Here is a 115,343-nt window from a genome sequence, read left to right as displayed (position 1 = left end):
TGCTTGAAGTTATTGGGCAAGACTATATTCGTACTGCACGTGCGAAAGGGTTGTCTGAGCGTATCGTAACGTACCGTCACGCGTTAAAGAATGCGTTAATACCTGTAGTTACTGTTGTAGGTCTTGAGTTCGGTGGCTTCTTGGGTGGAGCTGTACTGACTGAGACGATTTTTGCAATCAACGGAATGGGACGTTTAACGATTGACGCCATCCGTACACGTGACTTCCCGATCGTTCAAGGAACTGTTCTCGTGATTTCTGTGTTATTCGTTCTTGTTAACTTATTAGTAGATATTTCATATCGCTTCTTAAATAAACGTATTGATCTAAACTAGGAAGGAGTGTCTCTACGTGATTTCAAAAGATAATGTACTTGAAGTGAGAAACTTGCAGACGTCCTTCTCAACAGATCAAGGAGAAGTGCGAGCTGTCGACGGCGTTAGTTTTGATGTGCCAAAAGGGAAGACAATCGGAATCGTAGGAGAGTCGGGTTCTGGTAAAAGTATCACGTCTCTTTCTATTCTTCGTTTACTTGCTGGAAACGGAAAAATTAAAGGTGGCGAAATTCGCTTCAAAGGGGAAGACTTAGTTAAGGTTTCAGAAGACCGTATGCGCAAGCTACGTGGAAATGAAATCTCAATGATCTTCCAAGAGCCGATGACTTCTTTAAATCCGGTTTATACAGTGGGACAACAAATTAGTGAGTCTTTGATTCACCACCAAGGAATGAATAAAAAACAAGCTATGGTTCGCTCCGTTGAACTATTAAAGCTTGTAGGTATCCCATCTCCAGAGAAACGTGTAAAAGCTTACCCGTTTGAACTTTCGGGTGGGATGCGTCAACGTGTCATGATTGCCATGTCATTAGCATGTGATCCGGAAATTCTGATAGCAGATGAACCGACAACGGCACTTGACGTAACCATTCAAGCGCAAATCTTAGAGTTGATTAAAGAACTTCAAGAACGTCTTGGCATGTCCGTTATCTTTATTACTCATGACCTTGGCGTCGTTGCAGAAACATGTGATTATGTGGCTGTTATGTATGCAGGTCAAGTTGTGGAGTATTCAGATATCCGCACGCTATTTAAAATGCCGAAACATCCATACTCTATTGGATTATTAAACTCATTACCGCGTCACGATATCGATCAGGAAAAGCTTGTGCCAATCAAAGGGAATGTTCCAAGCCCGCATGAAATGCCAACAGGCTGCCGTTTTGCTCCACGCTGTCCAGCAGCAACGGATCTTTGCCGTGCGAAGATGCCAGAGCTAATGACAGATGCAGAAGGCAATCAAATCCGCTGCTGGATCTATTCTGATGAATGGCCAGGAGAGAAGGAGGTACAGGTTTATGGCGAAACAAGAATTGCTAAAGGTTGAAGGCCTGAAACAATACTTCCCGATTAAAGGTGGATTTTTAGGACGGACTGTCAACCATGTAAAAGCAGTAGATGATATCAGCTTCACGATCTACGAAGGTGAAACGGTCAGTATCGTTGGTGAATCCGGTTGTGGTAAATCAACAACAGGTCGATCCATCCTTCGCTTAGAAGAGCCAACAGAAGGGAAGGTAGAATTCCAAGGTGTAGACCTTGCGAACATCAGCAAGCGTCAAATGCGGGACTACCGCAAAGACTTGCAGATCATCTTCCAAGATCCATATGCTTCGATTAACCCTCGTCAGACGGTTGCTTCAGTTTTAAATGAAGCGATGGAAATTCAAAATGTATTGCCTGCCAATAAGCGTCGTGCACGTATTGAAGAGCTTCTACAAACGGTAGGGCTTCTACCTTACCAAGCAGATCGTTTCCCTCACGAATTCTCGGGTGGTCAGCGTCAGCGAATTGGAATTGCGCGTGCATTATCAGTTAATCCGAAACTAATTATCTGTGATGAAGCAGTATCGGCACTTGACGTGTCGATTCAGGCACAAGTACTGAACCTTCTTGAGGACCTTCAAGAAGAGTTCAACTTGACGTACCTGTTCATTTCGCATGACCTTGGTGTCGTCCGCCATATTTCTGACCGCATCATTGTTATGTATCTCGGTAAGATTGTTGAGATTGCCGATAAGCACAGCTTGTTCGAAAATCCACAACACCCGTATACAAAAGCGCTATTATCTGCGATTCCGGTTCCGGATCCAGACAAGAAAAAAGAGCGTATCGTATTAAAAGGGGACGTGCCGTCTCCAATCGACCCACCACAAGGCTGTCGTTTCCATACGCGTTGTCCATTTGCTACGGATAAGTGTCGTACTGAAGAACCAAAACTTCGAACGTCCAGTATCATGAAAGAAGGACATGAAGCAGCGTGTCACTACATGGAAGAAATTTCAGCTGGCGCTATGCAACCAAATTATTAAAAATTGTACTGCCTCATCCGAATAGGATGGGGCAGTTTTTCTATGTATGTAAATTTGCTATACTGACCTAGAGAGGTGAAGCTGGGCAATGAAAAAACAATGGGTACCTGTAAAAGAGAGTGTAACAGTTTCGGAAGCCTATCAGAGATTGCAAGATGAAGGATACCTCATCGTCGGAAGAAGGGAAGTCCCTGTTTTCGAAGAGCGAGATGGCGAACCGGTTCCAGTTAAACAACAAATAGAGTTTTGTATAACTATGCCAAAAGACGAACGTTAAATTGTCTGAAAAATATAATGTTCGTGTATTGCCTTGACCGGACTTTTATTTCTTGTTAAACTAACGATAGATTGATGAATAGATTTCCCCATATATGCTTAAGAATTGGCTTAAGCGTCTCTACCATGTCACCGTAAATGACAGGACTATGCGGGAAAGCGACTTTTGATGTTTCGGCAGGAAAGGTGTGTTTACGAATGGGTAAATACGTGAGTCCTCATGAATTCCTCAAATAGTCTGCTTTCGTGCGTATGTCCGAAGCAGATTGTTTGGGGAATTTTTGTTTTTCACAAGACCGAATGAAAAGGCGGGAAATCATACATGACAGCAAAAGTTGGCGTTATCATGGGAAGCACAAGTGATTGGGAAACGATGAAACACGCGTGTGACGTATTAGAAGAACTCTCGATTTCGTATGAAAAGAAAGTGGTATCTGCTCACCGAACACCGGACCTGATGTTCCAATATGCTGAACAGGCTCGTTCTCGTGGGATTCAAGTCATTATCGCAGGTGCAGGTGGAGCTGCTCATCTCCCTGGAATGGTCGCTGCTAAGACGACATTACCGGTCATCGGTGTTCCAGTTCAGTCCAAAGCACTGAATGGACTTGATTCGTTGTTGTCGATTGTCCAAATGCCAGGAGGCGTTCCTGTGGCTACAGTAGCTATAGGGAAAGCGGGAGCGACGAATGCGGGCCTTTTAGCTGCACAGATCCTCGGAAGTACAGACTTAGAACTTGCAGACCGTCTTGAATTGAGACGCGAGACGACACGTCAACTGGTCGAAGAAAGCTCAGGTGACCTACTATGAGCAAAGTCATCTATCCAGGACAAACAATTGGTATCATCGGTGGCGGACAACTGGGTCGTATGATGGCACTCGCAGCAAAGGAAGCGGGCTTCCGAGTGGCTGTATTAGACCCAGCGATGGATTCCCCTTGTGGCCAAGTGGCAGATGTTCGTATCGTGGCACCTTATGAAGATCAACAAGCGCTCGCTGAATTAGCAGAGGTAAGTGACGTCATCACGTATGAGTTTGAAAACATCGACTACAATGGTCTGAAGAAAGTGATGGAATATGCGTATGTTCCTCAAGGAGCTGAATTGATTCGTATCACGCAGGACCGCCGTATTGAAAAGACAGAGCTTGAAAAAGCCGGTGTACCTGTAGCATCATTCGCCATCGTGGAATCCGTGAAAGATCTTCACCGTGGCATCGAAAAGCTCGGATATCCTGTCATTTTAAAGACAGCTCGAGGTGGTTATGATGGCAAAGGTCAGCTGAAGATGACTTCTGAAACCGACTTAGAGGAAGCACGATCTATCGTAGAAAGTGTTCCTTGCGTCCTAGAAAAAATCATCCCCTTCACGACCGAGATTTCAACCATCATTCACCGAAATGCAGTAGGAGAAAGCTACATCCTACCAATAGCCGAAAATATTCACATCAATCATATTTTGCATCAAAGCATCGTTCCTGCGCGTGTAACTAACGCCATTGAGAAAAAAGCAGAGCTAGCAGCAAAAGCTATTGCGGAGCATTTAAATCTAATTGGAACACTTGCTGTAGAGATGTTCGTTGTAGAGGAAGAATTGATCATTAACGAATTGGCACCTCGTCCTCATAATTCAGGGCACTACTCGATTGAGGCATGTAATGTTTCTCAGTTCCATCAGCATATTCGCGCTATCTGCGGCTGGCCGCTAAGAAAACCGCGACTGTGGGAGTCTTCGATAATGGTGAACTTGCTCGGACAACACGTCGTTCTAGCAACGAACCAATTGGCCAAACATCCTGAGTGGTCGCTTCATCTCTACGGGAAACAGGAAGCAAAAGAAAATAGAAAGATGGGCCACATCACCATCATGACAGATGATATGGAACGCACCTTGTTTGAATTAGAAGAGACCACTATTTGGTCCTAGGAGGAATTGACATGATTGAACGCTATACACGTCCCGAGATGGGCAACATCTGGACCGAACAAAACAAGTACGAAGCTTGGTTAGAAGTAGAAATCTTAGCTTGCGAAGCGTGGGCTGAGCTAGGTGACATTCCAAAAGAAGACGTCAAGGTACTTCGTGAAAATGCAACCTTTTCTGTAGACCGCATCTTAGAAATTGAAGAAGAGACGCGTCACGATGTAGTTGCGTTTACACGTGCAGTATCTGAGACATTAGGTGAAGAAAAGAAATGGGTACATTATGGACTGACGTCTACAGATGTTGTGGACACAGCGCTTTCCTATTTGATCAAACAAGCCAATGTCATTTTACGACGCGACATTGAAAACTTTATTGAAATCTTAGCTACTAAAGCAAAAGAACACAAGTACACAGTGATGATGGGCCGCACACACGGCGTCCACGCAGAGCCGACAACGTTTGGTTTAAAACTGGCTTTATGGCGCGAAGAAATGAAACGCAACTTAGAGCGCTTTGAAGCAGCTGCTAAAGTAATTGAAACAGGTAAGCTTTCAGGAGCAGTCGGCACTTACGCGAACATCGATCCTTTCGTGGAAAGCTATGTGTGTGAAAAGTTAGGACTTCAAGCAGCTCCGATCTCCACACAAACATTGCAACGTGACCGCCACGCACAGTACATCAGCACGATTGCATTAATTGGTGCATCCATTGAAAAATTTGCGACAGAGATCCGAGGTCTTCAAAAGTCTGAAACGCGTGAAGTCGAAGAGTTCTTTGCAAAAGGCCAAAAAGGGTCATCCGCGATGCCTCATAAGCGCAACCCGATCGGTTCAGAAAACATGACAGGCCTTGCACGTCTGTTGCGTGGACATATGGTCACTGCAATGGAGAACGTTGCTTTATGGCACGAGCGTGATATTTCGCACTCATCTGCAGAGCGCGTCATCTTACCAGATGCGACGATTACACTTAATTACATGCTGAATCGTTTTGGCAACATCGTGAAGAACTTAACGGTCTTCCCGGAAAACATGAAACGCAACATGGATTCAACACTTGGTCTTATTTATTCACAACGCGTCCTGCTGGCACTCATCGACAAAGGAATGTCCCGTGAAGCAGCGTATGATACGGTGCAGCCACTTGCCATGGAAGCGTGGGAAACACAGTCTCATTTCAAACCGCTTGTGCAAGGAAATGAAACAATTTCTAGCAAACTAAATGCAGCAGAAATTGACGATTGCTTTGATTACAACTATCACATTCAGCAAGTTGATGCGATTTTTGAACGCGTCGGCTTAACGAACTAGGAGGATTTTTCGTGCAAAAAGGTGCTCTACTATATGAAGGCAAAGCGAAGCAATTGTTCGCAACAAATGATCCAGACATCGTTTACGTGCAGTATAAAAACAGCGCAACCGCATTTAACGGAGAGAAGAAAGAAGAGATTGCTGGAAAAGCGGAACTCAACAACCAAATCACATCCATTCTTTTCAACCGCCTTGCCGATAAAGGTATTCCGTCTCACTTCGTGGAAGAGTTGTCGCCTACGGAACAATTGGTCCGCAAAGTAGCGATTATCCCACTTGAAGTCGTTGTACGGAATATCGCTGCGGGAAGCCTCGCGAACCGCCTTGGTTTTGATGAAGGCGTCAAGCTTGAAAAACCACTTGTCGAGTTTTACTACAAAGACGATGCCTTAGGGGACCCGCTTCTGACCGATGCCCATATTGCGCTCTTAAAACTAGCTACAGAAGAAGAGAAGCAAACGATTGAGCACCTTGCACTTGAAATTAACACGCATTTACAAGAGATTTTCTACGAAATTGGTGTCATACTAGTAGATTTTAAATTAGAATTTGGTCGGACAACGAACGGGGAGATCTTGCTCGCTGATGAAATTTCCCCAGACACGTGCCGGTTGTGGGACAAAGAAACAAACCAAAAGCTCGATAAAGATGTATTTCGCCGCAACTTAGGTAATTTAACAGATGGCTATGCCATTATACTTTCCCGCTTAGGAGGATCTTCTCAATGAAAAAAGTAAATGTCTATGTAACACTTCGCGAAAGCGTACTCGACCCACAGGGCTCAGCAGTAAAGGGTGCCTTGCATGCTATGGACTATAAAGCTGTGCAAGACGTTCGCATCGGAAAGTTTTTAGAACTTCAAATCGATGAAACAGCAGGAGACATCGATGCGCTGGTGAAAGAGATGTGCGAGCGTCTGTTAACGAATACCGTCATAGAAGATTACCGTTACGAAATCGAGGAGGCTGTTTCGCAATGAAATTTGCCGTCATTCAATTTCCGGGATCAAACTGTGATTTAGATATGTACCATGCCATCAAAGATGAGCTAGGAGAAGACGTCGAGTATGTCTGGCACGATGAGGCAGACCTCAGTGGCTACGATGCTATCCTGCTCCCTGGTGGATTCTCGTATGGGGATTACCTGCGTTGCGGCGCAATTGCTCAGTTTTCTAACATCATGGCAGAAGTGAAAAAAGCAGCGGAAGCTGGAAAACCAATTCTTGGTGTATGTAATGGGTTCCAAGTGTTAACGGAAGCTCGTCTCCTGCCAGGGGCACTCCTTCGCAATAAGAACTTAAAATTCATCTGTCGCACTGTTGAGCTGGAAGTCGTCTCTAACGACACGCTATTTACAGGTGGCTACGACAAAGGCCAAAAAATTCATATCCCGATTGCACACGGAGAAGGTAACTACTTTTGTGATGCAGAAACGGCAGCTGAACTTGAGGCGAATAATCAAATCGTCTTCCGTTATACAGGAGAAGGTCCGAATGGTTCTTTCTCAAATATCGCCGGTATTATCAATAAACAAGGCAATGTGCTTGGCATGATGCCCCATCCGGAACGTGCCGTGCACGACGTCATGGGTGGCACCGATGGTCTCGCGTTATTCCAATCGATTTTAAAACAGTGGAGGGAATCTCATGTCAGTCATGCTTGAACCAACAACCGAACAAGTCAAAGAATTGAAGCTTTATGCTCAAATGGGGATGTCGGATGAAGAATTTGAACTGGCAACATCCATTCTAGGGCGTGCACCGAACTACACAGAGACGGGTTTGTTCTCCGTTATGTGGTCAGAACACTGTTCCTATAAAAATTCAAAACCGGTGTTACGTAAGTTTCCGACAACCGGAAAGCAAGTGTTGCAAGGTCCTGGGGAAGGTGCAGGAATCGTTGATATTGGAGACGGGCAAGCCGTCGTCTTTAAAATGGAATCGCACAATCACCCATCTGCCATTGAACCCTATCAAGGTGCAGCAACCGGTGTTGGCGGCATCATTCGTGACGTCTTTTCCATGGGGGCTCGTCCGATTGCTCTATTGAACTCTTTACGTTTTGGAGAACTAGAGACGCCACGTGTAAAGTATTTGTTTGAAGAAGTCGTCGCAGGTATTGCAGGCTACGGCAACTGTATCGGCATTCCAACGGTAGGTGGGGAAATTCAGTTTGATCCATGTTACGAAGGAAATCCACTCGTCAACGCGATGGCTGTTGGTCTCATCAATCACGAGGACATTCAACGCGGAATTGCGGCAGGCGTAGGCAATACGGTTCTTTACGCGGGTGCAAAAACAGGACGTGACGGTATTCACGGTGCGACGTTTGCGTCAGAAGAACTGAACGAAGAGTCCGAAAAGAAACGTCCAGCTGTCCAAGTAGGCGATCCATTTATGGAGAAACTGCTACTGGAAGCGTGTCTAGAAGTAATCAAATCAGATGCTTTGATTGGGATTCAAGATATGGGAGCGGCCGGTCTGACGTCGTCTTCAGCTGAGATGGCATCAAAAGCAGGATTCGGTATCGAGATGAACTTAGACTACGTCCCGCAACGGGAAACGGGCATGACCGCGTATGAAATGATGTTGTCTGAGTCTCAGGAGCGCATGCTACTTGTTGTGAAAAAAGGCCGTGAGCAAGAAATCATCGACATCTTTGAAAAGTATGACCTCGACTGTGTGCCGGTAGGCCAGGTTACAGATGATAAAATGCTTCGTCTGTTCCACCAAGGACAAGTCGTCGCAGAAGTCCCGGCAGATGCACTCGCTGAAGAAGCACCTGTCTATCATAAACCAAAACAAGTTCCAGCGTATTTCACAGAATATCAGCAATTAGAAAATCAAGAGCCTGTCGTTGAAGACGTGCAGCAAGCATTCCTTGATCTTGTGCAACAACCGACTATCGCATCTAAAGAATGGGTCTATGACCAGTACGATTACCAAGTGCGCACGTCTACTGTTGTCACTCCAGGTTCAGACGCAGCGGTCGTTCGGGTCCGCGGGACGAACAAAGCACTTGCGATGACAACAGACTGTAACTCACGCTACATCTACTTAGACCCTGTTACAGGTGGGAAGATTGCGGTCGCTGAAGCGGCACGTAACATCGTATGTTCAGGTGGACATCCACTTGCTATCACAGACTGTTTGAACTTCGGAAATCCGGAAAATCCAGAAATCTTCTGGCAGCTCGATCAATCGGCAGACGGTATTTCAGAAGCATGTCTTGCACTTGATGCACCGGTCATCGGAGGAAACGTGTCTCTATACAACGAACGCAGTGGTTCCGCAGTGTACCCGACACCAACTATTGGGATGGTCGGGTTAATTGAAGACCTTGCGCACGTCACGACACAAACAGCGAAGCACGCAGGGGACAACGTGTATGTCATTGGAGAAACGATGACGGAGTTCGGCGGTTCAGAGCTACAAAAGCTTACAGAAGGCCGTATCTTCGGGAAATCGCCAGCCATTGATTTGACAGTAGAAGCGCGTCGCCAAAAGCAACTGTTGACGGCGATTCGTTCCGGACTAGTTGCTTCGGCACACGACGTGGCAGAAGGCGGACTTTCAGTAGCCCTCGCTGAAGTCGTATTTGGTACACCGTTTGGCATGCAAGTGACACTGGAAGGTTCAGCAGTTACCGCGTTATTCAGTGAAACGCAATCACGCTTTGTTGTAACGGTCTCTCCTGAACATCAACAAGCGTTCGAAGCGGCAGTTCCGGAAGCTAAACGTGTCGGAGTCATCACAGAAGAAGCGACACTTGTCATTGAAAACAACGTGAAAGAGACGTGGATCAACATGCCAGTAGCGGAACTCTTCGCTGCTTGGAAAGGAGCCATTCCATGCTTACTGAACTCCGAGGATTAAATGAAGAATGTGGCGTATTTGGCGTGTGGGGTCATCATGACCCTGCACCCATGTCCTATTACGGGCTTCACGCTTTGCAACATCGTGGGCAAGAAGGGGCAGGAATCGTCGCGACAGACGGAGAAGCACTAAGAGCTGTGCGCGGCGAAGGACTTGTCAATGACGTCTTTGATGAGCAGAAATTGAAAGCTCTAGAAGGTAAAGCAGCAATCTCTCACGTGCGCTATGCAACGGCAGGAGGTTCGGGACTTGCGAATGTCCAACCCTTGCTGTTCAACTCAACGACCGGGTCTCTCGCCATTGCGCATAACGGGAATATCGTCAATGCCACAGATTTAAAGCGAAGCCTCGAGCGCCAAGGAAGTATTTTTCAAACGACATCAGATACGGAAGTTCTTGCTCACTTAATCAAACGCAGTCACTTGCAATCGTTTGAAGAGCGCACGAAACAAGCACTTCGCCTGTTAAAAGGTGCGTTTGCATTTCTCATCTTGACGGAAGATTTCCTGATGGTCGCACAAGATCCAAATGGTATGCGTCCTCTATCACTCGGCCGGCTAAACGGTGGTTTCGTCGTCGCTTCAGAAACAAGTGCCTTTGACTTGATAGGTGCAGAAGTAATCCGTTCCGTCGAACCAGGGGAGCTTCTCATAATCGATGACACAGGCGTCCGTTCGTCATTCTATACAGAAGATCGCGGACGAGCTATTTGTTCGATGGAGTACATCTATTTCTCTCGTCCGGATTCAGATATTGACGGTATCAATATTCATACGGCACGCAAGCGTCTCGGCATTCAACTTGCCAAAGAAATTCAAGTGGAAGCAGATATCGTCACAGGCGTTCCAGATTCCAGTATTTCAGCAGCGATTGGGTTTTCAGAGCAGACCGGCATCCCGTATGAGATGGGACTTATCAAGAACCGGTACGTAGGGCGGACGTTCATTCAACCTTCACAGGAGCTGCGGGAACGCGGTGTAAAAATGAAGTTGTCTCCTGTACGCCAAGTCGTGCAAGGCAAACGTGTCGTCATGGTCGATGACTCGATTGTCCGAGGAACTACGTCACGCCGGATCGTCAACATGCTAAAAGAAGCCGGAGCGAGTGAAGTGCATGTCGTCATCAGCTCACCACCTCTTAAAAATCCATGCTTTTATGGAATCGATATCAGCAGTGACTCTGAACTGATTGCTGCCAATCATTCTATTGAAGAAATGCGCGACCTCATTGGCGCTGACTCATTATCCTTTTTATCAGTAGAAGGGTTGTTACAAGCCGTCGGGCGTTCACCAGAATACAAAAACTGTGGACAATGTCTCGCGTGCTTTACAGGTGAGTACCCAACTTCGATTTATTCAGATACAAAATTACCGCACGAAAAAGAATTGGTTCGCTAGGAGGCCCACCATGTCAAAAGCATATGAACAAGCAGGGGTAAATATTGAAGCGGGATACGAAGCCGTTCACCGTATGAAGAAACATGTGGAACGCACGAGTCGTCTCGGTGTTCAAGGAACGTTCGGCGGTTTTGGCGGACAGTTTGACCTTTCTGCCTTACAATTAAAAGAACCAGTGTTGATCTCTGGAACAGACGGTGTAGGCACGAAGCTGAAGCTTGCTTTCATGGCAGATCGTCACGACACGATTGGTGTTGATTGTGTGGCCATGTGTGTCAACGACATCGTGGCGCAAGGAGCGGAACCATTATTCTTCCTCGATTATGTGGCCCTCGGGAAAGCTGTCCCAGAAAAAATCGAGCAGATCGTCAAAGGTGTGGCGGACGGTTGTGTAGAATCAGGTGCAGCTCTCATTGGTGGAGAGACCGCCGAGATGCCAGGTCTGTACGATGAAGACGAGTATGATCTAGCGGGATTTGTTGTCGGGGCGTGTGAAAAAGCAGATGTCATCACAGGAGTTGCGATTCAGGCAGGCCAGGTCCTCATCGGTCTTCCGTCGAGTGGTATTCATTCCAATGGGTACTCGCTCGTTCGTCACATTCTTTTCTCTACGCACACAAAAGAACTGACAGACGCGGTGCCGTTTGATGCAGAAAAGACCTACGCGGACGTGCTCCTTACACCGACACGTATCTATGCAAAAGCTGTAGCAGCAGTAAAAGAACACGTAAAGATTAAAGGTATGGCACACGTGACAGGTGGCGGGTTCTATGAAAATCTTCCGCGCATGTTGCCAGAAGGACTTGGTGTCCACATTCAGTTGGGCGAATGGCCAGTTCCTGACATCTTCACCCATTTAAAGGAGCTGGGTTCTCTCTCTGACAAAGACCTATACGGTGTCTTTAATATGGGAATCGGCTTTGTGATAGCTGTCGATGTGGAAGACGTCGACACGGTTCAAAAGCGCTTAGCAGACATCGGAGAACAAGCTTACATTATCGGAAAAGTGACGAACACATCGGGCGTGCAGTTTGAAGGAGCACATGATGGCAGTCTCTAATCCACTTGTCCGCTTCGTGGTGTTTGCATCGGGAAGCGGATCCAATGCAGAAGCTCTTTATCAAGCGGTGCAACAAGGCGAACTTAGAGGGCAGCTTGTTGGAATCGTCAGCGACAAACCGGATGCTTATATTTTTACACGGGCGAAAGACTGGGGAATTCCCCTAATTGCCGTGTCTCCAAAACAGTATGAAACAAAAGATGCATATGAAACTGCGGTACTCTCGATACTCGAAGAACTCCAAGCAGAGTGGCTTGTGCTCGCAGGGTACATGCGACTGATCGGGCCTACGCTGTTAGCCGAATTTGACGGTCGCATTGTCAACATTCACCCGTCATTACTTCCTGCATTTCCGGGGAAGGACGCAGTAGGTCAAGCGTTCGCACACGGGGTACACGTCACTGGCGTCACCGTTCATTACGTGGACGCGGGAATGGACACGGGACCCATCATCGCGCAACAAGCAGTGAATGTGCAGGCCACACGTGAAGACACCGAAGCATGCATACACACTGTGGAACATGAACTATACAAAACAGCATTAGACCAGCTATGGAATGAGGAGAGGTAATCAATGAAACGAGCATTACTGAGTGTGTCAGATAAAACAGGCATCGTCGATTTTTCAAAACAACTTGTCGAGCTTGGCTTTGAAATCCTGTCGACAGGAGGCACGAAATCGGCATTGCAAGAAGCCGGAATACCTGTCACCGCAGTGGGAGATGTCACGGGCTTCCCAGAAATCTTAGATGGGCGTGTCAAAACGTTGCATCCGAAAATTCATGGGGGACTCTTGTCAAAACACAATGACCCTGCCCATCTGGCACAGCTAGAAGAGCATTCGATTCAACCGATTCAACTGGTCTGTGTGAATCTTTATCCGTTCCAAGCAACCATTCAACGTCCAGATGTGACACCTGAACTAGCCATTGAGAATATTGATATCGGCGGCCCAAGCATGTTGCGTGCTTCGGCGAAAAACCATGAGTTCGTGACAGTCGTAACAGATCCAAGTGACTATGCGGTGGTTCTTCACGAATTATCCGCGCAAGGAGAGACGACACTCACGACGCGCCGTCGCTTGGCAGCGAAAGTGTTCCGTCACACAGCAGCGTATGATGCATGGATCGCAGCCTTCCTTAGTGATATGGCAGGGGAAGACTTCCCTGAATCGCTGACACTGACGTATGAAAAAGTACAGGACCTTCGTTACGGCGAAAATCCCCATCAGCAAGCGGCGTTCTACCAAAATAAAATGGGGTCCACATTCTCAATTGCAGCAGCGACACAACTGCACGGAAAAGAACTTTCCTATAACAACATTCAAGATGCCAACGCAGCGATTCAACTTGTTAAAGAGTTCGAGCAGCCAGCTGCCGTGGCTGTGAAGCATATGAATCCTTGTGGAGTCGGCATCGGCCACACGATTTCAGAAGCGTTCCACAAAGCCTATGAAGCGGACGCAACGAGCATTTTCGGTGGTATTGTCGCCTTGAACCGTGAAGTCGATGCAGAGACCGCACGCACGCTCGGCGGTATCTTCTTAGAAATCATCATCGCGCCTTCGTTCTCGGAACAAGCGCTTGCCATGTTAAAAGCGAAGAAGAACATTCGCTTGCTGACGATCCCGTTCGAAGAAGGCAATCAAGAAGCATTCAATGTCGTGTCGATTGAAGGCGGACTGCTCGTTCAGTCTCCGGATACGGCGTCCCTTGCGCATGCGAATGTCGACGTCGTCACAACACGTCAACCGACAGATGCGGAATGGCAGGCACTTGAACTTGGCTGGAACGTCGTGAAACACGTGAAATCCAATGCCATTGTGGTTGCCAATGATCAAATGACGGTTGGGGTGGGTGCAGGACAGATGAACCGTGTTGGTGCTGCGAAGATTGCTCTTGAACAAGCAGGTGATCTCGCAAAAGGAGCAGCCCTCGCATCCGACGCATTCTTCCCGATGCCCGATACAGTAGAAGCAGCCGCACAAGCAGGCATAACAGCAATCATCCAGCCCGGCGGTTCTGTAAAGGATCAAGAGTCGATTGATAAAGCCAATGAACTTGGCATCGCCATGGTTTTTACAGGCATTCGTCATTTCAAACACTAGGAGGAAATCGCATGAAAGTACTTGTGATTGGAAGTGGCGGCCGTGAGCACGCCATCGTACGTCAGTTTCATCAGTCGCCAAGCGTGACCGAGGTCTTTGCAGTCCCAGGCAACGACGGAATGAATGAGGAAGCAACGTGTGTTGCGCTCTCTCCTCTCGATTTTTCCGCACTCGTCCAGCTCGTCAAGCGCGAGAAGATCACCTTCACGTTTGTCGGTCCGGAACAGCCATTGTCTGAAGGCATCGTCGACTATTTCGAAGCAGAAGGTCTCAGTATTTTTGGTCCGACCCAAGCGGCTGCAGAACTCGAAGGCAGTAAGGCCTATGCGAAAGATGTCATGCAGCGCTACGGGATTCCGACGGCTTTCTATGAAGTTTTTGACGAAGTGGAGCCAGCGCTTGTCTATATTAAAAAACATGGTGCGCCAATCGTGATTAAAGCGGACGGACTTGCTGCAGGGAAAGGGGTCGTCGTGGCTATGACCGAGGCGGAAGCGGAAGAGGCTGTGCGCTCGATGCTTGACGGTCAGCGCTTTGGAGATGCCTCTGCCCGCATCGTCATTGAAGAATTTTTAGAAGGCGAAGAATTTTCCTTACTTGCCTTTGTGCATGACGGCCACATTATTCCGATGCCAATTGCACAGGATCACAAACGTGCGTATGATGGCGACCTAGGGCCGAACACAGGAGGGATGGGCGCGTATTGCCCAGTGCCACATCTGCCGGACGGATTAGCGGAAACGGCTCTTGAATCCATTGTCAGCAAGACGGTGCAGGCCATGACCGAAGAAGGTCGCCCGTTTACAGGCATCCTGTATGCAGGTCTGATTGCGACCAACGAAGGGCCCAAAGTCATTGAGTTTAACACCCGCTTTGGTGACCCGGAAACACAAGTAGTGCTTCCGAAACTGCAAAATGACTTCGGCCGCTTGATAGTTGATTTACTAGAAGGTGAGCGACCAGAAGTAAAGTGGGACAATCTTTCTCATGTCGGCGTTGTCGTAGCAGCAGAAGGCTACCCAGACGAGCCTGTGAAAGGACAACTACTTCCAGACCTCCATAAACTTTCAGGCGTATCTGTGTTCCATGCCGGCACAGTGCGTGATGGAGATGCGGAAAGCGATAGATACCGCGGAAGCGGAGGGCGCTTGCTAGTTGTCTCGGCTGCAGCGGAATCACACGAAGCTGCGTCGGATCTTGCCTATGCCGCCTTATCGAGCGTCGACTGGCCCTCGTGTTTCTACCGTAAAGACATCGGGTGGCGCGCGAGGAAGTAAGGAAGACTATAAACATGTGAGTCAACTAAACAGGGGTGGATGGTGCTGCACAATGCGCATCATTCACACCTGTTTTTATTTCTGAAGCCCTTGCTAGAAAGCTTAGACACAGCCATCCGTATAGTGAGTAGACAAAAAAAGGATATTCAACACTTTCGCGCTTCACTTTGCTAAAGTATTATGATACACTGTTTATGATTTGTTGAGAAAGAGGGTGTGTACGACATGCAATACCCGATTTGGAAAATTGAAGAGATTCGCCATCAGTTGGCCGTCGTGAGTGGCGATGCCGCGCCTGACATCCTGATTCAAAACGCCACTTACTTACACAGCCACTTGAAAAAATGGGTGGAAGGCAACATCTGGATCGTGAAAGACCGTTTCGTTTATGCGGGAACGGAATTACCTGCCACAACAGAAGGCACGGAGATTGTCGATGCATCGGACTACAAACTCGTACCTGGTTACATCGAAGCACACAGTCATCCGTTCCAACTCTACAACCCAGAAACATTCGCAGACTTCTGTGCGCAATCCGGAACGACCATGTTGATTTCCGACAACTTGCCGCTATTTTTGACAATGGAAAACAAGAAAGCGTTTTCATTTATGGAAAGCTTAAGAAAATTGCCGTTCTCATTCTACTGGTGGGCGCGTTTCGATTCGCAAACCGAACTTGAGCATGAAGAAGAACTCTTTACTACAAAAGCCATATCTGAATGGATGGAACGTCCGGATGTGGTCATGGGGGGAGAACTGACAGGATGGCCGAGACTTTTGAGTGGAGACGACCAGATGCTCTACTGGATGCAGCAAGCGAAAACAAAAGGGATGAAAATCGAAGGACATTTTCCGGGAGCGTCTGAAAAGACATTAACAAAAATGCGTTTATTAGGAGCAGACGGTGATCATGAAGCCATGACGATTGAAGAAGTGGAACGACGCATTCAACATGGATATGCAGTTACACTTCGTCACTCATCTATTCGTCCTGACCTACCGCATCTGCTCAAACAAATCGTTGAAAAAGACTTGAAGATTTTCGACCACTTAATGATGACCACAGACGGCAGTACGCCCGGATTCCACAAAGACGGCGTGATGGATCTGTGCATTCAAATTGCGCTCGATGCTGGTGTCGATCCGGTAGATGCGTATCTATTAGCTACATTTAATCCTGCCAAGTACTATAATGTATCCAATTTGCACGGAGTCATTGCGACCGGAAGACTTGCCTCCATAAACTTCCTTAAAGATGAGATGTCGCCGACTCCTGTCAGTGTTTTATCAAAAGGTCAATGGATCAAGCGAGATGGAAAGCGTCAAATAACGTTTTCAGGAACCGACTTTTCGATGTTCAATGACAATCCATTTGAAGTTGAACTAAAAGACACGGATTTTCAATTCTCGATGCCATTTGGTTTAGAGATGATCAATGACGTGATTATTAAGCCGTATCGTGTAAGCGTCGATACAACAGAAGACTCGCTTGCAAAAACACATGACGAAAGTTTCTTTGTTTTGATCGACCGGAATGGTAAATGGAAAGTGAATACCCTACTTAAAGGCTTCGCTACTTCTTTAGAAGGGTTTGCCTCTTCGTATTCCAACATGGGGGATATCTTGCTCATCGGAAAAGATAAGAGACAAATGCGCAAAGCATATGAAAAAATTAAAGAAATGAATGGCGGCATTGCCATAAGTCAGAACGATGAAATCCTTGCTTCCATTCCGTTGCCAATCGGAGGAGGACTTTCTCCGCTTCCTGTCGAAGAATTGATGCAACAGGAAAAAGAACTTAAAGCACAGTTATCGGAACTTGGCTTTCAACATGGAGATGCCATCTATACATTGTTGTTTTTACAAGCGACCCACTTGCCATATGTGCGCGTGACGCAAAGAGGAATCGTCGATGTATTAAAGAAACAAGTCTTGTTCCCTTCTGTCATGAGGTAGGGGGAAATCAGGAATGAAGTATTGGGGAATACTATTGCTGTGTGTGGTCGTGTTACTTGGGGGCTGTCGAAATAAACAAGAAGCCGAGTCGCTCGAACCGGAAGTAGAACAAGAAGAAGTGGAAATTATCGAAGCGGAAGAGCCTGAACAAATAGAAGAGGACACCGTCGAAGAAGAATTTCCTTTTTTCACACCGTTAAGTGGAGAACCAGCGAAAGAGCAAGTTCTCAATCGACCGGTCGTTGTGACAATTAACAACCATCCGCTTGCACGACCGCAATCTGGTCTAAAAGAAGCGGATATTATCTATGAAATGCTGGCAGAAGGAAGCGTCACACGCCTTCTTGCTGTGTATCAAAGTGAATATCCGGGACGCGTCGGTCCCATCCGTAGTGCACGGGATTATTTTATCCATGTCGCCAAAGGTTTTGATGCATTTTATATCGCACACGGCTATAGCCCGGATGCAAAAAGTATGTTGAACCGTGGAGAGATTGCCCATATGAATGGGATGCAATATGACGGCACCTATTTCCAACGTTCTTCCGCACGAAAAGCACCGCATAACTCATACAGTAGTGGGGGCGATATTGTAAAAGGTGCGGAAAAAGTAGGGACAGCGCTGACACTTGAAGAAGACAATTTGCCAAGCCTCCATTTCTCAGAAGACGTCACTTCGGTGGATGAAACGGAAGAGGCGGGTTCTGTCACCGTCTCGTTTAGTAGTGACCGCCAATTTATTCATCACTATAGTTATGACCATGATACTGGCTTCTATAGCCGTGAAACAGCAGGGCTACGAACCGTTGATGCAGAAACGAGTGAGGAACTCCAACTTGCCAATGTCGTATTTCTAGAAATGCCTCATCGGGTGATTGATTCGGAAGGACGTCTCGCTCTAAATTTGAGTGATGGTGGAAACGCATGGCTATTCCGCGACGGGAAACGCCAATCTGTTGAGTGGATAAATGAAGATGGATTACTTGTCGTCGTCTCTGGAGAAAAGCCGGTTGCTCTAAAACCAGGTCAGACATGGGTTCATTTCATTCCTGCCCACCGCGGTTTGGAAGCGATGGTGACGTATACAAATTAAAGGACGTGAATCCATGCAAGTAGAAAAAATTAAAGGACATCAAACCGATCAGCTCTTCAAAGCGGTTTTGGAACTGAAAAATATTGAAGAATGCTATCGTTTTTTTGACGATTTGTGCACAATCAGCGAGATTCAATCACTCGCTCAGCGTTTTGAGGTAGCCCATTTACTGCGCCTTCAAAAAACGTATGAAACCATCAAAGAACAAACGGGTGCTAGTACAGCAACCATTTCTCGCGTCCGACGTTGTTTTGATTACGGGAATGACACGTATGATGAAATGCTTGGGCGTTTATATCCAGATGAAGAATCATTCAAACCAACGACGAAAGGTCGTCGCTCATAAAACAGGTTTCCCTTTAGGGGGACCTGTTTTTTTGGTATACTGACTCTATGAAAACAACAGCGTCGGCGAAATGAAATCGACCCCCGTGGGTCGATTTCAATGTGTCTGACGGAAGAAGGTGCTTGGATGTTAACAACCTATACCGAATGGAAACACGTTTTTAAAGTGGATCCAGCGAAACCAATAGATGATGATACGCTTGAAGCGATTTGTGAATCAGGAACGGATGCCATCCTTGTAGGAGGTTCCGACGGCATAGAACTCGATGATGTTCTTGAACTGCTTATGCGAATCCGCCGATATGCCCTACCTGTTTGCCTCGAACTCTCAAGCCTCGATATGATTACACCGGGATTTGATTTTTATTTCATTCCCACCGTTTTAAACAGTCCCCACACGAAATGGGTCAAGGATCTACACCATGCGGCTCTTGTCGAGCATGGCGATTTTATGAATTGGGACGAAGTCTTTGCCGAAGGGTATTGCGTCCTGAATCCGGATGCAAAAGTAGCTCATCTGACAGAAGCCGAGACGACCATTGATCAAGAAGCCGTTGTTGCTTACGCACGCATGGCTGAACATCTATTTCGGCTCCCTATCTTTTATTTAGAATACAGCGGAACCTATGGAAATCCGGAAGTGGTCAAAGCTTCGAAAGCCGTGCTTCAATCAACCCGCTTATTTTATGGTGGAGGCATTGAATCAAACGAACAAGCAAGCGAGATGGCGGCACATGCCGATACCATTGTCGTTGGAAATATTATTTATACGGATTTAAAAAAAGCATTACAAACGGTGAAGGCAGTAAAAGCCTAACCAGAAGGAGGCACCATGGAAAGTATCACCCACCAATTGATTGACGGAATGAATCCGCAGCAAAAAGAAGCGGTGCAACAAACCGAAGGACCCCTGCTGATTATGGCAGGTGCAGGTTCCGGAAAAACGCGTGTACTGACGCACCGAATTGCCTATTTGATTGTAGAAAAACAAGTGTACCCTTCAAAAATACTCGCTATTACATTTACGAATAAAGCAGCGCGAGAAATGCGTGACCGAATTGACCGCTTACTTGGTGACGGTTTCGGGGATCAAATGTGGGTCTCGACGTTCCACTCGATGTGTGTACGCATCTTGCGTCGCTATGCAGACCTACTCGGTTATTCGAAAAACTTTACAATACTAGATGGTACCGATCAATTGAGTGTCATCAAAGCCATCCTAAAACAAGAAAATATTGACCCGAAACAATATGAACCTCGCGCACTTCTATCCATCATCAGTAGTGCGAAGAACCAATTGAAGTCTGCGAGTGACTTTATTGCGGAATCAAATCCGATGAACCCGTACGAAAAAGTCGCAGGACGCGTCTATACAGCGTACGAAAAGCGTCTTCGCAAAAATCAGTCCATGGATTTTGATGATTTGATCATGCGCACCATTGAGTTATTCCGGAAAGAACCCGAAGTGCTCGATTTCTATCAAAACAAATTTCATTACATCCACGTGGATGAATATCAAGATACCAATAAAGCGCAGTATGAGCTTGTGGAGATGCTCGCGGCAAAGTTTAAGAATATTTGTGTCGTTGGGGATTCCGATCAGTCCATCTATCGCTGGCGCGGTGCGGATATCGGGAACATCTTATCGTTTGAAAAAGATTACCCGAACGCAAAAGTGATTATGCTCGAACAGAACTACCGCTCGACACAACGTATCTTGCAAGCGGCCAATGAAATTATCGGCAACAATAAGAGTCGCTACCCAAAAGTGTTGCGGACCGAGAACCAGGAAGGCGAAAAAGTTCAATTATACCGCGCGTATAGTGAACAGGACGAGGCCCAGTTCGTAGTCGGCAAGATTCAACAACTGATTCAAGACGAAGGCCGGAAGTATCATGACTTTGCCATTCTGTACCGGACAAATGCCCAGTCACGGGGTATGGAGGAGACACTCGTCAAATCCAATATGCCGTATGTCATTGTTGGTGGAACAAAGTTCTATGACCGGAAGGAAATCAAAGATTTACTTGCGTACTTACGACTGATAGCAAACAATGATGATGATATTTCGCTTGCACGCATCATCAATGAACCAAAGCGAAACATTGGGGCAACTTCTTTTGACCGTCTGGCATCGTATGCAATCATGCACGACATTACTGTATTTGAAGCGCTCCGAGATGTGACGCTCATTCCGGGGATTTCTCCTCGCGCGATCAAATCTGTCAATGAGTTCTATCAACTGATTCGCAACTTGACGGAGATGCAAGATTATCTGGCAGTCAGTGAAATTGTCGAAGAAGTCATTGAACGTTCAGGATATCGTGCGATGCTGCGCCGGGAAAATACGATTGAATCGGAAAGTCGTCTAGAGAATATTGAAGAGTTTTTAACTGTGACGAAAGCCTTTGAGAAACGCAGCGATGACAAATCGCTTGTGGCGTTCTTGACAGACCTTGCGTTGATTTCCGATATTGATGCACTTGATGAACAAGACAAGTCTCAAGGGACGGTCACGTTGATGACTTTACATGCAGCGAAAGGTCTTGAGTTCCCAGTAGTCTTCTTGATCGGGATGGAGGAGAATATCTTTCCACACAGCCGTTCAGTTGGCGATGATGATGAGATGGAAGAAGAACGTCGTCTCGCTTACGTAGGCCTGACACGAGCAGAGGAAAAGCTCTATCTGAGTTGTGCCCAAAGTCGAATGATCTTCGGCCGGACGAGTATGAATCAACCGTCTCGTTTTATCGGTGAAATATCTGCGGATGTGATTGAACCTGTTGGAGGGGAACGTGCGTCTCACGTTCATCCGTCTGCTGCAGGCAATCGTTACATGAAACCGCGTAAAACAGCTCCAAGCCATCCCGTCTATACGGAATCGGGCGGAGACAAGCTCGAATGGCGTGTGGGCGATAAAGCGTCTCATAAAAAATGGGGAGTGGGAACCGTCGTGAGTGTCCGCGGTGAAGGAGAAAACCGGGAACTCGACATCGCCTTCCCACAGCCTACTGGTATCAAACGACTCTTAGCGAAATTTGCTCCAATTGAAAAACAGTAGGAGGTCTATCGGATGAATGAAGTGGAAACACGCATGAAAGAATTGCATGAAATGCTCCATGAGTATGGCCATGCCTATTATGTACTTGATGAACCAATCGTTTCCGATGCGGTGTATGACCAGTACTTGCGGGAACTCTTGGAACTGGAAGAACAAAATCCTTCCCTGATTCTTCCAGATTCTCCTACCCAACGTGTAGGGGGGCAACCGCTAGAAGGCTTCACCAAAGTTCGTCACCGTACGCCAATGCTCTCTCTTTCGAATGTCTTCTCAAAAGAAGACTTGCTGGAGTTTGACCGTCGTATTCGTGATTTACTGGATACCCCGCACCGCTATGTATGTGAGCTGAAGATTGATGGTCTTGCCATCAGTTTGTTATATGAAGATGGGAAACTTGTTCGAGGAGCAACACGTGGAGACGGCACAATTGGGGAGGACATTACTGCTAACGTGCGGACCATTCGTGCTGTCCCACTTCGCTTGAAAGAAAGTGCCACGTTTGAAGTGCGTGGAGAAGCCTACATGCCGAAATCATCATTCGCTAAGTTGAACGAACAGCGGGCGAAAGACGAGTTCGAGCTATTCGCGAATCCTCGTAATGCGGCAGCAGGTAGCTTACGTCAGCTTGATCCAAAAATTGCAGCGAGTCGGAATCTTTCCTTGTTCATTTATGGACTAGGGGACCCTGAAGCCCTTGGCATTGAGTCTCATTCAGAAGCGCTGGAGTATTTACGTACGCAAGGGTTTTTATTAAATAACGAAACACGTGTCTGCGAAACCATTGAAGAGGTTGCAGCGTTCATTGAAGAATGGACAGAAAAACGAAACGAACTTCCATATGAAATTGACGGCATTGTCATTAAAGTCGACCATTATGAACAGCAACAAGAGCTCGGCTTCACAGCGAAAAGCCCTCGCTTTGCCACAGCCTATAAGTTTCCGGCTGAAGAAGTGGTTACGACGTTGCTCGACATCGAATGGACAGTGGGACGCACAGGCGTGGTTACACCAACGGCAATTTTAGATGCTGTTCAAGTGGCAGGGACGACCGTGCGCCGTGCATCTCTCCACAACGTTGATTTGATCCAACAAAAAGATGTGCGCATCGGCGACCATGTGATCATTCGAAAAGCGGGAGATATTATTCCCGAAGTGGTCGCAGTGGTTGAAAAGGAACGACCTGAAGGCACAGAACCATACGTGATGCCAACGAATTGCCCTGTTTGTGAGAGTGAACTCGTCCGGATTGAAGAAGAAGTAGCGCTTCGCTGCGTTAATCCGTCGTGTCCAGCTCAGATTACTGAAGGCATCAAGCACTTCGCATCTCGCAATGCTATGAATATTGATGGTCTGGGAGAAAAGGTCGTCGAACAACTTTTTCAAAACAAGTTGATCAAAGACGTAGCGGACCTTTATACACTTGAAGTCGAACAACTTATTCAACTCGACCGTATGGGGCAGAAATCTGCAGAGAATCTAGTAAAGGCCATTGAAGCTACGAAAGAAAATTCGATGGAAAAATTACTCTTCGGGCTAGGCGTACGCCATATCGGTGAGAAAGCCGCTCGCCTACTCTCTCAAGAATTCGGTTCGTTTGATGCTTTACAACAAGCCACACGTGAAGAAATGACGGCAGTTTATGAAATTGGTGACAAGATGGCGGACTCGCTCGTCAGTTATTTGGAACTTCCAGAAACGAAAGAGTTACTCGAACGGTTAAAGCAAGCAGGCGTCACGATGAGTTATACCGGTGAACGAATTGATAAAGAAGCCGTAGCGGATAGTCCGTTCTTTGGAAAAACGGTCGTCCTGACAGGGAAACTGGAACAATTATCCCGTAACGAAGCCAAGGAGAAACTACTTGCCCAAGGCGCAAAAGTCTCAGGAAGTGTTAGTAAAAAAACAGACCTCGTTATTGCTGGGGAAGATGCAGGGTCGAAACTCGACAAAGCCAATGAGCTCGGCATCGAGGTATGGTCAGAGCAACAAATGATGGATGCTCTGGCAGAGTAGAGAGGAAGAAAGCGTATGAAAAGAAAAGGATGGCTTGCTCTAGCAGCACTCCTCGTCTTAACAGGATGTACCCCAAATCAAACACAAGAAGAAGTCGTACAAGACCCGGCAGAATCAGAAGCACGCACGGTCGTATTGCCATCTGTTCGACTGGATGAAACGTATTATTCAACGATTCTCCCTTATGCAGAGAGCAAGAGCCGCGGGCTGGTCGTTTCCAATATGGCAACGAAATATGATGTCGTCGAAGTGGAAAAGGGGCTTATGCGGTTATCACAAAATGAGTTTCCTACTGATCAGTACTACTTCCAAGAAGGTCAGTATCTAGACAGGTCGACGATTAGTTCATGGCTCGCTCGCAGCAATCAAACGGAAGCTGGACTGAATCCGGACGATCAAGGACTGACGGGGCGAGAAAAAGCCACGCAAGCACCTGTTTACCTTACACATATTGTGGAACAGAATTACTTGGTACGAGAAGGGAATACGATGAAGCTCGGCGGGGTGTCGATCGGTCTTGCCCTGAACTCGATCTATTACTATACTGAAGTCGATTATGGACCTGTATTTGAACAGCCCCTATCGGATGACCAAATTACAGAGAACGGTCGTCGTATCGCAAATGAAATCGTGACACGTATGCGTGCAATGCCAGGACTTGCTGAAGTTCCGATTACAGTAGGGTTATTTAAGCAAAACAGTCGCAATGCGATTGTACCAGGTACGTATTTTAGTTACGGTGTTGCAGATAATGGAGGAACGGTTTCCAACTGGGCACCGATCAATGAGCAGTATGTCACGTTCCCAACATCCAATGCAGTGGAGCAGTACCGGGACATGGATACGGCTTTCCGAAACTTTAAATATAATGTGGAGACGTATTTCCCGAATTACACTAGCGTCATCGGAACCGGTTTTTATCGAGACAGTGTCTTGCAAAAACTGACAATTACTATTCCCATTCAATTTTTTGGTGAAGCGGAAATTATAGGATTTACACAATATGTCGCAGGTTTACTCAATACTAGTTTTGTTGCGGATTTGCCTGTGGAAGTGAACATCACCTCAATTGAAGGCGAACAAGCGCTCATCAAACGAGAAGCAAATGAAGAAACGCCGTTTGTTCATATCTACGAATGACGATACTCTGTTCAAGTAAAGCAATAAATGCTATGATGGACTGTATGATTTAAATCTATGGAGGTGTCTTCTGTGGCAACCATTACTAAAGAAGAAGTACGTCACGTCGCGCATTTAGCGCGTCTTGCAATTACGGAAGAAGAAGTGGAACATTTTACAGAGCAACTGGCGAAAATTGTACAGTTTGCTGATAAGTTAAACGAACTGGATACAACGGACGTGGAACCGACAACGCATGTTCTTCCACTCGTAAACGTGTTGCGTGAAGACAAGTCTGTAGCAGGTCTTGACCGCGACATCATGATGAAGAACGTGAAAGAACAAGAAGCAGGACAAGTGAAAGTTCCTGCAATTATGGAATAGAGAGGCGGCCCACGATGAGCTATTTTTCACACTCAGCAAAACAATTGCAAGAAAAAATCGCATCAAAGGACGTATCGATTCGTCAACTCGCGGAAGAAGCCTATGCGCGCATTGAAGCAGTAGATGGCGACGTCCAAGCGTTCCTTGCATTGAATAAAGAACAAGCACTGAAACAAGCAGAAGAACTGGAATCCGTTCCTGCAGAAGACCGTGGCCCATTATTCGGACTTCCGATCGGTGTCAAAGACAACATTGTTACAGAAGGCCTTGAAACCACGTGTTCAAGTAAGATTCTTCAAGGGTTCAACCCTATTTATGATGCAACCGTTGTACGCAAACTGAAAGAAGCCGGAATGATTACCATCGGTAAAATCAATATGGATGAATTTGCGATGGGTTCTTCGACTGAAAACTCGGCGTATCAGAAAACACGCAACCCGTGGAACCTTGACCACGTACCAGGTGGGTCTTCAGGTGGGTCAGCTGCGGCAGTTGCTGCTGGAGAAGTACCATTCACACTTGGATCAGATACAGGTGGTTCGATTCGTCAACCAGCGGCATTCTGTGGAGTTGTTGGAATGAAGCCTACATATGGCCGCGTATCACGTTTTGGACTCGTCGCGTTTGCCTCGTCCCTTGATCAAATTGGTCCAATCACGCGTAACGTTGAAGATAACGCAAAGTTACTCGAAGTCATTTCCGGAGTAGATCCAATGGATTCAACGTCCGCAAACGTAGAGGTTCCAAAGTTCTCAGAAGCGATTGGCAAACCAATCAAAGGGTTGAAAATTGGTGTGCCAAAAGAATATATGGGAGACGGCGTAAGTCCGGAAGTCCGGGAGTCGGTTCTTGCGGCTCTTAAAGTGCTAGAAGGACAAGGCGCAGTATGGGAAGAAGTATCTCTTCCACACTCTGAATATGCTCTTGCGACCTATTATCTGCTGTCTTCATCAGAAGCATCGTCAAACCTAGCACGCTTCGACGGAATCCGTTACGGCTACCGTGCAGAAGAGGCAACGAACTTATTAGAACTTTACAAAATGACACGTGCCCAAGGCTTTGGTGACGAGGTGAAACGCCGAATCATGTTAGGGACGTATTCATTAAGTGCCGGTTCGTATGATGCGTATTATTTAAAAGCACAAAAAGTGCGTACTCTCATTAAACAAGACTTTGAAAAAGTATTTGAAGAGTATGATGTGATTGTAGGGCCAACGACACCAACCCCAGCATTTAAAGTCGGTGAAATAGTCGATGATCCATTAACGATGTATGCTAACGATATTTTAACGATTCCTGTAAACCTTGCAGGAGTACCAGGAATTTCTGTACCTTGTGGATTCTCCAATGGTTTACCACTCGGTCTGCAAATTATCGGAAAACATTTTGATGAATCAACGATTTATCAAGTGGCGTCTGCTTATGAATCCGCGACAGACTTCCACAAACAAACCCCAGCTCTTTGGGAGGTAAACGCATAATGAACTTTGAAACCATCATTGGACTTGAAGTCCACGTAGAATTGAAAACTGAATCAAAAATGTTCTCTCCGTCTCCTGCACACTTTGGGGCGGAACCAAATACAAACACGCACGTAATTGACCTAGGCTATCCAGGTGTTCTTCCGGTCGTCAACAAAACAGCTGTCGAGTGGGGCATGCGTGCAGCGATGGCATTAAATATGGACATCGCACCGGTCACGAAGTTTGACCGTAAAAACTATTTCTATCCGGATAACCCAAAAGCGTATCAGATTTCTCAATTTGATAAGCCGATCGGCGAAAACGGTTGGATTGAAATTGAAGTAGACGGCAAAACGAAGCGTATCGGGATTACCCGTCTTCACTTAGAAGAAGATGCGGGGAAACTTTCTCACACTGATAAAGGCTATTCACTTGTCGACTTCAACCGTCAAGGAACGCCGCTTGTGGAAATCGTTTCAGAGCCAGACATTCGCACACCAGAAGAGGCATATGCCTATTTAGAAAAATTGAAAGCAATCATCCAGTTTACAGGCGTTTCAGACTGTAAGATGGAAGAAGGATCTCTTCGCTGTGATGCGAACATTTCCTTGCGTCCATATGGGCAAGAAAAATTCGGTACCAAAGCGGAACTGAAAAACTTGAACTCCTTTAGCTACGTGAAAAAAGGGTTGGAGCATGAGCAAATTCGTCAGGCGGAAGTCCTCAAGTCAGGCGGAGAAATTCTTCAAGAGACGCGTCGTTATGATGAGTCTACTGGAAAGACCCTCTTGATGCGTGTCAAAGAAGGGGCAGACGATTACCGTTACTTCCCAGAGCCGGATCTTGTCCAGATCGTTATCAATGAAGAGTGGATGAACCGTGTTCGTGAAGAACTTCCGGAACTTCCAGATGCGCGTCAAGCACGTTATGTAAACGAACTTGGATTGACCGAGTACGACGCACGCGTGATGACGTTGACAAAAGAAATGTCCGATTTCTTCGAAGAGACGATTGCTCTTGGGGCAGACACGAAACTGTCAACGAACTGGTTGATGGGAGACTTGTCTGCGTACTTGAACGCAGAACAAAAAGAGTTGCATGATACGAAATTGACGCCTGAAGGACTTGCAGGTATGGTGAAGTTGATTGAAGACGGCACCATCAGTTCCAAGATTGCAAAGAAAGTCTTTAAAGAACTTGTCGAAAATGGTGGCACGGCGGAAGAGGTCGTGAAAGCGAAAGGGCTTGTTCAGATTTCGGATGAAGGCGCTCTTCGTGATATCGTTACGCAGACGCTGGATGCTAATCCTCAATCAATTGAAGACTTTAAGAATGGGAAAGACCGTGCAATTGGGTTCCTTGTCGGTCAAATCATGAAAGCAACGAAAGGCCAAGCAAATCCGCCAATGGTCAATAAGTTACTTCTTGAAGAAATACAACAACGGTAATTGATGTGGCTCGTCCTTGTTTGGACGAGCCTTATTTTGGGAATTCATGGTATGCTATTGGATATAAGGGAGGCAAATAACTTATGAAAACAGAACAGCAATATTTTGAAGAAGGTCAAACACTAGCGGACTACATGGACGCCATGTCGACGAAAAAAGAAGGGTCTTTCCACATCTACGAATCGTTTCACGTGCCAGCAGATGATGAGTTTTTAACTCGTTTAAAAGACGCGAATCTTCACATCCTTGCTATTACGGAAGATTGGTGCGGGGATGCCATGATGAACAATGCCATTCTGCGCCGCATTGCGGAAGCAACAGATACGGAAGTACATGTATCCTTACGAGATGCCGACACGGATCTCATTGACCGCTATTTAACGAACGGCGGACGTTCGATTCCGAAGTATTTGTTGATGAATGAAGCTGGCGAAGTCATCGAGACGTGGGGACCACGTGCGGACATGGTGCAGACCTATGTTATGGACGCGAAAGCAAAGCTACCTGCGCAAGATGCGCCGGAGTTTGAGGAAGAGCAGAAAAAAGTTTTCCAAGACGTATCGGCTCAGTTTGAGTCCAATGCAGATTTCCATATGGCCACCTATAGTAGTATTCGTGAAAAATGGATGCACGTTCTGTAACGAATCGGGAACATCTGCCAGACATAGACTGTCTTAATGTATAGAGTTTGTGTAGAAAGAAGGTTCACGCGATGAGACGTGCACGTATTATATATAATCCGACATCCGGAAGAGAATTATTTAAACGTCACTTGCCGGAAGTATTAGAAGCAATGGAACTCGCAGGTTATGAAACGTCTTGTCACGCAACGACAGGAGCAGGAGACGCGGCAGCCGCTGCCAAAAAAGCGGTGGAAAATGACTTTGACTTAATCGTCGCTGCTGGTGGCGACGGAACGTTGAATGAAGTCGTCGCAGGAGTCAGTGTTTATGAAAACCGTCCGAAACTGGGCCTTATTCCAATGGGTACCACCAATGATTTCGCGCGGGCGCTTCATATTCCACGCGATATTTCGAAGGCCGTTGATATCATTACGTCAGGCGATTCTATTCCCGTCGATGTCGGCAAGGTCAACGATACATTCTTTATCAATATCGCTGGGGGCGGACGCATTACGGAACTGACATACGAGGTCCCAAGCCGTTTAAAAACAGTCCTTGGCCAGTTGGCCTATTATTTAAAGGGAATTGAAATGTTGCCGTCCATCAAAGCTTCTCAGCTCCATATCGAATTTGACGGCGAAGTGTTTGACGAGGAAGCCATGATGTTCTTAATTGGTCTCACGAATTCGGTCGGCGGCTTTGAGAAACTGGCGCCGGATGCGAGCATCAACGATGGAAAGTTTACATTGTTGATTTTGAAGAAGGTCAATATTGCCGAGTTCATTCGCTTAGCGACACTAGCAATACGAGGGGAACACTTATCGGATCCACATGTTATTTATCGGAAAGCGTCGAAAATCACAGTGACGTCTGAAGAGTCAGTCCTGCTGAATCTCGACGGGGAATACGGTGGCACATTGCCAGCAGTATTTGAGAACTTGCATCGCCACGTAGAGATCATGGCCCCGGTTCATTTGTTGCCGGAGCAGGATAAGGTTGGTTTGGTGAATGAAGATTTAATGAGTTAAAAAACACCTCCTGTTAGGAAGGATGCGATGCATTCGTTCCTGGCGGGAGGTGTTTTCATTTGGTGAGGTGATAATTATTGGTTTGTGGTAGATGGGGGATAATCGCACCAGCCAGAGCGGAATGCCCCAGACGTTTCATTATTCGCACTAGCGGCGGCGATATTTGCACCAGTTGCCTCGAAACTCGCACCAGCTGCCTTTCTACACCAGCTGCTGACTCTCAAACTCCGCCAACACCTGACGCACTTCCGCCGTGGACTTCGTGTTCATCAAGCGATTGCGCAGTTCCCCAGCACCGCGGAACCCCTTCACATAAATTTTGAAGAAACGATGAAGGCCCGAGATGGAGCGAGGGACTTGCTCGGCGTACTGATCTTGCAACTCTAACTGATAGTGAAGCAATTCCAGATACTCTTCCGGTGTGTGCTCACGAGGCTCTTTTTCAAATGCAAAGGGATTTTTAAAGATACCACGACCAATCATGACACCGTCAATGCCGTATTTCTCTGCAAGCTCGAGACCCTTTGTCCGGTCCGGAATATCACCATTGATGGTGAGCATCGTTTGAGGCGCAATCTCGTCGCGCAGTGCTTTGATTTCCGGAATGAGTTCCCAGTGGGCATCGACTTGACTCATTTCTTTGCGTGTGCGCAAGTGGATTGAGAGGTTCGCAATGTCTTGTTTCAAAATGTGCGCAAGCCACTCTTTCCATTCCTCGATCTCTGTATACCCAAGACGGGTTTTGACGCTGACAGGTAGACCGCCAGTTTTCGCTGCTTCAATCAATTCTGCTGACACGTCCGGTCGCAAAATCAAGCCGCTACCTTTGCCGCGAGAAGCGACATTCGGTACGGGACATCCCATATTGATATCAATGCCTTTGAAGCCCATTTCCGCCATGCCAATGCTCATTTGGCGGAAGTATTCGGGATTGTCTCCCCAAATGTGTGCGACCATCGGCTGCTCGTCTTCTGTGAAGGTCAATCGACCGCGGACACTTTGTATACCGTCGGGATGACAGTAACTATCTGAGTTCGTAAATTCCGTAAAGAAGACATCGGGCCGGCCAGCCTTTGCGACCACGTGCCGGAAGACAACGTCTGTCACATCTTCCATCGGTGCGAGAACAAAGAAGGGACGAGGGAGCTCTTGCCAAAAATTTTCTTTCATGTTACATCAAATCCTCCTACAAAACTCTTATATCGTTAAATACGTCACACATTCGACATGTGTACTATGTGGGAACATATCAACCGGTTGTACTTCATGAATCGTGTAACCGCCATCTTCAAAGAGACGCAAGTCACGTGCAAGTGTCGCTGGATTACACGACACGTAGACGATTCGTCGTGGTTTATGCGCTACGAGTGTCTCAATCAGTTTGCCGTCTAGTCCTTTGCGAGGTGGATCCACCACGACCACATCCGGAACTTGGCCGGCTTCGTACCAGGCTGTAATCACATCTTCCGCTGCCCCGATTTCAAACTCCGCATTTGTAAACCCATTGAGCACTGCGTTACGACGGGCATCCTCAACAGCGGGTGGAACAATTTCCACACCAACCACAGACTTCGCTTTTTGCGCAAGGAATAAGGAAATCGTGCCAATCCCGCAGTAGGCATCCATGACCGTTTCATGGCCTGTCAGATTTGCGTATTCTAAAGCTTGCTCATATAACACTTTCGTTTGCACCGGATTGATTTGGTAGAATGAGCGGGCTGAAATTTCAAATTGGATGTCGCCAATCGAATCCACGATTTGCGATTTGCCCCAGTGCACGAACGTTTCTTCCCCAAAGATCACATTAGTGCGTGCGGGATTGATGTTTTGAACAATCGAAACAGTCGTCGGTTCTATTTCGCGAATCAGTTGAATCAAGCGCTCGGGTTGTGAAATTTTGCGAGATTTCGTGACTAGTACGACCATCGTCTCGCCACTGACATACCCTGTACGTACAACCAGATGACGTAGTTGTCCCTGTCCCGTTTTTTCATCGTAAGGTGTCAAACCAAATTCAAGTGCGCGTTCTTTCAACGCTACCATCAAGCGATCTGCTTCCTCACTTTGAATGAGACACGTCGGGGTATCCGCGATGTCGTGCGAGCCACTCTTGTAAAAGCCAGCTACGACGCGACCATCCTCAAGTCCAAATGGAATCTGGGACTTGTTTCGGTAGCGCCACGGGTTGTCCATTCCTTTCACCGGAAGGACAGGTGCATGGATCTTTCCGATGCGTTCCATGGCACTGCGGACTTGCTTTTCTTTCACCATCAATTGACCTTCGTAACTAAGGTGTTGTAACTGACACCCTCCACACGTTTCAAATACCGGACAGGGTGCGGAAACGCGGAAAGGGGAAGGCTTATTTACCTCAAGTAATTTGGCGAACCCATACTTTTTCAGTGCCTTGACAACATGGATCTCGACTTCCTCATCCGGAAGTGCACCTTTAATAAAGAGGGGATAGCCGTCGACTTTTGCGACGCCTTGCCCGTCGTGTGTTAAATCTTCAACAAAGACCGTCAAACGGTCATTTTTTTGTACAGTCATATCGATTCGAACTCCGATCTTCTTCAAGTCATTTCTCCATTATATCATGAAAAAACTCCTGCCGAAGCAGGAGCTCTTGGTTACTCTTCTTTTCGAATGATTCCGTCTTTGGGAGCCCACCAGAAGACAGTTGCGATGGCACCAAAGAGAACAATAAACGGGGCGTAGAAAATAAAAAAGTTTGTCATGTTCTTTCCTCCTAAGCGTGATTGTCTTCTTTTTTCCCTGCCACATAGTCTTTGTTAAACAAGAACAAGCGGAGGAGAAGGTAAAGTGACGGCAACAAGAGACCGAGTCCCGCGATGAATGCAATAATTAACGCAATCGCCATCGCTTCATTCGTAAAGCTATCGTAGATTGTTAAATACGGATATAACAGGTACGGACGGTGTGACCAGCCATACGCAAAAAACGCGACAAAGAACTGGCCGACAAGGAGCAGAAATGCCCATCCGTAATAGCGTTTTGTCCATAATAGATAGACAGTCCCTGCAAACATCAGTCCGGAAATCAAGAATGCCCACCAGACGTCGAGAATGTTTGCGTAGTGTTCCGGATTATGTGCACGAAGTTCTACAATGATACCTGTAGCTGTAATCATGGTAGGCAACGCCCAGATCAACGCGTACTTCCGAAGCAGCTTTGTGGCTTCTGGGTCTTTTGCTTTGTCTGCATACCAAGTTAAAAATACAGCCGAAATGTAAAGAGTGGCTGCAATCGCGAGCACAACGATACTCCATGTTAAGGGGCTTAAGAACAGTCGGGAGTAATCGAGAACCGGTTGGCCATCGATCATATCGATAAAGCCACCTTCAGAAATCGTGAGTACAACGGAAAGGGAAGCGGGAATCAAGAGACCTGCTGCTCCGTACATAAACGAATATCCTTTGTGCCCGCGCGAGCCGTAGGTCTCAAACGCATAATATGACCCGCGAATGGCCAGTAAGATGATGGCGATACTTGCCGGAACGAGCAAGGTGGTTCCGTAATAAAAAGCGGTTTTCGGGAAAAATCCGATGATCCCTACAAAGAAGAAGACGAGGAATACGTTCGTTACTTCCCAGACGGGTGATAAGTACCGCTGAATAATTTTGGTTAAAATGTGTTGTCGGTTCGTCAACAAGCTATAGGCGTTGAAGAATCCTGCACCAAAGTCAATCGAGCCGACGATGACATAACCGAACAGGAAAAACCATAGGACCGTAATTCCGATAATTTCAAGAGTTAACGTCATTTTGTCTCACCTGCCAATCGATCAGCTTCCATTTTATCAAGTTCTTTTTCTACTGGATTGTTGCGGAACATGCGACGTAATACGACCACACTTCCCACACCGAGAATCAAGTAAAGAAGGGCGAATGCTACGACCATGATATCGACGCTTCCACTTGATGTAGCGGCTTCATCGACTCTCATAATGCCTCGTAAGATCCAAGGTTGGCGACCAACTTCCGTCATCCACCAACCGGCTTGGATCGCAATCATTGATAAAGGTCCACCTGCAACGATGAGCCTGAGAATGAATCGGGAGTTACCTAGTTTCCATTTACGCCATTTGGCAACGACATAGAAAGCCGATAAGACGACCATGAACATCCCGATCGTGACCATCACATCAAAGAAATAATGAATGTAAAGTGGTGGGATTTCATCCTCTGGAAACTGGTCGAGTCCAATCACTTCTGCCGTCGGATCGTTGTGAGCCAGGATGCTGAGTGCGTATGGAATCTCGAGGGCGTATTTAACTTCACCATCATCTAATATGCCATAAAGAATAAGTGGAGCATTTCCTGCTGTTTCAAAGTGCCACTCGGCAGCGGCTAACTTTTCCGGTTGGTACTCAGCTAAGTATTTACCTGAGAAGTCCCCGATTAGTGCCGTAGCAATCGAGAACACGAGGCCGACCTTCACCATTAAGTAAACAGCTTTCTTATGGTAGATGTGATTCGAGCCTTGCAATAAGCGGAAGGCTCCAATGGCGGCAAGAATAAACGCAGACGTCATAAGTGCTGTCGAGACGACATGTGCGACCTTCGTCGGCATCGCCGGGTTCAACATCGCGATAAGCGGGCTAATGTTGACGAGTTCCCCGTCAACTAGATCGAATCCCTGAGGTGTATTCATGAAGGCATTGACGATTGTAATAAACACAGCAGACATTCCTGCGCCAACTGCGACTGGAACGAGTAGTAATAAATGCTTCTTCTGGTTTTCAAAACGGTCCCATGTGTACAAATAAATTCCTAAGAATATAGCCTCAAAGAAAAATGCGAACGTTTCCAGAAAGAGTGGCAACGCAATGACTTGTCCCGCGAGCTCCATAAAGTTCGGCCAGAGAAGAGATAATTGCAGACCGATAGCGGTTCCGGTCACAACACCGACGGCGACGGTAATGACAAATCCTCGTGCCCATCGGCGTGCCAAGAGAATATAATGTTCATCATTCTTTCGTATCCCTACCCATTGGGCGAGCATGATCATCAGTGGTACACCAACGCCGATGGTCGCATAGATAATATGGAAGGATAGGGTCATTTCGGTCAGTAACCGACTAAAAAATACGGCTTCTTCATTTCCCATTTTGTTCACCTCAATTGTGTGATAACAAACGACAAAACAAATTGCTACTTGGCTTTATTCTACCCTACTCGAAGGGGTTTAATCTAATCTCTCGAATCCGTTTTTCCGGAAGTTGTTACAGGGTGATGACAGTCAGTGGACTGACACAAAACCGCCAAAAGAATGCATCTCTTGGAGGTACTTTTATTCGAAAATATAGGCGAAAACTTCTACAGCCTGTTCGAGGGTCTCTACCGTAACATTGGCTTTATTAGAAAGCTCTTTTAACGGATGGATGAGCGATTCCGGTCGAACGATAATGACTGGTTTGCCCAGGGCGATAGCTATACTGGCGTCCATGGCCGTGTTCCACTGCTTGTACTTCTCACCAAAAAGTGCGAGAACGACATCTGATTTTTGTAATAGCACTTGCGTTCGCAAATTGTTTATTGCGGATGCTGCATCGTCTTTATAATAATCAGAAGGTTGAGTGCCTAAGATCGCTTCACCTACATGATCTGATCGGTCATGATTGGTTTGTGGGGAGACGAAAGTGATCGATAGATTTTTTTGAGAAGTTAGCTGTTTCACATCTTCTCGCCAATTATCATGAATTTGACCAGCTAAATAAACAGTTAGGTTCATTATTTTTTCCTCCCTCATCAACGTGTATTACTTTCTATAGTAACGAAGATGTAAGAAGAAGTCGCATAATTCGTATTTCTTTCGCACAGAATGTATACTGTTTGTACAATTTTCGATTCAGAAGGGAAGTTCTACTTGTGAACCTAACGCAATCCTATTTAAATCTACCAGAGATATTCTATAAAAAAGTACATCCTACACCCGTCCATGAGCCGCAACTTATTATTTGGAACGATGAGCTTGCAAAAGAATTACATATCGAAGAGACACCGGAACACTTAACAGGTCTTTTAGCTGGAAATGAGATTCCTGATTCGTTGACTCCGATTGCGCAAGCGTACGCTGGGCATCAATTCGGGAACTTTACCATGCTCGGCGATGGCCGTGCCATACTCCTCGGGGAACGACAAGCAGCAGACGGACTAAGTCGAGATATTCAGTTAAAGGGAAGTGGAAGAACGCCATTTTCACGAGGTGGGGACGGGCGCGCGGCTCTTGGTCCGATGTTACGAGAATACGTGATGAGTGAAGCGATGAATGAATTACGGATTCCCACAACGCGGTCTCTCGCGGTCGTCTACACAGGAGAAGGGATACAACGGGAGAGTGTCTTGCCAGGAGCTATTTTAACTCGTGTCGCGAAAAGTCACCTGCGCGTGGGAACATTCCAATACGCCCGAAACTATGGCACGACAGAAGATCTTCGGGCATTAGCTGACTATGCTCTTGCACACTTTCAAATCGAAACAAATGAAAACCCATATCATGCCTTGCTTGAACATGTCATTCACCAACAGGCCGAATTACTAGCGAAGTGGCAACTCGTAGGGTTCGTTCACGGCGTCATGAACACAGATAACATGGCACTCAGTGGTGAAACCATTGATTATGGTCCGTGCGCCTTTTTAGATACGTACGATCCAGCCACTGTCTTCAGTTCAATCGACCGCCAAGGAAGATATGCCTATGGTAATCAACCTGGAATAGCAGGATGGAATCTGGCTCGTTTTGCCGAAAGCCTCTTGCCGCTCTTACATGAAGATCCCGAGCAAGCAGCAGGTGACGCACAACAGATTTTAGATCAGTTTCCTCAATCATTCCAAGATGCCTACAATTTAGGCTTGATTAAAAAAATCGGATTCCTTGAAACAACACCTGAGAATGTCCGTCTCGCCAATCGTTTGCTTGAGCTCATGGCCAGTGAGAAGGCTGACTTTACACTCACTTTCCGAAGCTTAACATTAGGAATACCTAAGACAGAGTCTGTGTTCAGGACGGAAGTAGGGGTTCGTTGGCTTGCCGATTGGCAGCAAGCGACGGCTGAAGAAGATTCGCTTGAACTTCGTAAGCGGATGCAACAAGTCAATCCTGCTCTCATCCCGCGAAATCATTTGGTTCAACAGGCATTAGACATAGCTGAAGAAGTGGGGAACATGCAACCGTTTTATGAACTACTGACACTAGTAAAAAATCCCTTTGACTATACACAAGACCAACTGACAAAGCAGCAATTGCCGCCGGATACCGATCAACCATTTGTCACATATTGTGGGACGTAATTGATGAAGCTACAGACATCACTGTAGCTTCTATTTCTATTAAAAAATAGGTGTTTACGCATTCTCTCGATTTCCTTAAAATAAGTATATATGATGGAAATGGAGGGAAGTTGGATGCAGCTTTGGAAAGAATGGCACGCCCGTATACCTAAAGACCCGCAGTCGGTCATTGACCAAGCTCTTCAACTTCTAGAAACGAAAACTCTTCCTGAACAACAGCAGGGGGAAGTCTATTTTTTAATAGCGCTTGCGTATCGTTATTTATCGAAGATGGCGCAGTGTTTAAACTACGCGTACCAGGCGGAACAAGTCTTTCAACACGTAGAATGTTCTGAAGGATTGGCGAAAACATATAATTTGATCGGGGTCGTTTATTTCTATAATGGATTTTATGAAAAGGCATTAAAACAATTCTTTCAAGCCAAAGACATCGCGAAAGCGAACGATTATATGATGACACTCTGTCGCATTGAAAACAATATCGGTGAAGTCTATCGTGAAACAGAAGACTTTCTTTATGCCAAACAACATTATCAACAAGCTCTTGATCATGCCGAGCATCTGAATGAACTATTCTTTCAGGCCATTATTCTTGAAAATTTAGGGCAACTTCATATGATAGAAGACAGGCTCGAGAAGGCCTACGATTATTTTATTCAAAGTTATCAGATACTGATTCACGAGGATGATTTTTCTGCATTAGCGGACATCGAAAATAAGTTGGGATCGGTTTTCTGGAGGCAAGGGAATACTAAAAAAGCCGATTATTTTTACCAACAAGCTTACCGGAGATTATCGGCAGGGGGAAATCAACTTTATCTTACGGAAGTCATACTAAATCTGTCTGACCTCGTATCCGATTACGAGTCGAGCTATGAAGAGTTGTTACTTGAAGCGGAACGAATTGCTGCAGGAATGAATGCTCATCAGCAACTGAAAAAAGTGTATAAGCGTCTTTCAGAATACTATGAACGGAATAAAGAGTTTGAAGCTGCACTAAATTATTTTAAACACTATCATAAAGTGGAACAAGTAATTGAAGCCTCCGTTGTACGAGGTAAACTGGAGCTCTTACGGGTCGAGCTTTTGCAGGGAACAGACCATGAGTCATTAGCTCGACTAAATGAACAGTTAACATATGAAATTGATCATCAAAAGCTTCTTTATAGACAACTAAAGAAATCGAATGAACAGTTAAGTGAAGAAATCTATACCGATGAATTAACAAAGATATTGAACCGTAAAGGGTTGTTCCATGCACTTCCTAAATTCACGAAGGAGCTTCACCTCTTCTTACTTTTGGATGTCGATTATTTTAAAAAATATAATGATGTTCATGGACATGTCAAAGGAGACGAAGCACTCAAACTGGCCTCAGCTGCTATGCAATTGGTTATCGACCAGCAAGCGCATACCGGGATTGTCTCCCGCATGGGAGGAGAGGAATTTTTGTGCATCGTATCCGTTACTGAACCCCAGCAAGCAAACAACATCTTATATCAGTTAAAACAAGAAATTGAAAAAATCGGACTTTATTATACACTAACGCCCTCTACGCAATCTAAACTGACAATCAGTGGAGGAGGGCTCGTTACTTCTCGAAATGTTCACGAACATTTTGAATATCTCTATCATCAGGCGGATCAACTTCTCTATGATGCGAAGCTGCAAGGAAGAAATCGCTACATAGTCGACAATGATTTTCCAACATCCACCGACAAATAACGGTCACAAAGCTCTCGTGTGTTAGAGGGCTTTTTTTGCGTTTTCTCCCGTCCGCAAGATAGGATAGAAGGGGAGGGTAGAACCTATGAAAACTCAAGCACACCAATTTTTAAAACACTTCTTTGAAGAAGAACACAAAGACCCTGTTGATTTTCACAATAGATGTAGTGAAGTTGCTGCTGAAATTGAGGCAACCGGTACATACTCCTTAACATATGAAGAGTTAAATTATGGAGCAAAACTTGCTTGGCGAAATAGTAATAAATGTATTGGTCGTCTCTTTTGGAAAACCATGCATGTACGGGATTGTCGACATATCCAGCAATCAGAGGAAATTGCCGACGCATTGATTGATCATATCCGCTATGCGACCAATCAAGGCAAAATCAAGCCGACCATCACGGTCTTTCATCCTTCCGTTCGTATATGGAATCATCAATTGATTCGATATGCAGGCTATCAGGTGGGTGAGACGATTATAGGCGATTCCGATTCACTGGCATTTACTCAGCAATGTGAACGACTGGGCTGGGAAGGCAAAGGGACTCCTTTTGATGTCCTTCCACTCATTTTCCAAGTAGGTGACGAAGAACCAGTCATTGTTCGCATACCGCCGGATGTAGTTCTTGAAGTCCAGCTTTCTCATCCGGAAGTTCCCGCATTTACTGACTTATCTTTGAAATGGTATGCAGTGCCTATCATTTCTTCCATGAAACTAGAGATTGGAGGCATTGAGTTTCCAGCAGCGCCTTTTAACGGGTGGTATATGGGAACTGAAATCGGTGCGCGAAATCTTGCGGATGAACACCGTTACAACCAACTTCCTGCTGTCGCAGATTTATTACAACTAAATCAAAAAAGTGCATCGAGCCTATGGAAGGACCGAGCACTTGTCGAGTTAAACGTCGCGGTATTGCATTCCTTTCGAGAACAGGGAGTCAGCATAGTGGATCATCACACAGCTGCTATCCAGTTCAAACAATTTGAAGAGCAAGAGTCAAAGAAAGGCAGAGACGTTACAGGTACATGGAGTTGGTTAATACCACCGATGTCACCAGCTACAACACATGTATTTCATAAACCCTATGACAATACCAAAAAGTCGCCTGCTTTTCTTTATCAACCAAATCCCTATTAAAAAACGTATCCTCCGGCAAGAGGATACGTGTTTAGTAGGTGGTTACCTTGGTTAATTTTTGGAATGCATAAATCCAGCGTTGCCACCAGGTGAAACCATCCTGGTACTCTTCCACATCTAGAGTGAAGACTCCGTCTTGGTTCGTCCAGAGCCGTTCGAAATAGGCTGTGAATTCTCGAGCGAGATCACTGTCATTCTCAGCGACGACACGCAGATTGGCTTCAAGATTGTAATTGTCTAATGTACGTTCCGTGTAGTTGGCAGCTCCACTTGAAATAACCGATCGATTGGTTTGGATGTGAATTGCTTTGCTGTGGTACTGACCGATGACAGTGTTGTACCACCTGACCTCTAGTTTTCCTTCAGTATCCTCCACCATTTCCTGTACAACTGGTCGATTCGGCAGCCCTGATTTTTCTCGTCCAAATGAATTTTCATTGGGATCGAGAATTAATTTAACATCGACCCCTCTGTTTGCCGCATCGATAAGGGCGTTCACAATATCCCGCTTCGCAATAAAGAACATCATGAGATGAATTGAATCGCCTTCTTTTGTTGCTGCAATATCAGTTAATAGAGCATCCAAGATTTTTTTCTCCGTCAGTAGTTGCCCTTCATAGACAGCTTCTTCTTCGATTTCTGTTACGCGAGGTAAATCTGGACCACCTGAAAACTTGGACACAGCTTCTTCTGCTTCTAATAAATCATTAAGTAACGCGGAACCCGTAAATTTTAAAGCAATATTTCCGTGTAAGCCACTTGCATCATGTGGATTCGCAGAAGACACCATCCCTTCTTTTTCCGTGACTACAAGCTTTCGGTGATTGGCTTTTACATTTAGTAAAGTGAGGTAGGATGCAATCGTCATTTTAGGTGCCTCACTTGCCATTGCATTTGGAATCCATCCTTTGCCACCAAAATCAAACCACTGGAAGAGTGTACGATATATTCCAGAGTAAATCGGGGTAGAGTCTCGCAATTTGTCGAGGTCAGTATAGACGATCTCAACACCTGCATCCCGCATTTTTTTGAACCATTTGTTTTCATAGGAACCATATCCTTGATTCAAAGGGTCCGTAATAAAGATGACAGGCATTTCAGGATTTTGTCGTTTCTTCTCCGCCATAGTCTCGGATAAAGTATCGACAATAGGAGGAAATCCTTCATCTTCCTCAAAAAACCCATCAACTAAGAAGAAGTCGACTACGACGAATTCTTCTGCGTCCTCAATCATTTGATAGATGGTATTAAAAATCTCATTCTCTGTTTTTCTTGTGTCACCTGAAGTATCCGTAGCATAGGTTAAATCCGTCACCATATCGATGGATGAAATCGGTTGGAGGTCTCCATTATACGAAACACCTTCTGGCAAAGGTTTAAAAGTGTGCCATAAAATAGAGACAGTATAAGCTAAAATAAGGACTACCAAAATAGAAAACACCCATTTTTTTCGTTTCGACCATTTTCTCCATCTGGCCATTGTCATTCCTCATTCCCTCAGATTCTATGTACCTACCATAAATCTTTTTTATTTCGACAGCTGTATCGAAAGATACCCTTCTTTAGATATAAAAAAACGCGTACAAAAATGTACACGTTAATCAAGTAGTTTTGAGAACTGTAGACGTTTATTCAGAGCAATAAACACAGGAATTCCCACTAACATGACGGCTAATTCACCAGCGGCAACCGTTAGCCATGTCAAGAAGAAAGGAAGTTCAAAAACGAGCAACAACTCATACGCAATGATGAACGTTGTGAAAGTGAATACGATACTGTTGAGTATCATCTTCTGAACCAGCGTCTTCAATTTAGGGGCAATTAGAATAACAAGAAGTAAGGAAATGGCTGAATGCGCCACCCCAAACACTAAATCATACATGCCCAGAGGTGAAAAAAGATTAGTGATAAATACACCAGCGAGAATCCCGAAGATGTAGCGTTTATTAAAGACAATCAAGTGATTGAACATCTCAGCGATACGAAATTGAATAGCACCAAACGCTAAAAAGGGAAGAGCCATGGCAACCGCTACATAAAGTGCAGCAATAATTCCATTGACTGTTAACGTCTTCATTTTCATTTGTCAAAACTCCTTAGTTTTTTTACGTGGGAGGATCTCGAACCACGTACACACACAAGAATTGATTTTACATGACTGCATGAAAAGAGTCAATTACCCGTGCAGGCGGATGCGATAGTCGTAAAAAAACCGCAGCGACGGCTGCGGTTTTTCAGTCTATTCAGCTTTGAACGCTTTCTTCCTGGTAAACTGGCACCCAGCCTTCGGTCGTAACAAAGATGCGCACGGCAACGACTTTGCGGTCATCGGACAATGTGAAATAATGAGTGATGTTTTCCGGTACAGAAATCAAATCGCCCGGCGTCAGATGGACTTCGAAAAAGCGCTCGTCTTTGCCCTGGATGATGAACACCCCGTGGCCGCTGACAATGTAGCGCACTTCGTCGTCCGTATGGATGTGTTTGCGCTGAAAGTTTTTCAATAATTCGTCGAGCTTCGGGTTGGAATCAGATAGGGAAATCACGTCAGCCGCTTTGTAGCCACGGCGCTCTGAGATGTCGTCGATTTCCGTTTTGAATGCTTGAAGAATTTGTTCTTTTTCGTCATCGCTTAAATCGAATTTTTCACGAAGCGGTTCCGGTAATTTCTCGATGTCCCAATGCTCATAGACAACTTCCTGCTGTTCCAAAAATGCCGCGACTTCGTTTTGCACTTCGATTGTTTCCTCTGTACCTTGAATCTTAATGATTGCCATTGTAAATCTTCCTCTCTGATTTGGTTTTATTTTAGTTGCAGAAGGGCCAGCTGATATTGGAATAAAAACTCGCTCGCTTCTAGCAATTTCTTTGCTTCGAATGCATCTTTGCCCCACACGGTAATACCGTGGTTGCGAATCAGCACAGCACCTTTGTCGGCTGTCAGGTGTTTCGCAAAAACTTCGGTTAGCTTCGGAATGTCGGCGTGGTTGGCGATAATCGGGATGCTCAGCAGAGCATTTTCATCCCACAGGCCGAATGCCTTAATAAGTTCCTGCCCATTGAAATCAATTTTGCCATCGTCGCCGTAAAGCTCAGACAAGACATTATTGGCAACGGTGTGGACGTGAAGGCTACAGCCGGCACCGGTTTTATTGTAAATCGCGCTGTGCAACAAGGTTTCAGTGGAAGGCTTGAGGTGAGTGGTTTCGACCGGCTCGCCTGCCTCATCGACTAGGAGGAAATCCTCATCTGTCCGTTTGTATTTATCCTTGCCACTTGCGGTCACCAGAAAATGGAGCGGTTCATCGTTCACTTTGATCGCAAGATTGCCGCTCGTGCCCATAAACCAGTCGCGCGCAGCCAGTACATCCTTAACGTCCGCAAGCTCCGACCATTTTTCTTGAAAGTTATTCAGCGTTTGTTGGGTCATTTCCGCACCCCCAATCTTGCATCGATGATTTCCGTCACGTCCCCGAATTTCTCGAAGGGCTGATAAGTGATGTCGAGTTCCTCACATTTTTTGATGAGAAAGTCGCGAGCGATGACCAGGTCTGCTTGTTTTGCCGCTTGCAGGTCGGTAATCGAATCACCGATGACAATGCTCGTTGCATCCTCTGCTAGCAACTTCCGAATAATCGACGGCTTGCAGCAACCGCACCCTTGGCTATCACATTGATCATCGCAACCGTGTGGGAAGTTAATGTGGATCGTGTCACCTGAAAAATCCGCTTCGTTGCAATAAATGCCTGCGAAAGGTCCGAACGGTTCGAGTAGTGGGTAGACAAAAAAGTCGATACCGCCACTGACAATGTAAAGCGGTATATTGTTTTGTTTTGTATAAGCCACAAATTCTTCGAAGCCTTCCCGAATCTCTGCCTGCTCGAGCACATAGGCGAGGACCTCATCTTTTTTGGACGATGGCAAGAGGGAGAACATCTGTTGAACACCTTCGCGAATGGAGATGGTTTGTGCGAGAATGTCGTCTTTAATGGGTTCCCAACCCGGTGGATCGAAATGCTTCATGATTGCGATTATGTTATCGTTTGTCGTGATGGTACCGTCAAAATCACAAAAGATGACTGGTTGCTTCATTATTTACCCCCATAATTCCAATGCTGTTTTTAATTCTGGTTGTTGTTCGCTGGCGTTTTCAAGAGTTTGATTCTTCAGGACTGCATCAACAGCCTGACGGAATGCTTTACCTCCCCCCGCTGCGCCGTCCGGATGTCCGTGGACTCCTCCGCCGGCGTTGATAATGCTATCGATTCCGAAATCGTTGACGAGAAGTGGCACGAGTCCAGGATGGATACCGGCGGATGGTACTGGAAACGCCTGTTTCAATAGACTTTCATTCGTTAATTGCTCGCCGAGTGCCAAAGCCGCTGTCTTCTCCATGGCAACACTGCCGTAGGGAGAGGGGAAGAGCGAAAAGTCAGCGCCGGCGTAACGCGTCAGCTTGCCAAGAGCCAGCGGAGCTGCGACACCGTAGAATGGGGAAGAAGTGAATGCCCCGCTGAAGGCGGGATGGGCCATGAGAGGCAACCCAATGTCATTGTCTTCCGCTAATTCTTGTAGCACATCAAGTCCATACGCATGAACATTGAATAGTAAAGCATCGGCGCCGAGTTCACGTGCCCTACGCGCTTTGTCCCGAAGCTGCGACGTGCGGCCCGACAGGTTGACTGCGTAGAGTGTGCGATGGCCGGTTTCAGCATAGACCTCTTGTAATACTGCTTTTGCCGCGGTAATGCGTTGTTCAAAAGGAGTCAACGGATTGTCGAACAGAATTTCGTCGTCCTTGACGAGATCGACGCCACCTAGTGCTTGCTGTCTTAATTGTGCTGTTAAATAATTGAGGTCGCGGCCAATGACACCTTTGAAGATGCTCATCACGAGTGGCCGGCCGTGGACATTCAGCAATCCGCGGATACCATCAATACCGAAACGCGGTCCCGGAAACTGTTTCAGTAGATCTTCTTCAAAGTCGAGGTCCAGCAATTTTACTTCACCGTCGAGAGACAACTTACCGAACACGGTGGTCAGGATCGCTGGAAAATCTGCTGAAAAATTCGCACTTGGATAGGAAACGGTGATGTGTGCTTTTATTTCATCCGGCTTGAGGGGGTGCGGAACTTCTGGGGATTCCTCCACTGACACCACTTCACCTTTATGCTTTTTCAATTGTTCCTGTTCAAGCAGCGGTAAATCAGTCCATGATCCGATCGTGAGTCCTAGCGCAATGCCTTCAGCTTTCTTTTCGAAAGACCCCGCTTTTCCGTATACCTGGTAGCTTGCTGTCAGTCTGCTCATGATGTGACACTCCTTTAATAAAATCTAGACATAAAAAAACCTCTTCAAATAAGAAGAGGTTAAGGGCATTAACGACTTCTTATTTCTCAGCCATTCATTTCTGGCTGCAAGAATTAGCACCGTGTTCATCACTGGACCGGTTGCCGGGCTTCGTAGGGCTTGTCCCTCCACCTGCTCTAAATAAGAATTGGATATTCGGTTTAGTCGATACAATAAAGTAATTCTGATTATTCCATGTATGAAGAATTCTGTCAATAAATAATTATGAGAAATTTTTTAGGAGTTGGGCCCAATACAAACGTCAAGTCGCTTGCTAATGAAGGTCCTCCATATGTCGAAACTCATATCAAAAAAATAAATAATTCCTATTGACAGTCAATTCTGACTCGTGATAGGATTCAAAACAGAACAACAACCACATACAATTTTAGTACTCTTATCAAGAGCTGGCAGAGGGACAATGGCCCGATGACGCCCAGCAACCGACCGTAATACCTTCGTGAGAAGGGGCGCTTTATGCGCCGGGATGAACATCCCGCAAGGCACGGTGCTAATTCCATCAGAAATTTGATTTCTGAAAGATAAGAGGCATGGAACCTCTTAATTCTACGCCTCTTTCTTTCGGGAAAGAGGCGTTTTTATTATTGGATTTGAGAGGAAGATGATTGTGACAACATCAGCAATTTCAACATATGAGCCTTTGACGGAAGAAACGGCCATCAAATTGGCGGCGAGACTTTTCCCAGAAGGCGCGATTCTTAAATGCCAGGAAATCGGCGATGGCAATTTGAATTATGTCTTTCGTGTAAGTGACTCGAAAAGCGATAAAGGGGTTATCATCAAACAGGCACTTCCCTACGCGAAAGTGGTGGGCGAAAGTTGGCCGCTGACATTAAAACGTGCAGCGATTGAAGCAGCGGCCCTGCGGAAGCATAGCGAGTTTGCAGCTGTCCTAGTACCGGAAGTATACGGCACGGATGAAACATTGGCCTATACAATTATGGAGGACCTTTCTCATCTGACAATTGCCCGAGAAGGCTTGATACAAGGGAAGAATTATCCGAATTTATCCGCACATATCGGTGAATATCTGGCTCAGACTTTATTCCATACGTCAGACTTTGCGTTGCATCCTTTTGAAAAGAAACGGCTGGTGGCGGAATTTTCCAACCCGGAACTGTGCAAAATCACGGAAGACTTGATTTTCACTGATCCATTCTTCGACCATGACACGAACAATTTCGAACCGGAGCTTCGACAAGTGGTTGAGGCGATATGGAGCAACAATGCCTTGAAGCTTGAAGCAGCGAAACTGAAGCGCAGCTTTGTGACGGAAGCGGAGGCACTGCTGCACGGCGACCTCCATACCGGCAGCATTTTTGCCGATGACAATCAAACTAAGGTCATCGATCCAGAATTCGCGTTTTACGGACCGATCGGCTTTGATGTCGGTTTGTTCATCGCTAACTTGATTGCTCAGGGCATTACGCGTAACGGCGAAGATCGAGAAGCAATCGTAGGACATGTTATAAATACGTGGGAAGTGTTTGAAGCGCGTTTCTCTCAGTTATGGCATAGCGATGGAATTGAAGACTTCAAAGATGTTCCTGGTTACTTGGAATCGGTGCTCGACAAAATTTTCCGGGATACACTCGGCTTTGCCGGCTGTGAGTTAATCCGCCGCACAATCGGTCTGGCGCATGTCAAAGATCTCGACGGCATCGAAGAAGCGGAACGGCGCATCCAATTCAAAAAACAAGCTCTCCAACTTGGGGAAACATTCATCATAAAACGCAGCGAGCTAACATCCATTCATGATGTGACAGCGCTGTTGGAGGAATTTTAAATATGGCGATTCCCTTATCGATTCAATGGATAAACGGCCAACTAATCATCCTGAATCAGCAGAAACTGCCGCACGAAACGGAATATATTACACTCAACACGATCGAAGATGCATTCGATGCCATCATTACCTTGAAAGTCCGCGGCGCGCCGGCCATCGGCATCACGGCAGCGTTCGGATTGGCACTTGCTGCACAAAGGCATGAGACGGAAACGCTAGAAGTTTTCCACCATTACGTGAAAAAAGATGCGATCTATCTTGGTTCATCACGTCCGACGGCAGTCAACCTTGTATGGGCTCTTAGCAGGCTGCAGCAATCAATTAACTCTGCGAAAACAGTTGAAGACGCTAAAGCTCAAATCCTGGCTGAAGCAATACGCATCCATGAAGAAGACGAACAAGCCTGCCGCAATATAGGCGGCTATGCGTTGGATTTATTGGAAGGGCGCACGAAAGTCCTGACAATTTGCAACGCCGGTTCCATTGCAACAGCGAAATACGGCACTGCGCTGGCACCGTTTCATCTGGGCAAGGAACTGGGTAGGGAGTTTGAAGTCTACGCCTGCGAAACTCGGCCGGTGTTTCAAGGGGCACGGCTGACGGTGTGGGAGCTGCAGCAGGCAGGCGTTGATGTGACGTTGATCACCGACAGCATGGCCGCTCACACCATTAGCGCAAAAGGTATCGAAGCCATTATCGTCGGCGCTGACCGCATTGCGGCAAACGGCGATACAGCAAATAAAATCGGGACTCTCAACTTGGCTATATTGGCTGCAGCTTACAACATTCCGTTTTATGTGGCTGCACCGGTATCCACGTTCGATTTGCAGATTCCGAACGGTAAAAACATTCCAATAGAAGAACGGTCGGCAGAGGAAATTACCTATGTCGCTGGCCAACCTATTGCGCCGAAGAACACAAAAGTCTTTAATCCGGCATTCGACGTAACGCCGGCCCACTACATCACTGCCATTATCACGGAAAAAGGCATCATCCATCCGGATTACGAGCGAAATATACAGGAATTGCTTGTCGCAGTTAAGTAAGGTTATATCATCAATATTCAGCAAAACAGCTTCACTTTATAAAACCTCGCCTGGGAGTCTTCGCTGTTTTGCTCCATATCTCCAGGGACTTCTCTCTGTGTCAGTACGGCATCGAACTAAGCGGGAGCTTTGTTCTTTGCGCTTTCATAGCGTCGAAGCTGTAGTAAGAGATTCACAAAAAATATAAGAAGCAAATAAGGAGAGAAATCATGAAAAAACAATCATTTTTAATCATAGTGGCATTATTGTTTATTAGTATTTTATTGGTGGCATGCCAACCAAAAGGGGAAACGGTAACAGAAGAAGAAACGGATGCAGGTGATAATGCGGCAACATCGGAACATGAGCTGGCGGGCAAGAACGTGGCGTTGATCCTGCAACAGAATTTGGGAACATTTTCAGCTCAGTACATAGCGGGCGTCGAAGAGCAGGCTGAGAAATTCGGCGGTAGCGTTACGGTTTTTAATGCCGAAGGAGATTTAGCTAAAATGGCTTCCAATCTGGACGCCGCCATTAACCAGGGAGCAGACGCTATCTTGATTGACCACGGCACGAAAGAGGCCTTAAACCAAGGTGTCGAAAAAGCAGTGGAACAAGGGATTCCGGTTGTGGCATTTGACGCGGGAGTCGACGTGGAAGGCGTGGTGTCGCTTGAACAGGGAGACCAGCTGATGGCGGAACTGACCTTGCAGAAATTGTCGGATGACTTCAACGGAGAAGCGAATATCGTGAAAATTTGGACGGCCGGCTATGCGCCGATGGAGCGCCGCCAAATCGCTTACGAGCAATTCTTAAAAGACAACCCGGGCATTAAAGAAGTGGCAGCTTTTGGTGCTGCAACACAAAATACAGCGCTTGATACGCAGGCACAGATGGAAGCGATTTTGAAACAATATCCAAACGAAGGCGACATTACAGCTGTTTGGGCAGCATGGGATGAATTCGCGAAAGGCGCAGTTCGTGCCATTGAACAAGCAGGACGCACTGACATTAAAGTTTATAGCATCGATATGAGCGATGAAGATCTACAGATGATTCAAAAAGACGGTAGCCCGTGGGTAGCTTCTGCAGCAGTGGATCCGACTGATATCGGGCGCATTCAAGTGCGTTACGCTTACCAATTGATCAACGGTGAAGAGCCTGAAGAAAGAGTGGTACTGGAGCCGGTCTTCATCGATGCGGCAGAACTTCCGGAAGAAACAGTGACAACAGAAACCTTGAGCGAATACGTTGAAGGATGGGGAGCAAGCGATCAAGGCTATACAGATGACTTGCGCGAATTGGAAGGGCAATAAAGACTTGGAGCCGTCCTCGGAATAGGGCGGCTCCTTCCGGTGAAAGGAAAGGTGCAGCGATGCAGCATTTATTGACCATGCAGGCAATCGGAAAGCGTTTCGGCCATGTTACTGCTTTGCAAGGAGGAGAACTAACTCTCACAAAAGGTGAGGTTCATGCTTTGCTCGGCGTCAACGGAGCCGGCAAAAGCACAATGATTAAAATCCTTTCAGGCGTTTACGGTCCGGACAGCGGTGAAATCCGGCTCGACGGCAACGTTGTTTCCTTACGGTCGCCGAAACAGGCAAAAGAGCATGGTATTTACTGCGTCTATCAGGAAGTGGACACGGCCATCGTAGCGGAACTGACAGTGGCGGAAAATATCCTCTTGGACAGTTTTGCATCTGGCGGCAGTTTTCTGCTGTCCAGGAAGAAAATAAACAAACAGGCGAAGGATACGTTAGCTAAACTGCAGATGGAAGAAATTTCGGTGACCCGAAAAGCGGGCACGCTCACTTTGGCGGAAAAGCAACTTGTGCTGATTGCCCGCGCTTTAGTCCATTCGGCGAAGATCATCATTTTCGATGAACCGACAGCGCCTTTGTCGCTTACGGAATCGGATAAATTGTTTTCGGTGATTCAGAAATTGAGTGCTGACGGCGTTGGCTGCATTTTTATTTCCCACCGGTTGCCGGAGATCTTTGACATCAGCCACCGGATTACAGTGATGCGCGAGGGGAAATGGGTGAACACTTTCGTGACGGAAGAGTCGTATGCCGAACAGATTATAGAAGCAATGCTGGGTGAAGCGTTGAGCCAGGAACTTGAGGACCATCCCCATCCGTTAGGCGAGAATTTGCTGGAAGTCAAAGGCTTATCGGACGGTGGAAAGCTTCGGGAGGTTTCATTAACCGTCAAAACGGGGGAAATCGTGGGTATTGTAGGATTCGTCGGCGCAGGCAAGACAGAACTGGCCAAAGCGCTGTTCGGCGCATCGGATAAAATCGTCGGAACCGTAGAGATTGCGGGTAAGAAAACGCGGCTCAAACATCCGGGCGATGCGATTCGGGCGGGGCTGGCGCTGATTCCCGAAGAACGCCGGAAAGAAGGGTTGTTTGTCTATGAGACACTACGGACCAACGCCTCGTTTCCGAATTTGCGGAAGTTTTCAACGGGACTGTTCATGAACAAAACATCCGAAACACAATTTGCAGAAGAAATCATCGGAAAATTAAAAATCAAAACCGATGACACGGAAACGCCGCTACTCCATTTGAGCGGAGGCAACCAGCAAAAAGTGGTCATCGGCAAATGGATGAGTCTAGACTCACTTCTTTATTTATTCGATGAACCGACAAAAGGCGTCGATATCGGCGCAAAGGTGGATATATTCAAGTTGATCCGGGAACTGGCCGGGAGCGGCAAAGGATGCCTTTATTTCTCCAGTGAAATCCATGAAGCAATCGGCATTTCTGATCGGATTCTGGTAATGTACGATGGTCAGATCGTGAAGGAATTATCACGTCAAGAAGCGACCCAGGAAAGGATACTATTCTATGCAAGCGGTGGAAAAGAAGAGCTTATCAAGACCGAAAAACTCAGCGAAAGAGAACACAGTTCAGTTTCTGTTTAAATATGGTGCGATTATCCTCCTGGTTGCAATCATCCTTTATTTCAGTAGCCTCAGCGAAGCGTTCTTCAGTTATGGCAATTTCGCGGACATCCTCCGGTCGATTTCAATCGTTACGCTGCTGGCACTCGGTGTCACGTTCACACTTGTTGTGGACGGCTTTGATCTGTCCGTCGGCTCGACAATGTCTTTGTCGACCGTGGTAACGGCATCGCTGATGGTGTGGTATGACATGCCGCTGTGGCTCGTGCTCTTGCTGCCGCTCCTGATCGGCGTGGCGGTTGGGCTCGTCAACAGCTTCCTGATCACGGTCATCAGCATTCCGGATCTCCTCGCTACTCTCAGTATGATGTATATTGTTGCTGGTCTTCACCGCACGTATACAGAAGGCTACTCCATTTACAACAATATGCCGCTGACTTCCGGCGGCGTGGCTCCCGGCCAATTATCCGACGCGTTCCTGTGGATCGGCCAAGGCCAGTTTATAGGCTTGCCGGTGCCGGTGTGGATAATGGTGGTAATGGTGCTTGCGGCGTATCTGATCTTGGATCATACACGCTGGGGCCGCATCCTGTATATGACGGGCGGCAATGCGGAAGCGGCCAAGCTGTCGGGCGTCAACGTGAAAAAGGTCAAGACTTTGGCATACATCATTTCCGGTGTCTTCGCATCCATGGCGGGTGTCCTCTTTACAGCACGCGTCGGTTCAGGCCAGATTGATGCCGGAGCGCCATTATTGATGGAAGCGGTGGCCGCAGTATTTGTCGGCTATTCTGTGCTCGGTGCTGGCAAGCCAAATGCACTCGGCACATTCTTCGGTGCCGCAGTCATCGGCATCCTGCTGAATGGGCTGACGATTCAGAACTTGCCGTATTATGCTTTTGATATCATCAAAGGGGCTGTGTTGGTGACGGCACTCGCGGTTACTTATGTTTATGCGAAGAATAAATTCGCGAAAAGCTAAGGTGTTTTTGTTCGGGAATTTGTCTGGAAACAAGAAAAGTTCGTAAACGGTTGTGACACGTTTACGAACTTTTAACTGGTTGTTTTTATTACAGGAGTTCTTCAGCAATCAATTTATACGACTGTAAGCGATCTATATAGTCATGAGTGATAGTAACGATCATGAATTCATCATTGTGGTAGATGGATTGGAGCTGTTCAAGCTGCTCTCGTACCTGTTGTGGATTGCCAATGATTATTTTTCTCCGCATTTCTACAATTGCTTGTTGTTCCTCACTTGTATATGGATAACGGTCGGCTTCCTCAAGTGAAGGTACCCCAACGCCACCTTCCCCTTTTTCCATTTTTAATTTCCAGAGAAAACCGCTCTTTGCCAAGTGTTCAGCTTTTTCGGTCGTTTCTGCACAAATGGCAGATACTGCTATGATCGATTCCGGTTGGTAAGAGGAACTCGGTTGAAAATTTTCCTTATACGTTTCAAGGATTTCCGGCCCGTCTTTGTCGCTCATGAAATGGCCAAATGCATAGGCGCTTCCATTCTCTGCAGCAAGCATAGCACTTTTGATGCTTGTCCCAAGAAGCCATGGTTTAGGAGGAATTTCCGGAAGCGGTGCTGCAGATACTTTTGAATACATATGCTCTTCCGGAAAATCATCTTTGAGAAAACGCAAAAGTTCTTTGAAGGATTCAGGCATCTTGAAAACATTGTGCAAAAAATTATCCGAGAGAGCCATCGTCACTTCCGCTGATCCGCCGGGAGCCCTTCCGACCCCTAAATCAATTCTGCCCGGAAACAGAGTCGCTAGCATATTATAGACTTCAGCAACCTTGTACGGTTTATAATGCGGAAGCAATACCGCCCCTGCCCCAATACGGATTGTTTTGGTGTGTGCCCCAATATACCCCAGCATCACTTCAGGCGCAGAACAAGACAGTCCGGAAAAATCGTGATGCTCGGCAATCCAATAGCGCGTGTACCCGAACTGTTCCCCGCTTTTTGCAAGCTCCATGGAAGCTTGCAAAGCCATGGCTGGTGTTTTGCCAGCGGATACAGGGGATTGATCAAGGATGCTTAATTTCAGTAGATTTTCTCTAACCAATCTCAATCAGCTCCAGGCGGAATAGTGATGAAGAATTTTCATTCGTGAAATCAGTCCGTGAAGTAGAGTAATTGTTGATGGTTCCTCTGAAGCTCAAGTCGAGTTCAGGGACCTTTACATCAAACGTATTTTTGTATAAATGGACCGTAACGTCGTGGTACTCAGTCCCGCCTCTTACTTCGAAATCAAACCGAATCGTCTTTGCTTCTGTTCCGGAGCTGCTTGTAGAGACTCCCTGTTCAAAACTCGTCACCTTCAAAGAAAAATCGTCCAAAATCACTTCATTTATCATCACGAATCCTCCTATATGTTTCCCTAAGTTTGTCCATGTTACCATTCGCCTAAAACACTTAACAAACTTTCTGCTTCAACTATTTAGGGAAGAAAAAAAGATAAGGTGAAAGAGATAGAAGAAAGATTTTGTGAACGAGATGAACAAAAGAAAACGATATTCTTCAACTAACAGTGCAGGTTAGTTTAAAATGTCATACACACAAATTCAAGAATTAATGTTGTATAATAATAAGTACATTTATATAATTATGCATTATGGCAGGAGTGAAGATAATGAATTTGATTTGTGAGTCTGACCAACTAGATGAGTATTTGCTCGAATTAAATGAAGTTAATTATTCTAATCCAATTATAAAAAAGAAAGCAGATGAACTTTTCAATCCATCTCAAACGGAAATTGAAAAAGCAAGAATAGCTTTTGAATTTGTTCGTGATGAAATTTCCCATTCTTGGGATATTCAAACGAATCGAGTTACTTGTAATGCTTCTGAAGTATTAGACAGTAAAGAGGGGATTTGTTATGCAAAATCGCACCTATTAGCGTCTTTATTACGATCGCAGCGAATACCAGCAGGTTTTTGTTATCAAAGATTGATGTTATTTGATACTCCTGAAAAAGGGTATTGTATTCACGCTTTAAATGCTATTTTCATTAGATCACTTAATAAATGGGTTAGGGTTGATGCTCGTGGAAATAAAGAAGGAGTTGATGCCCAGTTTTCAATTGAAGAAGAAAAATTAGCTTTTCCAATTAACGAGGAACTTGACGAGAAAGATTATCCAGTAATTTATACGAAGCCTCATCCCAAAATTGTAGCTGTTTTAAAAGAAAATACTAATGCATTAGAAATGTATAAATATCACTTACCAGAGAGTTTGTAATCGTTTCACTAACAGTTTAGTAAAACGGACATCAAAGAAAAATGAGCTTGGAGATAAATATTCCAGCTCATTTTTTATGTGTACTATACATCAACCGTATCTTTAATATGGCCAAAAGATAGCAGGGGTAATCAAGAAAATAGAAAGCAAAGTAGTTGTAGAATTATACCCCTAATGGTATATTTTCATAACGAACTATTTAATTTAACGAATTGGAGGGGGTACTCATGTTATTTCGATCGTTTTTTGATGATAAATTAGCTCAGTATACGTATTTAGTTGGTTGTCAACGAACAGGAGAGGCGATTGTGATCGACCCAGCTCGGAATATAGATGATGTGGTCAAAGCAGCAAAAAAAGAAGGCTTAACTATTTCAGCTGCAACGGAGACTCACATTCACGCAGACTTCGTATCTGGCTCTCGTCAACTAGCCGAGCAGTACGGTGTGAAACTTTATCTCTCTGACGAAGGCGATGACAACTGGAAGTATCAATATACAGAAGGTTTAGATGTCGAGTTTGTGGAAGATGGCAATATATTCTCTATTGGGTATGTCGATTTTGAAGTAATGCATACACCTGGGCATACCCCAGAAAGTATTTCATTCCTCTTAACGGACCGTGGGGGTGGCGCATCGAACCCGATGGGAATCTTTACGGGAGACTTCGTATTTGTCGGGGACGTGGGGCGTCCGGACTTGCTTGAGAAAGCTGCTGGAGCAGAAGGTACGGCAGATAGTGGGGCGCGAGATATGTTTAAATCGGTGCAACGTTTTAAGGAGCTTCCGGATTACCTCATGGTTTGGCCAGCTCATGGCGCAGGTTCAGCATGTGGAAAATCTCTAGGTGCTGTTCCATCTTCAACAGTTGGGTACGAAAAACAATTCAACTGGGCTATGAAGATTGAAGATGAACAAGCTTTCGTCGATGAATTACTAAAAGATCAACCGGAAGCACCTGTCTATTTTGCTGAAATGAAAAAAGTTAACAAAGTAGGACCGACTGTGTTGAAAGAGGATACACGAGTACCTGACTTTACAGCAGAAGATGTTAAGCGAGCGATGGAAAACGATAAAACGCTAGTGATAGATACACGCCCTGCGACGATTGCTGAAAAAACATTGATTCCTGGTTCTATCAATATCCCTTACAATAAGTCTTTTACAAACTGGACAGGATGGTTAGCAAACTACGATGAAGATTTAGTGATCATCGGGGAGCTGTATGATAAAGAAGACATCATTCAATCGCTTCACTCCATTCACTTTGACCGTATCATTGGTTTTGCGCAAACAGAAGCAGTAGCGGAGTGGGAAACACATGATGCGTACGAAACCTTATCAGTAAAAGAATTTGTAGAAGAAGCGAAAAAAGATTCTACGTATGTACTAGATGTTCGTAATGATGTTGAATGGGGCGAGGGCCATTTAGATGAAGCGAATCATCATTTCTTAGGGGAATTACGACAAATAGATGTCCCTAAAGATCAAACACTACTTGTTTATTGCCAAGGTGGAGCACGTTCTGCTATCGCCTCAAGTGTCTTAAAGTCACTTGGTTATGAAGATGTGAAACATATGGCCGGTGGATACGGTGCCTATAAACGTGAAATGAAAAACTAAAAAAGGATGGTTTAGATGACAAATACAGTAACTGTTTATTCAACAACAACATGCCCATATTGCGATATGATGAAAAACTTCTTAGATGAGCAAAATATTTCGTACACAAATGTGGACGTTCAAAAAGATCCAATCGCTGCAAATAAATTAGTTCAAACAACAGGGCAGATGGGTGTTCCTCAAACCAATGTAAACGGTGAGTGGGTTCTTGGATTTGACCCAAACCGAGTCATGGAACTAGTAAAGTAAGAAGGCGACTTTATGGAATATCCAAATGAAATTAATAATCGTATAATACGTGCAGAAGGACAGGTAGTTGGCATTCTTCGGATGATGGACGAAGAAAGGGAATGCAGTGACATCGTGGCACAGCTGAGTGCGGTAAGGTCTGCGCTTGATAAGACGATAAGATTGGTTGTCAGTGCCAATTTGGAGGTTTGTGTACGAACGAGTGTTCAAAATGGCACGAACGATGCGGGAAAATCAGTGCAAGATGCAGAGAATTTATTGATTAAAAGTAGATAGGGGATTACATTCATGGAATGGTTGGTAATTGCAGTCGTAATTGGTTTTGTTGCGTGGCGTATGATGGGTGCTAGAGGCGGGAATTCCATCAGTACGACAGATTTAAAAGGAATTTTAACTGATTCATCGAAACAGTTTATTGATGTCCGGACGCCTGGCGAATACAAAGGTCGGCACATCACTCAGTTTAAAAATATGCCACTAAACACATTATCAAATCAATTGGGGAAACTGGACAAGTCAAAAGAAACGGTAGTGATTTGCCAGAGCGGAATGCGAAGCTCGAAGGCATGCCAGATCTTAAAACAAAATGGGTTCACGAATGTGACGAATGTCCGTGGTGGCATGAGTCAGTGGAATGGATAAGGGAGAAAACTGTGCGTCATGCACGGTTTTTTTTATGAGCAATTTATTTTGTGATTCCCAGAAAGAGGACTAGACTAAGTAAGGAAAGGTCGTGAAAAGATGACAAAATACTCCTTATTAGATCTCGCATCTGTTCGCCAAGGTGAACAGCCGAGTGATAGTTTTATCCACAGTAAAAAAATGATTCAAACCGCTGAACGTTTAGGATTTCACAGGTATTGGGTAGCGGAACACCATAATATGCAAGGTGTAGCGAGTTCGGCAACCTCTGTACTGATCGGCTATCTAGCAGGCCACTCCAACTCCATTCGTGTTGGGGCAGGTGGAATCATGCTCCCGAACCATGCACCATATATCATTGCTGAGCAATTTGGAACACTCGATGCCATGTATCCGGGCCGAATCGATCTAGGTCTTGGCCGAGCACCTGGAACGGATATGATGACAGCACGGGCACTTCGAAGAGACCATCAAGGAGCGGATGATTTTCCACAACTTGTTGGGGAGTTACTTCATTATTTGGGGCCTGTCAAAGAAGATCGGCTACCTGCTGTAATGGCTGTTCCTGGTGCCGGTGCTGACGTGCCTGTTTGGTTGCTAGGTTCTAGTACGTATAGTGCGCGACTCGCTGCACAGCTGGGTCTCCCATTTGCCTTTGCGAGCCATTTTGCGCCGGACCAATTGATGCAAGCACTGGAACTGTATCATCGTAATTTTACACCATCTAGTTATTTAAAAGAACCTTATGCAATGGCTGGTGTGAACGTTATTGCAGCTGAAACCGACGAAGAAGCACAACAGTTAAGTACGACATTAATTCAACAGTTTCTTAGTATTGTTCGTGGACATAAACATAAGATGCGTCCACCAGTGTCTTTAGAAGAACTAGACTGGACTCTGTCAGAACAAATGATGGTAGAACGATCAGTGCGTGCGCGTATTGTCGGATCCCAGGAAACGGTGAAAAAACAACTAGACCAATTTGTACAAGATACCCAAGTGAAAGAAGTCATGATCAGCATGCCGATCTATGATATAGAGAAACGTTTAAAGTCGATGGAACTCCTAATGGAAGCACAAAAATAAGCAATGGCCAGCTGGCCATTGCTTTTATTAGTCGAGGATTTTAATTTTCACTTTTTTTCGTCCCCAGTTGTATGCTTGTGATTTGGTTGGGAAGAAGACATCGATTTTATTTCCTTTGATCGCACTTCCAATATCACCGGCGATAGCATAACCATAGCCTTCCACATATACTTTCGTTCCTAGTGGAATGACGCTTGGATCAACAGCAATGACTTTCAAATGAGGGTTTTTGCGTAGGTTGATACCTGTCTTTGTTATCCCTGAACATCCTGCACAGTAAGCTGTATAGGCTGTAGAATTTACATATAACTCGTTTACTACTGTTGAAGAATTTGATCGTGAAACTGATTTTGCTGGTTTAACGATTTTTAATTTTTGATTGATTTTAATTGTATTGGTTTTCAAGTTGTTCCATGATTTTAAGTTAGCGACTGAAACTTTATAAGTTGTAGCGATGCGGTATAGAGTATCACCTTTTTTTACTGTATAGGTTGTAGATGCTGCATCCGCTGTTGTTGATGTAAAAAGTAAAGCCATTGCTAAAATAACCGTACCAAGAATCTTTCTCAAGTTCTCTACCCCTGTCTATTTTAGATAAGGATATCTTAGCAATTGAATGTTACAGATGCGTTACAATTTACACCGAATATGTTTACAGTTTCTCTCTCTATTGTGACATTTATAGTTCTAAAGACTTATGTTAAGTTGACCAGTAAATACTTCTACCGCTGGTCCTTTCATGTAAATCTGTTCTTTTGAATAGTAAATTTCCAAATCCCCTCCAAGTAAATGGACGGTAACCCATGAGTCGGATAGACAATATCCATTTACGACAGCTGCTGCGACAGCGGCACATGCCCCAGTTCCGCATGCAAGAGTTTCTCCTGAACCTCGCTCCCATACGCGCATAGAAATTTCTTGATTTGAATGCACTTCTACAAATTCCGTATTGATACGCTCCGGAAAGGCGGAGTGATGTTCAAATAGAGGGCCTATTTCTGAGAGTCGTAATGTATGAATATCTTTCATAAACGTTACAAGATGAGGGTTGCCCATACTTAAAGCGGTTACTTGGTACACTCCATGAGCAGTTTCAAAAGAATAATCGATCCACTGAGTTTCTTCCGTCAAAACAGGGATCGCAGGCGTGTTAAAATTCGCAGCTCCCATTTCGACAGTGGCAAGATGAACTTGATTGTTTTCAGTAGAGACAGTAATAGGTTTGACTCCAGACTTGGACTCAATCATGAGTTGTTCTTTTTTGGCGATGGCATAATCGTATACATATTTTGCTACGCAACGTATTGCATTTCCGCACATATTCCCTTCGCTACCATCTGCATTATACATTCGCATTTTGGCATCTGCTATATCGCTCGGGTCAATGATGACAAGTCCGTCACCACCAATTCCAAAGTGACGATCCGCTAGTTTTACAGCGAGCTTTTCAGCCTGAGATGGCGTAATCGTATAGTCAAATCCATTAATATATACGTAATCATTTCCTGCGCCTTGCATTTTTGTGAATGTCAGTTCCATGAGGGTCGCTCCTTTGAAGTAGGTGTACTGTCTATTGTAGACCATCTCTGTCAGTCAGGGAATAAAAAAACTGCCTCCAGAGGAAGCAGTTACGGTCCACTATTGAAGGTGTCTCCACCTTGAATCGTTCCATTTTCATATCCTTTATAGAACCAAGCCTTACGTTGTTCAGATGTTCCGTGTGTAAAGCTTTCTTCTACCACATATCCTTGTGCGCGTTTTTGGAGTGTATCGTCACCAACAGCACTTGCTGCAGCGAGTGCTTCTTCGATATCACCCTCTTCTAGATACCCAAGACCTTCCGCATGATGAGCCCAAACACCAGAGAAATAATCAGCTTGCAACTCAAATCGAACGAGATATTTGTTGAATTCTTCTTCAGATAAACGCTGTCTGAGTGGCATCACTTTTTCTGTTGTTCCAAGTAAAGTCTGGACATGGTGACCTACTTCATGTGCTACTACATATGCCATAGCAAAGTCACCAGGTGCATTATACTTCGTTGAAAGGTCATGGTAAAAGCTCAAATCTATATAGAGCTTGTAATCTGCCGGACAATAAAACGGGCCAACAGATGCACCTGCTGCTCCGCAAGCAGAATCCACACTACCTGTATAAAGAACAAGTGTCGGTTCCGTATATTCCATACCATTTTCTTCGAAAATTTGACTCCAAATTTTTTCAGTATCTGCTAGAACGACAGAAACGAATTCTGCTGCTTCATCATCCTGAGCGGTGTTCTGTGCGGGAGCCGTTGCTTGACTGCCACCTGTGACTTGATCGAGTACGACACCAGGGTCTCCACTAATAAATGCAAATATAAGAGCGATAATGAGTCCAAGTCCACCACCGATTCCTGCAATTCCTTTACCGCCCATTCCACGGCGGTCTTCCACGTTGCTACTACGTGTACGGCCTTGCCACTTCATGGCATTCCCTCATTTCTATTGATACATTTTATTTCTCTATTCCCACTTGACATGAAGTTTAGACAGGAGCCAAAAACTTTTTTGTCCTTTATACTGAAGGGAGGAGGCGTTTTTATGAACATACAAGTCATTGGCGGCGGCATCGCAGGCGCCTCGATTGGATATCACTTAGCAAAAGCAGGAGCCACTGTAACAGTTTATGATAGAGCGGACGCAGGACAGGCGACTGACGTTTCTGCAGGAATCATTTGTCCATGGGTCTCTCAAAGACGAAACAAAGCTTGGTACCAACTAGTTCGTGAAGGTGCGAAGTACTACCCGGCTTTTATAAATGAACTCGAAGTACTGACCAATAAATCAACCGGCTATCAGCAAACAGGAGCCGTGCTGTTATTTAAGGATGAAAAGACGCAACAATTAGCATATGAACGAATCAAAATGAAGCATGAAGATGCACCGGAGATGGGAGAGCTCACACTGTTAACTAAAGAACAACTTCAACAAATATGGCCATCCCTAACTACCGAATATTTTGGGCATCACCTGAGTGGTGGGGCACTCGTCAATGGAGCCACATTAAGGGATGCATTAAAAGAAGGGCTAGAGAAACTCGGTAGTAAGTGGATAAAATCCGGTACGCAATTCTCCAAAGATTATGATGTTCGGATTTATACAGGTGGGGCATGGGGAAATGAACTGCAAAGGACCGTTCCTGTTTCCCATCAGAAGGCACAATTGCTACATTTTACTATGGATATGAATCAACAGTTGCCGGTTATCATGGGATTGAAAACGCACTATATCATCTCGTTTGGAGGCGGTCAATTTGCTATCGGAACGACTCATGAGGATACAGATTCGTTTGATGTTACACCTTCGGAAGAAGCAATAAGGGAATTGAAGGAACTGGCGAAATCCTATTTTCCCAATCAACAGCTCAGAGGATTTCGCACGGCTATCGGCTTAAGACCTTATACGCCTAATCATTTACCTGTTGTTCAACAAATAGAGGAGAAGACATGGGTAATCAATGGTCTTGGTTCATCTGGACTGACTTCTGCTCCCATTATCGGGAGAGAATTAGCGGCCTATCTTATGAAGCAACCTACAGAAATTGATCTAACGTATTACCAAGTAGGAGGAGAGTGAAGGATGACTATCAAAATAGCGTATTATGAAGTTCGTCGACACATCGATTTTTACCTTGTACAGCAACATGTAGAAAGAGAGCAATTTCTTTATGGTACTTCGGAAGGCGTCCGCTGTGCAACTCGTACATTCACATGGAAGCAACTGCATGATATTTCCTATAAGCCTTTTTCAAGTGGGGAAGGACTACTATATCTTCATACATACCAAGGGATGTTCAGTTATCGGGTAAAGGAAAACCCGACACCTTTTCTTCGCTTTGCGGAAGAAAGAATTCGCTGCTAATTGAAACCTTTCAAAGGGTCTCCCGTAAAACTAGAAAAGATGGGAGGAATGAAGATGTTAGTGACAACAACGAATACAGTGGAGGGGAAAAAATCGCCACCTATCATGGCATAGTGACAGGCGAAGCCATTATGGGAGCGAACGTGGTGCGGGATCTATACGCGACAGTAACAGATATTGTTGGAGGCAGAAGTGCCGCTTATGAGAATAAACTTTCTGAGGGCAGACAGATCGCTATTGAGGAAATGAAAGTAAAAGCGAACCAGCTCGGGGCAGACGCTGTGATTGCGGTTGATTTAGATTTTGAAACGTTACGTGAAGGCATGATGATGTGTATTGCAACTGGAACGGCCGTGACATTCGAAAAGTAACGGAAAGAAGGATGATGCAGGTAGCGTCATCCTTCTTTTTTTCTCTGATAACTCGCAGCATTGATTAACCCTCCGATGAGAAGGACAGCTGAAGATAAGTAAAGCCAGATGAGCAAGATGATGATCCCTGCTAACTGCCCATAAAGTTCAGAATACGCTACATAGCCGACAATCTGGCCATACAGCCAAGAGATGAATTGCCAAGCTAGGGTAGCAAAAAGTGCCCCCGGTACTAGCGTTCGAATGGACAGACGTTTTTTAGGGAGTAATTGATAAAAGAATAAAAAGAATAAGAAAAGAAATATACTTCCAGTGATCCATTTGAGTACTGGCCATATCGTAATCCAAGAGGACCAGGTTTCCAGTTCCCCAGCTTGCGCAACAAACCAGAGAATCCCTTTCTCGATAATCGGAACGAAAAGGGAGATAGGGATCATGATCATAAAAATGGCTGTCACTCCAAGATCATGTAAAAGCGTTTGCCAAAATGGTCTTGCCGTATTTTTCTCATAAGCGGCTGCAAAACTGCGAGCAAGCGACTGTACCGCCATGCTTGCTAACCAAAATGCGGAGAGTAAACTGATAGATAACACCCCACCTTGGTTGCCTTGAAGAATACGTGAGACGTTTTGTTCAATAAAAGCATACGTATTTCCAGGTGCATACGGTTCGATAAAGAGGAGTAATGAATCTAGATTGATTGGTAAAAAATTTAAAAGGGACAACACAAATATCAGAAAAGGAAATAAAGAGAGCATCAAATAATAAGCAGTTTGTGCGGCTTGATCATAATATCTCTCACCAAAAAATCGCCCTATAACAAGTTTTATCGTAGATAAAAAAGCGTGCATAAACATCACCTGTTTCTCTCATTATAGAAAAACAATAGCAGGTGTTCTTGCAGGTTGGCAATACATTAGACGAGGGCCATGCTGAAGTCAGCATGGCCCTCTAGTATGGAAAAACGATTAAATTGAATAATTAAGTGTTACATCAACTAAGCCGCGGATATAAGTTCTACTGGTGTTTTCTAACTTAAGCAACGAAAACCCTACCTACTTTTTCGTCAATGCGGCCCCAAAGCCGCGCCAGTATGAATAAGCATCTTAAAAAACATGAGCAGAATGCCAGATTCAACTCAATAGTCTTACCATTTAACATCCTTATCTTACCACGGAATATTTGTTCTGTCAAGTTGTCGCCTTGACAGTAGAAAAGAACTCATGATAAAGAGCGGACACAATCTTTTCTTGGTCATCTTTTAATACCCCAAATACTAAGCTCACTTCAGAGGATCCTTGGTTGATCATCTCAATGTTAGCACCTGTACGTGAGATTGCAGCTGTCGCTCTTGCTGCAAGCCCTGTGGAATGGCGCATACCTTCTCCCACAAGCACAATCATCGATAACCCGTGACGGAAGTAAGCGACTTCCGCACCCAGCTCCTCCAACACACGTGTGATAATGCGCTGTTCTTTTTGTGCATCCAAATAATGACTTCGAATAATGACAGAGATGTCATCCAGTCCAGAAGGCGTATGTTCATAAGAAATTTCTTCTTCTTCCAACACTTGAAGCAGCTTTCGACCAAAACCAAGCTCCCGGTTCATTAGATATTTACTGACGTATAAGATCGAAAATCCTTCATCTGCTGTAATGCCAGTGACAGGACGATGCGTTGTTCTTCGATAGGCTGATATTCGAGTACCCGGCGCTTGGGGGTTATTTGTGTTCTTTATGACGACTGGAATCTGTTTCCGGTAAACAGGCATCAATGCTTCATCATGAAAAACAGAAAATCCTGCATAGGACAGCTCGCGCATTTCTCTATACGTTAGTTCTTCTAGTGTTTCAGGACACTCTACAATGTTTGGATTCGCTACGAAGACGGAATCCACATCGGTAAAATTCTCATATTGTTCAGCAAGAACCGCAGCGGCAAGGATGGAACCAGTAATATCAGAACCGCCTCGCTCAAATGTGCGAAGTAGACCTTCTTTCGTGTAACCAAAAAAACCAGGAATCACTAGAATGCCTGAGATGTCCCTCAACTTACTAAGTTCAACAAATGCATCTTCACGTAGTTGAACAATAGAGGGAGGGCTTGTGAGGCATAGTCCAATATCTTTTGGGTCTGCATAGTGTGCAGGGAGTCCTTGTGATTGTAAATAGGCCGCAAAAAGACGAGCACTGTACTCTTCTCCTAGTGCTTTTACTAAATCCAGCTGCTCTTGAACCTGTAAATCTTGGCGATTCAGTCGGTTGTCTAAATCATCTGGAAGGAGCTCAAGAAGTTCGTCAGGTAAAGACAATTCATTGATAATTGATGCGAAGCGATCAATCACAAGTTGTGACTTTCCTTGGCGGTCGACATCATAAAACGTTTCGATTAATAAATCGGTCACTTTTTGGTCGGCACTAAACCGTTTACCTGGAGCAGAAACGACAATTAATTTTCGACGTGCGTCCATCTCGATGATTGATTTTACTTTCTGGAATTGTGAAGCATTCGCCATGGATGTTCCACCAAACTTACTTACAAACATATACAGTCCTCCAAAGTGTACTTTCTAAAAAAACAAATGAATGTTATGAGTGTACATTCTTCTAAAATAGCTGTCAACTAACAAATTTTTATGAGAGCGTTTACAAGTCGTCTTCTTGTATTGACAATTGAAAAAGTGTTGGTAGACTAGGTATAACTTCATTATTCGCTCAATGATTTGGATAGAGACATGCGGGAAGACAGATGTGTACAGAAAGCTGATGGTTGCTGCAAATCAGTCACTAAGTCGTGCCGTTCCACTCTTGAATTGACAGGGGGAAATCCCTGTTCGTATAGAAGTCGTTACCTTCTTTTAAAGATGCTGAAGGATGTCAGCAAATTAGGGTGGTACCGCGTGAGCAAAGCTCTTCGCCCCTTGTCAGAGGACAAGGTGTGAAGAGCTTTTTTTGTTGGAATAATGAAGACCCATTTGATAGGAGCGTGTAAACATGAATCAACCCACCATTTTACGTATTCCAGGACCCACTCCAGTTCCGCCAAGTGTGACGCGTGCCATGCAACAACCAATGATTGGCCACCGTGACTCAGAAACCGCTGAGATCTTGCGAAACGTGCAACCTATGCTTCAACGAGTTTTTGGAACGACCCAACAAGTTCAGACCATCGCAGGCAGCGGTACGTCCGGTCTAGAAGCGGCTGTTGTGAATTGCTTAGAACCAGGAGAAAAGGCCATCGTATGTGTGACAGGGGCATTTGGGGAACGATTTGTTTCTATATGCAAAGCCTATGCCATAGACGTGATCGTACTAGAAGAGCGCTGGGGGGATCCAGTGAATGCAGAGCGCCTGAGAGAGACGCTTCGAGAACATCCAACGACAGCAGCCGTTTTTCTTACGTATTGTGAAACGTCAACGAGTGTATTAAACCCGATTGCTGAGCTATCGGAAGTCGTGCATGACGAATCAGATGCCCTGGTCATCGTAGATGGTGTTTCTTGTATAGGAGCTGTCCCAACGGAAATGGATACAAGGGGACTTGATGTTGTGGTTACGGGGTCTCAAAAAGCATTGATGTTGCCAGGAGGCTTGATGTTTGCAGCTTTCAGTGAACGTGCTCGGACGAAGATGAAACAGACGAAAACACCGCGCTTTTATTTGGATTTACAAAAATATGATCTTGCTACAAACGAGTTTTCTACGCCTTTTACACCAGCGACATCCTTATTGTTTGGTCTACAAGAGGTGCTTCATTTATTTGACGAGGAAACATTAGATCACGTCTATGCTCGCCATGAACTGATGAAACAAATGACAAGGGCTGCGCTTCGTGCGATGAATGCGGAATTGCTCGCAGCAGATGACTTCGCGTCTCCTACGGTTACAGCATTTTCTATCTCAGGAACGCCAGCTAAAGATATTCGGAAGAAGCTAAAAAATAATTTTGGGGTTCGCTTTGCCGGTGGACAGGGCCATCAGAAAGACACCATTATTCGCATTGGTCATATGGGGTATTGTACGCCTGTCGACATGTTGCAAGCTATCAGTGCACTTGAAACTGTATTGCTAGAGTTGAATCATTCGTTTACACCAGGAGCTGGAACTGTTGCTGCTCAGCAAATTTTTCTGAATCAAGGAGGAGCTATTCATGTATAAAGTATTGGTCAGTGATCCACTTAGTAAAGAGGGGATGCATCCACTTTTAGAAGCAGAGGGATTTAAAGTAGATGTCCAGACGAACCTTACAAAAGAAGAACTACTTGATCGAATTCCGAACTATGATGCCCTTCTTGTGAGAAGTCAGACGCAGGTTGATGCAGAATTAATTCAAGCTGCAACTCGTCTAAAAATCATTGGCCGGGCTGGCGTAGGTATCGATAACATTGATCTTTCAGCCGCTACAGAACAAGGAATTCTTGTAGTGAATGCACCGGACGGAAATACCAATTCTGCTGCTGAACATACCATGGCTATGCTGATGGCACTCGCGCGTAACATTCCACAAGCTTTCTTATCTTTAAAAAATAAACAGTGGGACCGAAAGTCGTTTATTGGCGTCGAACTAAAAGGAAAGACCCTCGGTGTCATTGGGCTTGGCCGAATCGGGGCAGAAGTGGCCCAGCGAGCAAAAGGGCAACGGATGAACGTCATTGCCTATGATCCGTTTCTTACAGATGCCAAAGCGGAAAAACTAGGGGTGCAGATGGGAACAGTACAAGAAGTCATTGCTGCCGGGGATTTCTTAACCGTTCACACACCACTTCTTAAAGAAACGAAACACCTCCTTGGAACAGAAGCATTTAAAACGATGAAACCAGGTGTTCATATCGTGAACTGTGCCCGTGGAGGGATTATTGATGAAGATGCTCTTTACGACGCTATTGTCAGCGGAAAAGTAGCAGGTGCCGCCCTGGATGTGTTTGAAGTGGAACCATTTGTCGATCATAAATTGTTGGAGCTTCCGCAAGTGATTGCCACACCTCATCTCGGTGCAAGTACAATAGAAGCTCAAGAAGTGGTAGCTGTAGATGTCTGTGATGATGTGGTTCGCTATTTTACAAATCAAGCTGTTAAAAACCCAGTCAACTTATCTGCCGTACCAAAAGAGGTATTGAAAAAGATCGAACCTTATTTACTTCTTGGTGAAAAGCTAGGGTCATTTATTCAAGATTTGGCAGATGACATGGTCGAAGAGTTTCATGTCACCTATTCGGGAGACCTTCAAGACTTGGATGTTTCTCCAATCACTCGCAACACATTAAAAGGATTTTTACGAAGTCGACTTGGGGAATCTGTCAATGAAGTCAATGCGAAGCTATTTGCAGACCGCTTAGGCGTCACTGTAACAGAACAAAAGACGTCTCAGTCAAAAGGGTTTACGAGCTTACTTACTGTTGAAATTGTCATGAAAACCGGACGACGTAAAGTTTCAGGTACTCTTTTGAATGGTCTTGGTGCTCGCATCGTTCGTGTGGATGACTTTATTGTGGATGTCGCACCTGAAGCACATCTGCTATTTATTCGCCACAAAGACCAACCAGGAGCAATAGGTCGTGTAGGAATGACGCTTGCAGAAGAGCGAATTAACATTGCGACGATGCAAGTGGGACGAGCGGAAAAAGGCGGTGCAGCCATTATGATGCTCTCTGTTGATAAATATGTAGGCCCTACCAGTGTGGAAAAGTTGAAGCGTTTGGATGACATTGAAGACGCACAAGCCATAGAATTATAAAATCGTCTGGAGCAGTAACGTCCAGACGATGCATTTATAGACCCAATATCGGAAGTACATCTTGTAAACGTTTTACTTCATATGTAGGGTGGATGTCTTCAGGTGGAACTTTCTCATGATGATTGATCCATATCGTATCGATTTGTAACTGTTCGGCCCCTCGGATATCTGTAGATAGATTGTCGCCAACCATACATACTTCGTTCGGTTCTGCAGAGAGACGGCGAAGGGCTTCTTGAAATGGAAGGGCATCGGGCTTACCCATACCCACCTCACCGGAAATGACAATTGTTTTTGCGAAAGATATAAGTTCTGGAGAGAGGTCGAACTTTATGTTTTGTAGGCTGGGAGCACCGTTCGTCACGATACCGATTGTATACCGCTGGGAAACTTTTTCTAAAACATCAAGCGTCTCTTCGTATAAGTAGGGATGGGCCTTTCTTATCTCAATAAATGCAGATGCAGCTTTCGGTGCAAGCTCTGGACTTAGCTCAGTGGCGATAAGTGCATGTTCCCATGCTTGCAATTGGTACTCTCTTATTTGCTCACCCATCGAAGGAAAATGGAATTGCTCATCCGGAAAGGAACCCCATAATCCTTCAAAAGGGTTGATTCCGATTTGTTGTGTAAACTCATAGAAAGAATAGGTCTGATAGACTTTCGGAGCTTCGTTTCGAATTGCTTTGTAAAGTGCGTCTGTATGGTTTGGTGCTACTAGCGTACACGTTTTTTTTAGCGCAACTTCCACACTTTTGGCGTCCCATAATAGGGTGTCATCTAAATCAAACAGTACTGTGGTTTTCATATGGTCACTTCCTTCCAATCTTTAGGTTTATTGTACTCCAAAAAGGGGAACAGAAGAGAGCATAAATATTTAAAGGAGTGTTCCACGTGAACAGCATACAGAAAAACACGATGACCGAACTGAGACGTGATGAACTACTACAACGTTTGATCGATCAAGGAATCTATAAAGTCGATGATAGACAACTTTTTGAATTGTCCTTTTATGAATTACTTAAAATTTATACAACGACACAAGAAACAGCTTAGACACAAAGTCCTCTCTCGTAGAGGGCTTTTTTACGTTCTGCTATGGTAAACTAATGGTATGAAAAGAAGAGGTGTTTTTATGTCAATCAAGCAATTACAACCTATCTGGCAAGAAAAGTGGGCAAAAGAAAATTTTGCTACTGAAATGCCGGTTCAAACAAAACTAATTCCCTTATTTATAGAAGGTAAAGATGTGGTGGCTGAGTCACCAACAGGTACAGGAAAGACACTTGCATTCGTGCTTCCGCTTCTCGAACTTGTGGATGGAAAAAAACCACATATCCAAGCAGTCATCATTGTGCCCTCCCAAGAACTTGGCATTCAAATAACAGAAGTGCTACGTAAATGGACGGATGGCACAGATGTGACGGTGGCTCAGTTAATTGGTGGAGCCAACATGCAACGCCAAATTGATAAATTGAAAAAGAAACCGACCATTGTCGTCGGCACGCCAGGTCGATTGAATGAACTTGTAAAGAACCGCAAGTTAAAAATGCATGAAGTGCGGCATATCGTTCTGGATGAAGCGGATCAATTGTTGAGCCGAGAGCATAGAAGCACGTCTCGTTCCATTATCGATGCGGCCGTGGAAACTCAACTCGTTCTATTGTCCGCAACAATTACAGAAGAAATTGAATTGGTTGCGGAACGTGTCATGAAGGACCCAGTGCATATCCGAGTGGAAGCTTCAGAACTTCCTGCTGCTGGGAAAGTTGATCATTATTATTTAAAGGCGGATCGCCGTGATAAAACGGAAATGTTACGCCGCTTAAGTCATTTAGAAGGCATGAAAGGACTCGCATTCATCAATAGTTTAGATCAATTAATGATGAAAGAGGAAAAGCTCTTATTCCGAGACGCACCAATTGCCGCACTACACGGAGCTATGAAAAAAGAGGAACGCAAGAAAGCTCTAGATGAATTAAAGAGCGGGAAAATTACGCTCCTCATCACAACAGATGTGGCTGCTCGTGGACTGGATATTGAAGATGTGACCCATGTGATTCATGTGGATGTACCTCAAACCATCGAACATTACCTTCATCGTTCAGGCCGTACAGGACGTGCAGGAAAAGATGGAACGGTTGTGACCCTACTCGAATACAAAGATGAAAAATTATTTAAAAAGTTATCAAAAGGTTTTCCTTCTAAGCCTGTGCAAGTTGTTTGGCACAAAGGGGGTCTTTTAGAAGGGAACACCAAAACTGTGGAGAAGGGACGTAGCAAAAAATGACGTTTCATCACAACTTAAAAGAATACGCTGACCTGATTGTTCAAGTAGGTCTTAACTTGCAACAAGGACAGTACTTACAAATCCAAACAACGACCGATACACTCGACTTTACACGATTGGTCGTCGATGCAGCGTATGAAGTCGGTGCAAGCCACGTGGATGTTCAGCTGAGTGATCCTTACATGACACGTAGTTTTTATGATCACGCACCAGAGTCATCTTTTGAAGACGTGCCAAAATGGATTGCCCATCAAAGAGACGAAATTATTGACCGACAAGGTGCACTTCTCTGGATTGATGCAGAAGACCCGGATTTGTTAGAGGGGGTAGATGCTTCTAAGATTTCACGTCAACAAAAAGCCTCCTCTCTTCTCTTAAAAAGGTACCGAAAAGCCGTGATGAATGATGAAATCACATGGAGCATTGCAGCTGTTCCCTCGAAAAAGTGGGCGATGAAAGTATTCCCGGACTTATCCGAAGAACAGGCCATACAAGCGCTCTGGGAAAAGATATTTGAAGTTGTTCGTATCGGTTCTGGTACAGCAGTTTCCCAATGGAAGACGCATATCGAAAATCTTAACAAACGTGCGGACTACTTAAATAGCCGGAACTACACGGCCCTTCATTATCAAGCAGAAGGAACGGATATCACTGTCGGGTTACCGGAAGGTCATATCTGGATGAGTGGAAGTAGTGTAAGTGATCGCGGTGTTGCATTTATTGCCAATATGCCGACAGAAGAAGTGTATACAGCACCGAGTCGCACGAATGTAAGTGGCTATGTAACGAATTCAAAGCCATTTATTTATCAGGGGAATCGAATTGATGGATTCACTTTGCATTTTGAAGAAGGAAAGATTGTCAACGTAACGGCAGAACATGGGGAAGATTTATTGAAAGAACTGATTGCGACGGATGAAGGTGCTACACGCATTGGAGAAATCGCGCTCGTTCCATTTGATTCACCGATTTCGAATGCGGACATTATTTTCTACAACACTTTGTTTGATGAAAATGCTTCGAACCATTTTGCACTAGGCGAAGCGTATCCAACTACATTATCTGGTGGTAAACAAATGAGCGAAGAAGAGCTGATCGCAGCAGATGTCAATGTATCGTTGATTCATGAAGATTTCATGATCGGTACAGTAGATATGACCATCGATGGAATTGGAAAAGACGGCACAAAAGAAGCCATCTTCCGAAATGGAAACTGGGCGAACGCTATAGAATAATAAGGAGGTTGGCCAGATGAGAAAAGGTATACAGGGGATCATCATTTTACTGTTTGTCATCGGTCTTCCAGTACAGGCTGCCGCGAGAGAAGTGTATGTGGCATTGGGCGATTCCCTTGCAGCGGGACAAACACCTTATCAGCAAATCGACCAAGGATATACAGATTTGATTGCAGCTGAACTTGCACGGAGCGGAAACCTTGCTTTGTTTTCAAAAGACTTAGCTTTTCCAGGGTATACGGCAGAGCAAGTGTATCAATCCATTCAATCGGACGAAGCAAAAGAACTCTTAAACCAAAGTTCACTCATTACGATTTCTGCAGGTGCGAATGATTTATTAAGGGTAGTCGCATCCAATCCAGAGCAAGGTACACTTTCATATCAACAGCGAACAGCTGATTTAGCTTTGAACGAAGCGCGCAAATCACTTGTGAAGCTACTGAGCGAGCTACAAAATGTCGCACCGAATGCGACCATTTATGTAGTAGGCTACTATTTTGCTTACCCGCATGTAGCGGAATCTCAAAAACAAGGAACCGCAAAAGAATTGGACCGACTAAATGAAGTCCTGAAAAGAACTGCTGAAACATACGGGGCGACGTTCGTTTCCGTAGAAGCAATGATGAATCAAGCGTTACAACAATATGTACCGAACCCTGCCGATGTACATCCTGTACAAGAAGGATATCGTCAAATGGCGAATGCAGTTCTCTCAAAGCTTCCACATCCTTCAGTAATTGAACTATATGAAATGCCAGTTCCTCATCCAATTAGTTTTGAAGAAATTCTACAGCAGCGGCAGATACAAAGGGAAGCATCGGATGAACAAGCTTCTTATCAGAAAATTGGTCTAGCGCTTGCACGAATTCTTCCTCTCGCATAACAGAGAAACCCAACGACGCAGTCGTTGGGTTTTCTACTGATTAATGGCGTTTAGTTGCTTTACGTGAATTTAGAAACTTTTTAACGATGGGGTACACGACAGGTGCCCACTTAATAGCTGATTTTAATAAGCTAGATTTTCTCATACGTTATCTCCCCGCAGTTCTTATTTAGATTAGTAATTAAATACCCTCGTTAGCGTTTTTGTAAACCTCTTTGGGTACCTCCGTGTAGAACGCAAATTCCATCAAAATATCTCGATACCTTTCCATAGATGAAATGGAAACAAATTCTGTAGGACCATGCCAGTCTCCTCCTGCAGGACCAAATTCGATGGCCCCAGCCCCTGTAACGGCATAATGCCGTGTATCGGCAGAGCCATGTTGACCCATAAGCATAGTTTCATCTTTCATAATATCAAGGAGTTGTAGAATACGAGGGTCTTGGTCCGACGTTGTCACCGCAGGAGAGATGCCTCTTCTACGAATCTCAGCTGTTGGGAAGTGCTCTTTTAATAGATTTGTCAATTGTTGTTCAACAAATTCGACGCTCTGGCCTGGAACAAAGCGAATATCGTAGCCAACTTCACATGTGTCGGGAACCATATTAAACCGATCACCGCCTGAGATTCTGGCCAGGTTGATAGACGGATGATCATAATAGTCGCTACTTACTTTTGTCCATTCTTGCTGAATCAAAAGTTCGTGGAATTTATGGGATTGAAGGATGGCATTATCGCCTTCCCACGGTCTAGAACCGTGCGCACCTTTCCCATGGAACGTAATGAAAAACTGAGAGATGCCTTTTGCTTGTAATCCGATTTTTAAGAATGTCGGTTCTCCACAAATAACGAAGTCCCCTGTATACCCTTGTTCTACAAGGTATTTGGACGTCTTCGAACCCCCTGTTTCTTCATCCGTTACAAGATGCAACTGCACTTTTTTAGTGAGACGGTCCGCATGTTTCGTAATGCCCACAAACGCTTCCATCATTGCTGCGCAGCCACCTTTCATATCGGCAGACCCTCGGCCATATACTTTATCACCTTCAATATAGGGGTCAAATTGTTCTTTTTTACCTGGTACAATATCCAGATGCCCATTCCAAATGAGCGTTTCCTTTCCTTGGCCCACTTCCGCAACAAGCATTTTATGACCTTCATTTTCAAGTACATTTACAGTGACTCCACGGTCTTCTAACCAATTTGCCGAAAAATCAAGGGCATGATTCGCTCCTTCTTTTGTGTCACTTTCAATCCGAATAAGGCTGCGAAGTAAATCAATCATCTACATCTTCCTTTCAAAATAATATGTTGCTTAATCATCAATGATACAGTAAAATGATAGCAACTTAATAGAATTGTTACCACAAGGGGCGTCGCACATCGCGGCTGAGAGAGTACCCTTTGAACCTGGAAGTTCATGCTTGCGTAGGGATGTGGATAGAAACCGATGTTAACTGACGTCTGGCTCTGTCCAGAGGTCATTTTTTTATGTTCTTTTGCTCTTTACCCTCGTCATAGCAAAAGGTAACAGGAAATGGAGAAATAATGAGAAATAATCGCGTTATACTATTAGTGGAGATTGCTTTATTAGCAGCACTAGGATACGTACTAGATTTAATCGGGTTTAGCATGCCACAAGGAGGAAGTGTTACATTTGTCCTTGTGCCTGTCATCATTATTGCGTTTCGCCGAGGTGTAGTTGCGGGTCTGATAACCGGGCTATTGATCGGAGTTTTACAAGTAGTCACAGGACGTTTTTATGCAGCGCCTTTAAGTTTTGAAATCGTATTAATTCAAGTGTTTATGGATTACTTCCTGGCATTTATGGTCGCTGGGTTTGCTGGAATCTTCCGTCCGACATTCATTCAAGCTTTTGAAAAAGCGAATAAAAAACAAATGGCACTTGCTGTCATTGCTGGAGCAGCAATTGCATCCCTTCTCCGCTATATTGTTCACGTATTAAGCGGGATTTTCTTCTTCGGAGAGTTTGCAGGGGATCAGAATGTCGTATTGTATTCTCTCATTTATAACGCTACATATATGAGTCTGGTCTTTGTATTTGCGACCATCATCTGTACCGTATTGTTCTTAAAAGCACCACGTCTAGTTCTGCCTAAAACTTCGTAAAATGTGCTATGATAGCATGTAGTGAACAGAAGAAAGGGTCAGAATCGATGATAATACAAACAAATGAAGAGCTTGAAGGGTTAAAGAAAATCAGCCGAGTCGTTGCTGAAATTCGAGATACAATGAAGGATGCAGCAGCACCTGGTATGACGACAAAGGAACTCGATCTAATTGGGGCACGCCTTTTTGAAGAGAAGGGCGCTGTATCAGCACCTATCGCTGAATACGACTTTCCTGGCCACACGTGTATCAGTGTTAACGAAGAAGTAGCGCATGGTATTCCTGGTGAGAAGATTCTAAGAGATGGCGACTTGGTCAATATTGATGTCTCTGGAATATGTGATGGGTTTTATGCGGACACGGGTGTATCTTTTGTGATTGGTCAAGCAGATGAAGAAAAGCAAAAGCTGATTGATGTCGCCCAGCAAGCGTTTGACCGTGCGATGTTAAAGGTGAAAGCTGGTGCAAAACTCAACCAGATCGGGAAGGCTGTTGAACGAGAAGCAAAGGCAAATGGATTAACGGTGATTATGAATCTGACAGGCCATGGAGTCGGTCGTTCTTTACATGAAGCTCCGCAACATATTTTAAATTACTATGATGCATGGGAGCCAACCATCTTAAAAGAAGGGATGGTTCTTGCTGTTGAGCCGTTCATTTCTCAAAAAGCTGAATCAATCATGGAATTAGGTGACGGTTGGACATTTGTCACACCAGATCGATCTCTTGTTGCCCAAGTGGAACATACGATTGTCGTAACAAAAGATCAGCCATTGATTTTAACAAAGCTCGATTAAAAAATGTCTCCCCGCCTTAGGCTTGGGAGACATTTTTCTTTTTGTTTAGATAGAAGATCCCTACAACTAGAACGGCACTTAAAAATAATGCCGCTGCAGAGACCAAAAGTTCATTAAATCCGAGTCGAACTGCAATGCCAATAAATGCCCAAATAAATACGAGTTGCATGATTCTGTCAAAGTAGTGGTAGCGGAAATGCAGTGCCAGGGCCGTAGCAAACGTAAGCGTGCCTACAGTCCAAAGTTGGTCGGATAATCCAAACCCATCCCATTCATAGTAGGTCAGTACATAGGAAATATTTGCGACTAAAGCTACGCTGACCCAACCTAGATAGACAGAAATCGGTGCCCGTTTCTTCCAATCTTCCATATCGGGTGGATAGCTACTATAGAGTAAAGCCAGAACCGACACAAGGCCAATCATCATCCCAATGGTGACTAGGAAATATTCATAATGCCACGATAATATCCAGCCAATATTAAACAAGCAAGAGAATAAAAATAGAAAAGTGCGGAACCAACCGGGAGGTCCTTCGGATTTTAATTTCAAGACGTAAAAAATAATCCAAAGAAAAAGTAAGGCATAGATGACACCCCAGATAGAGAATACATAACCTGCAGGGGTAAAAAGAACAGGAAGCCGATTCGATATTTCTCCGGTTGTTTGACCATTGATAGGAAGGATATTGGCAAGCGCGTTCATTGCAACAGTAGCAAGGAGCCCAATTCCCATAATAACGATCTGTAGAATAAAAAACCCTCCTTCCATTTCTTATAAGTATACAAGGCTTTCCTCGGATTGGAAAATGACGGTTCTATGAATTTATTTGAATGTAGGAAATGTTGAGAAAATAATCCACTTCCATGATATACTTAGGGAGACGAAATGAAAGGGGAATTCTTATGACAACAACTACATATCCACTTGTATGGGACTTAGAAACGTTCTTTCCAGGTGGCTCGGACTCACCACAACTCGCTGCACATTTAGATCAAGTAGAGGAAAAAATCGCTTCCTTCGAAGCAGATCTTCCTCATCTTCAAACCCCACAGAGCGCTTCTGTTGCAGGCGAGATGCTAGCAGTTATTGAGCGCTTAAAAGATGTGGCAACAAATTTATCTGAAGCGGGAGCGACAATCGGTTGTTTTTTAGCTCAAGATACAACGGATAAAAAAGCCGCTTTACTCCAAGGGCGCACAAGTAGCTTAGGCGCACGACTTGGCACCATCCTTATGACCATTCAGCAAAAATGGAGCCAAACGGATGCGGATGTTTGGCAGCAACTGCTCGCTTCTTCTGAACTCCAAGAATTTGAATTCATTTTAAACGAGTGGAAAGAAAAAGCGGCAAAGAAATTGTCGCAAGAAGAAGAAGCCCTGATTACATCTCTTGGTGTAGATGGCTATCAAGGGTGGGGCCAACTCTACGATTTACTCATTGCTGATATGAAAGTAGAAGTAAATGTAGAGGGAGAAATCAAAAAGCTCTCCATCGGACAAGCGAGCAATCTCTATTCCCATCCGAAAGCAGAAGTACGTAAAGCCGTAAAAGATGCCTTAGAAGCTGCTTTTACAGAAAAAGAAGAATTCTTCGCTAAAACATTGAATCACTTAGCTGGATTCCGTTTAGCGGTCTATAAAAAACGTAGGTGGGATCATGTGTTAGAAGAGCCACTTGCAATCAATCGCATGAGCAAAGATACATTGGATGCCATGTGGGGAGCCATCTCTGACGGCAAAGCACCTTTTGTGAACTACTTAACTAAGAAGGCTGAAATCTTAGGAACTGAGAAGATTCATTGGCATGACATGGACGCACCAATAGGAGAATCCGCAAAAACGATGGATTACCAACAAGGTGCCGAATTCATCCTGAAGCATTTCAAAGCATTTGGACCCGAACTAGAAAGCTTTTCACGTCGCGCGTTTGAAAATGGATGGATTGAAGCGGAAGACCGTGACAACAAACGTCCGGGTGGTTTCTGTACAGGTATGCCAGTTTCACAGGAATCGCGCATTTTCATGACCTACAGTGGGTCAATGTCGAATGTTTCCACATTAGCGCATGAATTAGGGCACGCCTTCCACTCGTATGCGTTAAAACCAGTTCATTGGTTAAACCGTCAATACGCTATGGGCGTTGCGGAAACAGCATCGACGTTTGCTGAAATGATTGTAGCCGATGCAGCAGTTGCAGAAGCTACGTCTAAAGAAGAAAAAGCAGCTCTACTTGAAGACAAGATTCAACGCAGTGTGGCGTTCTTTATGAACATTCACGCACGTTTCTTGTTTGAAACACGTTTCTATGAAGAGCGTAAAAAAGGTGTCGTATCTAGCACGCGTCTCAATGAACTGATGGCGGAAGCACAAGAAGAGGCGTATGCAGGTGCACTTGCTGACACGCATCCTCATTTCTGGGCATCAAAACTTCATTTTTACATTACAGGCGTCCCGTTCTACAATTTCCCGTATACATTCGGATATTTGTTTAGCTTATCGATTTATGCGAAAGCTAAAGAGGAAGGTTCTGCATTTGAAGATAAATATATCGCACTTCTTCGTGATACAGCGGTTATGTCAGTTGAAGATTTAGCGAAAAAGCATTTAAATGAAGATATTACGAAAAAAGATTTCTGGGCGAAGGGCATTGCCCTTTGTCACAAAGATGTCGAGGAGTTTTTAAGCCTCGTGTAAGAAAGGAAGACGCTTGTGATTCGTTTAGAGGGGACACGTTGTGACTGTAAAACATTTCGAATGGAAGATGCAGCACAACTTGCCGAACTCGTGAAGCGAAATAAAGAGTACTGGGGCCGCTTCGAACCCATTCACCGAGAGTCCTACTATACCGCGGTTGTCCAAAGAGAAAAAATACGCGAATCTATTAAATTGATGCAGGACCAAAGGGAATATAGCTTTGGAATCTATAAAAAAGGCACACATGATTTAGTAGGAACCATCTCTGTGTACAGTATTAAACGCCTACCCTTTTTAAGTGGGATGATTGGTTATGCGGTTGATCAGGAACATATCGGCCATGGCTATGCACAAGAAGCGATTCAACTTGTCACGGAATATGCCTTTACAGGAATTCAGTTGAATCGTTTGGAAGCGTATGTTTCACCGCACAATGAACCGTCTGTTCACGTTCTCAAGAAATGTGGATTCTATGAAGAAGGGTATCTGAATCAGTTGCTTTACATTAATGGAAATTGGATGGATCACTTGCTCTTAGCACAAACAAAATCAGATTGGCGCACGCGTCGTTGAAAAAGCTCCCGAATGAACTGAGCTATAAAAGTTAGATTGGTGTCTAATTTTTATGTGGCAGTTCAAGAATCTTCCCGATAGGCATGAGGGAGTACACGATTCCTCATGATGGTTAAAAAAGCTTCAATGCCTTACGATAGATAGATTTTAAGCGAAAATAAATAAGAATACCGGTTATTTCTGAATAAATCCATTCAGAAGTAACCGGTATTCCATTTTTTGATCTTTCTCTAGAATCCATATCTAGAGTAAGTTCAACAAATTGATAGATTATCTATTCATCTATACTAGCTCTTATTTCGTATCATCATGTACGACGTCAAGGCGACCTGTAGCTGGATCAATGATGAGACCATGTACTTTGATAGTCGGGACAACGAGTGGATGATTTTTAATCATATTCACACTGTGTTGGACGCTTGTCGCCACATTTTCAAATCCTTTTAACCATTCATGCACGTCTACTCCTGAATGGTCAAGGATATTAAACGTTTTCGCTTCGACTCCACGTTCAATCATTGTCTGTTGCATGGCAACAGGATCAATAGATGCCATACCACAGTCATGGTGACCAATGACAAAGATTTCTTCAGCTTGCAAAGCATAGACAGCTACTAAGAGGCTACGCATGATACCACCAAACGGATGATTGATAACGGCACCTGCACTCTTTACAATTTTAACGTCACCATTTTGTAAGTTCATAGATTTAGGTAATAATTCGACAAGACGGGTATCCATACAGGATAAGATGACCATCTTTTTATTCGGAAACTTAGTGGTTGCATACGCTTCATATTCTTTATTTCCGACAAATTTTTCATTGTACGCTAAAATTTCATGAAGATTTGACATTAAAAATTCCCTCCCTATATAAATAGTTTACTAGATAGGGGGGGATCTGGCGAATTATTTAGCGACTCTTACACGGTTAAATTTTGGCATGACGGTTTTGCCTGTACCGATGACAACAGCGTGTAATGGTTCTGGAGCAATATGAACAGGAACGTCAATGACAGTACTTAACCAATCGCCAATTTGCTTCAGTAAGGCACCGCCACCTGTTAAAACGACACCGTGATCGACAATATCCCCTGATAGTTCTGGAGGACATACTTCTAGTGTTGCACGGATGGTTTCCAAAATGGTTTCTAAACTTTCACGAAGAACCTCTTGAATTTCAGTAGATGAAAGCTGTATCGATTTCGGAAGACCCGTTACTACATCACGACCAGTCACCGTCATTTGTTCGGCTTCATGCGGAACAAGACCATGCCCAATCGTGTGTTTAATATCTTCCGCTGTCGGTTCTCCAATCAATACGTTGTACTCTTTACGTACATGCAGGATGATGGCTTCATTCATATGGTCACCGGCAGCCTTCGTGGTGTTCGAGGCAACGACACCGCCAAATGAGATGATGCCTACTTCGGTTGTCCCCCCACCAATATCAACAATCATGCTTGCCACTGGCTCATGGACGGGTAAGTCAGAACCGATTGCTGCTGCAACAGGTTCTTCCACCAAGTAAACTTCTTTCGCACCACTTTGTTTTGCTGCATCTTCAATTGCTCGACGCTCTACTGAAGTTGCACCAGACGGAGTACAGATAGCAACTGTCGGCTTACGTAAGCCTGTCCCCAATTTTTTACCTGCTTTTTGCATAATTAGTTTGAGTAATTCCGTTGTGCGATCAAAATCCGCAATAACGCCTTCTTTTAAAGGGCGAACAATTTCAATAGATTGAGGTGTTTTCCCAATCATCTTCTTCGCCTCGTGCCCGAAAGCGATAATAGTTCCAGATTTTTTATCAATAGCTACAACAGTAGGTTCATTTAAAATAATTCCTTTGGAGCTAGAATAGACAAGTGTATTCGCAGTACCTAAATCGATTCCAATTTGAATAGTTTGTAACATGCAAAATCCTCCTCAACAATAAGACGTTCCTAGTATATAAGAAGATAAAGCAGTTGACACATGTTAAATATTGGTATATTTCAAATGTGAAGGAAAAGGGAGGGGAAGAAGGCATAGCTTGGAAATAGAAACTATGAAATTAGAAGGAGATTTTAAACGATTTGTCACTTTACCGAAATGAAAATGTAAATAAAAAATTATATGAAGACAATTAAAAAAAGAGCCGCGAAAGCAGCTCTCTTCCTATTCTTGCGGACGTGGGTCGATTTTCTCTGCATCATGGTTGTTCATTGCTGTCATGAAATAAAACATCATTGTACCACCAGCAATTGACATGACCGTCAGAAATCCAAACACTATAGCTAGAAAAATACCCATGTTTTTCACCTCTTTTGGAATTCTACTCGTAGTATACCCTAATTTTTAGAGAAAAGGTAGGTCACAAATGTGAACGATTAAAATGCCCAGTTTCCGTTTCGGAAAATCGGTTCTTTTGTGCCATCTTCTAAGATGCCGTCGATGTCCATTTTATCCGAACCAATCATGAAATCTACATGAGTGATGCTCTCATTAAGACCATGCTTTGAAAGCTCTTCTTGAGACATCGTTTTTCCACCCTCTAAACAAAACGCATAAGCCGATCCGATTGCCAAGTGATTGGATGCATTTTCATCAAATAATGTATTAAAGAATAAAATATTTGAATTGGAAATCGGTGAATCATGCGGAACAAGGGCAACTTCCCCTAAACGGTGAGAGCCTTCGTCCGTATCTACCAACTTGGAAAGAACTTCTTGACCTTCTTCAGCTTCTACTTTCGTAATACGACCATTTTCAAACGTTATTTTGAAGTTGTCGATGATGTTTCCACCATAGCTGAGTGGTTTTGTACTAGAGACATATCCACTTACCCCATCTTTATGAGGAACGGTAAAGACTTCTTCAGTAGGCATGTTCGCCATGAAGCTTTCACCCTTTTCATTCGTACTGCTTGCTCCTGCCCATAAATGCCCTTTTGGAAGGTCAATCGTTAAATCTGTTCCAGGAGCTGTGTAATGAAGGGAAGAATATTTCTTCTCATTTAAATAATCAACTTTTTCATGAAGTGTTTTGTCATGTGCCTCCCATGCTTTCACTGGATCTTCAAGGTCCGCACGAACTGCTTTAAAAATGGCCTCCCATAAAAGCTCCACTTGTTGTTCTTTTGGTGCGTCCGGGAACACTTTCGCCGCCCATCCTTTGGACGGAGCCGCGATGACTGTCCAGCTGATCTTATCTGACTGGACATACTGTCGGTATTTCGACAACGCTTTACCAGCGGTTTTTTGGAACGTTGCAATACGTGTGGAATCAATCCCTTTCATCAAATCAGGACTTTGAGACACGATGTTCATAAACGCTGCGCCTTGTTCAGCGAGTTGTTCCCGTTCCATCACTTTCCACTCTGGGAAGAAATCGAATGAATCCTCTGGTGCATGCTCATAGCGTAGGCGAGAGATCTGGTCGTCTACGATATCGACGAAAACTTGCTTCGCACCTACTTCGTATGCTTTCTTCGTCACTGCGCGAGTAAATTCAAGTGTATCTGTGGATGCAGCTATATATAGATATTGGCCTGGTTGAATATTGACACCTATTTCAACAGCAAGGGCTGCATATTTTTCTAATTTTTGTTCAAAAGATGACACGGTCTTTTCCTCCTTTATATTCGTACTTTATTAGAATAGCAGGAATTATTCGATAAAAGCAACGGAAGGCGAATTGTAATTGATTGCTTTAATTTAAACAATAGTTTATTATATAAACAAATGTTTAAAGAGTGGTGAGAAAATGTCGAGCAAAGAACATGAACTGTTAGAATTATTGAGAAAGAACCCGTATGCAAGTCAACAAGAGATTGCAGAGGCTCTTCAACTTTCTAGACCGTCCATTGCTAATCTTATTTCAGGTCTTGTGAAATCGGGGAAAATTAAAGGCCGAGCTTATATAGTAGCCGAGGCAAACCCTGTGCTTGTTTTTGGTGGAATGAATGTTGATAGGAAGATGGTCGTCAAAGGTCAGTTGATGTATCAAACATCTAATCCTGTCACGAGCTACCAAACTGTGGGAGGCGTTGCTCGAAATGTAGCTGAAAACTTGGGCAGACTTGGCCATGAGGTGAAATTGATGAGTGTAGCGGGTCAAGACATGGAATGGGAGTTTCTGAGAGAGCAGACGAATGAATGGGCAGACCTTCAACACATTCGAAATCTGGATCAAGAGCGAACAGGGACGTATACAGCTGTCATCGATGCAGAAGGGGAGATGCAAGTCGCTTTTGCAGACATGGAGATTTATCAACATCTGACTCCGGAATGGGTACTGACACATGAGAAATTATTCAAATCTGCGACCTTGGTGGTAGTGGACTTAAACTTAGCAAAAGAAACGGTTAAAGCTATTTTGACTACTGCCAAAACGTACAATATACCAACTGCTATAGTGCCTGTTTCAGGTCCCAAAATGCAAAACTTACCAGACTCATTAGAAGGGGTCACTTGGATGATCTGTAACCAAGGAGAAGCAGAGATGATAACGGGGCAAACAATTGCTAGTGCAGAAGAACTTGAGAAAGCTCACCAGCTTCTTCATAACAAAGGAGCACAATTCGTGGTCATCACAAATGGATCAGACGGGGTCACGATGAGTGAAGAGAATCACATGGCTCACATAAATGCGATTGAACCCGATGTGATTCGAGATGTTACAGGAGCAGGAGATTCATTTGTAGCAGCACTTCTGCATCAGTGGTTAGAAGGAAAAAGTTCCAAGGCATCCGTGTTTGCAGGAATTGTGAATGCAACGAAAACATTAGAATCCACATACACAGTTCGAACCGAATTAACTAAAGAATTGTTAGAAAAAGAAATGGAGGACTATAAATGAAACATTTATTAGACTATACACCTGAGGTCAAAGAAGCATTAGAAAGCGGAAAACCTGTAGTTGCCTTAGAGTCAACAATCATCTCACACGGGATGCCTTATCCAGAAAACGTGAAGATGGCAAAAGAAGTAGAAGAAGTCATTCGTGAAAATGGAGCAGTACCAGCAACAATCGCGCTTATGGATGGACGGATTAAAATCGGCTTAACAAATGAGGATCTCGAGCTGCTTGCGACAAGCCAAAATGTACGTAAAACATCTCGTCGTGATTTAGCGTATGTTCTCTCTGCAAAAGAAATTGGGGCGACAACTGTAGCGACTACGATGATCTGTGCCGAGCTTGCCGGAATTTCTATCTTTGTCACAGGTGGAATCGGTGGTGTACACCGCGGAGCGGAAACGACAATGGATATCTCAGCAGATTTAGAGGAACTCTCTCAGACCAATGTAGCTGTCATTTGTGCAGGGGCGAAATCAATTTTAGATATTGGATTGACACTTGAATATCTAGAAACAAAAGGGGTTCCAGTTGTCGGGTACGGTACAGATGCGTTCCCTGCGTTCTATTCGGCTACGAGTCAATTTGCTTCAAACTTCCGCGTTGATTCTCCGGAAGAAGTGGCAGATATGCTGAAAGTAAAATGGGAGCTTGGATTAAACGGAGGAGCAGTGATTGCCAATCCTATTCCTGCAGAATCGTCACTCGATGAAAAAGAAATTTCAGCCATCATTGAAAAAGCGTTACAAGAAGCAAGCGACAATGGAATCAAAGGGAAAGATGTCACACCATTCTTACTCGGTAAAGTGAAAGAACTGACAGATGGTAAGTCACTCGAAGCTAACATTGCGCTTGTGATGAACAATGCAAAAGTTGGTGCACAAATCGCAAAGGCTTACGCAGCTAACTAATGAAAAACGGTGCTCCCCGTGGGGAACACCGTTTTAATTTCGTAAATTTCCGAGTTCAGAAGCAATAGCTTGCATTTCACTTGGACTGAAGGAATCGCGTTTTGAAACCATTTCATATAAGTAACATAGATCTTCGTATTCGGATGCTGTAAAGTCATCTGCTTTCATCGCATCTACATTGACCATACGTAACTTATCTTTGATAGCTTCAATCATGAAACGAATATTTTCTTTCGATGGTTGGGATAGATCCATAGCTGTACCGCCTTTCACTGTCATCCATCTATCATTCCACGCTGGATTCCTCTTGTCAATAGACTATGCTTGCGCTTTTTCTTCTTTTAACTTTTCACGAATCTTCTTCGTCTCAAGAGCAATGACTCCGGATAAGCCCAGAAGACCGATTAAGTTCGGAATTGCCATCATACCATTCGCTACATCAGAGAACGTCCAGATAAGGTCTAGAGAAATAACTGATCCGACGAACACCATTGCGATGAATAGTACACGGTAAACAATCAATAGGGACGGGTTTTTAAATAGGTATTGGAAACACTTCTCACCGTAATACGCCCACCCAAGGATGGTAGAAGAAGCGAAGAAAACTAAACCAATTGCAACGATGATTGGACCGATATCACCTAAGAAGTGACCAAATGCATTAGAAGTTAAGGTACCTGCACCTTGTGAATCGGTTGTTGTATAAAGACCAGACATAACGATGGTGATACCTGTAATAGAACAGATGATGATTGTGTCAAAGAACACCTGTGTCATTGAAATAAGACCTTGACGACCTGCAAGATCCGTCTTTGCAGCAGCAGCAGCGATTGGAGCAGAACCAAGACCTGCTTCATTAGAGAACACTCCACGAGCAACCCCGTAACGGATAGCGGCACCGATTGCACCACCTGCAGCAGCTTCGGTTGAGAAGGCCATTTCTAAAATTGTCATAATTGCTCCAGGTACTTCAGTGATGTTTAGAATCATTACGAGGAGCCCACCAAATACGTAGAAAATTGCCATGATTGGAACAAAGACAGCTGTTACTTTACCGATGGATTTAATTCCACCAATTATGACAAGTGCTGCAAAAATCATCAGAACTAAACCAGTAATCCAGTTAGCAATTCCAAACGTATCATGGACCACGTTTGCAACAGAGTTCGATTGTGTTCCATTCCCGATACCAAACGCAGCAAGAGCTCCGAAAATCGCGAACAAGACAGCTAACCATTTTTGCTTCAGACCGTGTTCTAAGTAGTACATCGGTCCGCCGGCCATTTCGCCGTTTGCGTCTTTCACACGATATTTGACTGCAAGGACTGCTTCTCCATACTTTGTTGCCATTCCGAAGACAGCAGATAGCCACATCCAGAAGACCGCTCCAGGTCCTCCAAGGACAATGGCCGTTGCAACCCCAACGATATTTCCGGTACCGACTGTGGCAGCTAATGCAGTGGTCAATGCCTGGAACTGAGAAATATCGCCCTCTGCATTTTTATCGTGCTTTTTTGAAAAGGTTTGCTTGAGTGCAGCAGGTAACATTAGAATTTGAACAAGACCTAAACGAAACGTTAAGTAAATACCTGTACCAACAATCAAGATAAGTAGTGGTGGTCCCCAAACCACGTCGGATAGCGCACCAAGTACTTTATAAAGTGTGTCCATATGTAAATCCCCCTTTGATTATCTCTTACGAACTATAAAAAAACGATCCTCCTTATCAATTAATGACTTATATATCATTAATATTCATAAAATTCTGCACCTTAGTCAAGACAATTTTTTAAATTGGTTCGTTTCAATGAAAATCTCTAAGGGTATAATAGACTATATTCAATCAAAAAATCATAAATGGAGGCGTTTTATATGTCACAAAGCAAATTTTCTAAAGGGTTATTATATGGAGCTCTAGCAGGAGCACTTATCAGTTTACTGGATCGTCAAACTCGTGATGTGATGAAAAATCGAGCACGAACTGCGAGTGAAAAAGCGAAATACTATAATAACAATCGGGAAGTATTGAAGCATGACCTTGAGACGAAAATCAATCATTATAAATCGTTATATGAAAAATTAGCTTCGGATGCTCAATACCTGACGACTCAAGTAAATGAAGTAAAGCAAATCGCTCCTCAAGTGCAAACATTATTATCTGAAACAAAAAACACTTTTAGCACATCAAAAGAAGAATACAAAGAAATTATTTCAGAGGCATCTAATGAATCATTGCAAGCAGATGAGGTTTCTCACGACCCTCATATGCAACAACAGACTCCTGAATATGCAGAAAAGTATGGTGAAGCAGAAAAAAAGAATGGCTAAGTGATGAGGATGTGAAGCAAATGGAGGAAACTCCAAAAAATAACGAACAACAAGACTCAAAGAAAGCAGCTTCATGGAAAGAGAAATTAACGTTTATGAGATTTGGAAAGAATAAAGAGGAGAAAACGACCGAGACGTATGATCCGACAACCTGGAAAGGTTTTTTCCAAGACTTACTTCAGCATATAAAAAAATCAGATGTGACAGCTCTTGGTGCTCAGCTTGCGTTTTTCTTTTTATTGTCTCTTTTTCCATTACTAATTTTTATGGTGACTCTGTTACCGTATCTTAACTTACCGCAAGATCAACTCTTTCAGTTTTTGAGAAACTATGCACCTGCTGATGTGTATGGATTGATAGAAGGGACGTTGACCGAAGTCTTACAAAATAGGAATGGTGGATTATTGTCACTCGGTTTACTCGGTACCATTTGGTCAGCTTCTAATGGGGTAAATGCCATCATGAAATCTTTAAATAAATCGTATGATTTAGAAGAGACTCGGCCATTCTTTATCGTTCGTGGACTTTCAGTCGTGTTTACCATATTAATTATTGGATTGTTTGTAATAGCATTGCTTCTTCCTATATTTGGTGCGCAAATCGGAGTATTTTTATTCTCGTTCTTAGGACTGGATGAAGTATTTCTTCTTATCTGGAATAGTATTCGATTTACGATACCGCCTCTGATCATATTCGTAGTGCTAACAGCTCTGTATTGGATAGTTCCTAATCAAAAACTCTATCTGAAGAGTGTGATTCCAGGAGGACTTTTTGCAACTCTCGGTTGGATTATTGTCTCTCTAGCATTCTCATTCTATGTAAGTAATTTTGCCAATTACACTGCTACATACGGTAGCCTTGGGACAATGATTATCTTAATGGTGTGGCTTTATTTTTCTGGAACCATTCTTATGATTGGTGGACAGATAAATGCCGTGATGCAAGAACGGAAAATGCGACTACAAGCAAAAGAAGCAGGATGAGTTTTTACTCATCCTGCTTTTAACGTTTTCAGCATACGCAATCCATTCAGAATGACAAGAATAGTAGAACCTTCATGGCCAATGACACCAAGGGGTAGGTTCACAATTTGCAAGAAATTGGAGAAGATCAAAAGGGCAATTACGGTAAGTGAAAATGCAATATTTTGTTTCACGATTCGCTGCATTTTTTTCGAAAGTTGAATGGCGTATGCTACTTTTGTTAACTCATTTTTCATTAACACGACATCCGCTGTTTCTAGGGCTACATCCGTCCCATCACCCATAGCAAAACCTGTCGTTGCGGTAGCAAGCGCTGGGGCATCATTAATTCCATCTCCTACCATTCCGACTGCTGTATATTCCGTTTTCAGCTTTTTTAAATGATCTACTTTCGTCTCAGGTAGACACTCTGCTACATACTGATCAATTCCTGCTTCTTTCGCAATTTTGGCAGCGGTCTTTTCGTTGTCTCCCGTTAACATAATTGTTATAACGCCAAGAGACTTGAGTTGAGAAATGGTTGTCATGGCTTCTTGTCGGATTTGATCCTTTAAAGCAATCAATGCAAGAATGCCAGTTTGATCACGGATATAAGTAACTGTTTTTCCTTCCGCAGCAAGTTCTATGGATATTCCCTCGTGGAAGTCGAGAGCTTCTTGTCGACCTACAAAATCTGGTTTTCCCACCCGATAAACTGCATCCCCGGAAGTGCCCTCTAACCCAAATCCTGCTAGATCTTTGACATCCATCTCGATGGCCTCATTACCACCACTAGAACGTGCATAGTTTGTAATGGCAACTGCAAGTGGGTGGTTCGACTTTTCTTCAATCGATGCCAAAATAGAAAGTACGTGTTCTCGGGATACCCGGTCGCGAACGATAAAATCTGTGACCTCCGGTTTCCCTTGAGTTAGAGTCCCCGTTTTATCAAAAGCAATGGCTTGCAAGTGACTTAGCGCTTCTAAGTGATTGCCCCCTTTGAACAAAATCCCGTTCCGGGCACCGTTCGAAATGGACGCGAGAGTAGCTGGCATGACTGAAGCAACGACAGCGCAAGGGGAAGCAACAACGAGTAGGACCATTGCTCGGTAGAATGTTGTTTCCCAGCTCCATTCAAAAATGTAGTGGGGAAGGAAGAGCATAAGAGCGACGGCGATCAGCACGCCTTTTACATAACCACCTTCAAACCTTTCAATGAACTGTTGAGATTCTGATTTTTCCTCTTGTGCCGCTTTTACAAGGACAATAATTTTTTGGAAGAGAGAATCAGCATTTTCTTTACGCACACGTGCTTTCAATACACCATTGCCGTTAACCGTTCCAGAAAAGACGTCATCTTCGATTTGTTTTTGTACGGGAATCGGTTCACCAGACAAGGCAGATTCATCAATCGAGGAGCTTCCTTCGATAATGACAGCATCTGCAGGAATCCGTTCACCTGGTTTAATTAAGATCATGTCACCAATTTTTAACTCATCAACAGGTAAAAGTTGAGCAGTTCCGGACGCATCCAGTTTCCAGGCTTGATCCGGTTGAAGTTCAATCAATGAAGCAATTTCTTGTCGAGACTTGTTCATGGAATAGGTTTCAAGTGCACCGCTCAATGCGAAAATGAAAATGAGGATGGCACCTTCAGTCCAATATCCAATGATAGAGGAACCTATGGCCGCGAGAATCATCAAAAGTTCCACATTCAGTTTTTTCTCTTTAAACGTTGTTTCAATTCCTTCTTTTGCTTTTGCATATCCCCCTATTACAAAAGCAAGAAGATAAAGTGAAATAGAAAGGGTAGATTCCCCGTCTCGATTTACAAGCCAGGCGATTACGATTAACACCCCGGAAAAAAGTGCAGAAATTAATTCGATATGGGGTTGGATGCGTTCACGGAAGAAGTGCATTGACATCTCTCCTTATATTAATTATTACTTTATAATAATTATAAATAAGAGAAAATGCAACAAAAGGGATTTCTAAAAAGAAACCCCTTCAATGAGTTAAAATACGCGTTCTTTATGAAGTGCTAATTTTTCTAAAGAAGACTTGTCAACATCGGCATGTAGACTATTTCCGTGCGAATCCATGGTGACGACTGCCGTAAAATCTTCCACACGAAGATGCCACATCGCTTCTGGAATTCCAAATTCCATAAGGTCCACACCGTCTACACCTTTAATGCAGTCGGCGTAGTATTGTGCCGCTCCACCAATTGCATTGAGGTAGACACCGCCATGTTCATTCAACGCAGCAAGCGTCTTCGGTCCCATACCGCCTTTACCGATGACAGCACGAATACCAAACTTCTTCATAATATCCCCTTGGTAAGGCTCCTCTCGTATGGACGTCGTAGGGCCTGCTGCACGTACATGCCAGTTGCCCTCTGTGTCTTTTTGCATAACCGGACCACAGTGATAGATGATCTGTCCATCTAAATCAACAGGAGCATCGTGGCTCATTAAATGGTGGTGAATCGCATCGCGCCCCGTGTACATACGACCGGAAATCGATACCACGTCACCGACTTTTAAAGAGCGAACTTTTTCTTCTGTAATTGGTGCTTCTAAACGAACGACTTCTTTTACTTCTTCATCTATTGTCTCTTGTTGTTTAAATTCAATCTTTTCCCCGTCTTGATAATGCCAATTATTGATTTCGCCAGTTGCTGGTGAAATATCAATAGCCATACGACGGTATGCCCAACAGTTATAGGCAACAGACACGTAGAAACTAGCAGGGATGCGGTGCATAACACCAATTTTACATCCGAGTAACGTGGCTTCGCCGCCGAAGCCCATCGTGCCGATTCCTAGTGTATTCGCTTTTTCCACAATGTAGTCTTCCAGTTTTGCAAGTTCCTGATTTGGATTTACATCTTCTACGGAACGGAAGAGTTGTTCTTTCGCGAGGTCGTACCCAGAAGAGCGGTCCCCTCCAATTCCCACACCGATAAATCCGGCGGAGCACCCTTGACCTTGGGCTTGATAAACCGAGTGGAGGATACACTTACGAATACCGTCTAGGTCTCGTCCCGCACGTCCTAAGCCTTCAAGTTCCGTTGGCAAGCTATACTGAATGTTTTTGTTCTCACAGCCGCCGCCTTTTAAGATGAGCTTCATTTCGATATGGTCTTGTTCCCATTGTTCAAATTTCATGACAGGAACGCCGTCACCTAAATTGTCACCACTGTTTTCTCCTGTGATAGAATCCACTGAGTTCGGACGAAGCTTAGCGTCTTTCGTTGCTTGAGCAATTGCACGCTTGATTGCTGCTTTGATTTCTAATTGATTCACGCCGATAGGTGTCTTAATTTTAAATGTTGGCAGACCAGTGTCTTGGCAAATAGGGGAGACGTTATCATCTGCCATTTGAATATTGTTCGCGATGGTGTCTAAACTCATGGCTGCACGTGTTCCTGCATTCTCCGCTTTTTTTGCTTTCGCAATGGCGCGGCGTACATCTTTTGGTAAGTTCGTGCTGGTTTCTGTAATCAGTTCATAAATACTTTTTTCTAACGCTTCTATGTACATGCTGATGGCTCCTTTAATTAAGTACTAGTCTAAGTATACTCTTCTGAACACATGAAAAAAAGAGCAGCTAGGCTACTCTTTCGTTTTTTTGAACTGGTCCATTTTCTGTTCAAGATCATCCATCATTTCAATAAGGCGGTCAATATCTTCGACTTTAGTTGATTCAGGTTCGATTGAGTCAAGCACTTCTAAAAACATGTTTAGGCGCTCTTTTAAGTAGATGACTTGCTGTTCTGGATTCGTTACGTGATTGCCCATGAGAGGCACCTCCTTCAGCATTTTTACTATACCCGATTCTGCGGGGAAAAGATAGGACCAACGAACGAAATTAATAAATTATGTATTTAGAATATTTACAATAATAAAACAATGTGTTAAAGTAATCATAATCTCTACTAGGAAGGAGGCCGTAGTGAACCTGTCGAAAACCAACACGTAAGGAGGCGGTTCAGACATTTCACCGGCTGGAATAGTAGCCGTAAATGCAATTATGAAAACAAGAGAAGGTAAAGAAGACGTATAAAAGGCTCGAACAGTGATGCAGACTGCTCGAGCCTTTTTGTGTTGTCTATTCAGAAGGCATTATCTCTGCTAGACTATAGGAACTGTTAATAGAAAGAAGAGAATGCATCATGAAACGACAGATTACCGATAAACAACGATTTTTTATCCTCGTGTTGATTGTCTCTATTTCCGGATTTTCACAGGGGATGTTGTTGCCGCTCATTTCCATCATCTTTGAACAGGATGGCTTGAGTGCGACATTGAACGGACTCAGTGCAACAGGTCTATATATAGGAACACTTCTCGTCAGTCCGTTTATGGAAGCGCCACTTAGAAGGTGGGGGTATAAGCCAATAATCTTAGTGGGTGGCCTCCTTGTTATTATCTCACTCGCGCTCTTCCCTCTTTGGAAAAGTGTGCTGTTTTGGTTCTTCTTACGACTCGCGATTGGAATCGGTGATCACGCGCTGCACTTCTCGACGCAAACGTGGATCACGAGCACCTCACCTAAAGACAGGCTCGGAAAGAATATTGCGCTTTATGGGTTATCCTTCGGACTTGGCTTTGCAATCGGGCCATTATTTGTGCCGCTCGTCAACATATCAGAAGGACTGCCATTTATTTTGTCGTCCGTACTTTGTCTCATTGCATGGTCATTTGTATTTTTCTTATCAAACGACTTTCCGGAAGGATTTGCTTCGCAGCAAACGTCGTCTGCCCGAAGATTCCGAACGGCATTCCTTATTGCGTGGGCAGCCTTTTTACCACCTCTGAGCTATGGATTTTTGGAATCAAGTCTCCACGCTATTTTCCCAGTGTATAGCTTGCGGCAAGATATTCCGGTGGCCAGCGTGTCGGTAATCTTAGCTGCGTTTTCAATTGGGGGAGTCGTGTCACAACTGCCCCTCGGGATGCTCAGCGATCGGTTTGGCCGAAAGCCGATGCTAATCATCTTACTTGCCGGCGGAGCGACCGCGTTCTTTGTGGGTGGACTGTTTGAACAATTTGTATGGGCACTCGTCATCTCCTTCTTTATTGCCGGTTTATTTGTCGGCTCAATGTTCTCTCTTGGCATTGCGTATATGACTGACTTGACGCCAAAGTCGCTGCTGCCGACAGGGAACTTGCTATGCGGGATTGCCTTCAGTATGGGATCTCTGACGGGGCCGTTTTTTGGAGGCCTTTTTTTGCAATTTAGTTCGGGAATCAGTTTTCTATGGATGGTCTCAGCACTACTGCTGGTCATTTGCATCTCGATTGCCCTATATCGACCTCAACAAGACCCGGCTCATGTGGGATGAGCCGGGTTTTGTTGTGGGAAATAACTGGTTAACTATCTATATCTATAGGATTGGATTAACTGTAGGGAAGAGTCAACTAGTGCGGAACGTGGTGACTGGTGCGAAAAATGACTCAACTGGTGCGGCAAATGCCTCAGCTAATGCGAATATCAAGTCAACTAGTGCGGGAGGGGGTGACTGGTGCGAAAAATCACTCAACTGGTGCGGCAAATGCCTCAACTAGTGCGAATATCAAGTCAACTAGTGCGGGAGGGGGTGATTGGTGCGAAAAATGACTCGACTGGTGCGTCAAATGCCCCAGCTAGTGCGAATATTTGCCCGACTGGAGTGCGCCGCCACTTGGAGTAGAAATCCATCTATTTGGACTGCGCCATCAACCAGGCCAGAAATTCATCTATTTGAAGTGCGCAATATTCATTGACACACAACAACCGAGACATAGAAAAACCGGCTCATCCCAAGATGAGCCGGCACTTAAATCACTTTAAAACGAGTTCCACGACACACTCAATTTGTGCTGTTTGCGGGAACATATCTACTGGTTGGATGGACAAGACATCGTACTTTTTCGTCAGTTCTTGAAGATCCTTCGCAAGTGTAGATGGGTTACACGAGGTGTAGACAAAACGTTTCGGTTTTGTACGCATCACAAGGTCCATCAGTTCCGGGTCAAGGCCCGTACGTGGGGGATCCGCCGTCAACACGTCGGCCTCAAAACCTTCTTTTTTCCACTTTACGGCCATTTCTTCAGGAGTCCCTACAGCGAAAAGTGTATTTTTCTTTTGATTGTGCGCGGCATTTTTCTTTGCGTCTGAAATCGCTTCAGGGACAATATCCATTCCACGCACTTCTTTCGCGTCGTCCGCTAGCCACAGTCCAATGGTGCCAACGCCACAATACGCATCGATGACATTTTCGGTACCGGTTAGCTTCGCTGCTTTTTTGATTTCATTGTACAAATGAACCGTCTGCACCGGATTCAACTGGAAGAACGCACGAGCAGACAAGTCAAACACCAGTCCGTCAAGTTTCTCGACCATCGTCTCTTTACCCCATAAATTGAACGTCTGCTCACCAAAAATCAAACTCGTCCGGTCTGCGTTAATGTTCTGACTGATAGACACAATGTTCTTGTCCATTTGGGTAATGGCTTGCGTCAGTTCTTCTTTATATGGGAATTTCTTGCGAGTGGTGATTATTGTTACTTGAATTTGACCGGTCTCCATACCGCGGCGGACCACGATTGAACGAATGATTCCTTGTGGGTCACGTTCGTCATAGACAGGAATGCCTTTTTCTTCAATGAACGCTTTGATTTGGTTCGTGATTTTCGTAGTCTCTGGTTGCTGAACTATGCATTCATCAATATTCACTAAGAAATTTGAACCTGCTGCGAATAGACCAGCTAATACGCGGCCACTGCGTTTGCGCACTTGAAACTGATTTTTGTTGCGGTAGTGCCATGGGTTTTCCATGCCAATCGTTTGTTTGACAAGGTCAACATCTAATTCCGGGGTGTAGCGTTCGAGAGCTTGGACGACAATGTCTCGTTTCTCAATAAGTTGTCTCGCATACGTCATATGTTGAAGTTGGCAACCGCCACACTCTTCATAGATTGGGCAGGGAGGGGTTACGCGGTCTTCCGAAGCTTCCCGAATTGTCTTAATAGAAGCGGTGGCGAATTTGCGTTTCACTTCCGTGACGTGCGCTGTTATAACTTCTCCAGGTAGAGCGCCTGGAACGAAGACGACGTGGCGTTTGAAAAATCCAACGCCTTCTCCGTTAATTCCTAATCGTTTAATGGTCAGTGGGAATTCTTGGCCCACTTTAATAGTTACACCTTCACTCATGGTTACTCACGTCCTTCATAGTATGCTCCCATTATACAGGAGGAAGGAAGTCATTGGAAAGGGAAGGGAGTATTCACGGACTGTTTGCGCAATTCTTCTAAATCAGCGAACTCATAGCCTTTCGCTCGTGCTTGGGCGATAAAATCCGGAAGAGCCTGGGAATTGTCCGCACTTACTGTATGCAACAATACAATTGCCCCTGGGTGCAATTGATTAACGAGCTCTTTCGTGACCACTTCTTTCCCGCGCACGCGGTCCTCGTGCCAATCCACAATGGCCATCGTCCAGAAAATATGCTGATACCCGAGTTGGTTCGCCACTCGTAGGGAGCGTTCTGAAAAGATACCTTCTGGTGGGCGGACGATCGTGGTTCGTGAAATCCCTGTCAGCTTGTTCAGTTCTTCATCAAAACGTCGAAGTTCCGTAGTTAATTCTTTTTCAGAGAGGGTTGCCATATTCGGATGAGAATAGGTGTGGTTACCAATAGTATGCCCATCTGCAATCATCCGTTTGACGAAGTCTGGTGCACTCTTTAAATAATGCCCAGTGAGAAAAAATGTTGCTTGAATGTTTTCTTTTTTAAGCGTGTCGAGTATGGCCGTCGTTTGTCCGTTTTCATAGCCATTATCAAAGGTCAGATAAATCGTTTTCGCTCCACTTGTATCCCGGAGGAGGGCATCGTGTTTTGCGAGCACTGATTCGAGTTTTGCTCCGATTTCTGGAGGTTCTTCGTTCGTGGCCCGTTTCAATCCAAACGAATAGCTATCTGAGGCGGCGGATACCCACTGCCAGGAAAGCAGACTGACACTGAGTAAAAGGGTAATGCCAAGTAAATGAAGGGTTCGCAAAAAAACACATCCTTTTTTAAAAAGGATGTGCGAGATGATAAGTTTTATCCATATAAGTGGTTCAATGCTTCTTTTGCCGTGGGAAATTCAAAATGGAAACCGTGCTGCAAAAGCACTTGTGGAAGCACTTGTTGCCCTTCAAGCACCAGTTGGCTCTTTTCTCCAAGAACGGCTTTTAAAGCAAAGCTTGGTGCCGGAATGGCATGCGGACGATGCAGGACTTCCCCAAGCGTGCGACCGAACTCGTCATTACGCAAGGGCCGCGGAGCTGTCACGTTGAACGGTCCTTGTAATTTTTCAGTTGTGATGGCAAAGTAGAGCGCGCGTACAACGTCTTTCACATGCACCCAAGAGAGCCACTGTTTCCCGGTACCGACTTTTCCGCCGACAAATAGCTTGTACGGAAGTGCCATAAGTGGAAGAGCACCTTCTTCTTTCCCGAGAATAACGCCGAAACGACCATATGCCACACGTACATCAAACTGCTCGGCTTGTTTTGCTGTTGCTTCCCAGTCTTCTACTGTTTTGGCGAGGAAGTTATCGGCGCGTTCCGGAGAGTCTTCCGTATACGTCTTGTGTTTTGACGTCGGATATATTCCGACTGCAGACGCATTGACCAGAACACTCGGTTTTTGCGGAAGAGCTTCGATGATACGTAGTACTTCGTTTGTAGCATCCATGCGACTTTGATAGATTTTCTTTTTTTGCTCAGCTGTCCAACGTCCTTCATTAATGGATGTACCTGCGAGGTTAATGATAGCATCGATGCCTTGGAGCTGGTCTTCCGGCTTCGCTCCTTTATTCAACCAGGAAACATAGGTGATGGAACTGTCACTTTTTTTATCGGAACGTGTCAAAATGTACACGTGGTGGCCTTCAGAAAGTAAAAGATTCGTTAGTTCTTTGCCAACAAAACCCGTGCCACCTGTAATGGCAATCTTCATAAAATGACCTCCTTTTCTTCGTATGATACTATAGAGAGTACCCGAATACACAGAATCTGAACCCTGGGAGCTGATGTGCTTTGCCAGTGATCACAAAAATCACACGACAGAAGAAAAATGTCGAACGCTACAATATCTATTTAGATGAAAGCTATGCTTTCAGTGTGGATGAAAGTGTATTGATCAAGCACCAGTTGACCAAAGGAAAAGTGCTTGAGAATTTTGATATGGATGATTTGATTTATGAGGATGAGGTTCGGAAGGCCTTCTCTAGCGCGTTAAATTATCTCAGCTACCGGATGCGCAGCGAGCAAGAAGTGAAGAACAAGTTGCTTGAAAATGGGTTTGGCGAAGCGGTGGCAATTGAAGCCATCCGTAAATTACTAGAATACAACTACTTAAACGATGAAGAGTTTTCAAAAGCACTGGTCTCGACAGAAAAGCGTTCTTCTAAGAAAGGGCCGACTGCTATCAAACAGTCGCTCAAGAAAAAGGGTATTGCTGAAGAGACTCAACAAACGGTGCTGGAAGCCTATTCAGAAGGGGAGCAGCTCGAGATTGCCAAAGGACTCGCGGATAAAGTGATGCGCACAGGAAGCAGACTGACTCCCTCACAACAGAAGCGGAAAATCCAAGACATGCTCGCCCGGAAAGGCTTTTCTTTTGCCATCAGCAAACAAGTGATTGCACAGTTCGATGATGAGTTTGAAGTCGAGGACTGGGATCAAAAGCTGGCGGATCAAGGAGAAAAGGCGTGGCGGAAGTTCCAGACGAAATACAAAGGACGCGAGCGCAGACAGAAAGTGAAGCAGCAATTATACGGAAAAGGATTTCCTCTCGACATAATTGATGCATTTATTGATCAAAAGGAGCAAGAAGATGGATAAAAAATATAGCCAAATGACACCGGAAGAATTGCGGCAAGAGATTGCCAACTTAAAAGAAAAAGCACGCAAAGCCGAACAGCTCGGCATCGTCAACGAGTTCGCCGTCTACGAACGAAAAGCGACGATGGCCCAGTCGTATCTAATCGATCCAAAGACGATCGTGCCTGGAGAGTTGTACAAAATTTTAGGAGACCCGGGTGTTTACTTTAAAGTCGACTATTTAAAAGGGCGCTTTGCTTGGGGTCATCGTCTCGGCGGAGACTATTTTGAAGAAGCACTTCCGATTGCACTATTAGAACCTGTAAAATAAATTATGAAATTAACGAAAGAAAGCATCCACACAGACAAGTAAAATTACTCATCGACTAGGTGACCCATATGATAAAATAACCTCTAGCAGATAGCTAGAGGTTATTTTTTACGAATCAGTCGATGGTAAAATCGAGTTTTTTATGAAGTTTGTCTTCGCTGAAGATCCAACCAGTATACGAATTGATGATTTCGAGATCATCGTTTAAGTGAGCGACCGCAACAAATGGGTAGTAATCGTTACTGCGGTAGCGAAGGTCGATGAAGCGGACTTCGGTAATGTGATTATGTTCCGTAATCTCCCAGCGGTAAATTGGAGAAAACGATAAGAATGCATCGATGTTTTTGTCTTTTAGTGCGGCTTGCACAAACTCATTTTTCGGAAGTGGCTGGCGCTCAAATTTGTCATAGATAGTCACGTTTCGACCATACGCACGGCCGACATAGTAATGGTCGCCATCAATCGCGGCAATTCGCCACTGATAAAAGCGCATCGTTGGTGCGATAATAATCCGTTCCGCTTTAGGGATTTTTAGCTTCACCGCATGTCGCACGGCATGTTGCACTTGGAAACGGACGATGTAATACACCACAAGAATGGCGTACATGACTAAAAACGTAGGTACTGGATTTGCTCCGAGAGCCCATAGCAAAAGCCCGATGACGTGAATCCCAAAGATAATGGGATCAAATGTATTGATGACGCCAAGTGCCACCCATTTATTCGAAATCGGTCGGAGTGCCTGCGTTCCGTAAGAGTTAAAGATATCCACAAAAACATGCAGGAATACAGCAAGAAATGTCCATAACCAAAGGTGTAATATGTCGGCACTTGGAAATATAAAGTTGAGGCCGAGTGTAATCAGTAGTGGCCACGTCACGACAGCGGGAATGGAGTGAGTCGCGCCGCGATGATGTCGAATATAGACAGCATTGTTACGAAGTTTCAGCACCGTATCAATATCAGGAGCCTGGGAACCGATGATTGTACCTGCTAATACAGCGGTAGCCGTCACGGAGTGGTTGGCAACGACAGGATCTATAGCTGCGAGGCCGCCTAAAGCAATACCCATGACGATGTGTGTACCCGTATCCATGCAACATTCCCCTCCTTGATCGTATAGATTGTGATAATAGAATATAGGATAATGAACGAAAATCCCAGCACAATCACTTTACCCGTTTCACGAAAACGCTAATCAAAGGAGACGAAACGAATTGGAACCATCCGCAAAAGCGACATACATCAGAGAACATTTAATCGCTTGGTATCAAGAAGAAAAGAGAGACCTGCCGTGGCGACGCACGTCCGACCCCTACCACATCTGGATTTCCGAGGTGATGCTCCAACAGACGCGTGTCGATACAGTCATTCCTTATTACGAGAGATTCACAAAAGCCTTTCCTACGATGAAGGACTTAGCAGCAGCAGAAGAAGACCATTTGTTAAAGCTATGGGAAGGGTTAGGCTATTATTCAAGAGCGCGTAATTTGCAAGCTGGTGTGAGAGAGGTCATCGAGCGGTACGGTGCAGAAATTCCAAAGTCCCGTGAAGAGATCTCTACGATTAAAGGTATCGGGCCGTATACAGCGGGTGCCGTGTTGAGCATTGCCTATGGTGTGCCAGAGCATGCCGTGGATGGCAATGTGATGCGTGTATTGTCGAGACTATATGCGCTAGAAAACGACATCGCCCAAGCGAAAACCCGCAAACTGTTTGAACATCTGGTCATGGACATTATTAGTCCGGACGACCCGTCTTCCTTCAATCAAGGCCTGATGGAACTCGGTGCTGTCATCTGTACACCACAAAAACCGAAGTGCCTGCTTTGTCCAGTGAGAGAGGCGTGTCAAGCTTTCGCAGAAGGCAAAGAGACCATCCTTCCTATCAAAACGAAGAAGATCAAATCAAAGTCCGTTCAATACAACGGGTATGTGCTTCAACGTGCGGACGGCAAATGGCTTGTGGAACAACGAGGCGAGGGGTTGCTCGCGAAAATGTGGCAATTCCCGTTGATTGAATTAGAAGACACTGAATGGAACACTCGCTACGGCATCGCATGGAGTGAAACGGAATCTGTTGGGGAAGTAACGCATGTGTTTAGCCACTTGAAATGGACCGTCAATGTGTATGCTGGCAAAGCGGAAGTAGATGACCAAAAAGCTGAAGTGGGTGTTTGGGTAACGGAAGAAGAACTAGCAAAGCTTCCGCTTCCAGTACCTATTCAGAAGATGTGGAATCTCCGACAGGCTTATAAATAAGAGGATAATACTACTTTTTTCCTTCTACTATTGTTATAATGTGAAAATATCGAATACAAACATCGCTTAATTTCGTCGTTTGAAAAGGGTGACTACATCATGACAATTCCGTTGGAAGGAGAAATGATCCAGATTCACAGCTACAAACATAACGGCAGTATTCACCGGGTGTGGCACGAGACGATGGTATTAAAGGGAACAAAAAATATCATTATTGCTGCCAACGATCGCACGCTGGTAACGGAATCGGATGGTCGAACATGGGTGACCCGTGAACCTTCAATTTGTTACTACCACGCAGAATACTGGTTCAATATTATTTGTATGCTCCGTGAAGATGGGGTGTATTACTACATCAATTTGAGTTCACCATTTGTCTACGAAGATAAAATGCTGAAGTACATCGATTACGATCTCGACATGAAAGTATTTCCGGATCAATCGTTTACACTACTTGATGAAGATGAATACGAACAACACAAGCAAGAAATGAACTACCCGGATGAAATTGATATTATTTTGAAACGGACCATCTCGACACTCAAGCAGTGGATCCAACAAAAGAAGGGACCGTTTGCACCAGACTTCATCGAAGCCTGGACAGCAAGGTATCAGTTTCATAAGGAATTAAAGAAAACCGAGTAGACCTGTTGCAGCCTATGCAACAGGTCTCCTCATGTCTAAAGGAGGCAACCGATGGATTCCATAAAACGCTATATGCACTTCGTAAAACCATACAACTGGCAAATTATCGTCACCATTTTGATCGGAATTGTCAAATTTGCCATCCCACTATTTATTCCCATTCTCATCAAAATCGTCATTGATGACATCATTGGTGGGGATATGTCAGAAGCAGAGAAGCTCAGACTCCTCTTTTACTGGTTAGGTGGAACGGCGCTCGTCTTCTTCCTCATTCGTCCGCCGATCGAGTACTATCGTCAATATCTTGCCCAGTATGTCAGTAACAAGATTTTATTTGATATTCGAGAAAAACTGTTTGATCACTTGCAAAAGCTTAGTCTGAAATATTACGCCAATACCCGTGCGGGAGAGGTCATCTCGCGCGTCATCAATGATGTCGAACAGACGAAGAACTTTGTCATGATCGGCCTCATGAATGTGTGGCTCGATCTTGCGACGATTTTGATTGCGATTGGGATTATGTTGACCCTAAACGTCAAACTGACTCTCGTCACATTGATTGCTTTCCCGTTCTATGCCTTTAGTGTCAAATACTTCTTCGGCCGACTCCGTGATTTAACTAGACAGCGTTCGCAAGCTCTTGCAGGTGTGCAGAGCTACTTGCATGAGCGTGTCCAAGGGATGAGCGTCATCAAGACGTTTACGTTGGAAGACCATGAACAAAAGAACTTTGACGAAGCCAATGGAGAGTTCCTCGACAAAGCCATCGACCAAACGAAATGGAACGCCAAGGCGTTTGCTGTCGTGAATACGATTACCGACGTCGCACCGTTACTTGTCATTGCCTATGCTGGATATGAAGCGATCACAGGAAACCTATCTGTCGGAACAATGGCCGCATTCGTTGCTTACATTGAACGACTGTATAGTCCGCTTCGCCGACTCGTGAATTCGTCAACTACCCTCACGCAGTCGATTGCGTCAATGGACCGGATGTTCGAACTGATGGATGAAGGTTATGAAGTCGTCAATCGTCCGAATGCGAAAGAGCTCAAGTATTTAGACGGTGAACTATCGTTCCAGAATGTCTATTTCCAATACGAAGAAGAAGGCACGCCTGTCCTGAGAGGGATCAACTTTACGATTCACCCTGGACAAACAGCAGCTTTCGTCGGGATGAGTGGAGGAGGAAAGTCGACCATTATCAGCTTGTTGCCACGTTTCTATGACGTGACAGATGGTGCAATCAAGATGGACGGCGGGGATATTCGTGACGTCACGATTGAATCATTGCGAAAACAAATTGGCCTCGTCTTGCAAGATACACTGCTGTTTAGTGACTCTATCCGCATGAACATTGCGATGGGACGCCCGGATGCAACGGAAGAGGAGATCATTGAAGCGGCAAAAGCAGCCAATGCCCATGACTTTATCATGGAATTGCCAAATGGGTATGATACAACCGTCGGCGAACGGGGTGTTAAATTGTCTGGAGGTCAAAAGCAACGAATTGCGATTGCACGGGTATTCCTGAAAGATCCACGAATCCTTGTACTTGACGAAGCGACGTCTGCGCTCGATCTAGAAAGTGAATCGTTGATTCAGGATTCGCTCGAGCGTTTAGCGACAGACCGGACGACACTCATCGTCGCGCATCGACTCTCAACGATTACACATGCAGATCAAATCCTTGTTGTCGACCACGGTCAGATTATTGAAAGTGGAACCCATCAAGAGCTGATGAAGAAGCAAGGAGCTTATTACAACCTGTTCCAAGTTCAACAATTAGAAAATTAAGTAACAAGCCCTTCTCCGAGAAAATTCGGGGAAGGGCTTTTTTGGGAAGTATAGTATGTTTACTGCCATGATCGTAAGTTTTCATGGCATATTATGATGTGATTTTCGTTGATAACGACAATGTTTGATGAGCAAATTGATGTGAGAAGCTATAGAGAGAGTAATGAGCAGGGAATGAATGAACACTTCATCGTTTCCGGGGCAAGTTAGGTACGTTGGGTGACAATTTGCTGCTGTTTTCGAGACATTTGTAGACGGATTCGGGACAATGCGTATCCATCAACCAAAGGGTCAACAAATCTACTTTCAATGTGGAATACTATAGAATATATAAGAATCTGACATCCATCCATTTAAAAAGAAACATTAAAGAATTACTTAAAAATGTATTAGTTCAAGTTTAGAAAATCAATCTATTTCATATATTCATTTTAACAAAAACAGTTTCAAATGATTGACACAAATCTAGTGCAACTATGTATCTGAAACGTTCATATCTAAAAATGGTAAATAGAGTGAATGGTATGTGAATATTATAGATATTAATTAATTATAAAAAAAGTGATTGCAAGTGATATTTTGTTGTGTAAAATAATGATTATATAAAAATTCATTCAACAGCGAATATTCAGAATAGTGGAGAGGGGTTCATCATGACGAATCGTAAATCAGTTCTCGAGGTAAAAAACCTCCAGACGTCTTTCTTCACAGATGACGGAGTTATCCCTTCTGTCGACTTCGTAGACTTCGAAGTACGAGAAGGCGAAATTTTAGGTATTGTAGGTGAATCAGGTAGTGGAAAGAGTGTGACTTCCTTATCCATAATGGGCCTTATTCCTTCACCGCCCGGCAAAATTACTTCAGGGGAAATTCTTTATCAAGGGAAAGACATTATAAAATTCTCGGAGAAACAGATGCGCCAAATTCGCGGCAATGATATTGCAATGATCTTCCAAGAGCCCATGACTTCTTTAAACCCACTCTTCACGATTGGTAGTCAGATGATGGAAGCTGTGCTGCTACATAAAAAAGATTGGTCGAAAAAACAAGCAAAAGCACGAAGCATTGAGATGTTAAAACTTGTGGGACTGCCACGAGCAGAAGAATTAATGAACGATTATCCACACCAGTTATCAGGTGGGATGCGGCAGCGTGTCATGATTGCCATGGCTCTAGTTTGTGACCCGAAAGTATTGATTGCCGATGAGCCGACAACGGCACTTGACGTGACGATTCAAGCTCAGATTTTAAAACTCATGAAAGATTTAAATACTCGATTAAATACGGCGATTATTCTTATTACACATGACTTAGGGGTTGTGGCTGAAACATGTGAACGAGTGGTTGTTATGTATGCTGGAAAAGTCGTAGAAGAAGGTCCGGTTGAAACGATTTTCACCAATCCTCAACATCCGTATACCAAAGGCCTACTCGCCTCTGTTCCGGATATGCGCTATAAAAAACAGTCGCTATATTCGATTCCAGGAAATGTTCCGAAACCCGGATCCATTAAAGAAGGTTGTCGATTTGCAGCCCGCTGTGAATCTGTTTTTGGACGATGCACACAAGAGTCACCTCCTTTATACCAAACAGCAGCTCATCATAAGACCCGCTGCTTCTTATATGACACAGAGGAGGTAAGTACCTATGACAGAGCCACTGTTGAAAGTTGAGGGATTAAAAAAATACTTTCCCGTTAAGAAGGGTTTATTTGGAAAAATAACGGGTCAAGTCAAAGCCGTAGATGACGTGTCTTTCTATGTTAATGAAGGGGAGACGCTTGGTATCGTTGGGGAATCGGGTTGTGGGAAATCCACAACAGGCCGCATGCTAATGCGCCTCCTAGAGCCAACTGAAGGGAAAGTGACATTCAATGGGCAGGAGCTCACGAAATTATCTCCACAAGAAATGCGGAAAGCACGCAGAGAAATTCAAATGGTCTTTCAAGACCCCTACGCTTCTCTAAATCCGCGTCATACGGTCGAAAAGATTTTAATGGAACCTCTGATTGTACACAATATCGGGGATACAAAAAGCCGAAAAAAAATGGTTCGCGACTTTTTAGAAATCGTTGGTCTTTCAAGCTATCACGCAAAACGCTATCCTCACCAGTTCAGTGGTGGCCAGCGACAACGGATTGGAATCGCCAGAGCACTGATGACTAATCCAAAACTGATTATTGCCGATGAACCAGTTTCTGCTCTTGATGTATCCATTCAAGCACAAGTTCTGAACTTGATGCAGAAGTTACAGAGAGAATTGAAACTCACATACATTTTTATTGCGCATGATTTAGGTGTCGTTCGGCATATTAGTGACCGAGTGGGTGTCATGTATCTCGGGAAGATGGTAGAGCTTGCGTCGAGTGAGAATCTTTACGCAGAACCACTTCACCCATATACAAAAGCACTGCTCTCTGCTGTGCCGGTACCAGACCCGAACTTTACGCGAGAAGAAATTCTTCTAGAAGGCGATATTCCAAGTCCTTCAAATCCGCCAAGCGGGTGCACATTCCATACACGATGTCCATTTGCCATGGACCGTTGTAAGCAACACATTCCTCAGCTTGAGGAAATCAAGCCAGGTCATTATGTTGCGTGTCATTTATATGATGCCGACATGATAGATAAATCAGTAGTGGAGGGGTCTTAATGAGAAACAAGAAAATTTGGTCATTCCTGTTGTTCTTCGGATTGATCGCCATGCTTTTCTTAGCAGCATGTAACTCGGATGATGAAGGCTCAGAAGGTACAAATGACGAAGGAAATGACTCTGAAGAGGCAACAAATGAAGATTCTGGCGAGCCAAAAGTATTAATTTTTGGTCGCGGCGGTGATTCTGTTAACTTAGATCCAATCTCTGTTACAGACGGAGAGTCATTTAAAGTGACACAGAACGTTTTTGAAACGCTTGTCAATTTCGGTGAGCAAGATACAACGATTAACCCAGGACTTGCTCATGACTGGGAAGTATCTGAAGATGGTTTAACATACACATTCTTGCTTGAAGAAGGGGTTAAGTTCCACGATGGAACAGACTTCAATGCAGAAGCCGTTGTTGCCAACTTTGAGCGCTGGGCTTCAGGTACAGCAGATAAATACTACTACTATAAATCCATGTTTGGTGGGTTTGGCGATGAAGAAGGACACGTCATCGAATCTGTAACTGCAGACGATGACTACACAGTGACATTCACATTAAAACGTCCACAGGCACCATTCTTGAAAAATATCGCAATGAGCCCATTCGGTATGGGTTCACCAACAGCATTTGAAGCAGCAGGGGATTCTTTCGGAGATAACCCAGTTGGAACAGGTCCATTCAAATTTGTGGAGTGGAAGCGTAACGATTCCATCACAATTGAAAAATTCGAAGATTACTGGCAAGAAGGATTACCAAAGCTTGACCGCGTGGTTTTCCGTGCTATTCCGGATAACTCTACTCGTCTAAATGCATTATTAACAGGTGAAATTGATCTTGCAGACGGTGTTAATCCGACAGATGCTGGTTCTATTGAAGGGGACAGCGCGCTACAATTGTTCGAACGCCCTTCTATGAACATTGGTTACTTAGGTTTAACAAATACACGTCCTCCATTTGATAATGTCTTGGTTCGCCAAGCGATGAATCATGCGATCGATAGACAAGCGATTGTGGATGCTTTCTTCGAAGGCCGTGCAGAAGTGGCTGTTAACCCAATGCCACCAAGTATCTCAGGCTATAACGATCAAATTGAAGGATATGCGTATGACCCTGAACGTGCAAAAGAATTGTTAGCAGAAGCAGGTCTTCCAGATGGCTTCGAAATGGAACTATGGGCAATGCCAGTTCCACGTCCGTATATGCCAGATGGTATGAAAGTAGCGGAAGTAATGCAGAAAAACTTAGCTGACGTAGGCATCACTGCTGAAATCGTATCGTTCGAGTGGGCAACGTACCTTGAAAAAGCTCGTAACGGAGAAGCGGATGCATTCATGTTAGGTTGGACAGGCGATAATGGTGACGCTGACAACTTCTTATACGTTCTTCTTGATGGAGACAATATCGGAAGTAACAACTACACGTATTATGACAACGAAGAATTACATGATCTTTTAATTGCAGCACAATCCGAAGTTGACGAAAATAAACGGAATGAATTGTATATGCAAGCACAAGAAATCATCCACGAGGATGCTCCTTGGGTTCCACTTGCTCACTCAACACCGTTACTAGCAGGGAAAGCAGAACTTACTGGGTTCTTACCGCACCCAACAGGTTCAGACAAACTGCACAATGTTGATTTCGAATAATGTGAGGTGAGGAAGAGGGAAATCTTCGCGATTTCCCTCTTTTTTTCTACATAGATTTTCATCAAAGGGGAAGAGGTGAAGAGCGTGGTCAATTATATTGGTAGACGCTTATTACAATTAATCCCAGTTTTGCTCGGAATGACATTCGTAGTATTTCTGATCATTCGTGCAATTCCCGGAGATCCTGCTCAAGTCATCTTAGGTCAGTTAGCATCTAAAGAAGCAGTTGAAGCATTACGAGCAAAGCTCGGATTAGACAACCCTTGGTATGTCCAATACTTTGAATACCTTGGTGGCCTACTCCAAGGGGACTTAGGGGAGTCCTTACGTACAAGACAGCCTGTAGCGGAAGAGGTATGGCCTTATCTCGCTGCTACATTTGAACTTGCGTTTTTTGCGATTTTGATTGCCGTGATTATCGGCGTCAATGCAGGAATTATCTCCGCTTGGTTCCAAAATTCATGGTTCGATTACACGGCTATGGTATTGGCGCTTGTCGGAGTTTCCATGCCGATCTTCTGGTTAGGCCTCTTGGAGCAATGGATTTTTGCCATCGAACTCGGCTGGTTTCCAACATCAGGGCGAGAAGAAGTACGAAATCCGGTCAGTTCACAAACAGGTTTCTATGTTCTCGATACGATAATGCAAGGGCGATTTGATCAATTAGGGCAAGTACTAAAACACTTAGTCCTGCCTGGGGCCGCTTTAGCAACTATTCCCATGGCTATCATTGCACGGATGACACGGTCAAGCATGCTTGAAGTGATGCGTTCAGATTATATCCGAACGGCACGTGCAAAAGGTCAGAAGATGTTCTGGGTCGTGTATAAACACGCCTTAAAAAATGCGGTAATTCCGGTATTGACTGTTATTGGTCTTCAAATGGGTCTGCTTCTAGGTGGCGCCATTTTGACAGAAACCATTTTCTCTTGGCCAGGAATCGGACGATACGTCTATGAGGCGATTCAGTTCCGTGACTATCCAGTAATTCAATCAGGCATTCTGATCATCGCTTTCATTTTCGTCATGATCAATTTGATTGTGGATATTCTATACGGACTCATTGATCCGCGGATTAAATATGACTAGAGAGGAGGACGCAGCATGACAAATGTAGATCCCAAAAACCTAGTTCCTACAGAACAAGAAATCCAGGTAGAAAAAGAGACAGGGCCTTGGCGAGATGCCTGGCGCAGTTTTCGTAAGAACAAGATTGCACTTGTAGGAAGTGTCATCGTGCTCTTCTTCTTATTCCTAGCTATCTTTGGTCCGTGGATTGCCTCAGAAGGGATTAATGATCAAAAACTACCGGAGCGTTTGAAACCGCCATCGAGCGATTACTGGTTTGGTACCGACGATTTTGGACGTGATATTTTTTCAAGGGTCATTCTAGGCGCTCGTATTTCCTTGGGTGTCGGCTTCTTTTCCGTCATTGGCTCCGTTATCATCGGGAGTGCTCTTGGTATTATTGCCGGATACTACGGGAAATGGGTAGACACCATCATCTCACGTATCTTTGATATCATGCTTGCTTTCCCGAGTATCCTTCTTGCGATTGCGGTCGTTTCTGTATTAGGACCTTCCCTTGTGAATGCATTAATTGCCATTGCCATTATCAACGTGCCAAACTTTGGCCGTTTAATTCGCTCAAAAGTATTGTCGGTCAAGCAAGAGGAGTACATCACCTCCGCCAAGGCCATAGGAATGAAAGATTTCCGAATCTTGATTTCGCACATCTTGCCGAATTCCTTAGCGCCAATAATTGTCGCAGGAACGCTTGCCGTTGCCTCGGCCATCATTGAAGCTGCGGCTCTTGGTTTCTTAGGTCTAGGTGCACAAGCGCCGGCACCGGAATGGGGTAAGATGCTTGCAGACGCACAAGAATTCATCCGTAATGCGCCGTGGACGATGATTTTCCCAGGTGTAGCCATTATGTTAACCGTTTTAGGATTTAACTTAATGGGTGACGGGCTACGAGATGCGCTCGATCCGAAAATGAAGACATGAAAAAAGCTGTTCATCTACAAATTTTTGTAGATGAGCAGCTTTTTATACTTCTTCTACTTTGACATCAATCTCGTCTCCGTGATAGGTCTGATACGAACTGATTAGTGTATCTAGGTGCTCAAGATGTTCTTCGTAGGTTAAGATGGCAGATAATAAATGCAGTAAATGGTACGTAGAGAAATCCTCTTGTCGCTTGGTCTCATAGATCTGTGTCATGAAGATTTCCATCACTTCTTGACGTTTGATAAAGTGGTCATCATTGATCCAGTCCAGTTGCTCTGGCTTTAATTTTCCGATGAACTTTAAGTGCAAGTGTTCATGATAGGTAAGAAGAGTATCTAAGCGCTCCTGGATCATCATATGGAAGTGGTCGGGAAGCTGTATAATATCGTGTTCATAGGCGTATAGCCTTCTTATCACGTAAAGACTTTTATACGAGGTCGTAATGAGTTCTCTGTAAATAACCAGTTTTCGACCTTTTGCATACCTTGATTTTTTCGTGTACCCGCGCTCTTCTTTAAAGAGGAGGAATAACTGATCAATCTTGACGAGCTGCTCTTCAATCGAAGTGACCGCTTGTTTTAAAGACTGATGATCTGCGGCGTGTCGAATCCCGATCCGGATCCAACGAATAATATCATCTTGCGTCGTGCTGATTTTCGTGAATAAGCGTGTCTCATACTTCGGTGGTATGAACACAAGATTGACGGCGAATGCCGAAAATACTCCGACCCCAATCGTTAAAATTCGAAACGCAGCAGCCAACAGGAAATTGTCTCCTTGAATTTCCATAATGGCAATAATCGTGACGAGGGCAAGAGGAATCGTTTTTTGCAGCTTCAACTTCAACATAACGGAAATAGCGATGATTGTCGTTAATCCCACCATGAAATACGAGTTTCCGAAAATAATAGCAAAGGTAACGGCAAATGCAGCCCCAATCAGATTGGATTGAATTTGCTCTAATACCGTCATATAAGAACGATAAATAGAAGGTTGCACAGCGAATATGGCAGCAATCCCTGCAAAAATTACCTCAGGCAGTGCTAAAACATCCGCTATATAGAGGGCAAGTGCTATCGCAATCCCTGTTTTAAATACGCGTGCACCAAGTTTCACTGCACACCACTCTCCTTTACTCGTTCATTTGTTCAAACGCACGGTCTACTGCTTGAAGGGTCACATCAATGTCTTCATCTGTATGAGCCGTTGTTACAAACCACGCTTCATATTTAGAAGGGGCTAAATTAATTCCTTGATCAAGCATCAAACGGAAGAACTTCGCAAACATCTCTCCATCAGACGCTTCTGCTTGGTCATAATTCTCCACGTTCACGCCCGTAAAGTAAATGGATAATGCGCCTTTGATGCGGTTGATTGTAATCGTTACGTGATGTTTCTTAGCAGATTCTAAAATCCCTTCTTCTAAACGCTTTCCTAATCGGTCCAGTTCTTCATAGACACCGGGCTGACTGAGGAGCTCTAGGCAAGCGATCCCGGTCTGTATAGAAGCAGGGTTTCCGGCCATCGTTCCTGCTTGGTAGGCAGGTCCATTTGGGGCTACTTGGTCCATTACTTCTTTCTTGCCACCATAAGCACCGATAGGGAGTCCGCCACCGATGATTTTCCCTAATGCTGTTAAATCGGGTTTTAATCCGAGGAGTGTGGAGGCTGCTCCGTAATGGAAGCGGAAAGCCGTGATCACCTCGTCGTAGATAATGAGTACGCCGTGTTCTTTAGCAAGCGTGTGGACTGTTTCCAAGAAACCAGGGTTTGGTTCAACCATTCCGAAGTTACCTACAATAGGCTCGACTAGGATTCCCGCAATCTCTGAACCCCATAAGTCCATCGCTTCTTTAAATGCAGCGGGATCGTTAAATGGCACAGTGATAACTTCTTCTGCAATCGTCTTTGGAACTCCTGCAGAGTCAGGTGTGCCTAGTGTAGCTGGACCAGAACCTGCTGCCACAAGGACAAGGTCTGAGTGGCCATGATAGCATCCCGCAAATTTCATCATCTTCGTGCGTCCGGTATAGGCGCGTGCCACTCGGATGGTAGTCATGACCGCTTCCGTTCCAGAGTTCGTAAAACGCACTTTGTCCATAGATGGAATGGCTTCTTTAAGCATTTTAGCAAATTTAATTTCATGCTCTGTGGGGGTTCCATAAAGCAACCCGTTTTCAGCAGCTGTAGTCAACGCTTTCGTGATATGTGGATGAGCATGTCCAGTTATTATCGGACCATACGCAGCCAGGTAATCGATATATTTATTGCCATCTACATCATAAAAATAGGCTCCTTTAGCACGAGCCATTACAGTAGGGGAACCTCCACCTACAGCTTTATAGGAACGGGATGGGCTATTGACGCCACCGACTATATGAGTAAGCGCCTCTTCGTGATGGCGCTCTGAAGTTGTCCGGTTCATTGTGTGACCTCCTTGGGTTTTCTATTCCATTGTAGACAAGTTTTTAAGGAACAACAAGATTTCAGAATGGTCAAAAATTGAACCGCACGCTCTCTTTCGGTACGATAAGAAGAGGAGGCGGTTGATTATGTCAGAACATTTATTAGAAGGTTTGAAGGCACCTACGTTTTCATTGCCGAATGAACAAGGGGAAACAGTTACACTTGATCAATTTCTAGGGAAGCATTATGTCGTGCTTTATTTTTATCCGCGTGATTCAACACCAGGATGCACGAAAGAAGCATGTGATTTCCGGGATGCTCATGAGGAGTTTGCTTCTTTAAAAGCGGTTGTTCTTGGAGTCAGTACAGACAGTGAGCGAAAGCATCAAAATTTCATCAAGAAAAATGACTTGCCATTTTCGTTGTTAGTCGATGAAGAGGGAGAGACGGCAAGCTCCTACGGGGCATGGAAGAAAAAAAATATGTACGGCAAAGAATTTTGGGGGATTGAACGGTCTACCTTTCTTATTGCCCCAACGGGTGAAGTTGTGAAAGAGTGGAGGAAAGTAAAAGTACCAGGACATGTGGACGAAATAAAAGAGACTTTACAGAAAGTACAAGAGGGAAATTAATGATCATTCAATTTACATTTGAACCTAAACCAAAGATGCAAAAACAATTAATAGAAACGTTTACACAACATGAGTTTCTCTTTGCTAAAGGAACTGCGCCGCGTCCCGATACAGAAATTTGGGTCACCTATGGCGAAGATGTAACGAAAGAAACAGTTGCTGCCTTACCCCAGTTAAAGTGGATAAGTGTGGCTTCTGCAGGAATTGAAAAGATGCCACTTGTGTATCTTTCAGACCGACAGATCCATGTAACTAATGCGCGTGGGATTCACAAAACCCCAATGGCTGAGTCGATCGTGGGGCATATTTTATCTCTCTACCGAAGTTTACCCGCCATATATCAGCTGAATGAGAAAAAAGAGTGGGACAAACCAAAAGGTTCACGTGAGCTCCGCGGAGAGACGGCACTTATTTTAGGTCCTGGTGCCATTGGTGCCGAAGTGGCTCGACTACTAACAGCCTTTGGGGTGCATATCATTGCGTGCAATCGTTCAGGAAATAGTGTGGAAGAGGCGGAACAGACCATCCGACTTGATGAACTCACAAACTATTTAGGAGAAGCCAACATTGTTCTATCACTTCTACCAAGTACGAATGAAACTCGTCATCTCCTGACAAATGAACATTTTGAAATCATGAAAGAGGATGTCATCTTTATGAATTTCGGGAGAGGGGATGTTGTAGCTGAAAAGCATCTCGTAGCTGCTCTTGAAAGTTCACCAAAGCGTCATGCCGTATTAGATGTGTTTGAGGTGGAACCACTACCACCAACTAGTAAGCTTTGGCAACTTGAGAACGCCATCATCTCACCTCACATATCTAGTCATTCCGCTTTTTATGTAGAGCGTGCAATGGAAATTTTCTCAGAGAACCTTTCCAAATGGGAAAGTGGGGATACCAAACTTCGAAATTTAGTTGACCTTAAAGCCGGGTATTAAAGGCGACATGCAGTGAATTAGTTGACACTTCACCAAAGGACTTCTTATAATTAAGAATAACTATTCTAAAGTAAGAATGAATCTGAAAGAGGTGCCGACAATGACCGAAGTGCATTTACGCGATGCTTTGGATACACTGAAGTCTACGGGTGTACGCATTACTCCCCAGCGCCATGCCATTTTGGAATACATTATCCAGGCTATGACGCACCCAACAGCTGATGATATCTACCGTGCTCTTGAGAGCAAGTTTCCTAGTATGAGTGTAGCAACTGTATATAATAACTTACGTGTGTTTCGAGAGTCTGGACTTGTGAAAGAATTGACCTATGGAGACAACTCTAGCCGCTTTGATTTTGTAACAAATGATCATTATCATATGATTTGTACAGATTGCGGCAAAATTGTCGACTTTCATTATCCAGGCCTAGATGAAGTGGAACAACTCGCTTCACACCTTACGGGATTTGAAGTGGAATCTCACCGATTGGAAGTATATGGGACATGCCCATCTTGTAAAGAACAAAGTAGAAATGTACAATAAAAAACTACCGTGAACCATTTTCACGGTAGTTTCTTTTTTATTTTTCGGATTTATTATAATTTTGATCGAATTCTTTGCCTTCCAAAGTTGGATCAAGTGTAAGTGGCTCATTACAATACATACATAGATCCACGCGACCTAATACTTTGGTATGTTTTCCGCAGTTCGGACATACAACTTGGACAGCGCGAGTAGAAAGTAGACCTATCCAACCGTAAACAACCACGCTTCCTAAAATAGAGAGTAAGCCAAGCACCATAAAGATGGTAACTAGAATTGGATTTTCACGGAAGAAGATGGCTCCGTACATAATAATGAAGCCGATAAAGATTAGAGCAAGTGCAAAGGATCGAATTTTATTAATTTTATTTTTGTATTGTACCATAGTCAGCCTCCTAATTTCATTCACTACTATAGCATAATTTTGTGAGGAAAGAAGGACAAATGCATTTGGTGTAGAATAATCATTAAGAATAGAGTCCGCATCATGAAGGAGTGGAATAGATGGAAGCAATATTACGACCGATCTATCAGGAACGAGCAAGTGACCCGAATACCCTTGGGATTTTACATATACAAAAAAAAGATAAAGTCAGCCCGTTGACGGATACATTTGATTCAATCTTATTAGTGGTAACAAAGGAAGCGAAACGTCCTATTTTTACAAAGCATTACTCATTTGATGGTCAAAAAGCTGCGCTACATATTGTCACAGAACAACAGCTACGAAAGTGGTTGACACTTGGCAAGAATCCGAAGATTGTGGATTGGCTCTTACATGGGCGTATTTTATTTGATCGCAATGAAGCTATTGTGAATTTTCGTCAAGAACTTGATGAGTTTCCGGAGCGAGGGAGAAAGGTCCGGATGGGAATTGAATTTGCAAGACTCACCAGAAGATATTTAGAGGGAAAAGTGTTTTTTGAGCAACAAAACTACTTAGATGCTTATACAGAACTAGTTGATTCTCTCCATCATCTAGCACGACTTGCCATCTTCGAGCGAGGGATGCATCCGGAGCTTATGGTATGGAAACAAGTAAAGGTACTCGATCCAGCTATTTATAAATTATATGATGAGCTTGTTTCAAGCTCGGAACCTTTACAAAAGCGTGTGGAGTTATTATTTTTGGCAAGTGATTTCTTGATTCACTCACGAATTAAAGAAGGGGCTCTACATATTCAAGAAGTGCTCTCGCAAAAGCCATACTGGTCTATCCAAGAGATTCATGAGCAACAAGAGTTGAGATATTACTCAACAGATCTAGAAGTCTATATCGAATACTTGGTTGAAAAAGGATTACTCTTAGTCGAAGAACACCCTACCAAAAGTTCGCACGTGATGCACCGTTACTATAAAACAGTAGAATAGAAACTAGGACTTTCAAGTCGTTAGATTTGAAAGTTCTTTTTTTCTTTTTAACGCATATAATAGAAGGTAGTCATTGTTTAAACCATAAATTATTGTGAGAAAAAAATAACTCTAAATTATTTCAAAAAAACGGTTGACCATTTATAAAACCATAAGTTATGATAATAAACGTCGCTAAGGCAAGTTGCTATCAAACGTAAGCAGCAAGCGAAAAAGACTTCAAAATAAAGCTTGACTCTGAATGAGGAAAATGCTAAATTAGAGAAGTCGCCAAAACAAGCGACGCACGAAAATGAACATTGAAAACTGAACATGCAAGACGTCAAGATATACAAGTCGCCGACCCGACCCCCGTTGGGTGCG

112 protein-coding genes, 1 pseudogene and 5 riboswitches (1 of these 118 running past the window's edge) are annotated in these 115,343 nt (G+C 44.4%); of the genes and pseudogenes, 74 read left to right on the top strand and 39 right to left on the bottom strand.

Annotation, left to right across the window (positions count from 1 at the left end; genetic code table 11):
• From ACFO0S_RS12030 to ACFO0S_RS11895, 28 genes are all read left to right on the top strand, one after another.
• Positions 1–335, top strand: the 3' end of a protein-coding gene (locus ACFO0S_RS12030) for an ABC transporter permease (protein WP_378142339.1). 613 nt of this gene lie to the left of the window's left edge; 335 of the gene's 948 nt are visible here — the last part of the coding sequence; its start codon lies beyond the left edge, outside the window; it ends in the stop codon at positions 333–335.
• Between the two features lie 19 nt (positions 336–354).
• The gene (locus ACFO0S_RS12025; RefSeq protein WP_378142345.1) at positions 355–1,383 is read left to right on the top strand and encodes an ABC transporter ATP-binding protein; all 1,029 of its coding nucleotides are present in this window, start codon (positions 355–357) and stop codon (positions 1,381–1,383) included.
• Positions 1,355–2,368, top strand: a complete 1,014-nt coding sequence (locus ACFO0S_RS12020) for an ABC transporter ATP-binding protein (protein ID WP_378142338.1) — start codon at positions 1,355–1,357, stop codon at positions 2,366–2,368. The genes ACFO0S_RS12025 and ACFO0S_RS12020 overlap by 29 nt, the downstream gene beginning before the upstream one ends.
• A gap of 88 nt (positions 2,369–2,456) precedes the next feature.
• Positions 2,457–2,645 (top strand): NETI motif-containing protein, encoded by a 189-nt coding sequence (locus ACFO0S_RS12015; protein ID WP_378142337.1) that lies wholly within the window; start codon positions 2,457–2,459, stop codon positions 2,643–2,645.
• A 68-nt stretch (positions 2,646–2,713) separates the two neighbouring features.
• Positions 2,714–2,814: riboswitch (purine riboswitch) on the top strand.
• 152 nt (positions 2,815–2,966) lie between these two features.
• Positions 2,967–3,455 carry a 5-(carboxyamino)imidazole ribonucleotide mutase gene (gene purE / locus ACFO0S_RS12010; protein WP_378142336.1) on the top strand — a complete coding sequence of 163 codons (489 nt, stop codon included), beginning with the start codon at positions 2,967–2,969 and terminating at the stop codon, positions 3,453–3,455.
• Positions 3,452–4,570 carry a 5-(carboxyamino)imidazole ribonucleotide synthase gene (gene purK, locus ACFO0S_RS12005; RefSeq protein WP_378142335.1) on the top strand — a complete coding sequence of 373 codons (1,119 nt, stop codon included), beginning with the start codon at positions 3,452–3,454 and terminating at the stop codon, positions 4,568–4,570. Before purE ends, purK begins: the two co-directional genes overlap by 4 nt.
• 11 nt (positions 4,571–4,581) lie before the next feature.
• Positions 4,582–5,880: an adenylosuccinate lyase gene (purB, locus tag ACFO0S_RS12000; RefSeq protein WP_378142334.1), complete on the top strand. Its 1,299-nt coding sequence runs from the start codon at positions 4,582–4,584 to the stop codon at positions 5,878–5,880.
• 11 nt (positions 5,881–5,891) lie between these two features.
• Positions 5,892–6,608, top strand: coding sequence for a phosphoribosylaminoimidazolesuccinocarboxamide synthase (gene purC / locus ACFO0S_RS11995; RefSeq protein WP_378142333.1), 717 nt, complete (start codon positions 5,892–5,894; stop codon positions 6,606–6,608).
• Positions 6,605–6,859: a phosphoribosylformylglycinamidine synthase subunit PurS gene (purS, locus tag ACFO0S_RS11990; protein WP_378142332.1), complete on the top strand. Its 255-nt coding sequence runs from the start codon at positions 6,605–6,607 to the stop codon at positions 6,857–6,859. Before purC ends, purS begins: the two co-directional genes overlap by 4 nt.
• Complete coding sequence (purQ, locus tag ACFO0S_RS11985; protein ID WP_378142331.1) at positions 6,856–7,542, top strand: phosphoribosylformylglycinamidine synthase subunit PurQ; 687 nt, start codon at positions 6,856–6,858, stop codon at positions 7,540–7,542. Before purS ends, purQ begins: the two co-directional genes overlap by 4 nt.
• Positions 7,526–9,754, top strand: a complete 2,229-nt coding sequence (gene purL / locus ACFO0S_RS11980) for a phosphoribosylformylglycinamidine synthase subunit PurL (protein ID WP_378142330.1) — start codon at positions 7,526–7,528, stop codon at positions 9,752–9,754. Before purQ ends, purL begins: the two co-directional genes overlap by 17 nt.
• The gene (gene purF / locus ACFO0S_RS11975) at positions 9,730–11,151 is read left to right on the top strand and encodes an amidophosphoribosyltransferase (protein ID WP_378142329.1); all 1,422 of its coding nucleotides are present in this window, start codon (positions 9,730–9,732) and stop codon (positions 11,149–11,151) included. The genes purL and purF overlap by 25 nt, the downstream gene beginning before the upstream one ends.
• A 10-nt stretch (positions 11,152–11,161) precedes the next feature.
• Positions 11,162–12,211, top strand: a complete 1,050-nt coding sequence (purM, locus tag ACFO0S_RS11970; protein WP_378142328.1) for a phosphoribosylformylglycinamidine cyclo-ligase — start codon at positions 11,162–11,164, stop codon at positions 12,209–12,211.
• A complete protein-coding gene (gene purN / locus ACFO0S_RS11965; protein WP_378142327.1) occupies positions 12,198–12,782 on the top strand; it encodes a phosphoribosylglycinamide formyltransferase in 585 nt (194 codons plus the stop codon). Before purM ends, purN begins: the two co-directional genes overlap by 14 nt.
• Positions 12,783–12,785: 3 nt before the next feature.
• Positions 12,786–14,318, top strand: coding sequence for a bifunctional phosphoribosylaminoimidazolecarboxamide formyltransferase/IMP cyclohydrolase (gene purH / locus ACFO0S_RS11960; protein ID WP_378142326.1), 1,533 nt, complete (start codon positions 12,786–12,788; stop codon positions 14,316–14,318).
• A gap of 11 nt (positions 14,319–14,329) precedes the next feature.
• Positions 14,330–15,595, top strand: coding sequence for a phosphoribosylamine--glycine ligase (gene purD, locus ACFO0S_RS11955; protein WP_378142325.1), 1,266 nt, complete (start codon positions 14,330–14,332; stop codon positions 15,593–15,595).
• A gap of 225 nt (positions 15,596–15,820) precedes the next feature.
• On the top strand, positions 15,821–17,551 hold the full coding sequence (locus tag ACFO0S_RS11950; protein ID WP_378142324.1) for an adenine deaminase C-terminal domain-containing protein: 1,731 nt from the start codon (positions 15,821–15,823) through the stop codon (positions 17,549–17,551).
• Positions 17,552–17,564: 13 nt separating this feature from the next.
• Positions 17,565–18,644, top strand: a complete 1,080-nt coding sequence (locus tag ACFO0S_RS11945) for a DUF3048 domain-containing protein (protein WP_378142323.1) — start codon at positions 17,565–17,567, stop codon at positions 18,642–18,644.
• Between the two features lie 13 nt (positions 18,645–18,657).
• A complete protein-coding gene (locus ACFO0S_RS11940; protein ID WP_378142322.1) occupies positions 18,658–18,990 on the top strand; it encodes a YerC/YecD family TrpR-related protein in 333 nt (110 codons plus the stop codon).
• A 126-nt stretch (positions 18,991–19,116) separates the two neighbouring features.
• Entirely contained in the window at positions 19,117–19,806 is a 690-nt protein-coding gene (gene pcrB, locus ACFO0S_RS11935) for a heptaprenylglyceryl phosphate synthase (protein WP_378142321.1), read from the top strand.
• Positions 19,807–19,821: 15 nt separating this feature from the next.
• Positions 19,822–22,050, top strand: a complete 2,229-nt coding sequence (gene pcrA / locus ACFO0S_RS11930; RefSeq protein WP_378142320.1) for a DNA helicase PcrA — start codon at positions 19,822–19,824, stop codon at positions 22,048–22,050.
• Positions 22,051–22,062: 12 nt separating this feature from the next.
• Entirely contained in the window at positions 22,063–24,063 is a 2,001-nt protein-coding gene (ligA, locus tag ACFO0S_RS11925) for an NAD-dependent DNA ligase LigA (protein ID WP_378142319.1), read from the top strand.
• A gap of 15 nt (positions 24,064–24,078) precedes the next feature.
• Positions 24,079–25,203, top strand: a complete 1,125-nt coding sequence (locus ACFO0S_RS11920; protein WP_378142318.1) for a CamS family sex pheromone protein — start codon at positions 24,079–24,081, stop codon at positions 25,201–25,203.
• Between the two features lie 72 nt (positions 25,204–25,275).
• A complete protein-coding gene (gene gatC / locus ACFO0S_RS11915) occupies positions 25,276–25,566 on the top strand; it encodes an Asp-tRNA(Asn)/Glu-tRNA(Gln) amidotransferase subunit GatC (RefSeq protein ID WP_378142317.1) in 291 nt (96 codons plus the stop codon).
• A gap of 14 nt (positions 25,567–25,580) precedes the next feature.
• Entirely contained in the window at positions 25,581–27,047 is a 1,467-nt protein-coding gene (gatA, locus tag ACFO0S_RS11910) for an Asp-tRNA(Asn)/Glu-tRNA(Gln) amidotransferase subunit GatA (protein WP_378142316.1), read from the top strand.
• On the top strand, positions 27,047–28,477 hold the full coding sequence (gene gatB, locus ACFO0S_RS11905; protein ID WP_378142315.1) for an Asp-tRNA(Asn)/Glu-tRNA(Gln) amidotransferase subunit GatB: 1,431 nt from the start codon (positions 27,047–27,049) through the stop codon (positions 28,475–28,477). Before gatA ends, gatB begins: the two co-directional genes overlap by 1 nt.
• Before the next feature lie 83 nt (positions 28,478–28,560).
• Positions 28,561–29,118, top strand: a complete 558-nt coding sequence (locus ACFO0S_RS11900; RefSeq protein WP_378142314.1) for a thioredoxin family protein — start codon at positions 28,561–28,563, stop codon at positions 29,116–29,118.
• A gap of 71 nt (positions 29,119–29,189) precedes the next feature.
• Entirely contained in the window at positions 29,190–30,128 is a 939-nt protein-coding gene (locus tag ACFO0S_RS11895) for a diacylglycerol kinase (RefSeq protein ID WP_378142313.1), read from the top strand.
• Positions 30,129–30,329: 201 nt separating this feature from the next.
• Here the strand turns inward: ACFO0S_RS11895 and ACFO0S_RS11890 are convergent, their stop codons facing one another.
• From ACFO0S_RS11890 to ACFO0S_RS11865, 6 genes are all read right to left on the bottom strand, one after another.
• Positions 30,330–31,298, bottom strand: a complete 969-nt coding sequence (locus ACFO0S_RS11890; RefSeq protein ID WP_378142312.1) for a tRNA dihydrouridine synthase — start codon at positions 31,296–31,298, stop codon at positions 30,330–30,332.
• Between the two features lie 27 nt (positions 31,299–31,325).
• On the bottom strand, positions 31,326–32,684 hold the full coding sequence (gene rlmD / locus ACFO0S_RS11885) for a 23S rRNA (uracil(1939)-C(5))-methyltransferase RlmD (protein ID WP_378142344.1): 1,359 nt from the start codon (positions 32,682–32,684) through the stop codon (positions 31,326–31,328).
• 74 nt (positions 32,685–32,758) lie between these two features.
• A complete protein-coding gene (gene cydS, locus ACFO0S_RS11880; RefSeq protein WP_378142311.1) occupies positions 32,759–32,866 on the bottom strand; it encodes a cytochrome bd oxidase small subunit CydS family protein in 108 nt (35 codons plus the stop codon).
• Between the two features lie 11 nt (positions 32,867–32,877).
• Positions 32,878–33,912 carry a cytochrome d ubiquinol oxidase subunit II gene (locus tag ACFO0S_RS11875; RefSeq protein ID WP_378142310.1) on the bottom strand — a complete coding sequence of 345 codons (1,035 nt, stop codon included), beginning with the start codon at positions 33,910–33,912 and terminating at the stop codon, positions 32,878–32,880.
• Complete coding sequence (locus ACFO0S_RS11870; RefSeq protein WP_378142309.1) at positions 33,909–35,258, bottom strand: cytochrome ubiquinol oxidase subunit I; 1,350 nt, start codon at positions 35,256–35,258, stop codon at positions 33,909–33,911. The genes ACFO0S_RS11875 and ACFO0S_RS11870 overlap by 4 nt, the downstream gene beginning before the upstream one ends.
• Positions 35,259–35,441: 183 nt before the next feature.
• Complete coding sequence (locus tag ACFO0S_RS11865; protein ID WP_378142308.1) at positions 35,442–35,882, bottom strand: YtoQ family protein; 441 nt, start codon at positions 35,880–35,882, stop codon at positions 35,442–35,444.
• Between the two features lie 137 nt (positions 35,883–36,019).
• Between ACFO0S_RS11865 and ACFO0S_RS11860 the strand changes: the two genes are divergently transcribed.
• The 3 genes from ACFO0S_RS11860 (at position 36,020) to ACFO0S_RS11850 (ending at position 40,304) form a co-directional block, all read left to right on the top strand.
• Entirely contained in the window at positions 36,020–37,441 is a 1,422-nt protein-coding gene (locus ACFO0S_RS11860; RefSeq protein WP_378142307.1) for a protein adenylyltransferase SelO, read from the top strand.
• A gap of 114 nt (positions 37,442–37,555) precedes the next feature.
• Entirely contained in the window at positions 37,556–39,166 is a 1,611-nt protein-coding gene (locus tag ACFO0S_RS11855) for a GGDEF domain-containing protein (RefSeq protein WP_378142306.1), read from the top strand.
• An 85-nt stretch (positions 39,167–39,251) separates the two neighbouring features.
• Entirely contained in the window at positions 39,252–40,304 is a 1,053-nt protein-coding gene (locus ACFO0S_RS11850; RefSeq protein WP_378142305.1) for a nitric oxide synthase oxygenase, read from the top strand.
• Positions 40,305–40,335: 31 nt separating this feature from the next.
• Here the strand turns inward: ACFO0S_RS11850 and ACFO0S_RS11845 are convergent, their stop codons facing one another.
• From ACFO0S_RS11845 to mtnW, 6 genes are all read right to left on the bottom strand, one after another.
• The gene (locus ACFO0S_RS11845) at positions 40,336–41,790 is read right to left on the bottom strand and encodes a phospholipase D-like domain-containing protein (protein ID WP_378142304.1); all 1,455 of its coding nucleotides are present in this window, start codon (positions 41,788–41,790) and stop codon (positions 40,336–40,338) included.
• A 111-nt stretch (positions 41,791–41,901) separates the two neighbouring features.
• Positions 41,902–42,387: a QueT transporter family protein gene (locus tag ACFO0S_RS11840; RefSeq protein WP_378142303.1), complete on the bottom strand. Its 486-nt coding sequence runs from the start codon at positions 42,385–42,387 to the stop codon at positions 41,902–41,904.
• Between the two features lie 7 nt (positions 42,388–42,394).
• Positions 42,395–42,439, bottom strand: a riboswitch (PreQ1 riboswitch).
• Between the two features lie 108 nt (positions 42,440–42,547).
• Complete coding sequence (locus ACFO0S_RS11835; RefSeq protein ID WP_378142302.1) at positions 42,548–43,081, bottom strand: 1,2-dihydroxy-3-keto-5-methylthiopentene dioxygenase; 534 nt, start codon at positions 43,079–43,081, stop codon at positions 42,548–42,550.
• A gap of 26 nt (positions 43,082–43,107) precedes the next feature.
• Positions 43,108–43,734: a methylthioribulose 1-phosphate dehydratase gene (locus ACFO0S_RS11830; RefSeq protein ID WP_378142301.1), complete on the bottom strand. Its 627-nt coding sequence runs from the start codon at positions 43,732–43,734 to the stop codon at positions 43,108–43,110.
• A complete protein-coding gene (locus tag ACFO0S_RS11825; RefSeq protein ID WP_378142300.1) occupies positions 43,731–44,396 on the bottom strand; it encodes a 2-hydroxy-3-keto-5-methylthiopentenyl-1-phosphate phosphatase in 666 nt (221 codons plus the stop codon). The genes ACFO0S_RS11830 and ACFO0S_RS11825 overlap by 4 nt, the downstream gene beginning before the upstream one ends.
• Before the next feature lie 3 nt (positions 44,397–44,399).
• On the bottom strand, positions 44,400–45,614 hold the full coding sequence (mtnW, locus tag ACFO0S_RS11820) for a 2,3-diketo-5-methylthiopentyl-1-phosphate enolase (protein WP_378142299.1): 1,215 nt from the start codon (positions 45,612–45,614) through the stop codon (positions 44,400–44,402).
• A gap of 76 nt (positions 45,615–45,690) precedes the next feature.
• Positions 45,691–45,801: riboswitch (SAM riboswitch) on the bottom strand.
• Between the two features lie 246 nt (positions 45,802–46,047).
• Positions 46,048–46,202: riboswitch (SAM riboswitch) on the top strand.
• A gap of 79 nt (positions 46,203–46,281) precedes the next feature.
• Between mtnW and mtnK the strand changes: the two genes are divergently transcribed.
• From mtnK to ACFO0S_RS11795, 5 genes are all read left to right on the top strand, one after another.
• Positions 46,282–47,460 carry an S-methyl-5-thioribose kinase gene (mtnK, locus tag ACFO0S_RS11815; protein WP_378142298.1) on the top strand — a complete coding sequence of 393 codons (1,179 nt, stop codon included), beginning with the start codon at positions 46,282–46,284 and terminating at the stop codon, positions 47,458–47,460.
• A 2-nt stretch (positions 47,461–47,462) separates the two neighbouring features.
• On the top strand, positions 47,463–48,506 hold the full coding sequence (mtnA, locus tag ACFO0S_RS11810; RefSeq protein WP_378142297.1) for an S-methyl-5-thioribose-1-phosphate isomerase: 1,044 nt from the start codon (positions 47,463–47,465) through the stop codon (positions 48,504–48,506).
• Between the two features lie 209 nt (positions 48,507–48,715).
• A complete protein-coding gene (locus tag ACFO0S_RS11805; RefSeq protein ID WP_378142296.1) occupies positions 48,716–49,801 on the top strand; it encodes a sugar ABC transporter substrate-binding protein in 1,086 nt (361 codons plus the stop codon).
• Between the two features lie 59 nt (positions 49,802–49,860).
• A complete protein-coding gene (locus ACFO0S_RS11800; RefSeq protein ID WP_378142295.1) occupies positions 49,861–51,414 on the top strand; it encodes a sugar ABC transporter ATP-binding protein in 1,554 nt (517 codons plus the stop codon).
• The gene (locus ACFO0S_RS11795) at positions 51,338–52,375 is read left to right on the top strand and encodes an ABC transporter permease (RefSeq protein ID WP_378142294.1); all 1,038 of its coding nucleotides are present in this window, start codon (positions 51,338–51,340) and stop codon (positions 52,373–52,375) included. Before ACFO0S_RS11800 ends, ACFO0S_RS11795 begins: the two co-directional genes overlap by 77 nt.
• A gap of 88 nt (positions 52,376–52,463) precedes the next feature.
• Here the strand turns inward: ACFO0S_RS11795 and ACFO0S_RS11790 are convergent, their stop codons facing one another.
• Both ACFO0S_RS11790 and ACFO0S_RS11785 read right to left on the bottom strand, forming a co-directional pair.
• Entirely contained in the window at positions 52,464–53,456 is a 993-nt protein-coding gene (locus ACFO0S_RS11790) for an LLM class flavin-dependent oxidoreductase (protein WP_378142343.1), read from the bottom strand.
• A gap of 10 nt (positions 53,457–53,466) precedes the next feature.
• The gene (locus tag ACFO0S_RS11785; protein WP_378142293.1) at positions 53,467–53,766 is read right to left on the bottom strand and encodes a DUF3219 family protein; all 300 of its coding nucleotides are present in this window, start codon (positions 53,764–53,766) and stop codon (positions 53,467–53,469) included.
• A gap of 275 nt (positions 53,767–54,041) precedes the next feature.
• Here ACFO0S_RS11785 and ACFO0S_RS11780 point away from each other — a divergent pair, with 275 nt between their 5' ends.
• The 6 genes from ACFO0S_RS11780 (at position 54,042) to ACFO0S_RS11755 (ending at position 58,249) form a co-directional block, all read left to right on the top strand.
• Positions 54,042–54,650 carry a transglutaminase-like domain-containing protein gene (locus tag ACFO0S_RS11780; RefSeq protein WP_378142292.1) on the top strand — a complete coding sequence of 203 codons (609 nt, stop codon included), beginning with the start codon at positions 54,042–54,044 and terminating at the stop codon, positions 54,648–54,650.
• Positions 54,651–54,877: 227 nt separating this feature from the next.
• Positions 54,878–56,272 (top strand): MBL fold metallo-hydrolase, encoded by a 1,395-nt coding sequence (locus ACFO0S_RS11775; RefSeq protein ID WP_378142291.1) that lies wholly within the window; start codon positions 54,878–54,880, stop codon positions 56,270–56,272.
• Between the two features lie 15 nt (positions 56,273–56,287).
• Entirely contained in the window at positions 56,288–56,521 is a 234-nt protein-coding gene (locus ACFO0S_RS11770; protein ID WP_378142290.1) for a glutaredoxin family protein, read from the top strand.
• Positions 56,522–56,533: 12 nt separating this feature from the next.
• A complete protein-coding gene (locus ACFO0S_RS11765) occupies positions 56,534–56,797 on the top strand; it encodes a metal-sensing transcriptional repressor (protein WP_378142289.1) in 264 nt (87 codons plus the stop codon).
• A 12-nt stretch (positions 56,798–56,809) separates the two neighbouring features.
• The gene (locus ACFO0S_RS11760; protein WP_378142288.1) at positions 56,810–57,163 is read left to right on the top strand and encodes a rhodanese-like domain-containing protein; all 354 of its coding nucleotides are present in this window, start codon (positions 56,810–56,812) and stop codon (positions 57,161–57,163) included.
• A gap of 99 nt (positions 57,164–57,262) precedes the next feature.
• The gene (locus tag ACFO0S_RS11755; protein WP_378142287.1) at positions 57,263–58,249 is read left to right on the top strand and encodes an LLM class flavin-dependent oxidoreductase; all 987 of its coding nucleotides are present in this window, start codon (positions 57,263–57,265) and stop codon (positions 58,247–58,249) included.
• A gap of 27 nt (positions 58,250–58,276) precedes the next feature.
• Here ACFO0S_RS11755 and ACFO0S_RS11750 read toward each other — a convergent pair whose 3' ends face one another.
• The 3 genes from ACFO0S_RS11750 to ypfJ all read right to left on the bottom strand — a co-directional run bounded on the left by ACFO0S_RS11750 (position 58,277) and on the right by ypfJ (position 60,717).
• A complete protein-coding gene (locus ACFO0S_RS11750) occupies positions 58,277–58,819 on the bottom strand; it encodes a 3D domain-containing protein (protein ID WP_378142286.1) in 543 nt (180 codons plus the stop codon).
• Positions 58,820–58,936: 117 nt separating this feature from the next.
• A complete protein-coding gene (gene dapF / locus ACFO0S_RS11745; RefSeq protein ID WP_378142285.1) occupies positions 58,937–59,788 on the bottom strand; it encodes a diaminopimelate epimerase in 852 nt (283 codons plus the stop codon).
• An 89-nt stretch (positions 59,789–59,877) separates the two neighbouring features.
• Positions 59,878–60,717, bottom strand: coding sequence for a KPN_02809 family neutral zinc metallopeptidase (ypfJ, locus tag ACFO0S_RS11740; protein WP_378142284.1), 840 nt, complete (start codon positions 60,715–60,717; stop codon positions 59,878–59,880).
• A gap of 114 nt (positions 60,718–60,831) precedes the next feature.
• Between ypfJ and ACFO0S_RS11735 the strand changes: the two genes are divergently transcribed.
• The 3 genes and pseudogenes from ACFO0S_RS11735 (at position 60,832) to ACFO0S_RS11725 (ending at position 62,522) form a co-directional block, all read left to right on the top strand.
• Positions 60,832–61,866 (top strand): NAD(P)/FAD-dependent oxidoreductase, encoded by a 1,035-nt coding sequence (locus tag ACFO0S_RS11735; RefSeq protein ID WP_378142283.1) that lies wholly within the window; start codon positions 60,832–60,834, stop codon positions 61,864–61,866.
• Between the two features lie 3 nt (positions 61,867–61,869).
• The gene (locus tag ACFO0S_RS11730; protein WP_378142282.1) at positions 61,870–62,151 is read left to right on the top strand and encodes a hypothetical protein; all 282 of its coding nucleotides are present in this window, start codon (positions 61,870–61,872) and stop codon (positions 62,149–62,151) included.
• 54 nt (positions 62,152–62,205) lie between these two features.
• Positions 62,206–62,522: pseudogene (locus ACFO0S_RS11725) on the top strand (YbjQ family protein).
• Between the two features lie 26 nt (positions 62,523–62,548).
• Here ACFO0S_RS11725 and ACFO0S_RS11720 read toward each other — a convergent pair.
• Both ACFO0S_RS11720 and ACFO0S_RS11715 read right to left on the bottom strand, forming a co-directional pair.
• Positions 62,549–63,373 carry a YihY/virulence factor BrkB family protein gene (locus ACFO0S_RS11720; protein WP_378142281.1) on the bottom strand — a complete coding sequence of 275 codons (825 nt, stop codon included), beginning with the start codon at positions 63,371–63,373 and terminating at the stop codon, positions 62,549–62,551.
• A 339-nt stretch (positions 63,374–63,712) separates the two neighbouring features.
• Entirely contained in the window at positions 63,713–65,068 is a 1,356-nt protein-coding gene (locus ACFO0S_RS11715) for an aspartate kinase (protein ID WP_378142280.1), read from the bottom strand.
• A gap of 448 nt (positions 65,069–65,516) precedes the next feature.
• Here ACFO0S_RS11715 and ACFO0S_RS11710 point away from each other — a divergent pair, with 448 nt between their 5' ends.
• Together ACFO0S_RS11710 and serA are read left to right on the top strand one after the other, a co-directional pair.
• Positions 65,517–66,680, top strand: coding sequence for a pyridoxal-phosphate-dependent aminotransferase family protein (locus ACFO0S_RS11710; protein ID WP_378142279.1), 1,164 nt, complete (start codon positions 65,517–65,519; stop codon positions 66,678–66,680).
• A complete protein-coding gene (serA, locus tag ACFO0S_RS11705) occupies positions 66,673–68,256 on the top strand; it encodes a phosphoglycerate dehydrogenase (RefSeq protein ID WP_378142278.1) in 1,584 nt (527 codons plus the stop codon). The genes ACFO0S_RS11710 and serA overlap by 8 nt, the downstream gene beginning before the upstream one ends.
• Before the next feature lie 34 nt (positions 68,257–68,290).
• Here serA and ACFO0S_RS11700 read toward each other — a convergent pair whose 3' ends face one another.
• Positions 68,291–69,061: an HAD family hydrolase gene (locus tag ACFO0S_RS11700; RefSeq protein ID WP_378142277.1), complete on the bottom strand. Its 771-nt coding sequence runs from the start codon at positions 69,059–69,061 to the stop codon at positions 68,291–68,293.
• Between the two features lie 86 nt (positions 69,062–69,147).
• Between ACFO0S_RS11700 and ACFO0S_RS11695 the strand changes: the two genes are divergently transcribed.
• From ACFO0S_RS11695 to ACFO0S_RS11680, 4 genes are all read left to right on the top strand, one after another.
• Positions 69,148–69,309 carry a Fur-regulated basic protein FbpA gene (locus ACFO0S_RS11695; RefSeq protein ID WP_378142276.1) on the top strand — a complete coding sequence of 54 codons (162 nt, stop codon included), beginning with the start codon at positions 69,148–69,150 and terminating at the stop codon, positions 69,307–69,309.
• A gap of 79 nt (positions 69,310–69,388) precedes the next feature.
• Positions 69,389–70,543, top strand: coding sequence for a DEAD/DEAH box helicase (locus ACFO0S_RS11690; protein WP_378142275.1), 1,155 nt, complete (start codon positions 69,389–69,391; stop codon positions 70,541–70,543).
• Positions 70,540–71,778 carry an aminopeptidase gene (locus tag ACFO0S_RS11685; protein ID WP_378142274.1) on the top strand — a complete coding sequence of 413 codons (1,239 nt, stop codon included), beginning with the start codon at positions 70,540–70,542 and terminating at the stop codon, positions 71,776–71,778. The genes ACFO0S_RS11690 and ACFO0S_RS11685 overlap by 4 nt, the downstream gene beginning before the upstream one ends.
• Positions 71,779–71,794: 16 nt before the next feature.
• Positions 71,795–72,661, top strand: coding sequence for an SGNH/GDSL hydrolase family protein (locus ACFO0S_RS11680; RefSeq protein ID WP_378142273.1), 867 nt, complete (start codon positions 71,795–71,797; stop codon positions 72,659–72,661).
• 40 nt (positions 72,662–72,701) lie between these two features.
• Here the strand turns inward: ACFO0S_RS11680 and ACFO0S_RS11675 are convergent, their stop codons facing one another.
• Together ACFO0S_RS11675 and ACFO0S_RS11670 are read right to left on the bottom strand one after the other, a co-directional pair.
• Complete coding sequence (locus tag ACFO0S_RS11675) at positions 72,702–72,806, bottom strand: hypothetical protein (RefSeq protein ID WP_378142272.1); 105 nt, start codon at positions 72,804–72,806, stop codon at positions 72,702–72,704.
• Positions 72,807–72,842: 36 nt separating this feature from the next.
• Positions 72,843–73,946: a M20 family metallopeptidase gene (locus ACFO0S_RS11670; protein ID WP_378142271.1), complete on the bottom strand. Its 1,104-nt coding sequence runs from the start codon at positions 73,944–73,946 to the stop codon at positions 72,843–72,845.
• 74 nt (positions 73,947–74,020) lie between these two features.
• A riboswitch (TPP riboswitch) is annotated at positions 74,021–74,113 on the top strand.
• 96 nt (positions 74,114–74,209) lie between these two features.
• Between ACFO0S_RS11670 and thiT the strand changes: the two genes are divergently transcribed.
• A complete protein-coding gene (gene thiT / locus ACFO0S_RS11665) occupies positions 74,210–74,791 on the top strand; it encodes an energy-coupled thiamine transporter ThiT (protein WP_378142270.1) in 582 nt (193 codons plus the stop codon).
• A 47-nt stretch (positions 74,792–74,838) separates the two neighbouring features.
• Positions 74,839–75,588 (top strand): type I methionyl aminopeptidase, encoded by a 750-nt coding sequence (gene map, locus ACFO0S_RS11660; RefSeq protein WP_378142269.1) that lies wholly within the window; start codon positions 74,839–74,841, stop codon positions 75,586–75,588.
• A 16-nt stretch (positions 75,589–75,604) separates the two neighbouring features.
• On the opposite strand, the gene ACFO0S_RS11655 is transcribed toward map, so the two are convergent.
• The gene (locus tag ACFO0S_RS11655) at positions 75,605–76,357 is read right to left on the bottom strand and encodes a tryptophan-rich sensory protein (RefSeq protein ID WP_378142268.1); all 753 of its coding nucleotides are present in this window, start codon (positions 76,355–76,357) and stop codon (positions 75,605–75,607) included.
• Positions 76,358–76,491: 134 nt separating this feature from the next.
• Between ACFO0S_RS11655 and ACFO0S_RS11650 the strand changes: the two genes are divergently transcribed.
• Positions 76,492–78,282 carry a M3 family oligoendopeptidase gene (locus tag ACFO0S_RS11650; RefSeq protein ID WP_378142267.1) on the top strand — a complete coding sequence of 597 codons (1,791 nt, stop codon included), beginning with the start codon at positions 76,492–76,494 and terminating at the stop codon, positions 78,280–78,282.
• A gap of 15 nt (positions 78,283–78,297) precedes the next feature.
• Positions 78,298–78,855 (top strand): GNAT family N-acetyltransferase, encoded by a 558-nt coding sequence (locus ACFO0S_RS11645; protein ID WP_378142266.1) that lies wholly within the window; start codon positions 78,298–78,300, stop codon positions 78,853–78,855.
• 294 nt (positions 78,856–79,149) lie between these two features.
• Here ACFO0S_RS11645 and ACFO0S_RS11640 read toward each other — a convergent pair whose 3' ends face one another.
• The 4 genes from ACFO0S_RS11640 to ACFO0S_RS11625 all read right to left on the bottom strand — a co-directional run bounded on the left by ACFO0S_RS11640 (position 79,150) and on the right by ACFO0S_RS11625 (position 82,460).
• A complete protein-coding gene (locus tag ACFO0S_RS11640) occupies positions 79,150–79,710 on the bottom strand; it encodes a beta-class carbonic anhydrase (protein WP_378142265.1) in 561 nt (186 codons plus the stop codon).
• Between the two features lie 54 nt (positions 79,711–79,764).
• A complete protein-coding gene (gene mreBH, locus ACFO0S_RS11635) occupies positions 79,765–80,772 on the bottom strand; it encodes a rod-share determining protein MreBH (protein WP_378142264.1) in 1,008 nt (335 codons plus the stop codon).
• 243 nt (positions 80,773–81,015) lie between these two features.
• Positions 81,016–81,150 carry a hypothetical protein gene (locus ACFO0S_RS11630; protein ID WP_378142263.1) on the bottom strand — a complete coding sequence of 45 codons (135 nt, stop codon included), beginning with the start codon at positions 81,148–81,150 and terminating at the stop codon, positions 81,016–81,018.
• A gap of 77 nt (positions 81,151–81,227) precedes the next feature.
• Positions 81,228–82,460 (bottom strand): aminopeptidase, encoded by a 1,233-nt coding sequence (locus ACFO0S_RS11625; protein ID WP_378142262.1) that lies wholly within the window; start codon positions 82,458–82,460, stop codon positions 81,228–81,230.
• 142 nt (positions 82,461–82,602) lie between these two features.
• On the opposite strand from ACFO0S_RS11625, the gene ACFO0S_RS11620 reads away from it, so the two are divergent.
• The gene (locus ACFO0S_RS11620) at positions 82,603–83,697 is read left to right on the top strand and encodes a PfkB family carbohydrate kinase (RefSeq protein WP_378142261.1); all 1,095 of its coding nucleotides are present in this window, start codon (positions 82,603–82,605) and stop codon (positions 83,695–83,697) included.
• Positions 83,694–84,605 (top strand): pseudouridine-5'-phosphate glycosidase, encoded by a 912-nt coding sequence (locus ACFO0S_RS11615; RefSeq protein ID WP_378142260.1) that lies wholly within the window; start codon positions 83,694–83,696, stop codon positions 84,603–84,605. The genes ACFO0S_RS11620 and ACFO0S_RS11615 overlap by 4 nt, the downstream gene beginning before the upstream one ends.
• Positions 84,606–84,638: 33 nt before the next feature.
• On the opposite strand, the gene ACFO0S_RS11610 is transcribed toward ACFO0S_RS11615, so the two are convergent.
• Both ACFO0S_RS11610 and ACFO0S_RS11605 read right to left on the bottom strand, forming a co-directional pair.
• Positions 84,639–84,860 (bottom strand): DUF1128 domain-containing protein, encoded by a 222-nt coding sequence (locus tag ACFO0S_RS11610; protein ID WP_378142259.1) that lies wholly within the window; start codon positions 84,858–84,860, stop codon positions 84,639–84,641.
• 63 nt (positions 84,861–84,923) lie between these two features.
• Positions 84,924–86,276, bottom strand: coding sequence for an alanine/glycine:cation symporter family protein (locus ACFO0S_RS11605; RefSeq protein ID WP_378142258.1), 1,353 nt, complete (start codon positions 86,274–86,276; stop codon positions 84,924–84,926).
• 201 nt (positions 86,277–86,477) lie between these two features.
• On the opposite strand from ACFO0S_RS11605, the gene ACFO0S_RS11600 reads away from it, so the two are divergent.
• Positions 86,478–86,933, top strand: a complete 456-nt coding sequence (locus ACFO0S_RS11600) for a YtxH domain-containing protein (protein WP_378142257.1) — start codon at positions 86,478–86,480, stop codon at positions 86,931–86,933.
• 20 nt (positions 86,934–86,953) lie between these two features.
• Positions 86,954–87,916, top strand: a complete 963-nt coding sequence (locus tag ACFO0S_RS11595) for a YihY/virulence factor BrkB family protein (protein ID WP_378142256.1) — start codon at positions 86,954–86,956, stop codon at positions 87,914–87,916.
• 8 nt (positions 87,917–87,924) lie between these two features.
• On the opposite strand, the gene ACFO0S_RS11590 is transcribed toward ACFO0S_RS11595, so the two are convergent.
• From ACFO0S_RS11590 to ACFO0S_RS11580, 3 genes are all read right to left on the bottom strand, one after another.
• A complete protein-coding gene (locus ACFO0S_RS11590) occupies positions 87,925–89,814 on the bottom strand; it encodes a heavy metal translocating P-type ATPase (protein ID WP_378142255.1) in 1,890 nt (629 codons plus the stop codon).
• 96 nt (positions 89,815–89,910) lie between these two features.
• Positions 89,911–91,440, bottom strand: coding sequence for a fumarate hydratase (locus ACFO0S_RS11585; RefSeq protein WP_378142253.1), 1,530 nt, complete (start codon positions 91,438–91,440; stop codon positions 89,911–89,913).
• 72 nt (positions 91,441–91,512) lie between these two features.
• Entirely contained in the window at positions 91,513–91,698 is a 186-nt protein-coding gene (locus ACFO0S_RS11580; RefSeq protein WP_378142252.1) for an SE1561 family protein, read from the bottom strand.
• Between the two features lie 374 nt (positions 91,699–92,072).
• On the opposite strand from ACFO0S_RS11580, the gene ACFO0S_RS11575 reads away from it, so the two are divergent.
• On the top strand, positions 92,073–93,245 hold the full coding sequence (locus ACFO0S_RS11575) for an MFS transporter (protein ID WP_378142250.1): 1,173 nt from the start codon (positions 92,073–92,075) through the stop codon (positions 93,243–93,245).
• A 479-nt stretch (positions 93,246–93,724) separates the two neighbouring features.
• Here the strand turns inward: ACFO0S_RS11575 and rlmD (ACFO0S_RS11570) are convergent, their stop codons facing one another.
• From rlmD (ACFO0S_RS11570) to ACFO0S_RS11560, 3 genes are read right to left on the bottom strand one after another with little or no spacing between them, the layout of a single operon-like run.
• A complete protein-coding gene (gene rlmD, locus ACFO0S_RS11570; protein WP_378142248.1) occupies positions 93,725–95,095 on the bottom strand; it encodes a 23S rRNA (uracil(1939)-C(5))-methyltransferase RlmD in 1,371 nt (456 codons plus the stop codon).
• Positions 95,096–95,145: 50 nt separating this feature from the next.
• On the bottom strand, positions 95,146–95,943 hold the full coding sequence (locus ACFO0S_RS11565) for a polysaccharide deacetylase family protein (RefSeq protein ID WP_378142246.1): 798 nt from the start codon (positions 95,941–95,943) through the stop codon (positions 95,146–95,148).
• Between the two features lie 44 nt (positions 95,944–95,987).
• Complete coding sequence (locus ACFO0S_RS11560) at positions 95,988–96,887, bottom strand: TIGR01777 family oxidoreductase (RefSeq protein WP_378142245.1); 900 nt, start codon at positions 96,885–96,887, stop codon at positions 95,988–95,990.
• Positions 96,888–96,973: 86 nt separating this feature from the next.
• Here ACFO0S_RS11560 and recX point away from each other — a divergent pair, with 86 nt between their 5' ends.
• Both recX and ACFO0S_RS11550 read left to right on the top strand, forming a co-directional pair.
• A complete protein-coding gene (recX, locus tag ACFO0S_RS11555; RefSeq protein WP_378142342.1) occupies positions 96,974–97,774 on the top strand; it encodes a recombination regulator RecX in 801 nt (266 codons plus the stop codon).
• Entirely contained in the window at positions 97,767–98,084 is a 318-nt protein-coding gene (locus tag ACFO0S_RS11550; RefSeq protein ID WP_378142244.1) for a YfhH family protein, read from the top strand. The genes recX and ACFO0S_RS11550 overlap by 8 nt, the downstream gene beginning before the upstream one ends.
• A gap of 115 nt (positions 98,085–98,199) precedes the next feature.
• On the opposite strand, the gene ACFO0S_RS11545 is transcribed toward ACFO0S_RS11550, so the two are convergent.
• Positions 98,200–99,180 (bottom strand): metal-dependent hydrolase, encoded by a 981-nt coding sequence (locus ACFO0S_RS11545; RefSeq protein WP_378142243.1) that lies wholly within the window; start codon positions 99,178–99,180, stop codon positions 98,200–98,202.
• A 121-nt stretch (positions 99,181–99,301) separates the two neighbouring features.
• Here ACFO0S_RS11545 and mutY point away from each other — a divergent pair, with 121 nt between their 5' ends.
• The 8 genes from mutY to nikC all read left to right on the top strand — a co-directional run bounded on the left by mutY (position 99,302) and on the right by nikC (position 109,086).
• Entirely contained in the window at positions 99,302–100,345 is a 1,044-nt protein-coding gene (gene mutY / locus ACFO0S_RS11540; protein ID WP_378142242.1) for an A/G-specific adenine glycosylase, read from the top strand.
• Positions 100,346–100,444: 99 nt separating this feature from the next.
• Complete coding sequence (ntdP, locus tag ACFO0S_RS11535; RefSeq protein WP_378142240.1) at positions 100,445–100,990, top strand: nucleoside tri-diphosphate phosphatase; 546 nt, start codon at positions 100,445–100,447, stop codon at positions 100,988–100,990.
• Between the two features lie 51 nt (positions 100,991–101,041).
• Positions 101,042–102,787, top strand: coding sequence for an ABC transporter ATP-binding protein (locus ACFO0S_RS11530; RefSeq protein ID WP_378142239.1), 1,746 nt, complete (start codon positions 101,042–101,044; stop codon positions 102,785–102,787).
• Positions 102,788–103,440: 653 nt separating this feature from the next.
• Positions 103,441–104,460, top strand: a complete 1,020-nt coding sequence (locus tag ACFO0S_RS11525; protein WP_378142237.1) for an ABC transporter ATP-binding protein — start codon at positions 103,441–103,443, stop codon at positions 104,458–104,460.
• Positions 104,435–105,439 carry an ABC transporter ATP-binding protein gene (locus ACFO0S_RS11520; RefSeq protein ID WP_378142236.1) on the top strand — a complete coding sequence of 335 codons (1,005 nt, stop codon included), beginning with the start codon at positions 104,435–104,437 and terminating at the stop codon, positions 105,437–105,439. Before ACFO0S_RS11525 ends, ACFO0S_RS11520 begins: the two co-directional genes overlap by 26 nt.
• Positions 105,439–107,079 (top strand): ABC transporter substrate-binding protein, encoded by a 1,641-nt coding sequence (locus ACFO0S_RS11515; RefSeq protein ID WP_378142235.1) that lies wholly within the window; start codon positions 105,439–105,441, stop codon positions 107,077–107,079. Before ACFO0S_RS11520 ends, ACFO0S_RS11515 begins: the two co-directional genes overlap by 1 nt.
• 84 nt (positions 107,080–107,163) lie before the next feature.
• On the top strand, positions 107,164–108,168 hold the full coding sequence (locus tag ACFO0S_RS11510; protein ID WP_378142234.1) for an ABC transporter permease: 1,005 nt from the start codon (positions 107,164–107,166) through the stop codon (positions 108,166–108,168).
• A gap of 15 nt (positions 108,169–108,183) precedes the next feature.
• Complete coding sequence (gene nikC, locus ACFO0S_RS11505) at positions 108,184–109,086, top strand: nickel transporter permease (protein WP_378142233.1); 903 nt, start codon at positions 108,184–108,186, stop codon at positions 109,084–109,086.
• A gap of 42 nt (positions 109,087–109,128) precedes the next feature.
• Here nikC and ACFO0S_RS11500 read toward each other — a convergent pair whose 3' ends face one another.
• Positions 109,129–110,205, bottom strand: coding sequence for an aromatic acid exporter family protein (locus ACFO0S_RS11500; protein WP_378142232.1), 1,077 nt, complete (start codon positions 110,203–110,205; stop codon positions 109,129–109,131).
• A gap of 16 nt (positions 110,206–110,221) precedes the next feature.
• On the bottom strand, positions 110,222–111,514 hold the full coding sequence (locus ACFO0S_RS11495; RefSeq protein ID WP_378142231.1) for a glutamate-1-semialdehyde 2,1-aminomutase: 1,293 nt from the start codon (positions 111,512–111,514) through the stop codon (positions 110,222–110,224).
• Positions 111,515–111,641: 127 nt separating this feature from the next.
• Here ACFO0S_RS11495 and bcp point away from each other — a divergent pair, with 127 nt between their 5' ends.
• From bcp to perR, 3 genes are all read left to right on the top strand, one after another.
• On the top strand, positions 111,642–112,127 hold the full coding sequence (gene bcp, locus ACFO0S_RS11490) for a thioredoxin-dependent thiol peroxidase (protein WP_378142230.1): 486 nt from the start codon (positions 111,642–111,644) through the stop codon (positions 112,125–112,127).
• A complete protein-coding gene (locus ACFO0S_RS11485; RefSeq protein WP_378142229.1) occupies positions 112,127–113,065 on the top strand; it encodes a D-2-hydroxyacid dehydrogenase in 939 nt (312 codons plus the stop codon). Before bcp ends, ACFO0S_RS11485 begins: the two co-directional genes overlap by 1 nt.
• Positions 113,066–113,165: 100 nt before the next feature.
• Positions 113,166–113,609 carry a peroxide-responsive transcriptional repressor PerR gene (gene perR, locus ACFO0S_RS11480; protein WP_378142228.1) on the top strand — a complete coding sequence of 148 codons (444 nt, stop codon included), beginning with the start codon at positions 113,166–113,168 and terminating at the stop codon, positions 113,607–113,609.
• Positions 113,610–113,646: 37 nt separating this feature from the next.
• Here perR and ACFO0S_RS11475 read toward each other — a convergent pair whose 3' ends face one another.
• Positions 113,647–113,994, bottom strand: coding sequence for a YgzB family protein (locus tag ACFO0S_RS11475; protein ID WP_378142226.1), 348 nt, complete (start codon positions 113,992–113,994; stop codon positions 113,647–113,649).
• Positions 113,995–114,113: 119 nt separating this feature from the next.
• Here ACFO0S_RS11475 and ACFO0S_RS11470 point away from each other — a divergent pair, with 119 nt between their 5' ends.
• Positions 114,114–114,980 (top strand): nucleotidyltransferase-like protein, encoded by an 867-nt coding sequence (locus ACFO0S_RS11470; RefSeq protein ID WP_378142225.1) that lies wholly within the window; start codon positions 114,114–114,116, stop codon positions 114,978–114,980.
• Positions 114,981–115,343 lie beyond the last annotated feature (363 nt).

It is taken from the genome of Chryseomicrobium palamuruense, from assembly GCF_042649045.1.
GTDB lineage: Bacteria > Bacillota > Bacilli > Bacillales_A > Planococcaceae > Chryseomicrobium > Chryseomicrobium palamuruense.
The sequence above is the reverse complement of the archived record's forward strand: the minus strand, read 5'-3'. Positions and strand labels throughout refer to the sequence as shown.

Excerpts from the sequence above, each read along its gene's own strand:
- ACFO0S_RS11580 (WP_378142252.1), bottom strand. The coding sequence starts at position 91,698 with ATGGGCAATCACGTAACGAATCCAGAACAGCAAGTCATCTACTTAAAA.
- ACFO0S_RS11560 (WP_378142245.1), bottom strand. The coding sequence starts at position 96,887 with ATGAAGATTGCCATTACAGGTGGCACGGGTTTTGTTGGCAAAGAACTA.
- ACFO0S_RS11655 (WP_378142268.1), bottom strand. The coding sequence starts at position 76,357 with ATGGAAGGAGGGTTTTTTATTCTACAGATCGTTATTATGGGAATTGGG.
- ACFO0S_RS11730 (WP_378142282.1), top strand. The coding sequence starts at position 61,870 with ATGACTATCAAAATAGCGTATTATGAAGTTCGTCGACACATCGATTTT.
- ACFO0S_RS11800 (WP_378142295.1), top strand. The coding sequence starts at position 49,861 with ATGCAGCATTTATTGACCATGCAGGCAATCGGAAAGCGTTTCGGCCAT.
- purD (WP_378142325.1), top strand. The coding sequence starts at position 14,330 with ATGAAAGTACTTGTGATTGGAAGTGGCGGCCGTGAGCACGCCATCGTA.
- ACFO0S_RS11840 (WP_378142303.1), bottom strand. The coding sequence starts at position 42,387 with ATGAAAATGAAGACGTTAACAGTCAATGGAATTATTGCTGCACTTTAT.
- ACFO0S_RS11495 (WP_378142231.1), bottom strand. The coding sequence starts at position 111,514 with ATGAACCGGACAACTTCAGAGCGCCATCACGAAGAGGCGCTTACTCAT.
- ACFO0S_RS11805 (WP_378142296.1), top strand. The coding sequence starts at position 48,716 with ATGAAAAAACAATCATTTTTAATCATAGTGGCATTATTGTTTATTAGT.
- ACFO0S_RS11615 (WP_378142260.1), top strand. The coding sequence starts at position 83,694 with ATGAAACATTTATTAGACTATACACCTGAGGTCAAAGAAGCATTAGAA.
- ACFO0S_RS11680 (WP_378142273.1), top strand. The coding sequence starts at position 71,795 with ATGAGAAAAGGTATACAGGGGATCATCATTTTACTGTTTGTCATCGGT.
- ACFO0S_RS11760 (WP_378142288.1), top strand. The coding sequence starts at position 56,810 with ATGGAATGGTTGGTAATTGCAGTCGTAATTGGTTTTGTTGCGTGGCGT.
- ACFO0S_RS11550 (WP_378142244.1), top strand. The coding sequence starts at position 97,767 with ATGGATAAAAAATATAGCCAAATGACACCGGAAGAATTGCGGCAAGAG.
- ACFO0S_RS11520 (WP_378142236.1), top strand. The coding sequence starts at position 104,435 with ATGACAGAGCCACTGTTGAAAGTTGAGGGATTAAAAAAATACTTTCCC.
- ACFO0S_RS11785 (WP_378142293.1), bottom strand. The coding sequence starts at position 53,766 with ATGATAAATGAAGTGATTTTGGACGATTTTTCTTTGAAGGTGACGAGT.
- ACFO0S_RS11845 (WP_378142304.1), bottom strand. The coding sequence starts at position 41,790 with ATGACAATGGCCAGATGGAGAAAATGGTCGAAACGAAAAAAATGGGTG.
- purM (WP_378142328.1), top strand. The coding sequence starts at position 11,162 with ATGTCAAAAGCATATGAACAAGCAGGGGTAAATATTGAAGCGGGATAC.
- ACFO0S_RS11920 (WP_378142318.1), top strand. The coding sequence starts at position 24,079 with ATGAAAAGAAAAGGATGGCTTGCTCTAGCAGCACTCCTCGTCTTAACA.
- perR (WP_378142228.1), top strand. The coding sequence starts at position 113,166 with ATGACCGAAGTGCATTTACGCGATGCTTTGGATACACTGAAGTCTACG.
- ACFO0S_RS11715 (WP_378142280.1), bottom strand. The coding sequence starts at position 65,068 with ATGTTTGTAAGTAAGTTTGGTGGAACATCCATGGCGAATGCTTCACAA.
- ACFO0S_RS11770 (WP_378142290.1), top strand. The coding sequence starts at position 56,288 with ATGACAAATACAGTAACTGTTTATTCAACAACAACATGCCCATATTGC.
- ACFO0S_RS11545 (WP_378142243.1), bottom strand. The coding sequence starts at position 99,180 with ATGGATACGGGTACACACATCGTCATGGGTATTGCTTTAGGCGGCCTC.
- ACFO0S_RS11720 (WP_378142281.1), bottom strand. The coding sequence starts at position 63,373 with ATGCACGCTTTTTTATCTACGATAAAACTTGTTATAGGGCGATTTTTT.
- ACFO0S_RS11895 (WP_378142313.1), top strand. The coding sequence starts at position 29,190 with ATGAGACGTGCACGTATTATATATAATCCGACATCCGGAAGAGAATTA.
- ACFO0S_RS11530 (WP_378142239.1), top strand. The coding sequence starts at position 101,042 with ATGGATTCCATAAAACGCTATATGCACTTCGTAAAACCATACAACTGG.
- cydS (WP_378142311.1), bottom strand. The coding sequence starts at position 32,866 with ATGACAAACTTTTTTATTTTCTACGCCCCGTTTATTGTTCTCTTTGGT.
- ACFO0S_RS11630 (WP_378142263.1), bottom strand. The coding sequence starts at position 81,150 with ATGGGTATTTTTCTAGCTATAGTGTTTGGATTTCTGACGGTCATGTCA.
- ACFO0S_RS11605 (WP_378142258.1), bottom strand. The coding sequence starts at position 86,276 with ATGGACACACTTTATAAAGTACTTGGTGCGCTATCCGACGTGGTTTGG.
- bcp (WP_378142230.1), top strand. The coding sequence starts at position 111,642 with ATGTCAGAACATTTATTAGAAGGTTTGAAGGCACCTACGTTTTCATTG.
- mtnW (WP_378142299.1), bottom strand. The coding sequence starts at position 45,614 with ATGAGCAGACTGACAGCAAGCTACCAGGTATACGGAAAAGCGGGGTCT.
- ACFO0S_RS11830 (WP_378142301.1), bottom strand. The coding sequence starts at position 43,734 with ATGACCCAACAAACGCTGAATAACTTTCAAGAAAAATGGTCGGAGCTT.
- ACFO0S_RS11755 (WP_378142287.1), top strand. The coding sequence starts at position 57,263 with ATGACAAAATACTCCTTATTAGATCTCGCATCTGTTCGCCAAGGTGAA.
- purS (WP_378142332.1), top strand. The coding sequence starts at position 6,605 with ATGAAAAAAGTAAATGTCTATGTAACACTTCGCGAAAGCGTACTCGAC.
- ACFO0S_RS11870 (WP_378142309.1), bottom strand. The coding sequence starts at position 35,258 with ATGGGAAATGAAGAAGCCGTATTTTTTAGTCGGTTACTGACCGAAATG.
- purH (WP_378142326.1), top strand. The coding sequence starts at position 12,786 with ATGAAACGAGCATTACTGAGTGTGTCAGATAAAACAGGCATCGTCGAT.
- ACFO0S_RS12015 (WP_378142337.1), top strand. The coding sequence starts at position 2,457 with ATGAAAAAACAATGGGTACCTGTAAAAGAGAGTGTAACAGTTTCGGAA.
- ACFO0S_RS11485 (WP_378142229.1), top strand. The coding sequence starts at position 112,127 with ATGATCATTCAATTTACATTTGAACCTAAACCAAAGATGCAAAAACAA.
- ACFO0S_RS11710 (WP_378142279.1), top strand. The coding sequence starts at position 65,517 with ATGAATCAACCCACCATTTTACGTATTCCAGGACCCACTCCAGTTCCG.
- ACFO0S_RS11600 (WP_378142257.1), top strand. The coding sequence starts at position 86,478 with ATGTCACAAAGCAAATTTTCTAAAGGGTTATTATATGGAGCTCTAGCA.
- pcrA (WP_378142320.1), top strand. The coding sequence starts at position 19,822 with ATGGAAAGTATCACCCACCAATTGATTGACGGAATGAATCCGCAGCAA.
- ACFO0S_RS11620 (WP_378142261.1), top strand. The coding sequence starts at position 82,603 with ATGTCGAGCAAAGAACATGAACTGTTAGAATTATTGAGAAAGAACCCG.
- ACFO0S_RS11940 (WP_378142322.1), top strand. The coding sequence starts at position 18,658 with ATGCAAGTAGAAAAAATTAAAGGACATCAAACCGATCAGCTCTTCAAA.
- thiT (WP_378142270.1), top strand. The coding sequence starts at position 74,210 with ATGAGAAATAATCGCGTTATACTATTAGTGGAGATTGCTTTATTAGCA.
- mtnA (WP_378142297.1), top strand. The coding sequence starts at position 47,463 with ATGGCGATTCCCTTATCGATTCAATGGATAAACGGCCAACTAATCATC.
- purK (WP_378142335.1), top strand. The coding sequence starts at position 3,452 with ATGAGCAAAGTCATCTATCCAGGACAAACAATTGGTATCATCGGTGGC.
- ACFO0S_RS11855 (WP_378142306.1), top strand. The coding sequence starts at position 37,556 with ATGCAGCTTTGGAAAGAATGGCACGCCCGTATACCTAAAGACCCGCAG.
- ACFO0S_RS11825 (WP_378142300.1), bottom strand. The coding sequence starts at position 44,396 with ATGAAGCAACCAGTCATCTTTTGTGATTTTGACGGTACCATCACGACA.
- ACFO0S_RS11875 (WP_378142310.1), bottom strand. The coding sequence starts at position 33,912 with ATGACGTTAACTCTTGAAATTATCGGAATTACGGTCCTATGGTTTTTC.
- ACFO0S_RS11685 (WP_378142274.1), top strand. The coding sequence starts at position 70,540 with ATGACGTTTCATCACAACTTAAAAGAATACGCTGACCTGATTGTTCAA.
- dapF (WP_378142285.1), bottom strand. The coding sequence starts at position 59,788 with ATGGAACTGACATTCACAAAAATGCAAGGCGCAGGAAATGATTACGTA.
- ligA (WP_378142319.1), top strand. The coding sequence starts at position 22,063 with ATGAATGAAGTGGAAACACGCATGAAAGAATTGCATGAAATGCTCCAT.
- ACFO0S_RS11945 (WP_378142323.1), top strand. The coding sequence starts at position 17,565 with ATGAAGTATTGGGGAATACTATTGCTGTGTGTGGTCGTGTTACTTGGG.
- purB (WP_378142334.1), top strand. The coding sequence starts at position 4,582 with ATGATTGAACGCTATACACGTCCCGAGATGGGCAACATCTGGACCGAA.
- ACFO0S_RS11865 (WP_378142308.1), bottom strand. The coding sequence starts at position 35,882 with ATGAACCTAACTGTTTATTTAGCTGGTCAAATTCATGATAATTGGCGA.
- ntdP (WP_378142240.1), top strand. The coding sequence starts at position 100,445 with ATGACAATTCCGTTGGAAGGAGAAATGATCCAGATTCACAGCTACAAA.
- ACFO0S_RS11700 (WP_378142277.1), bottom strand. The coding sequence starts at position 69,061 with ATGAAAACCACAGTACTGTTTGATTTAGATGACACCCTATTATGGGAC.
- map (WP_378142269.1), top strand. The coding sequence starts at position 74,839 with ATGATAATACAAACAAATGAAGAGCTTGAAGGGTTAAAGAAAATCAGC.
- ACFO0S_RS11640 (WP_378142265.1), bottom strand. The coding sequence starts at position 79,710 with ATGTCAAATCTTCATGAAATTTTAGCGTACAATGAAAAATTTGTCGGA.
- ACFO0S_RS11890 (WP_378142312.1), bottom strand. The coding sequence starts at position 31,298 with ATGAAAGAAAATTTTTGGCAAGAGCTCCCTCGTCCCTTCTTTGTTCTC.
- ACFO0S_RS11950 (WP_378142324.1), top strand. The coding sequence starts at position 15,821 with ATGCAATACCCGATTTGGAAAATTGAAGAGATTCGCCATCAGTTGGCC.
- serA (WP_378142278.1), top strand. The coding sequence starts at position 66,673 with ATGTATAAAGTATTGGTCAGTGATCCACTTAGTAAAGAGGGGATGCAT.
- ACFO0S_RS11475 (WP_378142226.1), bottom strand. The coding sequence starts at position 113,994 with ATGGTACAATACAAAAATAAAATTAATAAAATTCGATCCTTTGCACTT.
- nikC (WP_378142233.1), top strand. The coding sequence starts at position 108,184 with ATGACAAATGTAGATCCCAAAAACCTAGTTCCTACAGAACAAGAAATC.
- ACFO0S_RS11735 (WP_378142283.1), top strand. The coding sequence starts at position 60,832 with ATGAACATACAAGTCATTGGCGGCGGCATCGCAGGCGCCTCGATTGGA.
- pcrB (WP_378142321.1), top strand. The coding sequence starts at position 19,117 with ATGTTAACAACCTATACCGAATGGAAACACGTTTTTAAAGTGGATCCA.
- purL (WP_378142330.1), top strand. The coding sequence starts at position 7,526 with ATGTCAGTCATGCTTGAACCAACAACCGAACAAGTCAAAGAATTGAAG.
- rlmD (WP_378142248.1), bottom strand. The coding sequence starts at position 95,095 with ATGAGTGAAGGTGTAACTATTAAAGTGGGCCAAGAATTCCCACTGACC.
- purF (WP_378142329.1), top strand. The coding sequence starts at position 9,730 with ATGCTTACTGAACTCCGAGGATTAAATGAAGAATGTGGCGTATTTGGC.
- ACFO0S_RS11575 (WP_378142250.1), top strand. The coding sequence starts at position 92,073 with ATGAAACGACAGATTACCGATAAACAACGATTTTTTATCCTCGTGTTG.
- purE (WP_378142336.1), top strand. The coding sequence starts at position 2,967 with ATGACAGCAAAAGTTGGCGTTATCATGGGAAGCACAAGTGATTGGGAA.
- ACFO0S_RS11670 (WP_378142271.1), bottom strand. The coding sequence starts at position 73,946 with ATGATTGATTTACTTCGCAGCCTTATTCGGATTGAAAGTGACACAAAA.
- ACFO0S_RS11690 (WP_378142275.1), top strand. The coding sequence starts at position 69,389 with ATGTCAATCAAGCAATTACAACCTATCTGGCAAGAAAAGTGGGCAAAA.
- ACFO0S_RS11780 (WP_378142292.1), top strand. The coding sequence starts at position 54,042 with ATGAATTTGATTTGTGAGTCTGACCAACTAGATGAGTATTTGCTCGAA.
- ACFO0S_RS11765 (WP_378142289.1), top strand. The coding sequence starts at position 56,534 with ATGGAATATCCAAATGAAATTAATAATCGTATAATACGTGCAGAAGGA.
- ACFO0S_RS11795 (WP_378142294.1), top strand. The coding sequence starts at position 51,338 with ATGCAAGCGGTGGAAAAGAAGAGCTTATCAAGACCGAAAAACTCAGCG.
- ypfJ (WP_378142284.1), bottom strand. The coding sequence starts at position 60,717 with ATGAAGTGGCAAGGCCGTACACGTAGTAGCAACGTGGAAGACCGCCGT.
- purN (WP_378142327.1), top strand. The coding sequence starts at position 12,198 with ATGGCAGTCTCTAATCCACTTGTCCGCTTCGTGGTGTTTGCATCGGGA.
- gatB (WP_378142315.1), top strand. The coding sequence starts at position 27,047 with ATGAACTTTGAAACCATCATTGGACTTGAAGTCCACGTAGAATTGAAA.
- ACFO0S_RS11650 (WP_378142267.1), top strand. The coding sequence starts at position 76,492 with ATGACAACAACTACATATCCACTTGTATGGGACTTAGAAACGTTCTTT.
- ACFO0S_RS11590 (WP_378142255.1), bottom strand. The coding sequence starts at position 89,814 with ATGCACTTCTTCCGTGAACGCATCCAACCCCATATCGAATTAATTTCT.
- ACFO0S_RS11610 (WP_378142259.1), bottom strand. The coding sequence starts at position 84,860 with ATGGATCTATCCCAACCATCGAAAGAAAATATTCGTTTCATGATTGAA.
- ACFO0S_RS12020 (WP_378142338.1), top strand. The coding sequence starts at position 1,355 with ATGGCGAAACAAGAATTGCTAAAGGTTGAAGGCCTGAAACAATACTTC.
- ACFO0S_RS11900 (WP_378142314.1), top strand. The coding sequence starts at position 28,561 with ATGAAAACAGAACAGCAATATTTTGAAGAAGGTCAAACACTAGCGGAC.
- ACFO0S_RS11595 (WP_378142256.1), top strand. The coding sequence starts at position 86,954 with ATGGAGGAAACTCCAAAAAATAACGAACAACAAGACTCAAAGAAAGCA.
- ACFO0S_RS11675 (WP_378142272.1), bottom strand. The coding sequence starts at position 72,806 with ATGAGAAAATCTAGCTTATTAAAATCAGCTATTAAGTGGGCACCTGTC.
- mreBH (WP_378142264.1), bottom strand. The coding sequence starts at position 80,772 with ATGTTACAAACTATTCAAATTGGAATCGATTTAGGTACTGCGAATACA.
- gatA (WP_378142316.1), top strand. The coding sequence starts at position 25,581 with ATGAGCTATTTTTCACACTCAGCAAAACAATTGCAAGAAAAAATCGCA.
- ACFO0S_RS11470 (WP_378142225.1), top strand. The coding sequence starts at position 114,114 with ATGGAAGCAATATTACGACCGATCTATCAGGAACGAGCAAGTGACCCG.
- ACFO0S_RS11525 (WP_378142237.1), top strand. The coding sequence starts at position 103,441 with ATGACGAATCGTAAATCAGTTCTCGAGGTAAAAAACCTCCAGACGTCT.
- ACFO0S_RS11835 (WP_378142302.1), bottom strand. The coding sequence starts at position 43,081 with ATGGCAATCATTAAGATTCAAGGTACAGAGGAAACAATCGAAGTGCAA.
- ACFO0S_RS11585 (WP_378142253.1), bottom strand. The coding sequence starts at position 91,440 with ATGTACATAGAAGCGTTAGAAAAAAGTATTTATGAACTGATTACAGAA.
- ACFO0S_RS11775 (WP_378142291.1), top strand. The coding sequence starts at position 54,878 with ATGTTATTTCGATCGTTTTTTGATGATAAATTAGCTCAGTATACGTAT.
- ACFO0S_RS11850 (WP_378142305.1), top strand. The coding sequence starts at position 39,252 with ATGAAAACTCAAGCACACCAATTTTTAAAACACTTCTTTGAAGAAGAA.
- purQ (WP_378142331.1), top strand. The coding sequence starts at position 6,856 with ATGAAATTTGCCGTCATTCAATTTCCGGGATCAAACTGTGATTTAGAT.
- ACFO0S_RS11515 (WP_378142235.1), top strand. The coding sequence starts at position 105,439 with ATGAGAAACAAGAAAATTTGGTCATTCCTGTTGTTCTTCGGATTGATC.